This window comes from Terriglobia bacterium (assembly GCA_020072785.1).
Classification (GTDB): domain Bacteria; phylum Acidobacteriota; class Terriglobia; order Acidiferrales; family UBA7541; genus Acidiferrum.
In genome coordinates this window covers 229052-344394 of sequence record JAIQGG010000002.1, presented here as the reverse complement: position 1 = coordinate 344394, position 115343 = coordinate 229052, and the positions used below count along the sequence as shown (strand labels likewise).

At 64.4% G+C, this 115343-nt stretch carries 103 protein-coding genes and 2 tRNA genes (1 of these 105 cut by a window edge); 30 read left to right on the top strand and 75 right to left on the bottom strand.

Annotation, left to right across the window (positions count from 1 at the left end):
* Positions 1-94 precede the first annotated feature (94 nt).
* Together LAN61_04810 and LAN61_04805 are read left to right on the top strand one after the other, a co-directional pair.
* Positions 95-370, top strand: coding sequence for a hypothetical protein (locus LAN61_04810; GenBank protein MBZ5539826.1), 276 nt, complete (start codon positions 95-97; stop codon positions 368-370).
* Between the two features lie 338 nt (positions 371-708).
* Complete coding sequence (locus tag LAN61_04805) at positions 709-1869, top strand: tyrosine-type recombinase/integrase (GenBank protein ID MBZ5539825.1); 1161 nt, start codon at positions 709-711, stop codon at positions 1867-1869.
* A gap of 21 nt (positions 1870-1890) precedes the next feature.
* On the opposite strand, the gene LAN61_04800 is transcribed toward LAN61_04805, so the two are convergent.
* The 10 genes from LAN61_04800 to LAN61_04755 form a co-directional block, all read right to left on the bottom strand.
* Positions 1891-1967: transfer RNA gene (locus LAN61_04800), tRNA-Cys, on the bottom strand.
* A 126-nt stretch (positions 1968-2093) separates the two neighbouring features.
* On the bottom strand, positions 2094-3116 hold the full coding sequence (galT, locus tag LAN61_04795) for a galactose-1-phosphate uridylyltransferase (protein MBZ5539824.1): 1023 nt from the start codon (positions 3114-3116) through the stop codon (positions 2094-2096).
* Between the two features lie 220 nt (positions 3117-3336).
* Positions 3337-3807, bottom strand: a complete 471-nt coding sequence (locus tag LAN61_04790; protein MBZ5539823.1) for a YraN family protein — start codon at positions 3805-3807, stop codon at positions 3337-3339.
* A gap of 119 nt (positions 3808-3926) precedes the next feature.
* The gene (locus LAN61_04785) at positions 3927-4286 is read right to left on the bottom strand and encodes a PadR family transcriptional regulator (GenBank protein ID MBZ5539822.1); all 360 of its coding nucleotides are present in this window, start codon (positions 4284-4286) and stop codon (positions 3927-3929) included.
* Positions 4287-4318: 32 nt separating this feature from the next.
* Entirely contained in the window at positions 4319-5503 is a 1185-nt protein-coding gene (gene chrA / locus LAN61_04780) for a chromate efflux transporter (protein ID MBZ5539821.1), read from the bottom strand.
* Positions 5487-5933, bottom strand: coding sequence for a DoxX family protein (locus LAN61_04775; GenBank protein ID MBZ5539820.1), 447 nt, complete (start codon positions 5931-5933; stop codon positions 5487-5489). The genes chrA and LAN61_04775 overlap by 17 nt, the downstream gene beginning before the upstream one ends.
* 26 nt (positions 5934-5959) lie before the next feature.
* Entirely contained in the window at positions 5960-6769 is an 810-nt protein-coding gene (locus LAN61_04770) for a transporter (GenBank protein MBZ5539819.1), read from the bottom strand.
* A gap of 192 nt (positions 6770-6961) precedes the next feature.
* Positions 6962-7258, bottom strand: coding sequence for a MoaD/ThiS family protein (locus tag LAN61_04765; protein MBZ5539818.1), 297 nt, complete (start codon positions 7256-7258; stop codon positions 6962-6964).
* Entirely contained in the window at positions 7255-8442 is a 1188-nt protein-coding gene (locus LAN61_04760; protein ID MBZ5539817.1) for an exo-alpha-sialidase, read from the bottom strand. Before LAN61_04760 ends, LAN61_04765 begins: the two co-directional genes overlap by 4 nt.
* A gap of 83 nt (positions 8443-8525) precedes the next feature.
* Positions 8526-8936 (bottom strand): DoxX family protein, encoded by a 411-nt coding sequence (locus tag LAN61_04755; protein ID MBZ5539816.1) that lies wholly within the window; start codon positions 8934-8936, stop codon positions 8526-8528.
* A 115-nt stretch (positions 8937-9051) separates the two neighbouring features.
* On the opposite strand from LAN61_04755, the gene LAN61_04750 reads away from it, so the two are divergent.
* Entirely contained in the window at positions 9052-9489 is a 438-nt protein-coding gene (locus LAN61_04750) for a helix-turn-helix transcriptional regulator (GenBank protein ID MBZ5539815.1), read from the top strand.
* A gap of 180 nt (positions 9490-9669) precedes the next feature.
* On the opposite strand, the gene LAN61_04745 is transcribed toward LAN61_04750, so the two are convergent.
* On the bottom strand, positions 9670-11019 hold the full coding sequence (locus tag LAN61_04745; GenBank protein MBZ5539814.1) for an acetyl ornithine aminotransferase family protein: 1350 nt from the start codon (positions 11017-11019) through the stop codon (positions 9670-9672).
* Between the two features lie 218 nt (positions 11020-11237).
* Positions 11238-12677 (bottom strand): cysteine--tRNA ligase, encoded by a 1440-nt coding sequence (cysS, locus tag LAN61_04740; GenBank protein MBZ5539813.1) that lies wholly within the window; start codon positions 12675-12677, stop codon positions 11238-11240.
* 161 nt (positions 12678-12838) lie between these two features.
* Here cysS and LAN61_04735 point away from each other — a divergent pair, with 161 nt between their 5' ends.
* On the top strand, positions 12839-14797 hold the full coding sequence (locus LAN61_04735) for a S9 family peptidase (GenBank protein MBZ5539812.1): 1959 nt from the start codon (positions 12839-12841) through the stop codon (positions 14795-14797).
* Between the two features lie 158 nt (positions 14798-14955).
* Here the strand turns inward: LAN61_04735 and LAN61_04730 are convergent, their stop codons facing one another.
* Positions 14956-15675, bottom strand: coding sequence for a GGDEF domain-containing protein (locus LAN61_04730; protein ID MBZ5539811.1), 720 nt, complete (start codon positions 15673-15675; stop codon positions 14956-14958).
* A gap of 890 nt (positions 15676-16565) precedes the next feature.
* Between LAN61_04730 and LAN61_04725 the strand changes: the two genes are divergently transcribed.
* The 4 genes from LAN61_04725 (at position 16566) to LAN61_04710 (ending at position 22904) form a co-directional block, all read left to right on the top strand.
* Positions 16566-17282, top strand: coding sequence for a carboxypeptidase regulatory-like domain-containing protein (locus tag LAN61_04725; GenBank protein MBZ5539810.1), 717 nt, complete (start codon positions 16566-16568; stop codon positions 17280-17282).
* Between the two features lie 424 nt (positions 17283-17706).
* Entirely contained in the window at positions 17707-21549 is a 3843-nt protein-coding gene (gene smc / locus LAN61_04720; protein MBZ5539809.1) for a chromosome segregation protein SMC, read from the top strand.
* A 183-nt stretch (positions 21550-21732) separates the two neighbouring features.
* Positions 21733-22632, top strand: a complete 900-nt coding sequence (locus LAN61_04715; protein MBZ5539808.1) for a phosphoribosylaminoimidazolesuccinocarboxamide synthase — start codon at positions 21733-21735, stop codon at positions 22630-22632.
* 53 nt (positions 22633-22685) lie between these two features.
* Entirely contained in the window at positions 22686-22904 is a 219-nt protein-coding gene (locus LAN61_04710; protein MBZ5539807.1) for a histidine kinase, read from the top strand.
* Between the two features lie 93 nt (positions 22905-22997).
* Here LAN61_04710 and LAN61_04705 read toward each other — a convergent pair whose 3' ends face one another.
* Positions 22998-24332, bottom strand: a complete 1335-nt coding sequence (locus LAN61_04705) for a hypothetical protein (protein ID MBZ5539806.1) — start codon at positions 24330-24332, stop codon at positions 22998-23000.
* Between the two features lie 289 nt (positions 24333-24621).
* Here LAN61_04705 and LAN61_04700 point away from each other — a divergent pair, with 289 nt between their 5' ends.
* The 4 genes from LAN61_04700 to LAN61_04685 all read left to right on the top strand — a co-directional run bounded on the left by LAN61_04700 (position 24622) and on the right by LAN61_04685 (position 27565).
* On the top strand, positions 24622-25359 hold the full coding sequence (locus LAN61_04700; protein MBZ5539805.1) for an SDR family NAD(P)-dependent oxidoreductase: 738 nt from the start codon (positions 24622-24624) through the stop codon (positions 25357-25359).
* A 92-nt stretch (positions 25360-25451) separates the two neighbouring features.
* Positions 25452-25907, top strand: a complete 456-nt coding sequence (locus LAN61_04695; GenBank protein ID MBZ5539804.1) for a MarR family transcriptional regulator — start codon at positions 25452-25454, stop codon at positions 25905-25907.
* A gap of 62 nt (positions 25908-25969) precedes the next feature.
* Positions 25970-26587 carry a nitroreductase family protein gene (locus tag LAN61_04690; protein ID MBZ5539803.1) on the top strand — a complete coding sequence of 206 codons (618 nt, stop codon included), beginning with the start codon at positions 25970-25972 and terminating at the stop codon, positions 26585-26587.
* A gap of 9 nt (positions 26588-26596) precedes the next feature.
* Entirely contained in the window at positions 26597-27565 is a 969-nt protein-coding gene (locus tag LAN61_04685) for a DedA family protein/thiosulfate sulfurtransferase GlpE (GenBank protein ID MBZ5539802.1), read from the top strand.
* A gap of 18 nt (positions 27566-27583) precedes the next feature.
* On the opposite strand, the gene dcd is transcribed toward LAN61_04685, so the two are convergent.
* Positions 27584-28138 (bottom strand): dCTP deaminase, encoded by a 555-nt coding sequence (gene dcd / locus LAN61_04680; GenBank protein MBZ5539801.1) that lies wholly within the window; start codon positions 28136-28138, stop codon positions 27584-27586.
* A gap of 132 nt (positions 28139-28270) precedes the next feature.
* Here dcd and LAN61_04675 point away from each other — a divergent pair, with 132 nt between their 5' ends.
* From LAN61_04675 to LAN61_04665, 3 genes are all read left to right on the top strand, one after another.
* The gene (locus LAN61_04675; GenBank protein ID MBZ5539800.1) at positions 28271-28537 is read left to right on the top strand and encodes an integration host factor subunit beta; all 267 of its coding nucleotides are present in this window, start codon (positions 28271-28273) and stop codon (positions 28535-28537) included.
* A gap of 214 nt (positions 28538-28751) precedes the next feature.
* On the top strand, positions 28752-29276 hold the full coding sequence (locus LAN61_04670; GenBank protein MBZ5539799.1) for a DUF4337 domain-containing protein: 525 nt from the start codon (positions 28752-28754) through the stop codon (positions 29274-29276).
* Positions 29277-29419: 143 nt separating this feature from the next.
* Positions 29420-30751, top strand: a complete 1332-nt coding sequence (locus LAN61_04665; protein MBZ5539798.1) for an amino acid permease — start codon at positions 29420-29422, stop codon at positions 30749-30751.
* A 109-nt stretch (positions 30752-30860) separates the two neighbouring features.
* Here LAN61_04665 and priA read toward each other — a convergent pair whose 3' ends face one another.
* The 12 genes from priA to LAN61_04605 all read right to left on the bottom strand — a co-directional run bounded on the left by priA (position 30861) and on the right by LAN61_04605 (position 46086).
* Positions 30861-33299, bottom strand: a complete 2439-nt coding sequence (gene priA, locus LAN61_04660; protein ID MBZ5539797.1) for a primosomal protein N' — start codon at positions 33297-33299, stop codon at positions 30861-30863.
* 88 nt (positions 33300-33387) lie between these two features.
* A complete protein-coding gene (locus tag LAN61_04655; protein MBZ5539796.1) occupies positions 33388-34299 on the bottom strand; it encodes a uracil-DNA glycosylase in 912 nt (303 codons plus the stop codon).
* A 7-nt stretch (positions 34300-34306) separates the two neighbouring features.
* Positions 34307-35545, bottom strand: a complete 1239-nt coding sequence (coaBC, locus tag LAN61_04650; GenBank protein MBZ5539795.1) for a bifunctional phosphopantothenoylcysteine decarboxylase/phosphopantothenate--cysteine ligase CoaBC — start codon at positions 35543-35545, stop codon at positions 34307-34309.
* Between the two features lie 17 nt (positions 35546-35562).
* A complete protein-coding gene (gene rpoZ / locus LAN61_04645; GenBank protein MBZ5539794.1) occupies positions 35563-35784 on the bottom strand; it encodes a DNA-directed RNA polymerase subunit omega in 222 nt (73 codons plus the stop codon).
* Position 35785: 1 nt separating this feature from the next.
* Positions 35786-36397 carry a guanylate kinase gene (gmk, locus tag LAN61_04640; protein ID MBZ5539793.1) on the bottom strand — a complete coding sequence of 204 codons (612 nt, stop codon included), beginning with the start codon at positions 36395-36397 and terminating at the stop codon, positions 35786-35788.
* 23 nt (positions 36398-36420) lie between these two features.
* Positions 36421-37359 carry a YicC family protein gene (locus tag LAN61_04635; GenBank protein ID MBZ5539792.1) on the bottom strand — a complete coding sequence of 313 codons (939 nt, stop codon included), beginning with the start codon at positions 37357-37359 and terminating at the stop codon, positions 36421-36423.
* Positions 37356-39227 (bottom strand): ABC transporter ATP-binding protein/permease, encoded by a 1872-nt coding sequence (locus LAN61_04630; protein MBZ5539791.1) that lies wholly within the window; start codon positions 39225-39227, stop codon positions 37356-37358. Before LAN61_04630 ends, LAN61_04635 begins: the two co-directional genes overlap by 4 nt.
* Before the next feature lie 120 nt (positions 39228-39347).
* Positions 39348-40223, bottom strand: a complete 876-nt coding sequence (gene rapZ, locus LAN61_04625; GenBank protein ID MBZ5539790.1) for an RNase adapter RapZ — start codon at positions 40221-40223, stop codon at positions 39348-39350.
* A 13-nt stretch (positions 40224-40236) separates the two neighbouring features.
* Complete coding sequence (gene rpoN, locus LAN61_04620) at positions 40237-41679, bottom strand: RNA polymerase factor sigma-54 (GenBank protein MBZ5539789.1); 1443 nt, start codon at positions 41677-41679, stop codon at positions 40237-40239.
* Positions 41680-41709: 30 nt separating this feature from the next.
* Positions 41710-42435, bottom strand: coding sequence for an LPS export ABC transporter ATP-binding protein (lptB, locus tag LAN61_04615; protein ID MBZ5539788.1), 726 nt, complete (start codon positions 42433-42435; stop codon positions 41710-41712).
* 6 nt (positions 42436-42441) lie between these two features.
* Positions 42442-44793, bottom strand: coding sequence for a hypothetical protein (locus LAN61_04610; GenBank protein ID MBZ5539787.1), 2352 nt, complete (start codon positions 44791-44793; stop codon positions 42442-42444).
* A 144-nt stretch (positions 44794-44937) separates the two neighbouring features.
* Positions 44938-46086, bottom strand: coding sequence for a sensor domain-containing diguanylate cyclase (locus tag LAN61_04605; GenBank protein ID MBZ5539786.1), 1149 nt, complete (start codon positions 46084-46086; stop codon positions 44938-44940).
* Positions 46087-46560: 474 nt separating this feature from the next.
* On the opposite strand from LAN61_04605, the gene LAN61_04600 reads away from it, so the two are divergent.
* From LAN61_04600 to LAN61_04585, 4 genes are all read left to right on the top strand, one after another.
* Positions 46561-47973, top strand: a complete 1413-nt coding sequence (locus LAN61_04600) for a M20/M25/M40 family metallo-hydrolase (protein ID MBZ5539785.1) — start codon at positions 46561-46563, stop codon at positions 47971-47973.
* Between the two features lie 193 nt (positions 47974-48166).
* Positions 48167-48985, top strand: coding sequence for a helix-turn-helix domain-containing protein (locus LAN61_04595; GenBank protein MBZ5539784.1), 819 nt, complete (start codon positions 48167-48169; stop codon positions 48983-48985).
* Positions 48966-49934: a hypothetical protein gene (locus LAN61_04590; GenBank protein MBZ5539783.1), complete on the top strand. Its 969-nt coding sequence runs from the start codon at positions 48966-48968 to the stop codon at positions 49932-49934. The genes LAN61_04595 and LAN61_04590 overlap by 20 nt, the downstream gene beginning before the upstream one ends.
* Positions 49935-49964: 30 nt before the next feature.
* Positions 49965-50456, top strand: a complete 492-nt coding sequence (locus LAN61_04585) for a rhodanese-like domain-containing protein (GenBank protein MBZ5539782.1) — start codon at positions 49965-49967, stop codon at positions 50454-50456.
* Positions 50457-50796: 340 nt separating this feature from the next.
* Here the strand turns inward: LAN61_04585 and LAN61_04580 are convergent.
* The 16 genes from LAN61_04580 to LAN61_04505 all read right to left on the bottom strand — a co-directional run bounded on the left by LAN61_04580 (position 50797) and on the right by LAN61_04505 (position 67692).
* A tRNA-Gln gene (locus LAN61_04580) sits at positions 50797-50871 on the bottom strand.
* A complete protein-coding gene (locus LAN61_04575; GenBank protein MBZ5539781.1) occupies positions 50850-52262 on the bottom strand; it encodes a glycosyltransferase in 1413 nt (470 codons plus the stop codon). The genes LAN61_04580 and LAN61_04575 overlap by 22 nt, the downstream gene beginning before the upstream one ends.
* A 50-nt stretch (positions 52263-52312) precedes the next feature.
* Complete coding sequence (locus LAN61_04570) at positions 52313-54166, bottom strand: glycosyltransferase family 39 protein (protein MBZ5539780.1); 1854 nt, start codon at positions 54164-54166, stop codon at positions 52313-52315.
* A gap of 130 nt (positions 54167-54296) precedes the next feature.
* Positions 54297-54518 carry a hypothetical protein gene (locus LAN61_04565; GenBank protein ID MBZ5539779.1) on the bottom strand — a complete coding sequence of 74 codons (222 nt, stop codon included), beginning with the start codon at positions 54516-54518 and terminating at the stop codon, positions 54297-54299.
* A 92-nt stretch (positions 54519-54610) separates the two neighbouring features.
* Positions 54611-55333: a glycosyltransferase gene (locus tag LAN61_04560; GenBank protein ID MBZ5539778.1), complete on the bottom strand. Its 723-nt coding sequence runs from the start codon at positions 55331-55333 to the stop codon at positions 54611-54613.
* Between the two features lie 24 nt (positions 55334-55357).
* The gene (locus tag LAN61_04555) at positions 55358-56701 is read right to left on the bottom strand and encodes a glycosyltransferase family 39 protein (GenBank protein ID MBZ5539777.1); all 1344 of its coding nucleotides are present in this window, start codon (positions 56699-56701) and stop codon (positions 55358-55360) included.
* Between the two features lie 100 nt (positions 56702-56801).
* Positions 56802-57173 carry an EamA family transporter gene (locus LAN61_04550; protein ID MBZ5539776.1) on the bottom strand — a complete coding sequence of 124 codons (372 nt, stop codon included), beginning with the start codon at positions 57171-57173 and terminating at the stop codon, positions 56802-56804.
* A complete protein-coding gene (locus LAN61_04545) occupies positions 57170-57598 on the bottom strand; it encodes an EamA family transporter (GenBank protein MBZ5539775.1) in 429 nt (142 codons plus the stop codon). Before LAN61_04545 ends, LAN61_04550 begins: the two co-directional genes overlap by 4 nt.
* Before the next feature lie 10 nt (positions 57599-57608).
* Complete coding sequence (gene hpnJ / locus LAN61_04540) at positions 57609-59117, bottom strand: hopanoid biosynthesis associated radical SAM protein HpnJ (GenBank protein MBZ5539774.1); 1509 nt, start codon at positions 59115-59117, stop codon at positions 57609-57611.
* Positions 59118-59258: 141 nt separating this feature from the next.
* Positions 59259-60641 carry an aminotransferase class I/II-fold pyridoxal phosphate-dependent enzyme gene (locus tag LAN61_04535; GenBank protein MBZ5539773.1) on the bottom strand — a complete coding sequence of 461 codons (1383 nt, stop codon included), beginning with the start codon at positions 60639-60641 and terminating at the stop codon, positions 59259-59261.
* A 46-nt stretch (positions 60642-60687) separates the two neighbouring features.
* Positions 60688-62013 carry a TolC family protein gene (locus LAN61_04530; protein MBZ5539772.1) on the bottom strand — a complete coding sequence of 442 codons (1326 nt, stop codon included), beginning with the start codon at positions 62011-62013 and terminating at the stop codon, positions 60688-60690.
* A gap of 119 nt (positions 62014-62132) precedes the next feature.
* Positions 62133-63335: an ABC transporter permease gene (locus tag LAN61_04525; protein MBZ5539771.1), complete on the bottom strand. Its 1203-nt coding sequence runs from the start codon at positions 63333-63335 to the stop codon at positions 62133-62135.
* 180 nt (positions 63336-63515) lie between these two features.
* Positions 63516-64508, bottom strand: a complete 993-nt coding sequence (locus LAN61_04520; protein ID MBZ5539770.1) for a tetratricopeptide repeat protein — start codon at positions 64506-64508, stop codon at positions 63516-63518.
* A gap of 27 nt (positions 64509-64535) precedes the next feature.
* Positions 64536-65792, bottom strand: a complete 1257-nt coding sequence (locus tag LAN61_04515) for an efflux RND transporter periplasmic adaptor subunit (protein MBZ5539769.1) — start codon at positions 65790-65792, stop codon at positions 64536-64538.
* 381 nt (positions 65793-66173) lie between these two features.
* Positions 66174-66902, bottom strand: a complete 729-nt coding sequence (gene ric, locus LAN61_04510; GenBank protein ID MBZ5539768.1) for an iron-sulfur cluster repair di-iron protein — start codon at positions 66900-66902, stop codon at positions 66174-66176.
* 88 nt (positions 66903-66990) lie between these two features.
* Complete coding sequence (locus LAN61_04505) at positions 66991-67692, bottom strand: Crp/Fnr family transcriptional regulator (protein ID MBZ5539767.1); 702 nt, start codon at positions 67690-67692, stop codon at positions 66991-66993.
* 336 nt (positions 67693-68028) lie between these two features.
* Here LAN61_04505 and LAN61_04500 point away from each other — a divergent pair, with 336 nt between their 5' ends.
* The 6 genes from LAN61_04500 to LAN61_04475 all read left to right on the top strand — a co-directional run bounded on the left by LAN61_04500 (position 68029) and on the right by LAN61_04475 (position 73416).
* The gene (locus LAN61_04500) at positions 68029-68784 is read left to right on the top strand and encodes an ATP-binding cassette domain-containing protein (GenBank protein MBZ5539766.1); all 756 of its coding nucleotides are present in this window, start codon (positions 68029-68031) and stop codon (positions 68782-68784) included.
* A 1-nt stretch (position 68785) separates the two neighbouring features.
* Positions 68786-70003 carry an ABC transporter permease gene (locus tag LAN61_04495; protein MBZ5539765.1) on the top strand — a complete coding sequence of 406 codons (1218 nt, stop codon included), beginning with the start codon at positions 68786-68788 and terminating at the stop codon, positions 70001-70003.
* 123 nt (positions 70004-70126) lie between these two features.
* Entirely contained in the window at positions 70127-71185 is a 1059-nt protein-coding gene (locus LAN61_04490; protein MBZ5539764.1) for an ATP-binding cassette domain-containing protein, read from the top strand.
* Positions 71182-72030: an ABC-2 family transporter protein gene (locus LAN61_04485; GenBank protein ID MBZ5539763.1), complete on the top strand. Its 849-nt coding sequence runs from the start codon at positions 71182-71184 to the stop codon at positions 72028-72030. The genes LAN61_04490 and LAN61_04485 overlap by 4 nt, the downstream gene beginning before the upstream one ends.
* A 1-nt stretch (position 72031) precedes the next feature.
* Positions 72032-72856: an ABC-2 family transporter protein gene (locus tag LAN61_04480; protein ID MBZ5539762.1), complete on the top strand. Its 825-nt coding sequence runs from the start codon at positions 72032-72034 to the stop codon at positions 72854-72856.
* Between the two features lie 62 nt (positions 72857-72918).
* Entirely contained in the window at positions 72919-73416 is a 498-nt protein-coding gene (locus tag LAN61_04475) for a GNAT family N-acetyltransferase (GenBank protein ID MBZ5539761.1), read from the top strand.
* A 26-nt stretch (positions 73417-73442) separates the two neighbouring features.
* Here the strand turns inward: LAN61_04475 and LAN61_04470 are convergent, their stop codons facing one another.
* The 4 genes from LAN61_04470 to LAN61_04455 form a co-directional block, all read right to left on the bottom strand.
* On the bottom strand, positions 73443-74246 hold the full coding sequence (locus LAN61_04470; protein MBZ5539760.1) for a PEGA domain-containing protein: 804 nt from the start codon (positions 74244-74246) through the stop codon (positions 73443-73445).
* 24 nt (positions 74247-74270) lie between these two features.
* Positions 74271-74960, bottom strand: coding sequence for a hypothetical protein (locus tag LAN61_04465; protein ID MBZ5539759.1), 690 nt, complete (start codon positions 74958-74960; stop codon positions 74271-74273).
* On the bottom strand, positions 74957-77884 hold the full coding sequence (locus LAN61_04460; protein MBZ5539758.1) for a response regulator: 2928 nt from the start codon (positions 77882-77884) through the stop codon (positions 74957-74959). Before LAN61_04460 ends, LAN61_04465 begins: the two co-directional genes overlap by 4 nt.
* A gap of 341 nt (positions 77885-78225) precedes the next feature.
* Positions 78226-79611, bottom strand: a complete 1386-nt coding sequence (locus LAN61_04455) for a sigma-54 dependent transcriptional regulator (GenBank protein ID MBZ5539757.1) — start codon at positions 79609-79611, stop codon at positions 78226-78228.
* A gap of 439 nt (positions 79612-80050) precedes the next feature.
* Between LAN61_04455 and LAN61_04450 the strand changes: the two genes are divergently transcribed.
* Complete coding sequence (locus LAN61_04450; protein ID MBZ5539756.1) at positions 80051-80977, top strand: MBL fold metallo-hydrolase; 927 nt, start codon at positions 80051-80053, stop codon at positions 80975-80977.
* A gap of 321 nt (positions 80978-81298) precedes the next feature.
* On the opposite strand, the gene LAN61_04445 is transcribed toward LAN61_04450, so the two are convergent.
* A complete protein-coding gene (locus tag LAN61_04445; protein ID MBZ5539755.1) occupies positions 81299-82288 on the bottom strand; it encodes an arginase family protein in 990 nt (329 codons plus the stop codon).
* A 126-nt stretch (positions 82289-82414) separates the two neighbouring features.
* Positions 82415-83392, bottom strand: a complete 978-nt coding sequence (locus LAN61_04440) for a 4-hydroxy-3-methylbut-2-enyl diphosphate reductase (protein ID MBZ5539754.1) — start codon at positions 83390-83392, stop codon at positions 82415-82417.
* 231 nt (positions 83393-83623) lie between these two features.
* Between LAN61_04440 and LAN61_04435 the strand changes: the two genes are divergently transcribed.
* Together LAN61_04435 and LAN61_04430 are read left to right on the top strand one after the other, a co-directional pair.
* Positions 83624-85360 carry an STAS domain-containing protein gene (locus LAN61_04435; GenBank protein ID MBZ5539753.1) on the top strand — a complete coding sequence of 579 codons (1737 nt, stop codon included), beginning with the start codon at positions 83624-83626 and terminating at the stop codon, positions 85358-85360.
* Positions 85361-85487: 127 nt separating this feature from the next.
* Positions 85488-86270: an SDR family oxidoreductase gene (locus tag LAN61_04430; GenBank protein MBZ5539752.1), complete on the top strand. Its 783-nt coding sequence runs from the start codon at positions 85488-85490 to the stop codon at positions 86268-86270.
* 172 nt (positions 86271-86442) lie between these two features.
* On the opposite strand, the gene LAN61_04425 is transcribed toward LAN61_04430, so the two are convergent.
* The 7 genes from LAN61_04425 to LAN61_04395 form a co-directional block, all read right to left on the bottom strand.
* Positions 86443-86742 carry a hypothetical protein gene (locus tag LAN61_04425; protein ID MBZ5539751.1) on the bottom strand — a complete coding sequence of 100 codons (300 nt, stop codon included), beginning with the start codon at positions 86740-86742 and terminating at the stop codon, positions 86443-86445.
* A 476-nt stretch (positions 86743-87218) separates the two neighbouring features.
* Entirely contained in the window at positions 87219-88115 is an 897-nt protein-coding gene (locus LAN61_04420; protein ID MBZ5539750.1) for a hypothetical protein, read from the bottom strand.
* A 14-nt stretch (positions 88116-88129) separates the two neighbouring features.
* A complete protein-coding gene (locus LAN61_04415; GenBank protein ID MBZ5539749.1) occupies positions 88130-88906 on the bottom strand; it encodes an ABC transporter permease subunit in 777 nt (258 codons plus the stop codon).
* Positions 88903-89865: an ABC transporter ATP-binding protein gene (locus tag LAN61_04410; GenBank protein ID MBZ5539748.1), complete on the bottom strand. Its 963-nt coding sequence runs from the start codon at positions 89863-89865 to the stop codon at positions 88903-88905. Before LAN61_04410 ends, LAN61_04415 begins: the two co-directional genes overlap by 4 nt.
* 103 nt (positions 89866-89968) lie before the next feature.
* Positions 89969-91045 carry a radical SAM protein gene (locus LAN61_04405; GenBank protein ID MBZ5539747.1) on the bottom strand — a complete coding sequence of 359 codons (1077 nt, stop codon included), beginning with the start codon at positions 91043-91045 and terminating at the stop codon, positions 89969-89971.
* 165 nt (positions 91046-91210) lie between these two features.
* On the bottom strand, positions 91211-92833 hold the full coding sequence (locus LAN61_04400) for a chloride channel protein (protein MBZ5539746.1): 1623 nt from the start codon (positions 92831-92833) through the stop codon (positions 91211-91213).
* A gap of 158 nt (positions 92834-92991) precedes the next feature.
* Entirely contained in the window at positions 92992-94209 is a 1218-nt protein-coding gene (locus LAN61_04395) for a tetratricopeptide repeat protein (GenBank protein ID MBZ5539745.1), read from the bottom strand.
* Positions 94210-94998: 789 nt separating this feature from the next.
* Here LAN61_04395 and fumC point away from each other — a divergent pair.
* Together fumC and LAN61_04385 are read left to right on the top strand one after the other, a co-directional pair.
* On the top strand, positions 94999-96402 hold the full coding sequence (gene fumC, locus LAN61_04390) for a class II fumarate hydratase (protein MBZ5539744.1): 1404 nt from the start codon (positions 94999-95001) through the stop codon (positions 96400-96402).
* Complete coding sequence (locus tag LAN61_04385; GenBank protein MBZ5539743.1) at positions 96399-97046, top strand: hypothetical protein; 648 nt, start codon at positions 96399-96401, stop codon at positions 97044-97046. Before fumC ends, LAN61_04385 begins: the two co-directional genes overlap by 4 nt.
* A 19-nt stretch (positions 97047-97065) precedes the next feature.
* On the opposite strand, the gene LAN61_04380 is transcribed toward LAN61_04385, so the two are convergent.
* The 19 genes from LAN61_04380 to LAN61_04290 form a co-directional block, all read right to left on the bottom strand.
* Entirely contained in the window at positions 97066-97464 is a 399-nt protein-coding gene (locus tag LAN61_04380) for a PPOX class F420-dependent oxidoreductase (GenBank protein MBZ5539742.1), read from the bottom strand.
* Between the two features lie 73 nt (positions 97465-97537).
* A complete protein-coding gene (locus LAN61_04375; GenBank protein MBZ5539741.1) occupies positions 97538-98707 on the bottom strand; it encodes an acetyl-CoA acetyltransferase in 1170 nt (389 codons plus the stop codon).
* A gap of 151 nt (positions 98708-98858) precedes the next feature.
* Positions 98859-100262, bottom strand: coding sequence for an OB-fold domain-containing protein (locus LAN61_04370; GenBank protein ID MBZ5539740.1), 1404 nt, complete (start codon positions 100260-100262; stop codon positions 98859-98861).
* 176 nt (positions 100263-100438) lie between these two features.
* On the bottom strand, positions 100439-102124 hold the full coding sequence (locus LAN61_04365; GenBank protein MBZ5539739.1) for a hypothetical protein: 1686 nt from the start codon (positions 102122-102124) through the stop codon (positions 100439-100441).
* 11 nt (positions 102125-102135) lie between these two features.
* Complete coding sequence (locus LAN61_04360) at positions 102136-102813, bottom strand: 3-oxoacid CoA-transferase subunit B (GenBank protein MBZ5539738.1); 678 nt, start codon at positions 102811-102813, stop codon at positions 102136-102138.
* On the bottom strand, positions 102803-103480 hold the full coding sequence (locus LAN61_04355; protein MBZ5539737.1) for a 3-oxoacid CoA-transferase subunit A: 678 nt from the start codon (positions 103478-103480) through the stop codon (positions 102803-102805). The genes LAN61_04360 and LAN61_04355 overlap by 11 nt, the downstream gene beginning before the upstream one ends.
* 22 nt (positions 103481-103502) lie before the next feature.
* Complete coding sequence (locus tag LAN61_04350) at positions 103503-103967, bottom strand: VOC family protein (GenBank protein MBZ5539736.1); 465 nt, start codon at positions 103965-103967, stop codon at positions 103503-103505.
* Between the two features lie 58 nt (positions 103968-104025).
* Positions 104026-104844, bottom strand: a complete 819-nt coding sequence (locus LAN61_04345; protein ID MBZ5539735.1) for a glucose 1-dehydrogenase — start codon at positions 104842-104844, stop codon at positions 104026-104028.
* 12 nt (positions 104845-104856) lie between these two features.
* Positions 104857-106062, bottom strand: coding sequence for an acyl-CoA/acyl-ACP dehydrogenase (locus LAN61_04340; GenBank protein MBZ5539734.1), 1206 nt, complete (start codon positions 106060-106062; stop codon positions 104857-104859).
* A gap of 14 nt (positions 106063-106076) precedes the next feature.
* The gene (locus LAN61_04335) at positions 106077-106730 is read right to left on the bottom strand and encodes a TetR/AcrR family transcriptional regulator (GenBank protein ID MBZ5539733.1); all 654 of its coding nucleotides are present in this window, start codon (positions 106728-106730) and stop codon (positions 106077-106079) included.
* Positions 106714-108618 (bottom strand): FAD-dependent oxidoreductase, encoded by a 1905-nt coding sequence (locus LAN61_04330; GenBank protein ID MBZ5539732.1) that lies wholly within the window; start codon positions 108616-108618, stop codon positions 106714-106716. The genes LAN61_04335 and LAN61_04330 overlap by 17 nt, the downstream gene beginning before the upstream one ends.
* A gap of 7 nt (positions 108619-108625) precedes the next feature.
* The gene (locus LAN61_04325) at positions 108626-109429 is read right to left on the bottom strand and encodes a hypothetical protein (GenBank protein ID MBZ5539731.1); all 804 of its coding nucleotides are present in this window, start codon (positions 109427-109429) and stop codon (positions 108626-108628) included.
* Between the two features lie 14 nt (positions 109430-109443).
* Positions 109444-110355: a hypothetical protein gene (locus LAN61_04320; GenBank protein ID MBZ5539730.1), complete on the bottom strand. Its 912-nt coding sequence runs from the start codon at positions 110353-110355 to the stop codon at positions 109444-109446.
* Positions 110343-111734 (bottom strand): FAD-dependent oxidoreductase, encoded by a 1392-nt coding sequence (locus LAN61_04315; GenBank protein ID MBZ5539729.1) that lies wholly within the window; start codon positions 111732-111734, stop codon positions 110343-110345. Before LAN61_04315 ends, LAN61_04320 begins: the two co-directional genes overlap by 13 nt.
* A gap of 28 nt (positions 111735-111762) precedes the next feature.
* Entirely contained in the window at positions 111763-112917 is a 1155-nt protein-coding gene (locus tag LAN61_04310; protein ID MBZ5539728.1) for an acyl-CoA dehydrogenase family protein, read from the bottom strand.
* Between the two features lie 89 nt (positions 112918-113006).
* Entirely contained in the window at positions 113007-113453 is a 447-nt protein-coding gene (locus LAN61_04305; GenBank protein MBZ5539727.1) for an OB-fold domain-containing protein, read from the bottom strand.
* 8 nt (positions 113454-113461) lie between these two features.
* Positions 113462-113950 carry a Zn-ribbon domain-containing OB-fold protein gene (locus LAN61_04300; GenBank protein ID MBZ5539726.1) on the bottom strand — a complete coding sequence of 163 codons (489 nt, stop codon included), beginning with the start codon at positions 113948-113950 and terminating at the stop codon, positions 113462-113464.
* Positions 113951-113962: 12 nt separating this feature from the next.
* Entirely contained in the window at positions 113963-115120 is a 1158-nt protein-coding gene (locus LAN61_04295; protein MBZ5539725.1) for a thiolase family protein, read from the bottom strand.
* A 36-nt stretch (positions 115121-115156) separates the two neighbouring features.
* Positions 115157-115343, bottom strand: the final stretch of a protein-coding gene (locus tag LAN61_04290) for a thiolase family protein (GenBank protein ID MBZ5539724.1). The gene runs 980 nt beyond the window's last position; the window shows 187 of its 1167 coding nt (coding positions 981-1167); its start codon lies beyond the right edge, outside the window; it ends in the stop codon at positions 115157-115159.

Here is a 115343-nt window from a genome sequence, read left to right as displayed (position 1 = left end):
TCATAGATTTCCTGTTTACACAGCGGAACAACGATGCAACTCAATCTGCATGACGGCCTGCTACGCAGGCCCACAGGGGAGGAGGGAGAACGACATGCCGCTTCTGAGAACACCCGCGAAACAGCTTAGGAACGCAACCATACAAGTGCGCGTCGAGGAAGATGTCAACTTTAAGCTCCGAAAGTATGCGGAGTTCATTGACGGCTCGCCGGCATACGTCGTTGCAGAGGCACTGAAGCTCCTCTTCAATAAGGATGACGAGTTCCTTGCATGGTTAACCCAACATTCAGACAAGCCCAGTTCATTACTTCAAGAAAAGGCGCATGGAGCAAAACGACCTGGAGGTCATGAGCCAGACAAATTGTTCTAGCGCAGGCTATTCATACAAGCGGACAAGGAACGATCCGCTGAGGTTGGACTATCCAGCGAATACAAGGAGCCCGGAACCAGAGATGCCAGTCTCAACACAACCCGACCATACGGCGCATGCCGAGCGGCATTACGCCGTTACGGAACTCGCCGAAATGTGGAACCTGAGCGCTGATAAAATCCGTGACCTTTTCGACAGCGAGCCTGGTGTGCTTGTGATTGGGGAGAGAAGTCCTCGAGGGAAGAGACGATATCGTACGTTGCGAATTCCGCAGACGGTTGTGGAGCGAGTATACATGCGCCTATCCTTGAAAGGTGCAGCAAGGTAGGAAAGAAGAAATGCTGACGATTTATCGCCGTCATCGAAAGAACTGCAAACAACGAGCGAAAGGCCGGAAACACCGACACTGCCAGTGTCCCATTTGGGTTGATGGCGTACTCGCCGGGAAAGATATGCGCGAGTCCTTGAAGCTCCGCGACTGGCAGCGTGCCCAAGAAATGATTCGTGAATGGGAGGCCGAAGACCGCCGCACATCGCGGCCCGAACGAAAGAGCGTGGAGGATGCATGGAAAGAATTTCTTGCTGATGTAGAAGCTCGAAAACTACACCAGTCTACGGTCCGAAAGTACAAATTGCTAAAACGGCAAATGGAAACGTATGGGCAGGGGCACGGGTTGCATTTTCTGGACGAATTCGACTTACCCTCAGTGAGCCAGTTTCGTTCGGGGTGGAAAGACGGCCCGCGTTCAAGCGCGAAGAAACTCGAACGTCTCCGGGCATTCTTTCGGTTCGCCCAGAAGCGGAAGTGGATGCCAGAGAATCCGGCCACCGATTTGAAAGCTCCGAAAATCACTCTCTGCCCCACGATGCCATATACTCGCACAGAGATGCTGCGCATTCTGGCAGCCGTCGACAAATATAAGGATGAATTCCCCGAACGCGGTTCGGAAAACGCCCGGCGGATGCGCGCGTTAGTTTTGCTGCTTCGCTACAGCGGCATGAGAATCGGTGACGCGGTCAGCCTGACGAGCGACCGGATTGAAGGAAACAAACTCTTCCTATACACCCAGAAGACCGGTGTCCCTGTGAACACAATTCTCCCTGACTTCTTGCTCAAAGCGTTGGACACAAGCCCGAAAGTCACAGAGAAACACTTCTTTTGGGACGGTACGCTGAACCTGGAAACAATTGTTGGTAGTTGGAGGAAGAGGTTATCTAAGCTCTTTGAACTGGCAAAGGTAGAACGCGCTCACCCGCATCGATTCCGAGATACATTCGCCGTTGAGCTATTGCTCGCTGGTGTGCCGATTGAGCGGGTTTCGATCTTGCTTGGGCATCAAAGCGTCCGCATTACGGAAAAGCACTACGCACCTTGGGTGCGTTCGCGGCAGGAACAATTAGAAGCGGATCTGACCAATGCGTGGCGCCGAGACCCGGTCATCGCTTTTGAAACTCAGGGTACACGCGGGGTACACGGGAAAAACCGTCGCCTTAACTGACTCATTCTATTGCTGAAAGCTTGGAGGCGCGGGTGGGATTCGAACCCACGAATGGAGGTTTTGCAGACCTCTCCCTTGGGCCACTTGGGTACCGCGCCAAACTTTTCCAGTATAGCGAAATCTGCCGAACCTGTCAGGGCCGGCAAGGTCTGCGCTGGAAAAAGCCGTCGAAGGAAAGGCCGGAACCCACACGGGCATCGCTCACTCGATCGGAGCGAACCGCGCTATTCCGTTTCCGCGGTCGTGCCCACCTGCGCTTCGCGCAGGAAGCGCGCCGCTTCCTCGGGTGGCGTGGGATTGATGTAGAAGCCCGTGCCCCACTCGAAGCCCGCGATTTTGGTCAGCTTGGGGATGATCTCGATGTGCCAGTGATAGTGATCGTTGATCTCTTCGCCGATCGGCGAGGTGTGGATCATGAGGTTGTAAGCCGGGTGGTCGAGCACCGCATCCAGGCGCATCAGGACGTCCTTGGTCATACGCGCCAGCGCCGAATACATGGAACTCTGGTTGTTTTCGAACGACGAGCCGTGCACCCGCGGCAGGATCCACATCTCGAAGGGAAAGCGCGGGGCATAGGGCGCCAGGGCGATGAAATGCTCGTTCTCACTGATCACCCGTACCCCGGTATCCTGTTCCTGGCGGATGATGTCGCAGAAGATGCAGCGCTCTTTCTCGTGATAGTAGTGCCAGCAGCTGTCCACTTCCTCGCGCACCTGCTTGGGCACGATGGGCAGGGCGATCAGCTGCGAATGCGGGTGTTCCAGCGTGGCCCCAGCCGCTTCCCCGTGATTCTTGAAGATCAACACGTAGCGGAAGCGCCGGTCGTTCTTGAGATCCAGCATGCGGTCGCGGTAGGCCCAGAAGACGTCTTCGATGGTGCGTTCGGGCAGTGTGGCCAGCGAGGCGCCGTGCTCCGGCGACTCTACGATCACTTCGTGCGCCCCGATTCCGTTCATCTTGTCGAACAGGCCTTCGCCCTCTTTATCCATCTCGCCTTCGATGCCCAGTGCGGGAAACTTGTTAGGCACCACGCGGATCGTCCAGCCGGGTGTGTTGGCCCCGCCGCCGTTGCGGCCATAGACCAGCAGCTCCGGCGGGGTCTTGGCTTCGCTTCCGTAGCAGAACGGGCAATTCCCCTTGCCGTGTGGGATGACGCTCTCCCGCACGAAGTTCGTGGGGCGCTTGCCGCGATCCGTCGAAATGATTACCCACCGCCCGGTGATCGGATCTTTTCTCAGCTCAGGCAATCCATTCCTCCTCGAGCGCCAAGAGTCCCGGGGCCATGGAGAGGGCCCCGTATTCCTGAATTGTACCCCTTCCCGGGAGAATGTGAACCCCGCTCCCCACACGCCCTGTCCAATTCGCCCCTCTTCTGGAATTCCGGCGCAAATCCCAGGAAGTTGAATCCGCGCGGCCTCCTTCTGGGGGATTCCACGCTCCTGCGGCAACTATCGGCGTCCTGTCGCGCTAGGAGTGCGCGGGGAAGGCGTCCTTGTGCAGGCGCACCACCGGCGCGCGGCCAGGATGGTTCTCGATAGCCAGAACGTCAAAGCGCACCGCGGTCTCCGCCACGCGGCGCGCCGCCAGAAAAACCTGCGCCGTGCGCACCAGGTGCCGGCGCTTCTCCCGCGTCACGCTCATCTCCGGCAGCCCCGGCTGCCCCGCGCGCACCGTGCGCGTGCGTACTTCCACGAAGGCCAGCGCCGCTCCGTCGTAGCCGATCAGGTCGATTTCGCCCTTCACGCCCGGCGGCTGGTAGTTGCGCGCCACGAAGACGTAGCCGTGGCGCCGCAAATACCAGTAGGCGTAGGTCTCCCCGCGGATTCCCGTCTGCCGCGCCTGTTCTTTCCGGTCGCCTGCCGCCGCAGATTCTTCGCGCAATCCCTTGCGCGCCGCCCAGTGCACGGCAAGAAACATCGCTCGTGAAAAAAGAGGCATGCCCCACACCCGCTTTTCCGCTCAAGTATAAACAAAAATCCCCTGGCCGCCTTCACTCTTTCTCCGGCGGCCACGGGATTCTTCCTGTTCCGTCTTGCAGGGCTGCCTTTGGTAGTGAGTCATCGTTCCTTTTTAGTGGAGATGGGAGGTTTTATGTCGAACAGTTCCCCGAAAAGCTCCTGCACTTGCTCCTTTGCTGCGGCCAGTGCCTTCCGGCCCGCGGAGGTTGCGCGGTACACGCGCCGAATCCGCCCCTTCTTAATCTCCTTAGAGGACCGCAACCACTTCTTCTCCTCCATCGCGTGCAGAATGGGATAGAGTGTCCCTGGTCCAATCCGGTATCCGTGACGTAAGAGTTCCTCAATCATCTCCAGCCCGAAGATTGAGCCCTCGCATGCGTGGTGGAGGACATGAAGACGTATCAGCCCCGAATAGAGTTCCTGGTAGCCAGTCACTTCCTTCTCTGCATAACGATGCATTCGCTTTGCCGCCTCCCGGCGGAGTTTAGCCGTCACCCAAGCCCGTGCTTCAGTATTCCCAACATGCCAGACCCGATGACTAGCCAGGCGGAATTCATCTGCCGGTAACGGATCAGCAACACGGCACTTCCAAGAGCAAGAACTAGACTGAACCAGTCGATGACCGCCGATCGTGCTAACTGCCATGTCACCAGGGCCATCAGCGCAAGAGAGGCGACGTTCACGCCGTCCAGAATGATTCCGACCGTGCGTGACGCACGAAGCCTCGGCAGCAAAGGCGCACTCGCCGCAACGAACAGAAATGCTGGCAAGAAAATACCTAGAGTCGCTACCAGTGCTCCTGCTGGACCTCGAAGGATATAGCCGACAAATGTCGCGCTTGTGAACACTGGCCCGGGCGTCACTTGCCCTACCGCGACCGCATCGAGGAGTTGCTGCTGTGTCAGCCAATGATGGCGCTCGACAAGGTCGGCGCGAAGGAAGGCCAACAACACATATCCGCTGCCGAAGAGTACAGATCCCATCTTGGCGAAGATCAAGAATATCGGCCATAGGCCAACGGATGCGCCCGTTCCGATGACTGTGGCGGCTCCGGGAAACACCGACTCAACGCCCGGCCATTGCATGAATTTTCGCCGCTTCTCACGGGATGGCTTCAGCCTCGGCCCCAGGGCCAGTAAGCCTCCGAAAACAAGAACCAGCAACTCGTTTACGCCAGCGGCGCTCAACACCAGAGACAGCAGCGCGACTGCCGCGAGCCATTTCGTCTTCACTGCAGAACGGCCTAACTTCCAGAGCGCCTGAAAAACAACAGCGATCACAACTGGTTTCACACCATACAACAGGCCCTCGGCTTGAGGGAGTTTTCCAAAGTGGACGTAGGCCCAGCCTATTAGTGCGACGATGGTTGCCGCCGGGACGATGAAGCACGTGCCCGCAACGATGAGCCCCGGCCAGCCTGCTCTTCGGTGGCCAATGTGAATCGCCATCTCCGTCGAGTTGGGTCCCGGTATGAAGTTCGTGGCGCTCAAGTAATCGAGGAACTCTTGTTCGGTAAGCCAACCGCGGCGACGCACCACCTCTTCTTCCATCATGGCAACGTGGGCGGCGGGACCACCAAAAGCCAATGTTCCGAGCTTTAGGAACAGCAAGCCGAGTTCTGTCAGCGGAGTGGGCTTATCCGTAGCCTCGCTAACGGCCTTAGACACTCGAGTCATGCATTTTTCCTAGGCGTAAATCGACCGACTTTGCGCCCCCGCCGACGATCAGCAGGAAGATCAGACCCAGCAGCATGCAGAAGTCGGTCCGAGCTTCGTGCATCATGTTCCAGAATCCCGACTTGGCGAGCATGGGGATCTTCGTAGTAGCGATGGCAACTGAAATGTTGATGACAAGCGGAATGGAGGCCAGCCGCGTTAATAGGCCGATGATCAGCAACAAACCGCAGACGATTTCGACCACTCCAACGAAGGGAGCGGAGAAGTTCGGTGCAGGAATGCCGATCTTTTCGAACCTGCCAACTCCAAGTGCGGATGGGAAGAGAAACTTCTGAATTCCCTCGGATAGGAAGACCCATCCCACCATCACTCGGATCAAAATCACGGACGACGGAGCGTTCGAGCCGAATAGGGACTGCTTCAAGGACATTTGCCCTCCTGAGCCCATATTGGAATTTAGAGGCGAAGTCCGCGCCTAGTACCTGAGAACATCGCCTTCGTCAGCTTGGATTCGCCATGATCTTCCTTGGTGCCCCAAGTCCAATACAGACCAACGTATGCCACCATATGTGAATCGCCGTGGACGCTATGTCCAGCGCTAAACAGCAAGCTGAAGTTCTGAGTAAAGTTGTAGATCCCGCCGACATTCACGATGTGGCTGTTACCAGTTGCGGCGCTCTCGCGTCCGGGACAAAACCATTCCGCCCCGAGTGTGAATTTCTTGCTGATCTCGCGTTGCACCTGCCATCCGAAGAAGGCATGGTCGCGCATGCCCGGCGCGTGATTGATGATGTAACCCCCTCCACCGTAGCTGGTCCACGGTCCCCAACTCTTTTGAACCCAGATGGGGAGTTTGGCCCACAGTTGCCCGTTTCCCAGGCCGCGCTGGCTATTGCCCGTTGGCAATTCGAGCATTGGAAAGGTCCCAATCTGCGGCCGCGCCCCCTTTTCCTGAATGAACCGGTACTTTGCGCCAAGCTCTACATCCCCAACACCGGAAGTAGTGGGTCCCTGATTCGGAATGAGCAGCGCCATTGGGGCAACAACGTGTAACTGGAGGTTGGGTGCTGCCCCCAGGTTGAATTCGAAAGCCGGAACTGCTGCGCCATATGAATCAAAAGCACGATCCAACGTCGAGAACGTATAGAACTCGTAGTGACGGAAGGGAACCGGTTCCGGATCATCCGTGAAGAATGGAGGACCAGCGTGGGCGCAGGTAGCCGCAAGGCAGATCCACAAAGTCACCAAGACACTACGCTTATACATATCGGACTCCGCTAACGACATCCGATAGTAATACTTCTAGGCCAGAGATAGAAACAAAAATCCCGCGGTCGCCAGCACTCTTCTCCGGCAACCACGGGAATGCCTATTCTTCCTTTGCGCCCCGGCCGCAGCAGCTTGTCGATTATTGATTTGCGTCTTACCTGCCCGCCCTGCCGTAACGAGTGCTGGCCCCTAGCCCCCGGCAATGGCCCCGACGATGAGAAGGGGCTCCGCCCCCGACGCGACCGCTTCGGGCAGCGGGGCGTCCGGCAGCTCATGGGACAGATCCTCCTCGCAGGCAAAGAACCGCAAGAACGGTCGGCGCTGTTGTGTGATGTGCTCGCGGATCGTGCCGCGCAGCATCGGATAGCGGGCCTCGAGCGCGTCCAGGACCGAGCGCTGCGTGGCCGGACCCGCGACCTCGAGCTCCACTTCGCCGCGAACGCGCGCCAGCGCTCGCAGATGTGGCGGGAGCACGACTCGGATCACGGCAGTGTCTGGACCTCGACGGAAAGCACGGCCGGAAGATCCCGGACGATGGGGGCCCAGCTGTCTCCGGCATCTGCCGACGCGTACACCTGCCCGCCGGTGGTGCCGAAATATACGCCGCATTTATCGAGCGAGTCCACGGCCATCGCGTCGCGCAACACGTTGACGTAGCAGTCGCTCTGCGGCAGACCCTTCGTGAGCGCCTCCCATTCGTTTCCTCCCGTGCGGCTGCGGTACACGCGCAGTTTGCCGTCGGGCGGAAAATGCTCCGAGTCGCTCTTGATGGGGACGACGTAGATGGTCTCCGGCTCGTGCGCGTGAACGTCGATCACGAACCCGAAGTCCGTCGGCAGGTTCCCGCTGACCTCGTGCCACGACTCCCCGGCGTTGTCGCTGCGCATGACGTCCCAGTGCTTCTGCATGAACAGCACACCCGGGCGCGAGCGGTGCATCGCGACGTGGTGAACGCAATGCCCCACTTCCGCCGTCGGATTGGGAATGTATTGGGAATACAGCCCCTTGTTGATGGGCTGCCAGGTCTTGCCGCCGTCGTCAGTACGGAACGCGCCCGCGGCCGAGATTGCAATGTAAATGCGCTGGGGATTGCTCGGATCCAGAATGACGGTGTGCAGACACATCCCCCCCGCGCCCGGCTGCCATTTCGGTCCCGTGCCATGGCCGCGCAGCCCGGCGAGTTCTTGCCAGTTCTGCCCTCCATCGGCCGAGCGAAACAACGCGGCATCTTCTACGCCGGCATACACTGTGTCCGGATCGCCGAGCGACGGTTCGAGGTGCCAGACGCGCTTGAACTCCCACGCGTGTTGGGTTCCGTCGTACCACTGATGAGTGGTGAGAGGTTTCCCGGTCCCCGAGGAAGTGTCGTATACGAACTTGTTGCTCTCGCCCTTGGGCATCCCCCCCGGCGCTGTGATCGATTCGCCCGGCGGTGTCCCTGGCTGTATCCAAGTTTTGCCGCCGTCATCGGAGCGCTGAATAATCTGCCCAAACCAGCCGCTGTTCTGCGACGCATACAATCGATTTGGGTTCACAGATGAACCCTTGAGGTGATAGATCTCCCAGCCCGCAAAGTGCGGGCCGCTGACATCCCACCGTTCGCGCTTGCCATCCGCTGTCAGGATGAATGCGCCTTTGCGTGTGCCCACCAGTACGCGTACTTTGCTCATTCCTCTCTCCTTTCAGTGCTTCGCCTATGCGCTCATTCAGACAAATCGAAACTCTCCGTCCGGAACCGCTGATCGTGCTCCTGCTACTGCGCTGCCTGGCCTCGCACAGGAATCAGCGCGCGCACCCGGTCATCGCGCAAGAAAAGCCCGCCCCAGACCAGCACGCCGAGAATGGCTGGGACAAAGAACAATGGATCGCCGACGCGCACGTTCGTGGCGGTGGCCCCGCCAAGATAGCCGGTCAGCAGGATCGCGCCAAGGACGGAGGTGCGCGGAATCACGTAGACGATCGTACAGCCGAGTTCGAGCATCCCGATGACCAGAACGAGGCTTTCCGGATATCCGAAGTGCGCAAATCCCTGTACGACAGGCGCCGGCTTGATCAGTTTTAGTACGCCGCTGAAGAGCAGCAACAGGACCGGCAGGCCGCTCAGCATACGTCCGGCCCAGAGCCTCTTCTTCGAGGCGGGATCCATCTGAGTACCTGGTTGCATGAATGTTTCCTCCCGATGGGGCCAGGTGACCTCCGTTAAAGGTCGCTCGCATGACGGGAGTTAGTGTGCACATCTTACTTGTACAATGCAAGTGACAATATGTTACTGTAAAAATATGCGAAAGAAGAAGCTGAGTCCCAAGCGGCGCTCGGGGTGTCCGCTGAATGCGTCCCTGGAGATGCTGGGCGATCGCTGGTCGTTGCTGATTATCCGCGACATAATGCTGCGGGGCTTCCGGACCTACAAGGAATTCCTCCAGTCCTACGAAGGAATCGCCACGAACATATTGGCAGATCGCCTGCGGAAGCTGGAAGCCCATGGAATCATTACCGCGGAACGAGACTCCTCGGACGCCCGAAAACTGATTTACTTGCTCACCCCGAAAGGAATCGATCTTGCCCCGGTCCTCACGGAAATGGTCCTCTGGGCCGCCGCGCATGAGGAGACCGGGAATCCAGCGCTCGTCCGGCAAATGAAAAAAGACAAAGAGCAATTTCTGGCTGCCGTGCGCCGGCGCTGGACCGAAAAGACCATCCGTTCTACGGCTGGCTGAGTCCGAGCGAAAAGCTTCGCCGGGGGTTCCGCCTGAACGCCTCCCGCTCGGCGGAATCGTCGGAATTTCCGAAATGGCGGCCCGCGGAAAAACAAAAATCCCGCGGCCGCCAGCGCTCTTCTCCGGCAACCACGGGATTTTTCTTGTTCCGTTCTCCGCTGCGGTCTCTGCGCCTCGGCGTTAGAGACTCTTCTCCACTTCGCGGAAGCACTCTTCGAGCGTGCGCACCGCGAAGTCCGCCTGCTCTTCATCGATCAGCAGCGGCGGCGAGAGCCGGAATGTGCACTCCCCGGCGCTCAGGATCAGCAGTCCCTTGCGGAAGGCCAAGTTCACGATCTGCTTGCGCAGATCCGCGGCTTTTTCCTTGGTCTTCTGGTCCCGCACGATCTCCACGCCGATCATCAGCCCGCGCCCGCGCACGTCGCCGACGATCTTGAACTTCTTGGTCCAGTCCGCCATCTTCCCGAACAGGTAATCGCCCATGCGCCGGGCGTTTTCCATGTACCCGCTCTCGACCAGGTCCATGGTGGCCAGCGCCGCCGCGATGCACACGGGATTGCCGCCGAATGTGGTGCCGTGCGAGCCCGGCTGCCAGTTCATCACGCTCTCCCGCGCGATAAAGGCCCCCAGCGGCATTCCGCTGGCGATGCCCTTCGCCGTGGTGATGATGTCCGGCTCGATCCCGGCGTGTTCGTAGGCCCACCACTTCCCGGTGCGTCCGATTCCGGACTGCACTTCGTCCGCGATGAGCATGATTCCGTTCTTCCGGCAGATGCGCTGCAGTTCCTGCAGGAAGGCTTTCGGCGCAGCGATGTATCCGCCCTCGCCCTGGATCGGCTCGATGATGATCGCCGCGACGTCCGCGGGATCGAACAGCCGCTTGAAGATATCGTTTTCGAGCTGCTCGATGATTTCCGTGCCGCAGGTTTCTTTGGTGTGGCCGTGCGCACAGCGGTAGGCGTCCGGATATGGAATATGCTCGATGCCCCCGAGCATGGTGCCGAAGCCCTTGCGCTGCGCCGCTTTCGAGGCCGTCAGCGACAGCGAACCCAGCGTGCGGCCATGGAAGCAGCCGTAGAAGGCGATGATCTTGTCCCGCTTGGTGGTGTAGCGCGCCAGCTTGATGGCGCCCTCCACCGCCTCCGTCCCCGAATTGCCGAAGAAGACCCGCTTCGGCTCCGCGCCGGGCATGGTCTTCACCAGGCGCTCCGCCAGCTGCGGCAAGCACTCATAGAAAAAGTCCGTTCCGGACATGTGAATCAGCTCGGCCGCCTGCTTCTGGATCGCGTCCACCACTTTCGGGTGGCAGTGCCCGGTGGCGCACACGGCGATACCCGCTGCGAAATCGAGAAAGGTATTGCCGTCCACGTCCTCGACGATGGCGCCGCGCCCGCGCTTGGCCACCAACTGGTATTCGCGGGTGTAGGAGGGCGACATGAACTTGCCGTCGTATTCCACGATGCGCTTGGCCTGGGGTCCCGGCAGCGCCGTCACCAGCCGGGGAAGCTTGGATTCCACTGTGGTCTGCATCTCATTCTCCTCTGACCGCCTGGGCGGTTTCGCGTTGGAGGTTGTCCCGGGTACCGCGGGGGAAGCGCAAGCTCGAGGGGAGGCCGTGCTCGAACGGACTACGCCCCGAAAGGCTTGCCAAGGATAAAAATGTTAGTCAACGCTATAAAGGTTTGGCCGCTGGGCGGCCGGCGGGATGTGCCCCGGGAGGTACGGAACGCGGATGTGAGAAATTATGCTCATTTGCGTTTCCAGCGGACACCGCCGTCCTTAGTGTCCTCGAGGAGTATACCACGATCCGCAAGCTGCTGGCGGATGCGGTCGGAAGCCGCGAAGTCGCGCCGTTTGCGGGCGGCGTTGCGCTCCGCGACCAGCGCTTCGATCTCCGCGTCGCCGGGGCCAGCGCTTTCCGCGCCATAGCCCAGCGCGCGCAGCTTTTCCGCATCGGTATCTGCGAGCACGGCGAACACGCGGTCGAATTTCGCCAGAAAGGTTTCCACCGCGGGCACGCCGCCGTGGCGGAATTCACCCTGGTCCATGGCGGTATTGGTCTCGCGCACCAGGTCGAAGGCCGCGGCCAGGGCCTGCGCCGTGTTCAGGTCGTCGGACAGCCCGGCGTCGAACTCTTCCTCCGCGCGCCCCACCCGCGCCACGAAGCCGGCCTGCTCTCCCGCGGGAAATTTTTCCTGGCGCAGGCGCGCGGCGAAGTTGCGCAGGCGCTCAACGGAGCTGGCCGCCTGCTGCAGGCCGTCGAAGGTGAAATTAAGCTGCTTGCGATACGGCACGCTGGCCAGGAGAAAGCGGATCGTCGAGGGCTTGCAGCCCTTGGCGAAGAGATCGCGCAGCGTATAGAAGTTGCCGAGCGACTTGGACATCTTCTCGCCTTCGACCAGCAGATGCTCGGCGTGCAGCCAGAAGCGCACGAAGGGCTTCCCTGTCGCGCCCTCGGACTGCGCGATTTCGTTTTCGTGGTGTGGAAAGGCCAGGTCGATTCCGCCGCTGTGGATGTCCAGGGTTTCGCCGAGATAGCGCATGGCCATCGCGGAGCACTCGATGTGCCATCCGGGCCGCCCCGGGCCGATGCGCGTCTCCCAGAAATGCTCGCCGGGCTTGGGCGCCTTCCACAGCGCAAAGTCCCGCGCGCTCTCCTTCTCGTAGCGGTCCACGTCCACGCGCGCCCCGGCCTGAATGCCGCTGACGTCGATCTTCGAGAGCTTGCCGTAGTCCGGAAATTTCGTGATGCGGTAGTAGATCGAGCCTTCGCTCTCGTAGGTATAGGACTTGGCGTGCAGCCGCTCGATCAGCTGCACCATATCCTCGATATGCTCGGTGGCTCGGACCCAGTGCTCGGGCGGCTCGATGCTCAGCGTGGCGCAATCGGCGAAGAAAGCCTGCGCGTATTTCTCGGTGTAATCGCGGATGCTGACGCCCGCCGCCGCCGCATTGGCGATGATGCGGTCGTCCACGTCGGTCAGGTTCATCACCTGCTTCATCGTGTAGCCGCGCAGCTCCAGGAAGCGCCGCAGGATGTCCTGAAAGACGAAGGTGCGGAAATTCCCGATGTGCGCGTAGTCGTACACCGTAGGCCCGCAGGTATACATGCGCACCTCGCCCGGGTGCCCGGTCACAAAGGGCTCGGTCTTCCCCGTCAGCGTGTTGTGCAGCCGGATTTCCGCCATGGCTCCCACAAAGCCTTCTTCTCCAACAAACAAAGAGAAGATTGTAGCCGACGCCTCCAAGCTGTAGCAAACTCTCTGCTCCCGGCTTGCGCACGCGCAATTGACGCTGGCACGCACCGGGGCTAGAGTCGTACCTCGTCTCTTCACCGGGAGGAATCTCCATGCCGCTCCGCCGCTCGCTCGGCCTGTGCACTGCCACCGCCCTGTTCGCTTTTTCCGGACTCGCGGGAACGCTGGCCGCGCAGGAAAAGCCCGCCGCCGGCGCGCGCCCGCCGCTGACCCCGGAAGCGGCGCTGAATCTGCGCACCCTCAGCGACCTGCAATTTTCGCCCGATGGCGCGCGGCTGGCCCTTGTCGTGACCGAGCCCCCTAAGGGCGAAGGGCGCGCGCACCACATCTGGGTCCTGGACAAGGCCAGCGGCGCCATGCGCCAGTTCACCTTTTCCGCGAAGTCCGAGACTTCGCCGCGCTGGTCGCCCGACGGCGCCGCACTGGCCTTCCTCTCCAACCGCGACGAGTTCGCCCAGATTTATCTGCTGCGCACCGCCGGTGGCGGCGAAGCCGCGGCGCTCACCAAGGGCAAGCGCAACATCACGAATTTCGCGTGGTCTCCGGACGGCAAGCAGATCGCTTTCCTCGCTCCCGATGCCAAGAGCGAGGCGGAAGAAAAGAAGGAGAAGGACAAGGACGACGCGCGCGCCGTAGACAAAGACGACAAGCGCCCCCGCCTGTGGCTGTTGAATGTGGCCAGCGGCGAAACGCGCGCGCTGACGGCCTCAAACTGGCAAGTGAGCGAAGTGGTCTGGCTTCCGGCCGGCGACACCTTGCTCATCGCCGCCACTGACCACCCGGAATCCGACCAGGAGACGCAGCGCATCTTCTCCGCCTCCGCCGCCGACGGCTCCTTGAAACAGATCGCCGCGCCGCGCGGCCCGTTCGGCAATCTGCGCGTCTCGCCGAGCGGCCAGATCCTCAGCTACATTGGCTGCCGCGAGGACGGCCCCGAGCCGCACGACCTGCTGCTGCAGCCCCTCAGCGGCGGCGCGGCGCGCAACGTGACCGGCGCGAGCCTCGACCGCCTGGTCTTCGACTATCGCTGGCGGCCGGACGGCGGCATCCTGGCGGTGGCCGCGGACGGCTTCCGCAATATTTTCGCGGCCATCGGCCCCACAGGGCTGCGCCAGGAGCTGCCCGCGCTGGCCACGAATCCCGGCCAGTTCGCGCTGGCATCCAGCGGCGAGGTGGCTTTCGCCGGGCAGACGGCCACCGAGCCGCAGGAACTCTGGCTCTGGGACCAGAAGTCCGCGCCACGCAAGCTTTCGCACTTCAATGACGCCTGGCAGCAGTACGCGCTCGCCAAGCCGGAGTATTACAAGTACATGAGCTTTGACGGCCTGGCCATCGAAGCCGCGCTGTTTAAACCCGCGGGCTACGACGGCAAATCCAAGCTGCCCCTGATTGCGTTGATCCACGGCGGCCCCACGGGCAACTGGGAAGACGCCATCGAAACCTGGGGCCAGCTTTTGGTGGCGCGCGGTTATGCTGTTTTCTATCCCAACATCCGCGGCTCCATCGGCTACGGACAGAAATTTGTGGAGAGCAACCGCGCCGACTGGGGCGGCGCGGATTTCAAGGACGTGATGGCCGGCGTGGACGACCTGGTGGCCCGCGGCATCGCCGATCCGGACAAACTGGGCATCGGCGGCTGGTCCTACGGCGGCTACATGGCCGAATGGGCGATTACCCAGACCACGCGCTTCAAGGCCGCCGTCTCCGGCGCGGGCATGGCCAACCTCATCTCCGAATACGGCACCGAAGAGCATCCCTCCTACGACGAGTGGTTCTGGGGCGTGCCCTACGAAAAGCCCGAAGGCTTCCTGAACAGCTCGCCCTTCCTTTACCTCAAGAACGCCAAAACAGCGACGCTGATCCTGCAGGGCGAGGAGGATACGATCGATCCGCTTGGCCAGAGCCAGGAGCTCTATCGCGGCCTGAAGCGCTACGGCGTTCCAACCGAGCTGGTGGTCTACCCGCGGGAGAACCACGGCTTCGTCGAGGAGAAGCACGTGCTCGACCGGCTGAAGCGCATCCTCGCCTGGTACGACAAATACATGAAGTGACTGTTGAGAGGTGTCAATCCTATAGTGTGGAATGCTTCAAAACACGCTCTGAGGATGGATCACCGGCCTCGGGAATAGAGAGTCATTCGCTCGCTGTTTCCACCGGCGAAGCCTCACGACCGATTTCTCACTTCCGGGTCAATGGATTCCCGGCCCGTTCAGTGCGGTGCAAGCGTGGAAGAAAAGCTGCCTTTCGCGGCGTTCTCGTACAGGTGAAGCAGTTGCGTGGCGCGCTTGAGCAATTCCGACGGCAGGTCGCCCGGTTGATAATCCACCCATGTGGTCGTGTAGGCGAGGTTTATTTTCCGCCCCGAGCAAACCATCTCCAGAGAGCCAAGACGGCTCAAGACTGTTTTGACTTCACCCAAGCCGCATTCCGGCAGCACCAGCAGGAAATCATCGTTTGCCAGGCGCACCGCAAAATCCGAGCCACGACACGCTTTCTTCAAGCGCCAGGCCAGCTCTTTTAGAGCCGCGTCTGTGGCCGATGGCCCGTAGCACTTTGTGATCTCGGCAAATTCATCGAGATGAATCGCGGCCAGGCTCAGCGAACTGTTCTGCCGCTTAGCGCGGGCAATCTCTTTGCCAAGCTGCTGCTCGATGAACGCGCGCGTGTGTAAGCCCGTCAGCGCATCGATGCTGGACAATTCGGAGAGTGGCCCAGCCGGCACTTCCTTCCCGGCGTCATCCCGGAATAGTTCCCTCCGCCGTCGCCGAAACGTCCATTGCCTGTAAACCAGCCAGCCGTCAAAGAGAAGAAGCAGACAGAGGATTCCCCACCGCGCCTGATCGGAGCGAATTTCGTAAAAATACTCGCTGTGCCGGAAATACGAGGGGATGGCGGTGAGCACAAAGGCCATCGCCGAAAGCACGGTCACCAGGAGCGCGGAGAGCCAAAGCCACCACTCGCTCCGCCCGAGCTGCCGCAGACTGGATTCCGCCTGTTGTGCGCGGAACGTCCCGGATCCCTCCAGAGGCGAGGGTTGGGTTTTGCTGGCGCGAAGACCCAGTGTTGATTCCATGGTTTTTATGGCAAGACTATTACAGTGTCCACCTTAGGCCGCGGCTGCAAAATGGGGCAACGAAAAAATGGTACAGGTTCCTTTTCCACGAGAACCTGCCCCAATGGTCAGTGCCACAGTCGTGGCTAAAGCTTCTGCGAGTGGCCATCTTCGCCTTCTTTGCGAGCGCGGGTGTTCTGCCGCGCCCCGGGTGCTCCACCCGCTGGTCAAGCTTTCCGTTGTCCGGTTAGCGTTTATCAGGCATGTTGTCGTGAACCCTAGCAAGACTACCCACAACCCCGTTTTTGGACTCGGATGTCGACAAACCACTTGTCCGGCAACCCGGCTAATCGGGACTTAGCCGAGCGGACGAACAGAAATTCACCAGTGCAAAACCAATTTCTAGACCCTGAGCCCATTCGAAGTAAAATCCAGCGGAATGTCTATCAGCAGCTACAGTGAAGAATCTCAACTTCCTGTGTTGCCGAAACTTACCGTCCTCGGTTCGCATCAAGATGACACCTTTACGCGAGTCTTTTCGCAGCCTGATAAGGCCCGGTTGAAGAGTAATCTATTGGGTGCGGACCGCAAAATTTCTTAAACGCTGCTCGTTTCCCGGGCCGTAGAATTTCGCAGTAGCGGAGGTTCTTGGGCTGCAGGGACGCCCTGGGGCATCCTTCTCCCTTGCGGCACGCGGTTTAGGGCTTAGGCCAGGCCGTTCTCATTCGCACTCATTCGAATTTTTAAAAGATGAGACAGGAGGAAGAATGAGAATGCAACTGGCAAAAGTATGCATGGTCGCGCTATCCATGGTTTCCGCTCCAGCCGTGGTCTCTCCCGGTCCGGGCGCGGGGGCCATCACCGGAAAAGTGACTTTTAGGGGAACTCCCGCAAGAGCCAAGCCCATTGACATGTCCAAGGAGCCGGTATGCGCCAAAATGCATCCGAAGGGGCTCCTGACGGACAACGTGGTCACCGGTCCCGGCAACACCCTGGGGAATGTCGTCGTGTACATTTCCGCCGGCGCGCCGGATAGCTCCGCGGCGCCCGCGACCTCCGTGAGTTTCGACCAGAAGGGCTGCCACTATACGACGCACGTGCTCGCGTTTCGCACGCGGCAGAATGTGGAGATCTCCAACAGCGACCCCTTATCGCACAATATCCACCCCCTCGCGAAAATCAACCGCGAGTGGAACCGGATCCAGCCACCCGAAACACCGCCCTTCTCCTACTCCTACGAGAATGAGGAGTTCATCCCCGTAAAGTGCAATATTCACGCGTGGATGAAGGCCTATTTTGTGGTCCTGAAGGCCAGCCACTTTGGGGTTACGGGAGAGGACGGCCTGTTTAGGCTGCCGGACCTGCCCCCCGGCAAGTACACCATCACCGCCTGGCACGAGACCTACGGCACGCAGAGCCAGGAAATCACCATCGCCGGCGACGAAACGCAAACGGTCAACTTCGTCTTTCCGGCAATCCCCTGACGAGAAGACTGCGGCAGGAGAGGACTAGGATACTCGAACACGCGGAAGGGAAAGAGGATTCCGAAGGCTGCGGCGCACAGGAAGCCCAACCGCCTTGCGCCGCAGGAAGTCCCCAGAGCCAGACAGGTTGCAGGCACCCGTCGCGAGTCCCGTTCTTGTGGCCTTTGCTCACTGCCTACAACATGTAGGGCAACCCTTTACAGGGAGAAAACTCCGTGCTAGTGTCTTGGCGTACCGCCATCCAAGCGCCAGGCGGCTGGGCCTCTGATCGAGAACCTGCCAAGTGTTTTTGCGAGCGACCCCGACCCGGTCGGGGTTGGCTTATCGCTCGAGCCACCCTCCAATAAGGGAATGAAGCGGCGTCTCTTTTCGCGCGCTTTCCGTGGGTCCCTGCCGGCGCGCAGCAGGACGCAAAGGGGTAAAAGTGCTTAAGCTGCGAAAAGTGGACATCGTTGGGTTTAAGTCCTTCTGCGAGCGGACTTCCGTCACGTTCAGCGGCAGCGGCATCACGTGTATCGTGGGGCCCAACGGCTGCGGCAAGTCCAACGTGGTGGACGCCATCTCCTGGGTGCTGGGCGAGCAGAGCCACAAATCGCTGCGCGCCGAGCGTATGGCCGACTGCATTTTCAATGGCACCACAAAGCGCCCGCCGCTGGGCCTGGCCGAAGTCACCATCACGATGGAAGATCCCGAGCTGGCGGAAGCCGCGCGGTTCGTCCTGGAAAGCCAGGCGCAGGAAGGCGAGGCGGCCAGCGTCCTCGGAGAAGAATCAGCCAGGACCGCCGACGTCACGGTTTCGGAAAGCGCCGAGCCTGTGGTGGAAACTGGCGCGGAAGCTGGCGCCGAAATCGCGGCCGACGACGCCGGGAAGTTCAAGCGCCGCAAGCGCGGCGCGGACAAGCCGGCACTGGTCACCCGGCCCGGCGAAGTGGTGGTCAGCCGGCGCCTGTACCGCTCGGGGCAGAGCGAATACCTGATCAACGGGCGGGTGGCGCGGCTGCGCGACATTCAGGAGATGTTCATGGGCGTGGGCCTGGGGCCGGACTCCTACGCCATCATCGAGCAGGGGCGCATCGGGCTGATCCTCTCGACCAAGCCGATGGAGCGGCGGGCGATCATCGAAGAGGCCGCCGGGGTCACCAAGTTCAAGACCAAGAAGCGGCTGGCGGAAGCCAAGCTGGAATCCTCCAAGGTCAATCTCTCGCGGGTCAACGACATCGTGGTGGAAGTGGAAAAGCAGCTGGGCTCGCTGAAGCGCCAGGCCTCGAAGGCCCGGCGATACGCGGAGGTGCGCGACCAGATGCGCGGCATCGTGCGGCAGATGCTGGCCAGCAAGGCCCGCGAACTGGACACGGAAGCCGAACGCCTGGCCGCGCAGCACGACGAGCTGCTGCGCTCGGAAACCGAGCGCGCCGCCGCGCTGCAACAGCAGGAGCAGGAGCAGGACCGCCTCAACCAGCGCATCTACGAGCTGGACGCCGAGATGCGCCAGAGCCAGAACCACCTGGGTCTGACCGCTCTGGAGCTGGACCGCGCGGAAAATCGCCTGGCCTTCAACCGCCAGCGCAATGAAGAGCTCGCCGGGCGCGGGCAGCAGATCGCCCAGGAAGCCGAACAGTCCGCGGCGCAAACCGCCGCGGTCCGCGCGCGCAGCCAGGAGCAGGAACAGACCGTGGCCGCAGTGCGTGCGGAAGCCGCGGAGCAGATGGCGCGCGTTGAAGAGTTCTCGCGCGGCGCCCAGACCCTCAGCGACGATACGCAGCAGGCGGAGCAGCGCATCGAGATGCTGCGCCGCTCCGCGGCGGCGGCCGGCGACGAGCTGACCCGGCTGCACGGCGAAGAGCGCCAGGCCGAAGAGGCCCTCTTGCACCGAGGCGAAGCCCTGCGCCGCCTGGAAGGCGGCGAGAGCGAGCTGCTGGAAGGCTCCATCCGCCTGCGCGACGATGCCGGCCACGCCGCCAGCGAGCGTGACAGCGCCGCCGGCAACCTGCGCCAGCTCGAGCAGCAGGCTGCCGAGCTCCAGGCGCGCATCGCCGGGCTGCGCAGCCAGCGCAGCAGCACGGAAACCACAGCGGCCGCCCTGCGCGATTCCCTGGCCGCGGTGCGCGCGCGCCGCCAGACGCTGGAACAGATTCTCAACGATCACTCCTACACCGCCGAGGCCGTGAAGAAGCTCTTCGCCATGCCCCAGGGCGGCAATGCCGGGACAGGCCGCGACTTCCACGCCGTCGGGGTGCTCGCGGATTACGCCGAAGTCGAGCAGCAGTACGAAGTCGCCGTCGAGCAGTTTCTCCGCGAGGAGCTGCAGTACGTGGTGGTGAAGACCTACGACCACGCCCGGGCGGGCATCTCCCTGCTGCGCGAGGAGGTGGGCGGACGCGCCACCTTCTTTGTCGACTCCCTGCGCAACCTGGAGATTTCGGACTCCGCTCCGGTCCGGCCGTTCCGCGCGGAAGACGGCGTCATCGGCCGCCTCGACAAGCTCGTGGAATTCCGCGATCCGCTGGGCCCGGCGGCCAAGCAGTTTTTGCCGCGGCTGCACACGGCCTTTCTGACGGACAGCGCCGCGGTCGCCGAAAGGCTGGCGCGCGAATATCCGCAGTACTCCTTCGTCCTGCCCGACGGCACCTGCTACCAGGGCCGCATGGTCAGCGGCGGGCGCCCCGACGCGGCCGGCCCGCTGGGCATGAAGCGCGAGCTGCGCGCCCTGGAAACGGAAATCGGGGAGTGCGAGCAGAAGTCCGCGGAAGCCCAGGCGGCCATCGAAGCGATCGCCGCGGAGCTGCGCGGCGCTGAAGCGTCACTGGAAGAGCTGGCCGCCAAGCAGCGCGAAGCCGAACGCGCGGTCTTTGCCGCTACGCACCGCTACCAGCAGATGCAGAACGACCTGGCGCGGCTGAGCCTGGAGCTCACCGTCTGCCAGGAAGACCTCACGCGCATCCGCCGCGACGTCGAAGCCGCCAAGCTGCGCGCCGCAAGCGCCCGCGAACAACACGCCGTGGCCGCCGCCAGCCGCGCCGCCGCCGAGGCCGAAAGCACGCGCCTGGTGGCCGAGCTGGCTGGCATGCGCCTGTCAATCCAGGCATCTCAGGAACATCTCGCCGCAGCCCGCGCCGAACAGGCCGCGCTCGCCGAACGCCTGACGGCCGCGGAGTCTCTGGCCGCGCGGCTTGAGGACGAACGTCTGGAGAACGAGCGCCGCGAAGCGGCTCTCCGCCAGCAACTCGCGGCCATGGACGAAGAGGCCGCCGCGCTGGTACGCCAGAACGAGGAAGTTGGGCAGCAGCTCGAGGGGCTGCGCAGCGAAAAGCTGCGCCTGGAAGCGCGCCAGAAAGAACTCGAGCAGGAATGGGAAAGCGCGCGCACGCGCGTCACCCAGACCGAAGACCACCTGCGCATGGGCCGGCAGTCCCTGCAGGAACTGCGCGAGGCCCGCAGCCACGCCGAAGTGGACCGCGCGCGCAACGACTCCGACCGCCAACACCTGCGCGAGACCTGCCTGGCCGAGGTCAACGCCCATCCCGAAGACCTCCTGGCCCAGGAAGTGGCGTTCCTCAGCGGTGAAGAGCTCGCCGCCGCAGAGACCAGCTACCGGGAGATGAAGGCGCGCATCGAGGCCATGGGGCCGGTGAATATGATGGCCCTCGAGGAATACAACGAGTGCGAGCAGCGCTTCACCTTCCTCACCCGCGAGCGCGACGACCTGCTGCAGTCCATCGTGGACACCCAGCAGGCCATCCGCGAGCTGGACGAAGCGTGCCGCGAAAAATTCGAGACCGCCTTCCGAGAGATCAACCGCGGCTTCTCCGATGCCTTTCACACCATCTTCGGCGGGGGCATGGCGGAGATGCGCCTGACCGAGCCGGATAGTTCCGGCGACGCGGGCATCGACATCGTGGCCTCGCCCCCGGGCAAGCGGCTGCAGAACGTGCTGCTGCTCTCCGGCGGCGAAAAGGCCATGACCGCGCTGGCATTGCTGATCGCTATTTTCCGTTACCAGCCCAGCCCCTTCTGCATCCTGGACGAAGTGGACGCGCCGCTGGACGAAGCCAACGTGGGGCGCTTCACGCGGCTGGTGGATCAGATGAGCTCGCTGACGCAGTTCATTATCGTCACCCATAACCGGCGCACCATGGAGATGGGCTCGGTGCTCTACGGGGTCACGATGCAGGAGCCCGGCGTCTCCAAGCTCGTCAGCGTGCGCTGGGAAGGCACAGAGACCGAGGCGCCCGCGCCGAAGAGGGCCGCGGCTGCTTCCGCGGCTTAATTTTTCGTTACATCTTTCGTGACACAGCCAAGCTTGCTGGCTTTGAGCTTGCATGATGCGGCTGTGCCGTGTGACGGGGCGCGAAATTTTGCACAGCCCGAAATGTCCGTGCCCGCGCCCCGCCTTTCCCTGGGCGCAAACCTGCGCTAGAATACCGTCCACTTTCCCGGGGTAGACAATTCCGTGGCGACAGCTCCAGCACAACGCGTTCTCCGCGAGACCCACTTCCCGGGCCTCACGCCCGTAGCGCGCGGCAAGGTCCGCGACATCTACGATCTGGGCGAGCGCCTGCTCATCGTGGCCACGGACCGCCTCTCGGCCTTCGACGTCATTCTGCCCACCGGCATTCCGGACAAGGGGCGGGTCCTGACACAGCTTTCCCTGTTCTGGTTCAACCTGCTGCGCGATGTCACTCCCAATCACGTCCTCAGCGGCACCGAGCTTCCTCCGCCTTTCGACGCCTTCCGCGCCGATCTGGCGGGGCGCACCATGCTGGTGCGCAAGACCAAGCCGCTGCCGATCGAATGCGTCGTGCGCGGCTACCTCTCGGGTTCCGGCTGGAAGGATTACCAGGCCAGCGGCGAGCTCTGCGGCATCCCGCTGCCCGCCGGGTTGCGCGAATCCGACCGCCTGCCCGAGCCCATCTTCACCCCGGCCACCAAAGCCGTTTCCGGCCACGATGAAAATATCCCCTTCGCGCAGGCGGCGGCGCTGGTCGGCGCAACGCTGGCGGAGCGCGTGCGCGCTATCAGCCTGGAGATCTACCGGCGCGCCGCGGCCTACGCCGAGCCCCGCGGCATCATCCTCGCGGACAGCAAATTCGAATTCGGGCTGTTGGGCAACGAACTCATCTGGATCGACGAAGCGCTGACCCCGGACTCCTCGCGCTTCTGGCCAGCCGCGCAGTACAAGCCCGGCGGGGCGCAGCCCTCTTTCGACAAACAGTACGTGCGCGATTATCTCGAGCGTATCGGCTGGAACAAACAGGCCCCCGGCCCGGAACTACCCGACGACGTGGTGGCCGGCACACGGGCCAAATACCGCGAGGCGTACCGGATTCTGACCGGGCGCGAGCTGGACTAAACAGGATTCTTAAGCGGCGCGGAGCGGACGAATTCTGTGCGGAGCGTGATCACGTGAAAGACCAATTGGAAGGGCTCGTCAGCCAAATGGTGGAGCACGGCATCCTGTTCGAGGAAGCCGTCGGGGAATTCGAAAAGCGCTTTATCAAGCACGTCCTCGAACACGCCAAAGGCAATCAGTGCCGCGCCGCGCAGATACTGGGGATTCACCGCAACACCCTCAGCCGGAAAATCGGCGAATACAAGCTGGACCCGCGCCGCCGCACACGCTGACCCACGCACCCCGGTAACGCCGGCGTCCCTAAAAACAAAAACGGCTCCGGCACTGCCGGAGCCGTTTTTCATTCTGAGGCGAAGCTGCGCGGTTTAGTGCCCCGGCTTCTTCGTTGCCGGGCGGCGCACGGGTTTCTTTACGGGAGCCTTCTTTTCCGCCGGGATGTCCTCGGGGTTCACCTTGGCTTTATCCCAGTGCAGCAGGAAGGCCGGATCGGGATCGTAGGAGGTCAACGTGCCCGTGAAGTGCACCAAGCTGTCCTTTTCCAGGCGCACCGCTTCCGGCTGCCCGGTTACTTTCACTTCCATGTTGGCCGTGGTGGTGGCTTCGAACTCCGCATCGCTGGTCACGAATGCCACCTCGAGCGTGGCCCCATCCGCGGTTGGCGTCACTCCGATGAGCTTTCCCGGCACGCCCGGAAATTCCAGACCGCAGGAAGCCAGCCAGGTGACCTTGCCCTTGTCGCCGCCGGCCTTGAGGTCCGCCAGCACCGAGGCGATGGTCATGTCCTTGCGTGCAGCTTCCAGATCCGCCGCGCTCGGCAGCTTATAGCTCGCCGGACGCTCCGCGGAGCTGCCCGCCAGCGCCACCAGTTCGTTCATCTGCGCGTCCAGCAAATTCTCGCAGGTGGACTGCTGGTAATTGAGCATTTGCGTGCGCAGGTATTTCCGCACCTGGGCCTCGCTGGGGCCCTTCAGGGACACCGAATGGGCCAAGGCCCAGAAAGCATCCATCTGCTGGGGCGGGGTCATCGCGAGATACGCCACGCCCAGCCGGAACCACGTCACCGCCTCGTTGGGCGTCAACTCCAGAGTGGCCTTGTAGTACTGCACCGCGCCGGGATAGTCCTTGGCGATCATCGAGGCTGCCGCCGCGGTGTAGTTGAACAAGATGGTCGCCGGCCGCTTCTGCTCCGCAAAGGTCTTCTCATCCACGTTGTCCGGCTTCTTGATCTCGGCAACCGTCTTCAGTCCGGCGATGGCGGCATCGCGCGCCTTCTGCCCCTGTTCCACGGCCGTGGGATCCTTGTCAGTGAGATTGAGGTTGTTGAAGACGAAGGCCCGCGCGTAGTAGGCCTTGTAGCGCATGGCGCTGTCGACCTTGTCCCCCAGCGTCAGCAGCTTATCCACGTATTCGATGGCCTTGGGGTAGTTCCGCTGCGCACTGTAATTCTGATAGTACAGCTCGTAGACGTAGGTCAGCAGCGCGGAATTGGGGTACTTCGCGACAAAATCATCCAGCAGCTTGATCTGCTGCGCCGGCACCTTCTCGCTGGCCGCCGCAGTATAGGTATTATACTCCGCCATCGTGTACGGCTGCTTGCCGGCCGTCGCCTGCGCGTGCGCGCTGGAGAACAGGCCTCCCGCAAGGGTCAAAACAAGCGCAGCGGCAAGCGCGGCAACTGCCAGTCTTCGTGTTCCGTTCATCCCTAGTCTCCTCGATCAAACAATCGTTTGGGGATCGGTCCAGCTCTGCGCCGGGAGATGATTCCAGCGGGAATCACATCGGCCGGGAAAACTGCAGAATTATAGGGAAGCTGCGGAAACTCCGCAAGCCCGTTACCCTGCAGCAAACCACTTCTTGCGTGGGTTACTCCAGCGGTATACGGTTTCCCTTTCCTTCGGCGCACCTCCGGGGCTTCAACTGCCTGGATGGTAGGATGAGTTTCGCACAAAAAGAGTGGTCTGCGCGAGGGGGAATGTTATGTCGGAGAAGATGATGCGCACTATACACGCTTCCGGCTCCGGCCCCCTTTCCGGAGAAGTTGCCCTGGTTACCGGCGGCAGCCGCGGCATCGGTCGGGCCATCGCCTTGCGCTTGGCATCGCTGGGCGCTGCCGTGGCCGTCTGCGGGCGGGACGCCGCCGCGTTGCAGTCCAGCGAAGCGGCCCTGCGCGCCACTGGCGTTCCTGCTTTCTCGTGCATCGCCGACGTCACCCGCGCCGCGGACACCGAACGCCTCGCCGCCGAAAGCCAGGCCGCCCTCGGCCCCGTCAGCATCCTGGTCAACAACGCCGGCCTCGGTCTCTTCGGCCCGGCACACGAGCGCAGCGAAGAGGAGTGGGACCGCATCCTGGACACCAACCTCAAAGGCGTCTTCCTGGTCTCCCGCGCAGTGGTCCCCACGATGATCGCCCGCCGCAAAGGGCACATCCTCAACATCAGCTCGCTCGCCGGGAAAAATACCTTTGCCAACGGAGGCTTGTACTGCGCCTCCAAGTGGGGCCTGCAGGGGCTCTCCGGGTGCATGGCCGAAGACCTGCGCGAGTACGGCATCCGCGTGAGCACCGTCTGCCCGGGCAGCGTGGCCACGGAGTTCTCCCCGCGGACCGACCGGGACCGGACCAAACTGCTGCAGGCGGAGGACGTGGCGCACGTGGTGGAGATGCTGGTGACGCAGGGCCCGCAAAGCTTCGTGAGCGAAGTGCAGATGCGCCCGCTGCACAAACCGTAGGGGGGCCGTAAGCAGAAGGACCGTAGGCGGGGGCCGCCGGCGGGGATTCTTTTTCTGTTGCCAATAGTCGTTATAACGAGTATTATGCCGCCATGGACCCGCGCTCCCCGCACACGCCCCTGCCCCGCGAGGAAGAGGTCTTCGTCAGCTTCCAGCGCGCCGCCGACTGGCTGCTCCAGGGCGTCGAGCGCCTGCTCAAGCCGCACGGCCTCTCCCCGGCCCAGTACAACGTTCTGCGCATTCTGCGCGGCGCCGGCCCGGAGGGCCTCAGCTGCCGCGAAGTCGCCGCGCGCATGGTTACGCGCGATCCGGACATGACCCGCCTGCTTGACCGGCTCGAAAAGCAGGGGCTCCTTTCCCGGGAGCGCCGGAAAGACGACCGGCGCGTAGTGACCACCCGGATAACGCCGCAGGGCCTGGAGCTCCTCCAGCGGCTGGACCAGCCGCTGCGCGAGCTGCACCGCCGCCAGCTACGGCACATCCCCGCAGCGCGTCTGAAAACCCTTGCCGGGCTGCTCGAGGAAGTGCGCGCTCGCGCGCCGCGATAGCCGCACCTGCGCCATGCGCCCAGCGCGCAGCCCGGAGAATTCTGACGACGAAAGGAAGGCACATGGAAAACCCGGCAACGAACGATTTCCCCATCCACGAACTGCTGCGGCGCCGCTGGAGCCCCCGGGCCTTCGCGGACAAGCGCGTCCCGGCCGCGGAGCTTTGCAGCCTGTTCGAAGCGGCGCGGTGGGCGCTCTCCTGCTTCAACGACCAGCCCTGGGCCTATCTCGTCGCCACCAAAGAGTACCCGGAAGAATACCAGCGCATGCTCTCCATCCTGATAGAGTGGAACCAGGCCTGGGCCGCTGCGGCGCCGGTCCTCGCGCTCTCCGTCGCGCGCACCAGCTTCCACCACAACGGCAAGCCCAACCGTCACGCCCTGCATGACGTGGGCGCGGCCAGCACCAGCCTGGCCCTGGAAGCCACCGCCCGCGGGCTTTTCATCCACCAGATGGGCGGATTCGACGCCGATAAAGCCCGCGCAACGTTCCATATCCCGGACGGCTGGGAACCCGTCGCCGCCATCGCCATCGGCTATGCTGGCGACCCCGCTTCCCTGCCGGAAAACCTGCGCCAGCGCGAACTGGAGCCGCGGAGCCGCAAGCCCCTTTCCGAGTTCGTCATGTCGGGCACGTGGGGAAACATCTCCCCGCTCGTTCCCAGCGGGAAGAAAGGGTAATCGCGTTTCATGCACGGCCCGCTCGAATTTCTACTGAAACACGGCTCGCTGGTTCTCTTCGTCTGGGTCTTTGCCGAACAGCTCGGCCTGCCGCTGCCGGCGATCCCGCTGCTGCTGGCGGCGGGCGCGCTGGCCGGAGCGGGGCGCTTGAGTCTGGCAGTCTCGCTGATCACCGCGGTTTGCGGGGCGCTCCTCGCCGACGTGCTCTGGTACGAACTGGGCCGCCGCCGCGGGAATCGCGTCCTGCAGTGGCTCTGCCGCATTTCGCTCGAGCCCGATTCCTGCGTCCGCCGGACCGAAGGCGTCTTCGCCCGGCACGGCGCGCGCTCCCTGCTGGTGGCCAAATTCCTCCCGGGATTGAGCACCGTGGCTCCGCCCCTGGCCGGGATTTTCGGCATGCAGCCGGCGCGCTTTCTGCTTTTCGACGCGGCGGGCGCGCTATTCTGGGCCGGGAGCTTCCTGGGGCTGGGTTATGCTTTCAGCGGACAACTGGAAAGCGTTGCCGAGCGCGCACTCTCGCTGGGCGGGGCCTTGCTTGTTCTGCTGGCCGGCGCTCTGGCCGCCTACATTGGCTGGAAATTCATTGCCCGGCAGCGCTTCCTCCGCGAGCTGCGCATTGCGCGGATCACCCCCGAGGAATTGAAAGAAAAGCTCGAGGCCGGCGAAGAGATGGTGATCGTGGACCTGCGCCACGCCCTGGATTTCGACGCCGCTCCAGAAACGATTCCCGGCGCACTGCACATGGACGCGCAGGAACTGCAGGAGAGGAACGAACGGCTGCCGCGCGACCGCGAGGTCATCCTCTACTGTACTTGACCCAACGAAGCCACGAGCGCCCGTGTGGCGCTGCTCCTCAAGAAACAGGGCATCGCGCGCATCCGTCCGCTGCAGGGCGGGCTCGGCGCCTGGCGCGCGCGCGGCTATCCGCTCTCTTCCGCGGGGAGATCCTCCCCCGCGGAACGCTCGCCGCAAGGCTAGGGGGAGCAAACGCAGGACTTACAGCCGCGGCAGGACGATTCCCTGTTGCGACTGGTATTTGCCTTTCTTGTCCTTGTAGGAGACTTCGCAGTCCTCGTCGGAGAGGAAGAAGACCACCTGGCAGAGTCCTTCATTGGCGTAGATCTTGGCCGGCAGCGGCGTGGTGTTGCTGATCTCCAGGGTCACGAAGCCCTCCCATTCCGGCTCAAAGGGCGTGACGTTGACGATGATCCCGCAGCGCGCGTAGGTGGACTTGCCCACGCATAGCGTCAGGACGTTGCGCGGGATGCGGAAATATTCGATGGAGCGCGCCAGCGCGAAGGAATTCGGCGGGATGATGCACACGTCGCCCTTGAAATCCACCAGCGAGCGGGGATCGAAATGCTTGGGATCCACGATGGTGGAGTTCACGTTGGTGAAGATGCGGAACTCGTCGGCCACGCGGATGTCGTAGCCGTAGGACGATACGCCGTAGCTGATCACCCCTTCGCGCATCTGGCGGTCCGTGAACGGCTCAATCATCTTGTGTTCCAACGCCATGCGGCGAATCCAGCGATCCGGCTTGACCGACATCCGTACCTCCCGTGGCTCTCAGCGAAGAATGGTGTGCTGCAAAAAGAAGCGCAGTGTAGTACACAGGGCACGTCTTGACAACCCGGAACTCAGCAACTAGCATCGGGTTCGCCGCGGTCCGGGGAGGACTCTGTGATCAAGCTGGACATCGTCAACGCCGTCGTGACCCGCACGAATATCAGCCGCACCAAGGCCGAACAGGCCGTGGAAACCATCTTTGAGGCGCTCAAGAGCGCCCTGGGCCGCGGCCAGCGCATCGAGCTGCGCCGCTTCGGCGTCTTCAGCGTCAAGCCGCGCAAGACCGGCATCGGGCGCAACCCCCGCACCGGGGAAGAAGTGAGCATCCCCCCGGGCAAGGCCGTGCGCTTCAAGCCCGGCAAAGAACTGCAAGGCATCTAAGGCGCGGCGGCGCTCGCCGCGGCGCACACCGCAAGGCGCTTACCCGGCTCCCTCCTCCGCGCCGTTCCCGGCGCGGCCGAAGAAAAGCGCACCCGCCTCTCCGCCGCCCCCGCACTTCCCTTCGAACTTACCGTTGACCCCGGCTGCAGGGACGGTATGATTATTTTTTGGCTGTCTCCACTGCACAATCTGAAGCGAAGGAGAGTCGCTACCCGTGGAACACGAGATGCATCACGAAGGCGGACATGAGTCGGATCCGGCCGGGCAAAGGATCGGCATCATGGCCGCGGTCATCGGCGTGTTTCTCGCCGTGGTTACCATCCAGTCCCACCGCTCGCATACCCAGGCGGTGATCGTGCGCACCGAAGCCAACGACCAGTGGTCCTTCTATCAGGCCAAGAAGATCAAAGGTCACAACCTCGAGCTCGGGCGCGACCTCCTCAGCAACCTTCCGCTCACCGAGAAATCCGCCGCCCTCATCGAGCGCTACAAGATCGAAATGGAGCGCTACGCCGAAGAAGCCAAGGAGATCCAGAAAGAGGCGCAGACGAAGGAAAAAGAATGCGTGCTGGCGGAAAAGCAGGCCCTGCGCTTCGACCTCGGCGAGGGCTTTCTCGAGCTCGGCCTCGTGCTCTGTTCGCTGTACTTCATTTCCAAGAAGAAGCTTTTTCCCGTGCTCGGAGTCATTTCCGCCACCTCGGGCGTAGCTGTCTCGATCACCGGATTCCTGTTGCACTAGCTGCGTGCTGCAATTAGTTTTTGGACCGTCCTCCTAAGGTACCGGCGGATTTTGCCGGGGCCGGAGGATCTCAACTGTCAGTCTCTGCACCGCTTCACGCAAACTGCCAGTTGCTTTTCGCCAATCGTTTCGCCGGGAGATGCATGAGCACACTGATTCGTACCTTACGGCTGCGCGACCTCCTCCTGCTGTTCGTCGGATCGGTCATCGGCTCCGGCATCTTCCTCACCCCCGGCATCATTCTCCGCCAGGTGGACCGCTCCGTCGGCGCCGCCATGCTGGTGTGGATCATCGGCGGCATCCTTTCGCTGCTCGGCGCGCTCACCTATGCCGAGCTGGCGGCCACGAATCCCTCCGCCGGCGGCCTTTACTGCTTCATCCGCGACGGCTTTGGCCGCCCCCTGGCCTTTCTCTACGGCTGGTGCCTCTTCCTGGTCATTGCCAGCGGCTCGGTGGCCGCGCTGGCCCGGGCCTTCAGCCGCTACCTCGCCGAAGTCATTCCCCTCTCCAGCGGCGGCACCACCGCTGCCGCCGTCCTGATGATCGGGGTGGTCACCGCGGTCAACGTCTGGGGCACGCGAAAAAGTTCCGACCTGCAGAACTGGACCACGCTCATCAAGGTGCTGATCATCGTCATCCTGAGCGCCGTGCTGCTCTCCCTGGGCCACCATGCCGCGGATCTACCCCCGGCGCTCGTTTCCCACCAGCACGGCTTCTCGCTGCTCTCCAGCTTCGGCCTGGCCATGATTACCGTCCTGTGGGCCTACGAAGGCTGGCAGTTCGGCACTTACAGCGCAGGCGAAGTCCTGGATCCGCAGAAAAGTTTTCCCCGCGCGTTTCTCTCCGGCTCGCTCGTTCTCTCCGGCCTCTATCTGATTGCCGTGCTCGCCTATCTCGTCGCGCTGGGCCCCGCCGCGGCGGCCGCCAGCGACACCATCGCCGCCACGTCCATCGCCGCCGTCCTCGGCCCCTGGGCCGGCCGCATCGTGGCCCTCACCATCCTGATTTCCACCTTCAGCGCCGCCAACAGCGTTATCCTCACCGCCCCGCGCGTCTTCTTCGCCATGGCCCAGGACAATCTGTTCTTCAAGAAGCTCGCCGTGGTGCACCCCAAGTTCCGCACCCCCGCCGCCGCGGTCATCAGCCTGGGTGTGTGGTCGGCCCTGCTGGCCTGCGCGGGAAAATTCACCGAGCTGATCGGCGGGGTCATCTTCATCGGCTGGATCTTCTACGGCCTGGGCGCCGCCAGCATCTTCCCGTTGCGCCGCGCCAACGGCGCCAAAGCCATTCCCTACCGCGTCCCCTTCTATCCCTGGACGCCGCTGCTCTTTGTGATTGTCGCCGCCGCCCTGGTCGGCAACGCCGTCTACGTCGCGCTGCGCGATCCCCAGGGCTTCGCCAACATCGCCATCGCCATCGGACTTTTCGCCCTCGGTCTCCCCGCCTACTTCTTCTGGCACAAACGCGCGGCCTGAAAATTTCAGGGGGGCTGTATCTCGAGCGTCTCGGGAAAACTTCGGCAGGCGCCACAACGGCAAGTTGCCGGCCTGTCGGGCGCCGCTACAAAAGAAGACCACAGCAGGCCTACAACAGACTCAGCGGATCCATATCCACCAGCACGGCGGTGCGCGGAATCTCCTGCGCCGCGCAGAAGGCCAGGGTCTGCTGCAGGAGGTTGGTCAGCAGCGAACGCTTCGGCGACTTCAGCAGAAACTGAAAGCGGTGCTCCTTCTTAATGCGCGCCAGCGGCGCGGCCGCCGGCCCCAGCACCTTCACGCCCTGGCCGTCGTGCGGCGCGAAGAACTCGCCGAGCTTGCGCGACCAGCGGATGGCATTTTCCAAGGAGGTGTCGCGCACGAGGATATTGGCCAGCGCGGTGAAGGGCGGATAGCCCATCATGCGGCGGAAGTGCAGCTCGCGCTCGAAGAACGCCTCGTAGTCCTGCTGCGCGGCGTCGCGGATCGCGTAGTGCTCAGGATAGAAGGTCTGCACCAGCACGCGGCCGGGCAACTCGCCGCGCCCCGCGCGGCCCGCCACCTGCGTCAGCAGTTGAAAGGCGCGCTCGGCGGCGCGGAAGTCCGGCAGGCTCAGGGTGGAGTCCGCGGAGACCACGCCGACCAGCGTCACGCGCTGGAAGTCGTGCCCTTTGGCCAGCATCTGCGTGCCCACCAGAATATCCAGCGCGCCGCCGGCGAACGCCGCCAGGGTCTCCTGATACTGGCGCTTGGTGCGCGCCGTGTCGCGGTCCAGCCGCCCCACGCGCGCCCCGGGAAACTCCTTGCGCAGGCGTTCTTCCAGCTGCTCCGAGCCTTCCCCGAAATAGTGCAGGTACTGCGACGCGCACTTCGGGCACTTCTTCGGCACGGGCTGCATGGCGCCGCAGTAGTGGCACTCCAGGCGGTTGCGCTGCTTGTGATAGGTAAGCGAGATGCTGCAGTTCGCGCACTGCACCGAAAGCCCGCAACTCCGGCACAGCACGAACCAGGAATAGCCCCGGCGGTTGATGAGGATCAGCGCCTGGGTCTTCGCCGCCAGGCACTCTTCGATGCCGCGCCGCAGCCCGCCCGAGATCGGACTGGTGTTGTGCGATTCGCGGAAGTCGTCGCGCAGGTCCACGATCTCCACCGGCGCCATGGGGCGGTTTTCCACGCGGCCGCCCAGGCGCAGCAACTGGTACTTTCCCGAGCGCGCGTGGTGAAAGCTTTCGAGCGACGGCGTGGCCGAACCCAGCAGCACCGCGGCCTTCTCCCGCTGGGCGCGCACGATGGCCACATCGCGCCCGTGATAGCGCGGCGTCTCTTCCTGCTTGTAGCTGCCCTCCTGCTCCTCATCGACGATGAGCAGGCCCAGGTTTTCCAGCGGCGCGAAGACCGCCGAGCGCGTCCCCACCACCACGCGGGCCTCGCCATTGCGCACCCGCCACCATTCGCGGGCGCGCTCGGTGTCGCTCAGCGCCGAATGCAGCACGGCCACGCCTTCGAAGCGCGCCCCGAACCACGAGCGGCACAGCCGCCCGATCCACAGCGTCAGCGCAATCTCCGGCACCAGGACGATGGCCGTCTTGCCCCGCGCCAGCGTCTCCTGCACGCAGCGCAGGTACACTTCCGTCTTCCCGCTGCCGGTGACGCCGAAGAGCAGGCTCACGCCGAATTCCCCCGCATCCAGCCGCGCGCGAATCGCCGCGGCCGCCGCCGCCTGCCCTTCGTTGAGCTCGTGGGCCGGGGGTGTGAAGCCCGCATCGAAGGGATCTTCGCCCGGATCGATGGGCTCTTCCCAGCTCTCGAGCAACCCCTGCTTCACCAGGCGCTCGATCACCGCGCGCGTCACGTGCGCCACGCGCAACAGCACCGGCAGCGGCAGCGGCCCGCGCTCCACTTCCAGTATCTGCCGGATGCGCTCCTCTTTTTCCGCCAGGTGCGTCAGACTCTCCGCTGCCCCGCTCTTCCAGGCGATCACGCGCTGCAGCCGGCGTTTCGTCCCGACCAGGCCTTCCTGCAATTGCAGCAGGCCGCGGCGCAGCAGCCGGGCGGCCAGCGTTTTCTTCTCTTCCTGCTTCGGCAGCACGGCAAATCCCGCGCGCTTCTCCCCGCGCTCCACTTCCTGCAACGTGTCCAGTTCGTCCGCGGAGAGGCCGCCCTCTGGGCCTTCGGCAATTGCCGCGCGCCCCGCCCGCGTGAGCCGCAGCTCCTGCCGCGAGCGCAGTTCCGTCACCGGCGGGAGCATGGCGCGAAAGACTTCGCCCGGGGGAGCGAGGTAGTAGCTGGTGATCCACTGGCCGAGTTCCATCAGGGAGGGAGGCAGCGCCGGCAGGAGATCGAGCAGCTGGGTGATGGGCCGCATCTGCGCCGTGGCCGGTGGCTGCGTACCCAGCGCCACCACCACGCCCACGAAGGTGCGCCGCCGGAAGGGCACCAGCACCCGGCTACCCACGCGCACGGTCTCCGCCATCTCCCGCGGCACGGCATAGGTGAAGAGGGAGGCCAGCGGCACCGGCAACGCCACATCGCAGTACAGTTCGCTCATTGCGCGTTGTAGTTTAGCAGGATTGGCAGCGGCGGCTTCTCCCGCAGGAGCAGCGCGGCAGACAGGCCACGGAGAATTGCCATGCCGGCTACGCCGGCTTGCCCTTCCTGGGAGCCAGGCCGAGCACGGCCATGACTTTCTGCAGGTCTTTCCAGACGTCGGCCTTGGCGGCCGGGTTGCGCAGCAGGTAGGCGGGATGATAGGTGGCCATGAACTTCCTGCCGCGGAACTCCTGCCACTCTCCGCGGTACTGGGAGATTCCGCGCTCGGTGTTGAGCAGGGTGCGCGAGGCCGTGGCTCCCAGGCCCACGATCACTTTCGGCGCGATCGCGTCGATCTGCCGCACCAGGTAGGGCGAGCAAATCTCCACTTCGTCCTTTTCCGGCTGGCGATTCTCCGGCGGGCGGCACTTCACCACGTTGCAGATGTACACGTCCTGCCGCGCCAGGCCCATGGCCTCGATCATCTGCGTCAGCAGCTTCCCGGCGCGGCCCACGAACGGCAGTCCCTGCACATCTTCGTCGTGCCCCGGCCCTTCGCCCACAAAGACCAGCTCGGCGCGCGGATTGCCGTCGCCGAAGACGATCTTGCTGCGCTGGCGGCACAGCTTGCAGCGCTGACAGTCCTCGCCGATCTCCGCGCGGATTTTTACCAGCGAATCGCCGGCCACGCGCGCGGCGGATTCGAAGAGCGAGAGCGCCGGGGGAGTGAAAAGCACAGCGGCCTTCGGCACGGCAGGGCTGGAATGGGATGTTGCGGGTGCGGCAGAGCGCTTCGCCAAGATCTCTTCCTTTTCCGGGACAGCAGCGGATGGGGATTCGTATGCGACAGATTCTTCCACGGGGGCTTCCACGGAAAGCTCAATGGACGGCAATTCCGGCTCGGCCGCGGCGGCCGCCGCAGCCCGGCCCCGATAGAACAGAGTGATTCCGATGTCCTCGTAGTAGCGGAGGCGCTGGGTCAGCTTTTCGCGGAGTGCTTCGTCGAGGCGGGCGGGCATGATCGCTTCAGGCCTGCGAGCGCCGAGCCACCGGCGCCAGGCGCGGCGTGGCGCGCAGCCGCAGCACTTCGTCGAGGATGCGCTGGGCGACTTCGAATTTGCTCATCTGCGGCAGCGCGCTCTCGCGCTCGTCGCGGGCGAACAGCGTCACGACGTTGGTGTCCTGGTCGAAGCCCGCGCCCGGTGCGCTCACGTCGTTGGCCACGATCAGGTCGGCGTTCTTGGCCGCCAGCTTCTTGCGCGCGTTTTCCGCCAGGTGTTCGGTCTCCGCCGCGAAGCCCACCAGCACCCGCTGGCCCTTCTGCCGCGCCACGTCCGCGAGGATGTCCGGAGTCGGTTCGAGAGAAATCGTGAGCGGCGCCTTGTTGCGCTTCATCTTCTGCGTCCGCTTCTCCGCCGGACGGTAATCCGCCACGGCCGCCGCGAAAACCGCCGCCGTGCACGACGGGAATTTCTCCAGCACCGCGCGGTGCATCTCTTCCGCCGTGCGCACGCTCACCCGCTCCATGCCCTCGGGAGCCGCCAGCGCCACCGGCCCGCTCACCAGAATCACGCGGGCGCCGCGGCGCGCCGCCGCTTCGGCCACCGCATAACCCATTTTCCCCGAGGAGCGGTTGGTCAGATAGCGCACCGGATCGAGGTCTTCGCAGGTCGGCCCGGCAGTCACCAGCACGGTCTCCCCCTGGAGATCATGCTTCAGCTGCAGCGCCTCGCGCACCGCCGCCAGAATCTCGTCGATTTCCGCCAGCCGCCCCGCTCCGGTCATCCCGCAGGCCAGGTAGCCTTCGCCGGGCTCCACGATGCGCACGCCCCGCGCCCGCAGCATCGCGACATTTTCCTGCGTGGCCGCGTGCTGCCACATGTTCACGTTCATCGCCGGGGCCACCACGACCGGCGCCGTCGCCGCCAGGTACAGCGTGGAAAGGAAATCGTCAGCCAGGCCGCGTGCGAATTTCGCAAGAGTCTCCGCGGTGGCTGGAGCCACCAGCAGCAGGTCCGTGCGTTGCGCGACGGCGATGTGTTCGATGGCGCTGTCGAGATTGGGGGGGCCGCCGGAGTCGGCGGCGAACAGCTCGGTGATTACTTTCTGTCCGGTGAGCGCGGCGAAGGTCAGCGGGGTGATGAACTCCCGCGCGCTGCGGGTCATCACCACCTGCACGGAGAAGCCCTCCTGCTGCAGACGGCGCGCCAGTTCGGCGGCCTTGTAGGCCGCCACGCCGCCGGTCACGCCCAGGGTGATGCGCATCCCGCCTCCGCGCGCGGCTACTTCCGGCGCTTGCTTTCCTTGTCATCTTCTGCCGGAACTTCCGGCAGTTCGAACTCCAGCAGACCGTGATCGAGTTCTTCCAGGGCGACGCGCGTCGCCTTCTGCGTGTGGGGATTATCCAGGAGCGGCGGGGCGCCGGCCATGAGCTGGCGCGCGCGGCGTGCCGCGATGACGACATAGGCAAACTTGCTTTCTGGTGCTTTGGACTGCGCGCTCATCTCAATCTTTCCCTCCGAACGAGGCAAGAAGCTCTTGAACCCGGACGCGGTTGCGCGCGCTGGCACAGCGCAGCGCCACTACGATGGCCTGCACTTCGCGTCCCGCGCGCTCCACGTCGTCATTCACCACGCAATAATCATAATACCGGCCGAACGCCTGAATCTCATCCCGCGCCTGCCCCAGCCGCCGCCGGATTTCGTCTTCGGAATCCTGCCCCCGGCTGCGCAGCCGCCGCTCCAACTCTTCCCGCGACGGCGGCAAGATAAAGATGGCCACCGCTTCCGGCAGCTTCTCCTTCACCTGCGCCGCGCCTTGCACGTCAATCTCCAGCACCAGGTCCTTGCGCGTCGCCCGCGACTTCTCGAGCCACTTGCGCGGCGTGCCGTAGGAGTGCTTGCCGAAGACCCGCGCGTACTCAAGAAATTCGCCGCGCCGGACCATGGCCTCAAACTCGGCTTCTCCAATAAAATCATAGCACTTCCCGCTGCTCTCGGTCGCGCGCCGGGGGCGCGTCGTGCAGGAGATCGAGGGCATCGTATCTTCCAGCTCCAGGATGCGCTGCACCAGTGTAGATTTTCCCGATCCCGAAGGACCCGACACGATCAGCACCATCGGCTCGACCTGGCTCCCCGCGCTCATTCGATGTTCTGCACCTGTTCGCGCAGCTTTTCAATCTCCGACTTGACCTCCAGCGCCAGCCCGGTGATGGCCAGTCCTTCGCTTTCCGCGCCCGGGGTCTTCGAAAGCAGGGTGTTGGCCTCGCGGTGCATCTCCTGCAGCAGGAAATCGAGCTTCTTGCCGGCTTCCCCGCCGCTGTCCAGGAGCTGCGCGAATTGTGTCAGATGACTGCGCAGCCGGTCCAGTTCCTCGCTTACGTCGCTGCGCTCCGCCAGCAGCGCCGCTTCCTGCGCGATGCGCGCCGGCTCCAGCCCCGACCCGCTGAGCAGTTCCTTCAGCCGCGTTTCCAGCCGCCGGTGAAACGCCGGCTGCACCTTCACCGCCAGTTCCCGGATCTGCGCGGCCTGCTCGGCGATGCGCGCCAGCCGCGCGCGCAACTCTTCCACCAGATGCCGCCCTTCGATCCGGCGCATCTCCACGAGCTTCCCCAGGGCCTCCGTGAGGCAGGCCACCAGGGCGCCGCCCATGCGTTCCTGCTCTTCTTCCGTTTCCGGCACCGCCGGCGCCACGCCCATCACCACTCCTGGCAGGCGCAGCAGTGCGATCACGTCCACTCCGCTCGGCCCCTGGGTCTGTCGCCGCAGCTCCTCTGCCGCATGCAGAAAGGCCCGCGCCAGTTCCTGATTGATCTGCAGCGGCGCCGCCCCGCTCGGCTCCATATTCACGTATACCTCCACGTGCCCCCGTTGAATCTTTTCCCGCACCGCTTGGCGCAGCTTCGCTTCGTAGAGATCGAATCCCTCCGGCAGGCGCAGCTTCACGTCCAAAAACCGGTGATTCACGCTCTTCACGCTCATGCGCAGGGCCCAGCCCTGGTATTCGCCGCGGGCCATGGCAAAGCCCGTCATCGATACGCATTCCTGCATCCGCCCTGCCGTTTCCCGGTTTGCACTCATGATTGGCTCGCTGGCTCCCGCAACTGTCCGTTTTCCGCTCGCGCCGGCGCGAGGCTCTCGTCATCCGCAAATTGCAAATCGTAGAGCCGCGCATACAGCCCGCCGCGCGTCAGCAGATCCCCGTGCGTGCCGGTTTCCCGGATCTGCCCGTCTTCCAGCACCAGGATGCGGTCCGCCCGCCGGATCGTCGCCAGGCGGTGCGCGATCACAAACGCCGTGCGCCCCACCATGAGGTTGCTCAGCGCCGCCTGCACCAGCCGCTCCGACTCCGAATCCAGCTCCGACGTCGCTTCATCCAGTATGAGAATCGGCGAATCCTTCAAGATGGCCCGCGCGATGGCGATGCGCTGCCGCTGCCCCCCGCTCAATCTCTGACCGCGTTCGCCCAGCACGGTATGGTACCCCTGGGGCAGCTCCAGAATGAAATCGTGGGCCAGCGCCGCCTGCGCCGCCGCCACCACCCGCGCTTCCTCCACGTTGGTCTGCCCGTAACAAATGTTGTTCCACACGGTGTCGTGAAACAGGATGTTCTCCTGCGTCACTATGGCGATCTGGCTGCGCAGCGAGCGTAGCGACAGTTCCCGCACATCTACCCCGTCGATGCGCACTGCTCCGCTGGTCACGTCGTGGAAGCGCGGCAGCAAATTCACCAGCGTGGTCTTCCCTGCCCCGCTCGACCCCACCAGGGCGATCACCTCGCCCTTGCGCGTGCGGAAGCTGATCCCCCGCAGCACCGGTGTTTGTTCGTAGGCAAACCCTACATCGTCGAACTCAATCTCACCCGAGAACGTCTCCAGTTGGCGCGCCCCGGCCGCCTCGTGCACTTCCTCTTCGCGGTCCAGATACGCGAACACCTGGGTGCTCGCGCCCTGCGCCGCCTGGAACTGCTGATAGACGTAGCCCATGCGCTTCACCGGCATGTAGGCGTTGAACATGGCATACAGAAACACGAAAAACTGTCCCTCGGTCATCACCTGATGCCGGATCTGGTCCCGCGCATAGAGCAGGATCAGGGGGATGACCACCGCGCCCAGCAGGTCCATCAGAGGCGAGGTAATCACCGCGGCCCGCACCCAGCGCATGCTCTCCCGCAGCAGCCGCCGCGCCGCTTCGCGGAATTTCCTGATTTCGAACTCCTCCATCCCGAAGGCTTTCACGATCCGGTTCCCGCTCACCGTTTCCTGCAGGATCTGGCTGAGGTCTCCCAGCCGCGTCTGGCTCTTCTCCGCCGAGCGCCGGATCTTCCGGCCGAACTTGTTCACCGGCAGCACCACGAGGGGCAGCAGCACCGCCGCGCAGAGCGCCATCTTCCAGTTCACCACCAGCAGCACGGCGACGAACACCAGGAAGGTGAAGCCCTTCTGGAAGAGGTCGGCCAGATATTCCGACAGGGCGATCCGCGTTCGCTCCACGTCGTTGATGGTCGTCGAAAGCACCCGCCCCGTCGGATTGTGCTGGAAGAAGCCGATCGGCTGGCGGATGATCCTGGCGTACACCGCATTGCGCAAATCGGTCACCGCCGCGTGGCCCACGTATTGAATCTGCGTCGCGCCCAGATATTCGGCGACGGCCTTGGCGACGGAGAGAATGACCAGGCTGATCGCGAAAATCGTCCACACATTGTGAATGCTCGGCGGAAAAAAGTGGTTCAGGTAAATCACCTTGTGGGACCACGGGATGGTCACCAGCGGCACGCTGGACACGGACAGATTCGGCTTCAGCACCTGGTCAATCCCCGGCCGGAGCAGCAGGGCGATGAGCCCTTCGGCCAGGGCCACGAACGCCAGCAACACCACGCCCAGCGACATGCGCACCAGGTACGGCCGCACATAACTCAACAACCGGCGCAATTGGGGTGAAACCAGCAAGCCCTCGCCTTTCTCTTCCCCGGAAATTCGCAATTGGTACGCTATGCGCCGCGCTGCGGCCTGTCAAGTTTCCCCGGGGTCCCGGCGCGTCTCCCGAGGGCGTGGCGCGAGACGCCCCGCCTACTTCTCCACATCGCGATGCACGACCTTGGTCTCGAATCCGCGCTTCGCCAGCGCCTTGCGCATCGCTTCCGCCAGCATCACCGAGCGGTGCCGGCCTCCCGTGCAGCCGATGGCGATGGTCAGATAACTTTTTCCCTCGCGGATGTAGTGGGGGATCAGGTAAGTCAGCAGTCCTTCGATCCGCCGCAGAAACTCCCCCGTCTGCGGAAACGACTTCAGGTAGCGCACCACCTTGGGAGCGCGCCCGGAAAACCGCCGCAGGGTCGCCACGAAATGCGGGTTCGGCAGAAAGCGCACGTCAAAAACCAGATCCGCGTCCGTCGGCAGCCCATAGCGGTATCCGAAACTCACCAACGACACTAGCAGGGGCTGGTGCTCGGCCGTCTTGAACCGCTTGGTGATGAATTGCCGCAGTTCGTGGACGTTGAACCGCGACGTATCAATGACCACATCCGACATCTTGCGGATCGGGTCCACCATAGTCCGCTCGCGCTTCAGGCTTTCGCGCACCGAAGAATCCTTGCCCAGCGGATGCGGCCGCCGCGTCTCGCTGTAGCGCCGCAGCAGCGCGTCCTCGCTCGCTTCGATGAACACCAGGGTCACCGGATGCTCGCGCTTCAGCTTGCGGTACAGCGGCGGCAGCTTTTCCAGCTGCGCGCCTTCCCGCGCGTCCACCAGCAGCGCCGCACGGCTGAATTCCCCGCCCCCCTGCGCGTGCAGCTCCGCAAACGTCGGAATGAGCTCCACCGGCAGATTGTCCACGCAGTAGAAACCCATATCTTCGAACGCCCGCAAGACCGTGCTTTTCCCGGAACCGGAGAGGCCGGTGAGGATGACCAGCTGGCGGGCTTCGTGGGTCGGCGCGCGTTTCACGGAGCCGCCGCGCCTAGGCCTTCACCCGGCGTTGGTGGGTGCTGGGGATGCGCATGTCTTCGCGGTATTTGGCCACCGTGCGCCGCGTCACGCGAATGCCGTTTTCTTCCAGCTTCTTCGCGATCTGGTCGTCGGTCAGGGGCTTGGCCGTATCTTCTTCCTCGATCATCTTCTTCACCACGCGCTTCAGCGTCAGCAGCGACATCCCGCCGCCCTCCGGCCCGTTCACGGACTCGGAGAAAAACGAGCGCAGCTCGATCACGCCCTGCGACGTGTGCGCGTACTTGCTGGCCACCGCACGGCTCACCGTCGAGGGGTGCACGCCCACCTCTTCCGCAACCTCTTTGATCATCATCGGCTTTAGGGCGTCCGGTCCGTGGTCCAGATATTCGCCCTGCCGCGCGATGATCGACTGGCACACGCGCAGGATCGTGTGCTTGCGCTGTTCGATGTTCTTCAGCAGCTGGATCGCGGCCGTGAAGCGCTCTTTCACGTAATTGCGCACGTCGCGGTCCGCCGCGTCCCGCGCCAGCAGCCGCCGGTAGGTCGGGCTCAGCCGCAGTTGCGGCATGTCGTCCTCGTTCAGGAACACCTGCCACTGGTCGTCCACTTTCCGGAAGTAAACGTCCGGCTCCACCAGCCGCGGCTCGGTCTTGTTGTAGCGCAGCCCCGGCCGCGGATCGCACTTCTTGATCACGTCCACGGCGTGCTTCACCACTTCCACCGGACGGTTCAGCGCGCGCGCGATCTCCTTCAGCTGGTTGGCCTGCACGAACTTCAGGTGCTCCGCGACGATCTGCTGCGCCAGCGTGTTCTGCGGGTCCAGGGTCTTCAGCTGCATGAGCAGGCATTCCCGCAGGTCCCGCGCGCCCACTCCCAGGGGGTCGAACTCCTGCACCACCGCCAGCGCGTCCTCAATATCCTCCAGAGAATACTGGCCCTCCTGCGCCAGCTCTTCGAGCGTCGCCATCAGGTAGCCGTTTTCGTCCAGGTTGCCGATAATGCTCTCGGCGATCTCGCAGACGCTCTCCGAGCAGATGGTCACGCTCAGTTGCCAAGTCAGATGTTCGGTCAGCCCGGTCGGCGAGGAGAGGAACTTCTCGAAGGAGGGCCGCTCGGAGACTTCGCGCTCCTGCGATTGCCCGCCGTCGCCACCGCTATCCAGGTACTGGTTGAAAAAGCTGCCCACGTCGAATTCATCAAAAGGGTTCGCCGCTTCTTTTTCCGGAATCTTTTCGGTTTCGGCTTTCAGGAAGGTTTCATCGCTGTAGTTGTCGGAGACCGTAGGCTCTTCGCTCAGCTCTTCCAGGACGGGATTTTCCACCATCTCCTGGTTGATCATCTCGCGGAGCTCCAGGCGGTTGAGCGCGAGCACGCTCACCATCTGTACCAGACCGGGCGTCAGAATCTGCTTCTGCGCCAGCCTCAGATTGAGCTTGAGTCCTTGCCAGCTCATGTTTCGCTCTCCGCCGCGAACCCCGCACCGCTAGTTCAGGCGGAAATGATCTCCCAGGTATACGCGGCGCACTTCCGGGTCCGTGCTCAGCACTTCCGGAGTGCCCGCTCTAAAGATTCTGCCATGATTCAGGATGTATGCGCGATCCGTGACGTTTAATGTTTCCCGGACGTTGTGATCGGTGATTAGCACGCCGATCCCCATGCGGCTCAGCCCGCGGATGATCTCCTGCAGATCCTTCACCGTCAGCGGGTCGATCCCTGAAAACGGCTCGTCCAGCAGAATGAAGGACGGCTGCAGGGTCAGCGACCGCGCGATCTCCAGCCTCCGCCGCTCCCCGCCCGACAGCGAGTAGGCCTTGTTCGTCCGCACTGTCTCCAGCCCCATCTGCATCAACAGCTCCTCCAGGCGGTCCCGCTGCTGCTCCGGCGTCAGGGGCAGCGTCTCCAGCACCGCCAGCAGGTTCTCTTCACAAGTCAGCTGGCGAAACACCGAAGGTTCCTGGGGGAGATAGCTGATTCCACTGCGGGCCCGGAGATACATGGGGAGGTCCGTGATCTCGCTGCCGTTCAGGAGAACTCGGCCGGAATCGGGCCGCGTGAGACCCACGAGGATGTAGAAAGTAGTGGTCTTTCCTGCGCCGTTAGGTCCCAGAAGCCCGACGACTTCACCCTGACCGATCTCCAGCTCAACGTCGTCAACGACCTTCCGTCCACGATACGTCTTGCTGATATCGGCGGCCTGAAGCTTCAGCATACCTCGTCATTTCTCGACTCGGTGCTTCGTCAGCGTGCGCGTTCCTTTTTCTGAGTCCACGATGATCGTATCATCCGCTAGAAAGAAGGTCAATTGACGCCCCGTCGTGGTGCCGCTGGCCTCGTCGTACAGCGTCGGATTCCCCCCGGAAAGCACGAACTTCCCCTCCTTCACGCTGTACTCCGCGCGCTCCGCGGTGCCCCGCCGCCCATCCTGGGCCACGGTTACCCCGCCGGTGCCCACCGCGCGGCTCAGTTGCTGCGCCCCGCCGTTCGCCCCGCGCCGGAATTCCAGGTCCAGCGCCGCCGCGCGGATGCTCTGCCCCGCCGATTGCGCCAGCACCTGGCCCTCCAACCGCGCCCGGCTCTCCGCTTCGCGGTAGCTCAGCGTCCCGGCTTGCACGTGCCACAGCGCCGGCCCGCCGCGTCCCGCGCCCTGCGCCCGGCTCCCGGCCGCGCCCGGTGCCGCCGCCGTCTGAGGAAAGACCGCGCGCACGTTTCCACTCGCGTTCAGCACCCGCTCATTGCGCAGCATCTCGATCCTGTCCGCCTCCAGCACCGAATCGCCCTGCCACAGCCGCGCGTGCCCGGAGTAGACCGCCCGCCCCGTCTGCGCATTGGCCTGCAACCGCTCCGCCGAGAGATTCGCCGGCACCGGAGCCAGTTGCACAGCCCCGCCGCGGGGCGCCAGATCCGTCGAGCGCACCCCGCCCTCCGCAAGAATCTCGCCCGTGGTTTGGTAAAAGGTAATCGTGTGCGCCGTGGTGCGCGTTCCCGCATCGCTCACCAGCGCGTTTCCGCTCAGCTGCGCCGTCTGCGCCGCCCGCACGAACACTGCCGTATCCGCCTGCCCGCGCCGCTCCCCGGCGCGCACCTTCACGTCCCCCCGCAGCGTCATCTCCGTCCAGTCGCCCTGCGCGTCGAAGCGCGCCGTGCCCTCCCGCGCCGTGCTGGTCTCCTCCGGCCGGCCCGGCAGCGTCCGCTGGATTTGCACGTTCCCCCGCGCCAGGGCCTCGCCCGCGCGTCCGTTCGGCAGCAGCGCAAGCTGAATGTGCTCCGCCTGCAGCCGCATCGCGCTCTGCCCCGCGCCGCTTTCTTCTCCAGGTGTGACCGCAAAGCGGTCAACCCACTCCAGTGATCCCGGCGCCAGGGTCTCCGCGCTCTCCAGGCGCGCCCCGCCTTTGGCGCCGCGCCGCGCGAATTTCAATCGCACCGCCTCGCTCTGCAGCCGCCGCAGCGTCTCCCCGGCGCCGCCTGGCCGCGCCGCGCGCGTTTCCGCCTGCACCGCGCCCGTGGCCGTCAACTGCTGCGGCTCCGCGCTGCGCCCGGCAAATTCCAAGGCCACGTGCTGCGCGGCCAGTGTCGTCGCCACCGCCCCATTCAAGAATTCCCCCTGCACCTGCCCCGTTCCCTGCACCTGGCGAACTGCCCCGCCGGCATCCAACTCCGCGACCATCTCGTCCGCGGAAACCCGCCCCGCTCCGCCCCTGCGCTGCGCGCGCACCTCCGGCCGCGCGCCGCTGGCCGCTCCCGCCTTCGCCACCAGCCGCTGCGCGCGGTAATTCGCGTCCAACTCCAGCGTCATCTCTCCCGCCGCCAGTTCCGCAGCTTCCGACACAGCGTGCACCGGCCCGCCCAGCTTCATCACCCGCTGCTCCCGCCGGTATTCCAGGCTCGCTCCCGTGAGGTTCACTTCCTCGCCCGCCACGCCCGCCGCCTTCCCCCGGCCCTCCGCCAACCGCTTCACCCGCAGGCGCACGTCTTTCTCCAGCCGCAGCAGCCCCTCGTCCGAGCGATACTCCAGCCCCTGCGCCTGCCCCTCCCCGTCCGGGAACGCGAATTTCACGGTCTGCTCCGTGCGCGCCACCCCGCTCTCGCGGTCGAAGCTCACGCCCCGCGTTTCCACGTGTACGGTGCGCGTGGCCGGCGCTCCCCGCTCCTGCGCCGCGCGCTCCGCGTCCGCGGCGCTCTGCAGCTCCATCTGCACTTCGCCCGCGCAGGCGATCCTCCCGCCGTCCTTGGTGTACTGGCAGCTGCGCGTGTGGATCGTGTCGTGGCGCTCGCCGTTGCGCCCGAAAATCGTGATCTGCACGTCTTCCAGGAGGTCTTCCGCCCGCCCTCGGAACTGCGTGGAGCGCGATGCCCGCACCGTGAACAGCGTGCGGTTCCCTTCCACTTTCGAAAAGGTCAGCGCCGTGGATTGCTTCTCCACGCTCGGCGGCGCCGGCGGCGGGGCCTTCCTCCGCTCGCGCCGGGCCACCCAGCCGCGCTGCACATACACCCCTAGGGTAATGGCCACCAGAACCATCGCCACGCCAGCCGACCAGCGCGCATAGCGCGCCGCTTCTGTTCTGCGCATCGTGCGGGTGCGCCGGCTCCTTTGTACGTGTGACCGCAGAGCGGTCAACGGCAAGTGTGACCGCGAAGCAGTCAACGTCCGTTCGCTTTGAGTATAGGTAAGCCAGAGGCAAGGAACAACACGCGCCCGCGCGCGCTTCCGGGGTCAGGTTCTGTCCGTGGCTCGGGAACTTCCGGCGGCGTCCGGCGATCCGGGGGTTTCCGCGGACTGCGGGCTGAGGATGCCCATGTTCGCCGCGGCCACGCTGTCGCGATTCGTATTCTTCACCAGGTACATGGCCTCGTCCGCCAGGTGCATCACGCCTTCTTTGGTGCGCGAATCCTGCGGATAGGCGGCCACGCCGATGCTCGCCGTGACGTGGATGTTCAGGCCTTCTTTCACCAGCCACACTGTCTCGCGAACCAGGCGGTGCAGCCGGCGCGCCACGTTCAGCGCATTTTCCTTGGACGTCTGCGGCAGCAGGATCACGAACTCATCCCCGCCATAACGAAAGGCAAAATCGATCAGCCGGCAGTGGGTCTTCAGCGCCTCGCCGATCTCCCCCAGCAGCCGCGAGCCCACCAAATGGCCGTGTGTATCGTTGACCAGCTTGAAGTGGTCCAGGTCGATGAACACCAGGGAAAATTCGTAGTTGTAGCGCTTCGAGCGGTAGATTTCCGTATCGAGGATAAATGTCATGTGCCGCGCGTTGTACAGGCTCGTGCAGTCATCGGTGATCGTCAGTTCGTGGATGCGCTTCACATGCCGCGCGTTCTCCAGGGCGATGGCCGCGAAATCCGCCAGCGCCTCCAGCAGCTTGAGGTCGCGCTCCTGGAAGCCCTCTTTGCCGTAGCAGTTGATCAGCTCGATCACGCCCAGACAGGTGTCCCGGAACTTCACCGGCACGGCCACGATCGAATGCGTCTCCATTTTCGTCTTTTCGTCCACCTGCGAGAAAAAACGCGTGTCCTTGGAGACGTCCGGCACCACCACGGCTTCCCCGTGCTGCGCCACCCAGCCCGCGATGCCCTGCCCCATCTTGATGCGCACATCCTTCAGCGACTGCGAGGCCTTGCCGATGGCCAGCTCGAAATACAGCTCCTGCTTGCTCTCATCCAGCAGCAGCAGCGACCAGTTGTCCGGACGCAAAAACTGGTCAATCTTCTCCATAATTGTGCTGAGGACCTGGTCGAGCTGGAGGGAAGACGTGAGGGCTTTGCCCAGCTCCTGGAAGATGGCGACTTCGCCCGCTTCGCGCCGTTCTAGCGCCACACTCGGGTTGCGGCGTCGTTCCACGGCCGGAAATTGTTTCACTTCCTCCATGTCTGGTTAAATCCGTGCCTCAAGTTCTCCGCCGGCCTGCACTACTGCCTGCACCCGCGGAAAGGTTCCCATGACGGGCCGCGCTACAGGCCAGTATAAGCAGCCCGCTTTCCGACGCGCAACTAACTCCTCGCCCTGGGTTGCCATACCCGCATCTCTCTCTTGGCCGCTCATTTCTGCCTAGTAGCGGTGGGGTTTCCTCGGCGGGCGGGTAACCCTGCCGATGGCTGGTGATAATGAGTGAGTTTTTCAGCCCCCACGGCTGTTCCCGCCAGCTAGCGCTAAACACTCGGCGGCCAAGCAGAGCCATTTCCTAAACACACTCGGGTAAGCCGCTGGAAGGCGATCGGCTCCCTCCAGAGCATAGGGGCATTGGCTTCAGGCAATCGCGCGAGAAGTGTGGCGGCATTGAAAAGGCGGCATTGAAAAGTTGCATCAATATGCCCATCGTGGAACAATGTCGCGATGCTGACCGTAAAAAAGTGTCCCATCCTCGGATTGCTCCTCATCCCGTTTCTCTGCGCGGCTACCCTCAGCGCCCAATCGATGCGGCCGGAGGCGGAAAAACAGCTCGCGCACGCTATCTACAAAGAATTTGTCGAAATCCAGTCTGGTTATACGACGGGCGCGACCACTCCCGTTGTCCGGGCAGCGGCAGCGCGGTTGAGAGCCGCGGAATTCCCCGAGTCCGATATCTTTGTGGGCGGCGCGAACCCAAAGAAGGCTAATCTCGTGGTTCGCTATCACGGCACGGGGGCCCGCAAGCCGCTTCTGCTTCTCGCCCACACGGATGTCGTGGAAGCCAAGCGGGAGGACTGGAGTCTGGACCCGTTTCAATTCATTGAAAAGGATGGCTACTTTTACGGCCGGGGCACCGGTGACGATAAGGCACAGGCGGCCATCTGGATCGCAAACTTGATCCGCTACAAGCAGGAAGGGTTCCGGCCCGACCGCGATATCATCGTGGCGCTTACCGCGGATGAAGAGGGCGGCGGTCCGTACAACGGTGTCGTTTGGCTGCTCAAGAACCACCGGGATCTGATCGATGCAGAGCTGGCTCTGAACGAGGGCGGTTGGGGCGAATCGGCGGGCGGCAAGAATATCTCCAACGACTTGCAGGTGAGCGAGAAGTACGTGATCAATTTTCGGCTGGAGGTGCGAAACAAGGGCGGTCACAGCTCGCTGCCGGTGCCGGATAATGCCATCTATCATCTCGCCGGCGCTCTGGAACGCCTTTCGCACTTCGGATTTCCGCTGAAGACCAACGAAGTGACCGCGGCTTATTTCCAGCAGATGGCCAAGCTCGAAACGGGCCCCCTGAAAGAAGATCTCGCGAAGGTCGCCGAAGGTTCGCAGGAGGCCATGCCGCGGGTTGCAGCGGCTTCTCCGGCGTGGAACGCCACGCTCCGCACTACCTGTGTGGCAACGCAATTGGAAGGCGGGCACGCGATGAACGCTTTGCCACAACTTGCGGCTGCGACCGTGAACTGCCGGGTCCTGCCCGAGGATTCCGTCGATTATGTGCAGAACACGTTGCAAAAGATCCTGGCAGACGACCAGGTCACCGTGAAGATTATCCACGACGTGACGAAGGGACCGGCTTCTGCTTTGCGGCCGGATGTATTGAAAGCCGTTAGCCGCGTCACGGACACTCTTTGGCCCGGTGTGCCGGTCGTGCCAACCATGGTCATGGGCGCAACCGACGGGGCATACCTGCGCGCGGCTGGCATTCCGACTTATGGAGTCCAGGGTCTTTTCATGGACCGCGATGACATCCGCTTCCATGGACGGGATGAACGGATGAGCGTGCAATCCTTCTACGAAGGCCAGACGTTCTTATACGAATTGGTAAAGATCCTCTCCAAGACCGGCGATTGAAGCTTTTTCCCTAAAGCCAGGCGGATGGCGCAATGCCGCTGGTACATCTCTTCGCCTGAATCAGGCGCCGTGTAGCTGACCTTCTTTTTCTTGCTCCCGTTTGACACTCCCCCACGGCCCGCCTATAGTTCCTCGGACGGGTTTCCGCACCCCGCCCCGTCACCAGCCGCATACTTCTGGCAGGTTCCTTTTTATGGCCCAGGGCACTTTTGGCGAGCGATTGAAGCGCGAGCGCGAGATGCGCGAGGTTTCCCTGGATGAGATCTCCGCCGCCACACGCATCTCCAATCGCTATCTCCAAGCCCTGGAAAGCGAGGAGTGGAGCAAGCTGCCCGGCGGCGTCTTCGCCCGCGGTTTCGTGCGCAGCATCGCCCGCTACCTCGGCCTCGACGAAGACAGCCTCCTCGCCGAATTCGATCTGGCCCGCAGCAAGGAGCCGCCCCCGCAGCCGTACCAGACCCTCGCGCCCACGCCTCAGGAGATGCCGCGCTGGCTCCCCGCCGCCGTGGCCGCCCTCGTGTTCCTCCTGCTTCTCGTCGGCGCTGTCTACGGCTGGCGCCGTCTTTCCGCGCGCCGCTCCGCGCACACCGCCGCGGTCAGCGTCCCGGTGAATTCTCCATCCTCCGCGTCCGCTGCCAGCACACCGGCGGCCACCGCGCCCCCTGTCACCACGCCCGCCGCCGCTGCGTCACTTGCGCCGGCGGAAAAGAAGCCTGCCGCCAGCGCCCCCGCGGACTCCTCCCTGGATCTCTCCGTTTCCGCCAGCGCCGCCACCCGCGTGCGCATCGTGGCCGACGGCGTCGTCCTCCTGGACGGGGAAATGCACTCCGGCGACACTCTGCACTTCGCCGCCAATGAGCGCTTCGAAGTAACCGCCGCAGACTCCAGCGCGGTGTTGCTGGAATTGAACGGCCAGGCCATGCCGCCCATTGGCACTCCCGGCTCCTCGGGTACAATCAGCTTAAGTCGCAAAGACCTGAGGCAGACAACCCGTGGATCCTCTTACCGCTGAACAACTCGAGCAGTTTCGCATCGGGCGCGCCACGCGCGAGCGCAAGTTGGCCATCTGCGGCGGCACCCTGCATCTCGAGCCCCCCGACCGCGCCGAAATCCTGGTCGTCTTTTCCGTCGATGACGACACCATGATCGCCGAGCATGCCCAGCAGGCGCTGCTCGCGCAGTCCGTCGAGTCCTTCGTGGCCGCCCTCAAGCGGGAAAAGACCCTGCCTGCGCTCTTCCACTACTGCGCGCACAATCTCGCGGACAAGCCGGGCATCGGCGAAGCCCTGGTTCACAACAAGGCCTGCCCCGCCGAAGATCTCGTTCCCGTGGTGCGCCATCTTTCCACGCAGCACATCCAGGCGCTGATGGAGGAGCTGGACCGCGTCAGCGGCTGCCCGGCGCTGGCTGCCGCGCTCGAACATTCCACCTCGGTCACGATCAACCAGAAAAAGCAGCTCGAGGAACTGCGCAGCTCGGCGGTGGATGAAGCCGCGCTGGCGGAAGGGGTGGCCGCCGCGGAGCCGGATAAGGTCAAACAGCAGACGCTGCTGCAAAGGCTCGCCAAGATGACCGTATCTCAGCGTGTGCAGTTGGCCCTCAAAGGGGGCTCGGGCGAGCGGCGCTCGCTGATTCGCGATTCCAACAAGGTCGTGCAGCGCGCCGTCCTGCAGTCGCCGCGCCTGACCGACCGCGAAGTCGAATCCTTCGCGGCGATGACCAACCTGAGCGACGAGATCCTGCGGCTCATCGCCAACAACCGTAATTTCCGCAAGAACTACCTGGTCATCCGCAGCCTCATGAACAATCCCAAGACGCCGCTGGACGTTTCTCTGCACATGCTGCCGCTCTTGAATGCCCAGGACCTCAAGATGCTCATCTCCAACAAAAACGTCCCAGAGACGCTGCGCACCACGGCGCAGAAAATGCAACGCCAGCGCACGGCGAAATCCGGCGGCTAGTTACAAATTCCCCTAGCGAGGTGTCCGCATATGCCTGTCCAGAAAAAAAGCGCATCCCTGAAAGCCCTGCTCGTTTTCGGCATGCTCGCCGCACTCGCCGTGCTGCTGGCATTCCTGCCGGCGCCCGCCGCGTCCGATCCCTGGACGCCCGCACAGACCGTCCAGCCGGCGGATCTCGTCCGCGAGCTCGCGGCGGCGAAGAGCGCCGGCGCCCCGGTTGTCGTCTGTGCCGGTTTCCGCACCCTCTTCGAAGGCGCGCACATCCCCGGGGCTACGTTCCACGGCTCCGCGTCGGCCGCACAGGGCCTTGCCGATCTGAAAAAATGGGCGGGAACTCTTCCGCGCGAGACGAATCTGGTGGTCTATTGCGGCTGCTGCCCCCTTTCGCACTGCCCCAACATCCGCCCGGCCTTCGCCGCGCTGCGCGAAATGGGCTTCACGCACCTGCGCGTACTCATCCTCCCCACGGACTTCGCCACGGACTGGGTGGCCAAGGGCTACCCCATCCAAAAGGGGCTTTAAGCAGCTTTTTAGGGTAAATCCGCAGCGGCGAGCGATCGGAGCAGCGTCAAGATGGAAAGCGGACGGCCAGCTCGGCCAGCCGCCCCGGACACTCTTTCCTTTACTTTTCTTCTTCGGGCCCGGTCGCAGCGCCCGCGGAAGCTTCTTCACAGGCCGTGGCGACTCCTCCGTGCACAGCACCTTGCTCATGTTCGGCAAGAGCGCGAACTTCTTGCCCATCTTGGAGATGCCCAGCCGGTATTCCCTACCCACGTGCGTCCCGAACGCGGACAACTCCGCGAAGTCTTCTGCGAAGAAGCCAGAAGGCCTTTCTTTCCTGGGTGCTGGCGGCAAGAAAATTTGGCTGGGAGGCCTGGACTCGAACCAGGATAGCCAGAGTCAGAGTCTGGAGTCCTACCGATTGGACGACCTCCCAGCGGGGAGGAACAAAAAGGAACCGCGGCAACTCCGGGTGTCCCGGCAACCGCGATTCATCTCTTCTACTTTAATCAGGAAAGCGCCAAGCGTCAACCCGGGCGGGGGAGAAAGGCGAAACTCGAAATACGAAATTCGGCAAAGGCTGCGGAGGGAGAACGAGTTTAGAGTTCCGGCGGCTAACTGCGCGGGCGTGTGGAAAGGGCCGCGGCGGCAGGGTTGTCTTCTTCGACGGCGATCATCTGGCCCTTTTGCATCGCGAACTCGGCGCCGCCCCAGGTGATGCGATTGGAAGTAAAACTGGCGAGCCAGACGGCAAAGTACAGAGCGTCGCGGAAGGGCACGAGCCAGAGCTTGCGGCGCAGAACGTCGTCGCCGACGCCCCACACGCCGACCACCCAGGCCTGCAGCAGGCGCAGGAGGAGCCAGCCGGCGAGCCAAGCGGCGGCCAAGGCTTTGCCGGGAACGAGGAGCGCGGCGAGCAGGGCCCAGGGCAGGCCGTGCGTGAAGATCAGACCGGCGAAGGAAAGCGGGCGGCAGAGGCGCACGGTGCGCGCCCAGCGCACCTGATGCTCCCAGATGCTCCCAGAAACCTCGCGCGGACTGCGCCGGATACATGGTCCAGACGGGTTCGCGGGAAAGGACGATGCGGCCGCCTTGCAGGGCGATGCGATGACCGAGCTCGTAATCGTCCGAGTGCGTGGCGGCGAGGCCTTCGAAGCCGCCGATTTTGGCGAGCCAGGCTTTGGTGGTGGCCATGGTGGCGCCCAGGGCGAAGCTCATGCCCTCGAGCCAATGGGCCATGAGGACGCCGGCGAAAAAATCCGAAGAGGCGCCGATGGCTTCGATAGCGGCAAAGAGGTTTTCTTGCGCGATGCCGCGGTAGAAGCAGGTGACGACGCCGGTCTGCGGATCGGCGAAGGGGGCGGCGACTTCGCGCAGGTAGCGCGGGCCGGCGCGCACATCGCCGTCGCTGACGACGAGGATATCGTGGCGCGCCGCGGCGGCCAGGCGGCAGAGCTTGTTGACCTTGCGGTTGGCGCCGAGGGGCTGCGCGCCAATGAACAGACGGATCTGGCGCTGCGGGAATTCGGCCATCAGGCGGTGGATCAGTTCGACGGCGGGATCGGCGGAATCGTTGACGGCGAAGAGCAGCTCGAAGTCGGGATAGTCCTGCAGGCAGAAACTGGCGAAATTTTCGTAGGAAGCGAAATCGACGCCGCGCACGGGCTTCAGGACGCTCACCGGGGGAGTAAACGCGGGGAGCTGGCGGGCGCGCTCGCGGCGGAAAAAGCGCGCGGCGGCCAAGGTCGCGGCGGCGTAATAGGCCAGGGGCGCCGCCGCCACGAGCAGCAGCGCGTAACGCCAGAGCGAGTGAAGCAGGATCGGCAAAGAATTCCGTCCGTTCTTGTGGTTACTCTAGAGCCGCCCGCGGCGCCACGTCAATTTCCCGGCGCCGCTCCGGGCGCCGGGGCGCCCGGAGCAGAAGAGCCGGAAAGCGGATGATTGACGTAGACGGCTTTTCCGCCGGATTCGGCAAGCAGGTGGGCTCGCGCATCCGGGAGCCGCTGGATGGCTTCCTGGCGCTTCTCCGCGGGCACAAACAGGATGACGCGCTGCGGGCCCTGCCAGAGCGGGAGAAAGTCCGCATCCGTCAGAAACAGATGGGGCGCATCGGGATAGTAAGAGCCTGGCAGGAGATTGTTGTAGCGCCCATTCCAAAGCAGCAGCCGCCGATGGGTGTAGAAAGCCACGCTCGAGCCGAGGTCAAACTCGCCGTAGAAGACCACCACGTCCTCCGGGCGCATCTGCGACTGCACTTTCCGCACCAGCGGGCGCGCCGAAAGATAGGGTCCGAAATCGCCCAGGGCGATATTGGCAGCGAAAAAAAACACGGCCATAGTGGCGGCCATGCAGATCGCCGCGCCGGAGGCGCGCTGGGCGCGGCGCAGCCACCAAGCGGCCCCGAAACCGCACAACAAAGCCACGGCAGCCAGCGCCGCCGGGAGCCGCAGCACGGCAAAGGCCTGCGGGGTCAGATCCAACACATGGGCCATGGAGACGCGGTAGAAATTGATTTCCCGCTCCTGCAGAAGCGACGCGATATCGCCATGGACCTGCACGTTGGCGGAGCGCCACAGCAGGGTGGCCAGCACGCCGGCGATTCCCGCGCCGAGAAGCGCCAGCGCCGACTGCATCGCGCCCACCCAGCGCCGGCCATCCTGCTCCGCCTGCGCCAGGCCAGTACCCAAGAGCATGGCGATGGCCGGCCAGGCGCCGAAACTGTAATACTCCATGCGCGAACCAAAGGTGAGCGAGAAGAAGAGCAGAATGAATCCGGCCCAAAAGAGCAGCAGCAGCCGCGCCTGTCCTTCGATAGACAATGCCTTCCAGGTGCGGGGATGGGGGATATTCCGCAAAGCCCCTGGAAAAAAGACGCTCCAGGGAAAGAACCAGATGAAATGCGCGCCGAGCCACAACCACAGCGGGACCGCTTCGTAGTCCGGTGGAAAGCGGGTGCCGACGGCGCGCTTGAAATGCTCGTTGATGAAGTACGACCAGAAGAAGGTGGGCGCGCGGAGGCTGGCGAGGATGTGCCAGGGGGCGGCAACCAGGAGAAAGACCAGGCTGCTGGAAACGGGCCGCAACTCGCGCCAGCGGTCCCAGCCCCGCGTGGCCAGGATGAACAGGCCGAGGACGGCCACGGGAAAAATCACCCCGACGAGGCCGCGGGTAAGCATGGCCAGCGCGGTGAACAGCGCGGCTCCCCAGTAGGCCAGGCGCGGCTCGAGCGAGCCGGTCCAGCCCCGCAGAAACAGATAGAAGACGGCGGTGAATTCCAGGGCGTAGATGGCCTCCGGAATCATAATGCGCGTGAAGAGAAAAAATCCCGCGCCGGTGCAGGCGGCCAGACCGCTATAGAGGCCGGCACGCGGGCCGAAAAAGCGGCGCGCAAAGGCGTTCACCAGCAGCACCAGGCCGATCATGGCCAGGGCCACGGGCAGACGCGTGGAAAATTCGTTGCTTCCGAACGCGCGGTAACTGGCGGCCACGGCCCAGTAGTGCAGCGGGGCCTTCATCAGGTAGCGGATGCCGTTCATGTACAGGATGACCCAGTCGTGGCGCTGCAGCATCTCGCGAGCGACCATGGCGTGGGAAGAGTCGGCATCATCGAGCAGGCCGGGAAAGCCCGCATTGCCGAGGTAGACGAGCGCGGAGAAAAACAGGAGAAGGAACAGTGCCGCACGCCGGCTGGTGTCCTGTGTACCGGAGGCTGGCTTGGCGTTCAGGCGCATATCTGGTCTTGGACGTTTGACCGGCGAAAGGAGTTACGCCCTGCGGCGTCCCTTCTGATTTATTCTTTGGAGCTTCTATAGTACTTGGATCGCCCTGATTCAACCACCGGCCGCCAAAAAAACAGAGCGTTCAGGCGCGGGGAGCGGCCTGCGCATCCCCGGCGTCCTGCACGGGAACCAGAAGCCCCTTCTGGACACGGAACTCCAGACCGCGCCAGCGGATTTTGCTGGTGAAAAAACCGGCGATCCACACGGCAAAGTTCAAGGCGTCGCGCAGAGGCACGAGCCACAGGCTTTTCCGCGTCACGGGATCGTCGAGTCCCCAGACGCCCACGGTCCAGACGAGCAACAAGCGCAGGAACAGATACGCCGCGAGATAGCTCGCGGCGATTGTGACGGAAGGCGCCAGAAGGGCGGCGAGGACGGCCCAGGGCAGGCCGAAGGTCAGCTGCGGTTGCCCAGCTCGAAATCGTCGGAGTGGTGATTGGCCATGGCCTCGAAGCCGCCGATGGAGGCGAGGTGCTGGCGGGTGGTGGCCATGGTCCAGCCGAAGGCGAATTGCACCTTGCCCTCGATTTTCCGGGCCACGAGGGCATTGGGCACCGTCTCTGTGGCGAGCACCAGGGCTTCCAGGGCGGCGGCGACACCGCCCTCGACGCGGCCGCGGAAGAATGAGGTCACCGCGCCCAGCCGGGGATCGGCAAACGGCGCAGCCACTTCCCGCAGATAGCTGGGCTCGACGCGCACGTCGCTATCGTTGATCACCAGCAGGTCATGCTGCGCGGCGCGCACCAGCGCGCACAAGTTGTTCACCTTGCGGTTGGCGCCGATCTGGGGCACGGAGGCGAGCAGCCGGATGCGGCGCCGGGGAAATTCGCGCTGCAGCTTCTCGATGAGCGGGATGACGGGATCATCGGCGTCGCCGACGGCGAAGAGGATTTCGTATTCGGGGTAGTCTAGGCGGCAGAAGCTGGCGAAATTCTCATAGGCGCCGCAGTCCACCCCGCGCACGGGCTTGAGGATGCTCGCCGGAGGAGTGAAAGAAGAAGCGGCCGGCGATGTGCGGCGCACGCGGCGGAAAAAATCCCAGCCGCAGTAGATGGCCAGGGCGTAGTAGACCAGCGGCCCGAGCGCTGTAAGCAGCGCCGCCCATCGCAATAGTTGCAAGGCCATCTCCCGGTCCACTCGCCCTTATCCCCGCAAGCCCGGGGATTCGGATACGAATTCCGTGGTCCCGAATCCCGCGCCGGATTTCGTGTGCTTCCTGCGCCAGCCCGCGATCAGCACGCCCATGAAAACCGCCGCTACGGGATCGATGGGATGGCGATAGTCGATGTCCGTGTGCGTGAAATAGTACACCAGCGGATAACTGAGCAAGACAAGCGCAAAAGGAAGCACGGCCGGCCGGTTGAGGAGATAGGCGCGGCGCAATCCGGCCAGCAGCAACGCGGTGAGCGCGGCGCAAAATCCAATGTTGGCGAATTCCAGCGGCTCCGCAGCCAGATAGGCCGGCCTGAAGGACCAGAAACCGGTCCAGGTAAAGAGGAAGCGCTTGGCGGAAGTCCGCAGGAACAGGCCCGGGTGCTGCCGGAGGTAATCGAGCGAGGCACTGCGCTTTTCCTGCATGTAGCCAAGCTCTCCGAGGCGGTAGTATTTCGCGAGCTCCGCATCGTTGTGCGCCGGATTGGCCCAGTCCGGATAGGGAGCGGAGGCGTCCCCGGTATTGCCCATCCAGAAGACCAGCCAGAAGGTGTCGCGGAAGGGAATGAAGCGGCCGAAGGTGGCGTAGTTGCGGACGAACCAAGGGGAGACGGTGAGGGCCAGCGTCAAGAGCGTGGCAATCGTGGACAAGCGCCAGGCTCTGCCGCGCCGCTGGCGGCGCCAGGCCAGCCATCCGAGAAGAAAAGGAAGCGTGGAGAGGACGACCGCATTGTTCAGCGCCGCCACTCCCCACAGGAGACCATAGCCGATCCAGCGCACGAGGCTGGTCTGGTCCTCGATCGCCAGCGTGACCCAGAGGAGCAGGGCCATCATCAGAGCATCGAGGCAGTTTCCCCAGATGAAGCTGGAGGAGAGAAAGATGGAGTAGGGATGGAGAGTCCAGACCCAGCCGGCCCAAAAGGCGGCGGGCGGTCCGAAGCCGCGCCGCGCCAGGAAATAGACGGGGATGCCGGTGAGAGAGGCAAAGACAGCGTTCAAAATAAGGATGGCCCAGGCCGAAGCACGCGTGTAGACGCCGAAAAGCCAAAAGACGCCGGCAAGCAGTCCTGGATATACCGGAGTGGTCCAGGCGGTCGGGCCCGTGCGCTCGAAGAAGGGTGAACTGAAGCCCTGGCCGGTCGCGAGCGAGCGCGCGATCTTGCCTTCCTCCCAGCCGAACTTCCAGTGATCGCGAGCGGGCTTGAGGTGCTCATCGATCACAAAGGGAATCACGGCGATACGGACCACCAGCGCAGCGAGGACCAGGATCAAGATGGTGCGCGTGGATCGAGAAGCGGCTGCGGTCGAGAGCACTGCTGAATCGCGATGTGCCACGCCCACCCTCATTCTCTCCCGAGCCGGCCTTCCCAAGAATCAAAGACTGATCTTCTTGCTGCACACCGCGGTCCGGGGAGCCGTCATTGCTCTTCTCTGCCTATCCCGCCGCCACCAGGGCCACGCCGGCACAGACCAGGATGACACCCGCCCAGCGCGCAGCGTTCACTTCTTCGCCGAGGAGGTACTTGGCCCCAAACGTTCCCACGACGTAGTTCAGTGCGGAGGCCGGAATGACAAAACTGGCCGGCTCCCAGGAGAGCAGCACCAGCAAGGAATAAAAGGAAAGCGCCAGCAGCGGCACGCCGGTCCAGAACCAGGTATTGCGAAGGGCCCGCCCGAGGAAGAGCAGCAAAGCGCGGGGCCGCAACCGCTCCGGCTCACCGACCACCTTCATCCCGTGGGTGATGGCGATTTCACCCCCCGTGCTGCTCAGAATCAGCACCCCGAGCATTCCCATGCTGCGCATCATGGCGTCACCTGGGGCGTCGCAGCGGTGGTGCGCGGCTTCGTCTGTCCCACCAGAAGCACGCCGGCGCAGATGAGCGCCACGCCGGCCCAGCGCCGCGGCGTCACCGTCTCCCCGAGGAAGACCACCGCCAGAAACGTCAGTGCCGCATAGCCGAAGGCTCCCGCAGGCATCACGTAGCTGTAGTCCGCCCAGGAAACTGCGGTCATATAGCTGAACATGAAGCCCAGCAGAAACAGAATGGCGATCCAGATCGTGGAATTAAGAACCGTAAGCAGGAAAGCGTGGGAGAGTCCCGCGGCGGAAAGCTGGACCGCTCCGACCTGGGTCATGCCGCGTTTGAGCAGCAGGTCTCCGGCGTTGGCGCACACGACCATGGCACAGACCAAGGCCAGAGTCTTGATGCGCAGCCTGCGTTGGTGTCCCATCTGCGGTGGATTAATCGTTGGCCGAAGCCGTAGTGGTGGCGCCCGGCACGGGGACCACGGTTTTGGCCGGCTCGTCGTGCTGTTGGCGGGCCCACTTCAGGCGTTCCGCACGAAGTTTAAGGAAATCCACGGCCTCGTGATACAGGCGCTTGCGCTCGTGGGCGTCCCACAGGGCTTCGCGGACGATGCGCCAGGCGACCTTGGGGCGGAAGTAGTACTCGTCGTAGAAGCGGTGGACCCCGGCCATCATCTCGGCCTTGGAGAGGTGCGGGAACTCGATGTGCGGGAGCTGGTGGCCGCTGGAATCGGCGAGGGCCTCGACGCGCAGGAAGCCGTCGCGGGCCATCTGGTCGTGGAGCTCGGTACCGGGCATGGCATGGGCCAGGGAAACCTGGATGGTCTCGCAATCGAGCTCTTTGGCGAACTCGATGGTATTGGCGATGGACTCGCGGGTCTCGCCGGGCAAGCCGATGATGAAGTCGCCGTGCACGCGGATGCCGACCTTGCGGCAGTTCTTCATGAAGGTGCGGGCCATCTCGACGGTAGCGCCCTTCTTGATGTTCTTGAGGATTTGCGCATCGCCGGATTCGAAGCCCACGATGAAGAGGCGGGCGCCGGCATCGGCCATGGCCTTGAGCGTATCGTAGTCGCTGTGCACGCGGGCCGTGCTGGACCAGCGGAACTTGAGGGGCTTGAAGAGCTTGCAGATTTCGAGGACGCGGTCCTTGCGGATGTTAAAGGTGTCGTCGTCGAAGAAAATTTCCTTCATCTGCGGAAAGGCTTCGATGGCGAACTTCACTTCGCGGGCCACGTTCTCCGCGGAACGCACGCGCCAGGCGTGCCCGGAAATGGTCTGCGGCCACATGCAGAAGGTGCACAACGCGGGGCAGCCGCGGCTGGTATAGAAGGAAACGAAGGGATGCAGCAAGAAGGGCACGGTATAGCGTTCGATCTCCAGGTCCCGCTTGTAAATTTCGGCGGCGAAGGGGAGCGCATCGAGTTCCGCGGTGTGCAGTTGCGCGCGGTCCGGGTTGTGCACGACCTTGCCGTCCTTGCGGTAGCTGATCCCGGCGATCTCGGCGAGCGGCTGGCCCTGGGCGAATTCCACGACGGAGTGATCGAACTCCCCGCGGGTCACGAAATCGATGTCTTCGCTGGCTTGCAGGGTCTCGTCCGGCTTGATGTGCCCGTGCGGGCCGACGAAGGCGATCTTCAGACCGGGATTCTGTTCCTTGATCAGGCGGGTGAGTTTCAGGTCGCTGGCGAACCCGACAGTAGAGGTAAAGAGGACCAGAAATTCGTAGTCCTTGGCGATCTCGATGGTCTGCTTCCAGCTCACCTTGTGCGGCGAGGCGTCCAGCAGGCGGCTGCCCGGGAGCATGCCCGCCGGGTAGGTCAGCCACACGGGGTACCAGTAGGATTCGATCTCGCGCGTCGCGGGCCACCGCGAACTGGCTCCGCCGTCGAAATTCTCAAAGCTCGGCGGATTCAGCAGCAGCGTCTTCATTACATCCGGCATTCTTCACCCTCAATCCAATCGGGACAGGTTTCCCCCACACCACCACCCCAAAACAGCACCGCACGCGGCGGACGGCTGTTTAGAGCACGGAAACCAGGCTTTTATTCTACCCGACTGGCTTTCCCGGCCCAAACCAATTCCTCAGGGCTGGTTCGTCTCCGTACCCCTGCTTGCAGCGAGCACCTCCTCGGCCGCGGCGGAGAGGAGTTCCGCGATTTTTTCGATCCAGTCCAGGTGCTCGGGCTTCATCAGCACCGAACGCAGGCAGGTGAGCATGGCGCGGTCGCGGCGCATGGTTGGCGCCTGGTCCGCAAAAAACTCCACGGGCAAATCCGCCAGCGCCAGATGGAGCTGGCGGCGGGCGGCGGCGGCAAAAATGCTCCGGGAGAGCGCCGAGGCTTCGCTGACGCTCGGCGCCCGCGGCGCGAAAACGAGGATGTCCAGTTGCGGCTCGAAGGGGACGACGAAGCGGGCGTCGCGGAGCAATTTCTGATAGAGGGCCAGCGCCGCCTCGCGGCCCCGCTGCAGGCCGCGGGCGAACTCCCCGCCCTGGCTCAGCGGAAGCAGCTTCTGCGTGGCCCACAGCGCCACTGCCGCGGCTCCCGGGCGGGAGCATTCCAGGCTGATCTCGCCGAGATGCAGCTCCGCGGAGGTGAAGTAGGTGTAGGGCGAATCGTGCCGGTAGAAACGGCCAACGCCGGGATCGCGGAAGAGGACGCAGCCGCAGCCATAGGGCTGCAGGCCGTGCTTGTGGGGATCGATGACGAGGGAATCGGCTTCCCCGAGGCGCGCGAAGGCGCTCTGCGCTTCCGCACCGAGATTTTCCGCCAGGACAAAATAGCCGCCGTAAGCGGCGTCCACATGGAGGCGGAAGCCGTGGCGTTCACGCAGGGCCAGGATCTCCGGCAGCGGATCGACGGCGCCGGTGCCGGGGGTGCCCAGGGTGGCCACGACGGCGGCCACGCCGCCGCGCGCCAGGCGCGCCGCAAGCGCCGCGCCATCCATGCGTCCGCGGACATCGCAGGGCAGCGCTTCGAAAGGCAGCTGCAGGACGCCGCAGATGCGGCTGTGCGTGTAGTGGGACTGCGCGGAAGCGAGGATGGTCTTGCCGGGGTGCACCTGTCCGGCAATCCACAGGGCTTCGAGATTGGCCATGGTGCCGCCGCCGCAAAGATGCCCGAGGAAATCCCGCCAGCCGAACATGGCGGCGAGTTCCGCGACCGCTTCTTTCTCCATGGCCGAGCTGGCGCGCCCGCCATCGAGGGCGTGATTGTTGGGATTGATCCACAGGGCCAGAGCATAGGCGAGGCGCGCCACGGGGTGCGGCGGCTTGAGCATCTGGCCGGCGTAGAGCGGGTGGAAGTAAGGATAGTTGTCGCGCAGGCGGTCGGCGGCGGCGAACAGGACTTCCGGGAAGCGCTCCATGCCGGGAGCAGCGGTCGCAAACTCCGGCAGCGCCGCGAAGCCTGCATCCAGGCGCCGCGCGGCCTCGAGAAAAACGGCGAGCGAGTCGCGCTCCAGCATCAGCGGGTGTCCAGCGGCGCCAGGGCGCGCCGCGGGCGGAGGAGGATCATTGGAACACCTTGTCGAGCTGGCCGGCGGTGCGCAGCAGGTCGAGCTGGGCCCGCTGGCGCTGAAAGGTGGCATCGAGAAAGGCCATCCACTTCTCGTTCTCGTCGAGGCGGGCGTTTTCAACGTCCCGCAGGTTGGCCTTGCCCTCGGTGAACTGGGCCTGGAGGAGGGCCGCGTTCTGCTGGGCGACCTGCAGCTCCAGGCGTGCGACCTCGCGCGCGGCGTCGCTTTCGCGGATGCGCCGCGTCTTCTGGCGGACGTCGGCGGAAACCTCGGTCTTCTTGTTGGCCAGGTTGGCCTTGGCGGCATCGAGATTGATCTGCGCAACGCCGACGGCGGCCTTAACGCGGGCGCTGAAGAGCGGAATCTGCAGTTGCATCCCAACATTTACGTTGTTGCGTTCAAAGCTCGTGAAAAACTGTTCGTAGTTGTTGAATTTCGCGAGCAGGCTGTAAACGGCCACGGCCTGCAGGGTGGGCAGGTAGCCGCCCTTTTCGCCGCGCAGGCGGAATTCGCGGGCGCGCGTATCGGATTCCGCGATCTGCACGGCGACATTGTCGTGCAGGGCCAGGGCCACGAGGTCTGCGCCGGCCTGTTCCGCGGCTCCGGGCAGCTCCTCCGGAGTCACCTCGAGGGGCTGCTCGGCGGCCAGGCCCAGCTGGTTGCGCAGAAAGACTTCGATCTCGTCCTCGCGGCCTTCGAGCTGCAAAATGCGCTGGACGATACGGGCGCGCGTGAGCTGGGCCCGGGTCACTTCGAGGGGCAACTCAAAGCCTTCGCTCTGGCGCTCCCGGGTAATCTGCAGAATCTTTTCCGAGCTGGCCTGCTCGCTGCGCAGCAGCTCGAGGGAGTGGCGCACCTTGCCGAGTTCGAGGTAAGCCGTGGCGGTGCGCTGGATCACGTTGTTGCGCACATCCTCGAGCACCAGCTTCTGCGCGCTCACCTGTTCCTGCAGCTCGCGGGCCTGCCCCCAGAGCGGGCGGTTGAAGACCTGCTCGGTATAGGTGACGTTGAAGAGAGAAGGCGCGCGTCCCCCGGGAGTCTCGGGAATGCCTTTGGTGTAGCCCACACCGGAGCCGGCGTAGAGGTTGGGCAGGAATTCGGCCTTGGTGACGTAAGCGGCGCGTTCGGCGAGGCTGGTCTGGATGCGGGCCACTTGAATGTCGCGGCTGTTCTGAAGAGCGAGCTCGATGGCGTGCTTGAGCGTCAGCGCCACCGTTGCGGGCGCCGCCGGCGGCTGGCTCTGCGCCTGCAGCGTCGCGCACAGCAGCACCGCCAGCGCCGCGCTTCCCACCAGTCTCTTTCCCCACGTTTTGCGTGCCATCGTTGTCTCCCCCTGCAGGACCTTCCCGGAGTCCCCCTGGATGTGCCGCCGGCCTTGTGCTGGCTGTGCTCATTCTACCCCTGGCGGGGCGGCGCCAAACTCTCTTCCCCGCCCCAGCGTTACTCGTAGCGCAAGGATTCGACGGGCTGCAGCTTGGCGGCTTCGTTGGCGGGCAGGTAGCCGAAGAAGATCCCCGTGGAGCAGGAAACTACGAAGGAGATCACCACGGAAAGGCCGGAAACCGGCACACGCAGGTTGCCGGGGAGAAAGGGCTGGATGACCGCGGGAATGGCCAGGCCCACCAGAATCCCGATCACGGCGCCGCCCCCGCTGAGGAGAAAAGCTTCCACGAGAAACTGCGCGAGGATTTCGCGGCGGGAGGCGCCGATGGCCTTGCGGATGCCGATCTCCTTGGTGCGCTCGGTAACCGTGACCAGCATGATGTTCATGATGCCGATGCCGCTGATGAGCAGGGCAATGCAGGCGATCAGGAGGAGCACGATGGTCAGCGCCAGGGAGATGTTCTGCGCCGCGGCAAGAATGGCCGTGAGGGTCTGCACCTTGTACTCGGCTTCGGCGGGATGGCGGCTGCGCAGCAAGAGCTCGATCTGGCGCTGCACGCGCGGCACGTCTTCGGGGCGCCGCGCCTGGGCGTCCAGCAGGCGCACCACGTCCGATCCGGTGTAGTACTTCATCAGGGTGAAGGGGATGAGCACGGACTCGTCCTGGATCTCGGAAAGGCCGAAGGTGGTGACGCGCTCGCGGAACACGCCGATCACCGTAAAGGTCAGCTCGCCCATGCGCAGGGGCTTGCCGATGGGGTTTCCCTGGCGGAAGATCCGCGCGGCCAGCTGCTCGGTGATCAGGCAGACTTTGCCGCGCGTCTCCATGTCCACGGAATCAAAGAAGCGGCCGCGGAAAATCACCAGGCGGCGGATGGTCTGGTAACCCTCGGTAACGCCGATCAGATTCACCGCCCGTACCGTGCCGCCGACTATGGCGGTCATGGGCAATTCCCGGATGCCCGCCACCTCCACCACCTCCGGCACCGAGGCCTTCACGGCCTCCATATCCGCAAGCGTAATTTCGTGGCTGAGAGGCAGGACTTTGTCCGGGGGCTTGACCATTTCCGCCCACACCAGGTTGGAGCCCACGCCTTCGATCTGGGAGATGACGAACTTGCGGCTGGTGAGCGCCACGGTGACCACCAGGACCAGGGAAGCGCTGCCGATGATCACGCCGATGGAGGTGAGGATGGCGCGCAGCTTATTCGCGCGCAGCGCGTCGGTGGCAACGGTGAATGTCTCGCGCAGATTCATCATCGGCTTATGCCCGGCCCTTCACTGGTCTACCTCCAAACGATACCATGGCGCTTCGCGCATCGAGGGCCATGCCGTCATCCTGCGCTGCGATCTGCGCCAGCGCCATCGCGCGTTTCCTGGCGCCGCCGCGTGGTCCGAAGAGAAGTGCGTCGATGGGATCTCTTTCTGGCGAGAGTCCGCTCAGTGCTTTTCCAGACGCTCCACGGACTCACGCGCATCCTTGTTGCGTGGATCGGCCTGCAGGGCGGCCCGAAATTCCTGCAAGGCCTCGGCGATCTTGCCCTGCCGTTCGAGGGCGTGCCCCAGCCAGTCGTGCGCGGCGGCGGGGCGCGGATAAGCGTTGCGCACCGGTGCGCGCTGAAGGTAGGAGCGCAAGAGCTGCTCGGCCTGCTCGGCTTTTTCGTTTTTCAGGAGGAAGGCGACGGCCTGGTAGTAATCGCCGCGGGGATCGGCGGGATCCGCCTTCTGGCCGGCCTCCACGACAGCCAGCAGGCGCGCCGGCTGCTTCTGCTTCACGGCATAGTCGCCGATGTCGTAGATCAGGTCCGGGGCTTTCGGGCCGGATTCCAGGGCTAGGGTGAATTCGGCGTCCGCCGCGGCAAAATCCTTCTTCTGGCGGCGGCAGTTGCCCTTCGCGTAATGCCCTTCGGAGGCATCCAGCACCAGCAGGCGGGCGATGTGCGGCGTGGCTTTATCTACTCCGCCGCCGACCATGCCCGGGGCGCTGCAATAGAACTCGATGAGGTCCTGGCGGGCGGCGAAATTGTGCTCGTCCAGCTGCACGGCGATCTCGAATTCCTTGTGCGTCTTCTTGGCCAGGGAGATCGCGGAGAACCAGGAAGCGTGTTCGGCCTTTTCGCCGTAGGCCTTGCCGAGCCACTGATGGTAGAGGGAGCTCTGCGGGGCGAGGGCCACGGCACGCTCGGCGCTGTCCACGGCCTTGTCGTATTGCGCCAGTTCGATGTAGGACTTGGTCAGCAGGAGCAGAGCGTCGGCGTTCCGGGAATCGCCCGCCACAACCAGTTGGAGAAGCTGCACGGCCCTGGGATACCGGCTGGCTTCGTAGGCCTGGCGGCCCGCTTCGAAAAGCGCGCGCGAATCTCCTTGCGCCGCGGTGAAGCCAGCCCCGAGGCCGGAGGCCAGAAGAAAGAGTGCCAGGATGGAGCTGCGCATCGGAAACCCTGCCCCGCCGCCCGCTTGCTACTCCAGATTGACCACGCGCACGGCCATGCCGTCCTTCAGATCGACATCGCTCGGTAGCGCGACATACTCGCCCTCCTGGAGACCGCCGGTGATCTCATAGCTGGTGGGGCTGGCGATGCCGACCTGCACCTGGCGCTTCTCCAGGTGCTTCTTGCCGACGCCCAGATCGTTGTCCTTGACGACAAAAACATAGCGCTGCCCGCCTTCCAGCTCCACGGCGCCGCGCGGCACGGCCAGGACGTGCTGACGCTCCTTGGCGTTGATGAGCACGTTTACGTTGGTGTTGGGGAGCAGCTCGAGCTTGTCGTTGTTCACGGCGCACAACAGCTCGCCGACGCTGCGCGTGCCGCGCGCCACCACCTGCTTGGGAATGACCGTGGTGCGGCCCTGCCAGGAGCGGCTGGGCAGAGCGTCCCAGGTAATAGTCACCGGCTCGTCGGGAGCCAGCGAGCCGAGCTCCGGCTCGTCAATGAAGGCGCGCACGCGCACCTGGCGGAGATTGGCCATCTCCCCAAGCAGATCGCCAACCTTGACGAAATCGCCGGTGCGCACCGGGAGGGAATACAAGGTGCCGTCGGCGGGAGCCACGACGCGGCTCTCGCGGACCTTTTCCTCGAGCGCGGCCACTTCGCTGCGCGCCTGCTCGACCTGCAGGGCGGCGCGCTGGGCGTCCAGCAGCACCTGGCGGGCAAACTCCTGCTTAACCGCGGCCAGGCGGTTGTATTCGGATTGCGCGCGCGCCAGAGCCACTTCGTTGGCGGCCAGCTCGTCCTTGGTGGCGGCCTGCTGGGCCACCAGGCGCTTGAGGGCTTCGTTGTCGCGCAGCAGGCGGTCGCGCTCGGCCTGCGCGCGCACCAGATCCCCTGTAACGCGGGCGATGTCATCGCTGCGCCCGCCGGCGCGGGCGGCGCGCAGATCGTCCTGCGCGCGCAGCAGACTGGCGCGGGCCTGCGCCAGTTGCGCCGCGGCGTCCTTTACGTCCAGCTCCAGGATCGGCTGCCCTTTGTGCAGGCTTTGTCCTTCCAGCGCATAGACTTTATCCACGAAAGTGGCCAGCTGCGCGCGCATCACGAACGGCGCGATCGGCTCCACTTTCCCGTTGCTGCTGATGGAGGCCACCAAATTCTCGCGCGCGGGCAGGACCGCGGCGATTTTGGCCGCCGGCTGGCGCCCGCTCATCCATACCAGCACATAGGCGATCACGCCCGCCAGCAGCAGGAACAACAGAATCCGATTTCGCAGCTTGCGTTCCATGGTTATCCGTTTGCCGGGGCCGGACCACAATCCTCCCGCCGTTCCGCGGCACTTTGCTCCAGTTGTGCGGGGATGCCGGCCGGCAGCGCTGCCTCGCCAACCTCTCCATGTGTGACCGCGCAGCGGTCAACTCCCAGTGTGACCGCAGGGCGCTCCACTCCTAGCCGATATCCTTCATTCTAGCAATTCCCCGAGCGCTTTCTCCAGCAACCTCTTGCGCGAGTCCGGCGAGAGCCCACACCCAGCCCAGTAGTGTTGACCGCTTTGCGGTCACGCTGGATGTGGATGTCCCCACCGCTCCCTGGAATGCCGCCAGCCCCGGAAACAAAAAAAAGCCCGCCGGGTGGAGGTCTCCCGGCGGGCCGGCGCGTGCAACCCGGACTAGCGGTACGTCAGCTTCTGCTCCAGCTCGACGGCGCGGGGAAAGAGGATGTTGTTCTCCAGATGCACGTGGGTGCGCAGGTCGTGGTCGAATTCCGCCAGCTCGCGGTAGACCAGCTCATAGGTGGTACAGCCGTCGGCGGGCGCCACATAACCGCCGCTCAGGCTGTTCATCTCGTTGACCAGCCCGCCAGCCGTATCGTGCTCTTGCATCATCATCGCGACCGGCTGCTGCACGCTGCCGAAGAAGGGCGCGTAAAGCCCGGCGCCGCTCTCCACCGCATCGGACATCTGCTGGATAAAGGGAAAAAGAATCATCTCCTCTTTCTGCATGTGCTGCGTCATCTCGCGGCTCACCAGGTCGAAATCCTGCCGGATCTTGAAGAGTTCGGGGTGGCGTTCGCCGTGCTTCTCCGCCACTTTCTCCAGATGCGCGGTGATGCGCGGCAGAGCCTCGCGGACGTAGCCGTGGTGCTTTTCGACGATATAGCTGGCCAGCGCCCCGAGCGGCGCCGCGGCCCAATTCTGCTTCTCCGGCGAGTCCTCGCTCGCCGCTTCTTGCAGCCGCGCCAGCAGTTCCTCCGGAGGCATGCCCGCCTGCATACACGCCTCGCCGAGCGTCTGCTTGCCCCCGCAGCAGTAATCCAGGCCGGCCTTTTCCAGGACCACGGCCGTCGCGGGATGATTCAGAACCACATCTTTCAATTTGCTGTCATGCGAAAGTTGCATTTTCGCCTCCCTGATGACTTCATCCTAGAGAGGCCTGCTGGGGCTGGCAGTGACAAAAGTCACGGGGCGGGAAAAACGGGGATCGGCCTCATTCCGCGGCCGCCTGCTCGCGTTTCAGCCCGGCGGCGTCCTTCACGATGATCTCCCGGCCCTCCACCTCAATCAGGCCTTCGGCCTGCAGCCGCCCCAAGTTGCGCGACACCAGTTCGCGCACCGTGCCCAGTTCCGCGGCCAGTTCCTGGTGGCTGGCGCCCAGCTCGATGCGGATTCCCTGCTTGCTCATGGCGCCTTTCTCCTGCGCCAGGCGCAGCAGCAGGGTGATCAGGCGCTGCCGCACCGTGGTGAAGGACAACTCCTCGATAATGCCCACCAGGCGGCGCAGGCGCCCGCCGACCACGGCAATCACCTTCAGCGCTACTTCGGGATGCTCGCGGCAGAAGTTCTGGAAATCCTTGCGGGAGATGAACAGCACTTCCGCATCTTCGGCGGCCGAGGCCGAGGCCGGATAGTTGCCGCCGTCGAAGACAGGCAGTTCGGCAATCGTGCTGCCCGCGCCTTCCAGCGCCAGGATCTGCTCGCGGCCGGACGCGGACATCTTGAAGATGCGCACCTTGCCCGCGGCGACAATGAACAGACCCTGGCAGGGATCGCCCTCGGAAAACAGCAGCTCGCCGCGGCCGAAGTGCCTGGAGCTGACGCGCGCCGCCAGGGCGTGCAGCTCGCTCTCCGTCAGCCCGGCAAACAGGGGAATCCGCCGCAAGATCGCTTCTGCGTTTGCGCCCAGGGGCAAAGCCGCCTCATTTCCCGCACCGCGCGCGCCGGTGCAACCGCTCGATTCTACTGGCGTTTCCCTGTCCGGCCAACGGGAATGCGCGTGGGCGCGGCGGCGGCCGGTCTCGTGCTAGAATCCGCTCATGAGCAGTGCACCGGCCGCACCCCAAGCAAACAAGCCCGAACATAAAGGGCCCCCACCGGTCCCGCCACCGGGCGCTCCCGCCATCCACCGAGTGTGCATCCAGTGCAACGGGATGTTCCGCGTGGCGCCGGAGAACTACGACGCCAAGCAATGCCCCAGCTGCCATAAAGGCTGAACAGCCGGAAACGTCCGATCCCATGATCCCTTGCCATGATTGAAGCGCGCGGTCTCTGCAAACGGTTTCGGGACAAGAAGCGCGGAGAGATCCACGCCGTGGAAAACGTCAGCTTTACCTGCCAGCCCGGGCGGGTCTACGGCTTGCTGGGGGCCAACGGCGCGGGCAAGACCACCACACTGCGCATGCTGGCCACCATCCTGGAGCCCTCGGACGGCACGGCCGCCGTGGCCGGTTACGACATCGTCGCGCAGCCGGAAAAAGTGCGCGCCAGCGTCGGCTTTCTCTCCACCGCCACGGCGCTCTATCCGCGGCTGACGGCGCAGGAGATGGTGGAATACTTCGGGCGGCTGAACGGGCTGGACGAGGTCACGCTGCAGCGGCGCGTGGCGGAAATCTTCGCGCGGCTGGAAATGGACAGCTTCCGCGAGCGGCGCTGCGACAAACTCTCCACGGGCATGAAGCAGAAGGTCTCCATCGCCCGCACGCTGGTGCACGATCCTCCGGTGATGATCTTTGACGAACCGACCCTGGGGCTGGACGTCATGACCGCGCGGACCATCCTTGCCTTCATCCGCGAGTGCCGCGACCGCGGCAAGACCGTCATCTTCTCCACGCACGTCATGAGCGAAGTGGAAAAGCTCTGCGACACCATCGGCATCATCCACGACGGCAAGCTGCTCGCCGAAGCCACGCTGGCCGGGCTCCGCGCGCAGCACGGCGAGCAGGACCTCGAGGAGATTTTCGTGAAGGTCGTGGGGCCGCATCACACCGGCGCGGGGGAGATCTGAGATGAGCCTGCGTTACGCCGGAATTGTCTACCGCAAGGAGCTGACCGAGGCGCTGCGCGACCGCCGCACGCTCATCTCCACCATTGTCGTGCCGCTGTTGCTCTTTCCCCTGCTCTCTGTGGGTTTCGGCGCCATGGCCTCGGTGCTCATCGGCAAGGCCCGGCAGGAGACGCCCAGGATCATGCTCCTGGGCGGCGCGGATTCCCCGCGTCTCTCCGAAAAACTGCGCGCGCTGGAACAGTTCCAGGTGGTGCCCGCCACGGGCAACTGGAAACAGCAGATCGAGAACAAGGAGATCCGCGCGGCGGTGGAGATTCCGCCGGGCTTCGAGGCGCAGGTCGCGCAGAACCGGCCGGCGAAAGTCATCATTTACAGCTACGAGGGCGAGATCAAGTCCACGTTCGCCGCCAGCCGCATTGAAACATTTCTCAAGGGCTACCGCGACGACGTGGTGAAAGGCCTCCTGGCGGCAAGAAACCTCCCGGAAAATCTGCTGCAGCCCTTCGAGGTGAAGCAGGAAAACGTAGCCCCGCCGGAGAAGGTGGGCGGCGCGGCGCTCGGCGGGCTGGTCGGCTACATGGTCATCCTGCTGTGCATGACCGGAGCGATGTATCCGGCGATGGACCTGACCGCCGGGGAAAAAGAGCGCGGCACGATGGAGACGATCCTCTCCAGCCCGGTTTCACGCACCCAGCTGGTGTTCGGCAAATTCTTTCTGGTGCTCACCGCCTCGCTGGCCACCGCCGCGCTCTCCGTGTTTTCCATGGGCGTGTCCTTCTGGGCCATGGGCCGGCTGCGGGTCTTCGACATGGCCGGAAAAGGCGGCCAGGTCGCGCCCGGGCACTTGAAACTCAGCCTCGGCGCGGTGCTGGCCGTTTTTCTCATGGCCCTGCCGGTCGCCGTGCTCTTCGCCGCGGCCATGCTGACCATCTCGCTTTTCGCCAAGAGCTATAAGGAAGCGCAGAGCTACCTCACGCCGATGACCTTCGTGGTCATCATCCCCGCGGTGGCCTCGATGCTGCCGGGGATCGAGCTGACGCCCAAGCTCGCGGTCATTCCCATTCTCAACGTCAGCCTGCTCTGCAAGGAGCTCATGGTCGGCACCTACCACTGGAATTACATCGCGCTGATTTTTCTCTCCACCAGCGTCTACGCGGGGGCGGCCATCTTCCTGGCCGTGAAAATGTTCCAGCGCGAGTCGGTGCTGTTCCGCTCCTGAGGTGGTTGCTACCGGCGGGCACGATCGATCGCGCCCCTGCGGGAGCGCTCGAATTTTACGACGCGGCCGCGGCCCCTTCACGAAAGCGGACAAAGCCCGTCCAAGTGTTAGAATCCTGACTCTATGGCTGACGGCCCGCTCATCTCGGTTCGCGCGCTCTCCAAACACTTCCGCACCTTCCGGCGCCGCGAAGGCATCGCCGGAGGGCTGGTCAACCTCTTTCACCGCGACTACCAGACGCTGAAAGCCGTGGACAACATCAACTTCGAGATCGCGCGCGGCGAAATGGTCGGCTACATCGGCCCCAACGGCGCGGGAAAATCCACGACCATCAAGATGCTGACGGGGATTTTGGTGCCCACGTCGGGGGAGATCGTCTCCAACGGTTTCGTCCCCTTCCGGCAGCGCGCGGCCTACGTGAAGACCATCGGGGTGGTCTTCGGGCAGCGCACGCAGCTATGGTGGGACATCGCGGTGATCGAATCGTTCAAGCTGCTGCGGCGCATCTACGACGTCTCGCAGCGCGACTTCGACGAGCGCATGGAGCTCTTCGACCAGGTGCTGGCGCTGCGCGAATTCCTGCACACCCCGGTGCGCAAGCTGTCGCTGGGCCAGCGCATGCGCTGCGACCTGGCCGCCGCGCTGCTGCACAACCCGCCCATCCTCTTCCTCGACGAGCCGACCATTGGCCTCGACGTCGTGGCCAAGGACCACATCCGGCAGTTCCTGAAAGCCATCAACGAGCGCTACAAAACCACCATCCTGCTCACCACCCACGACCTCGACGACATCGAGGAACTATGCCGGCGCATCATGATCATCGACCGCGGCGCGCTGCTCTTCGACGGCCCGCTCGCCGGGCTGAAAGAGCAGCTCCTGCGCACCAAGCAGATCAAGTTCATCCTGCGCGACGGCGAGCAGATCCCGCGTCTGGCGGCCTTCGAGCAGGCCCTCGCCGCCGCTCCCGCCAACGGCGCGCTGCATCTCGAGCGCCTGGACGAGCTGACCTGCCGCATCGTCTTCGACCGCAAGCGCTTTGCCACAGCGGACCTCATCCGCCAGATTCTCGGCGCGGTGGAAGTGCGCGACTTCGTCATCGAGGACGAGCCCATCGAAGAGATCGTCAAGCGCATCTACGGCGGCGAGGCCCTGACCCCGGACGCCTCCGCTTCCCAGCCATGAGCACCGCTTCGCATTCTCTGGCCGCTGCGCGCACGCCGCTCCGCGCCACACTCACCACCTACCGCGAATTCGCGCGCATCGGCTTCGTCAATATCCTGGCCTTCCGCATGCGCTACTACACCGGCATCCTCACCTACCTCATCAACGTTACGGTGTACTACTTCATCTGGCGCGCCGTTTTTTCTCAAACGTCGGAGCCCATCGCCGGCTTCTCGCTCCCGCAGATCCTCACCTACGTCAGCGTCGGCTGGATCCTGCGCTCCTTCTACTGGAATACCATCGACCAGGAGATGGCCTACGAGGTGATCGAAGGCAAGATCGCCATGGACTTGATCAAGCCGGTCTCCGTCCAGTGGATGTGGCTCTCGCGGGCCATGGGCGAATCGGCCTTCCGCCTGATCATGCTCACCGCGCCGGTCGCGGTGGTCATCGGGCTGCTCTTCCCGGTGCTGGCGCCGGCCTCGAGAGTGCACCTCGCGCTGTTTTTCTTCGCCGCTCTCGGCAGCTTCTTCCTGATGGGCGCGATCAATTTCCTGATCGGCACCTGCGCCATCCCCCTGAAATCCATCCTGGCGCTGATCCGCGCCAAGTTCTGGCTGATCGAGCTGCTCTCCGGCCTGCTCATCCCGCTAAAGTTTTTCCCGCACGCTGTGCAGGTCCTCTCCTCGTGGCTGCCGTTCGAACACATCGCCTCAACGCCGCTGCAGATCTACCTGGGCATGCTCTCCCCGATGGACTCGCTGCGCCTCGTGGCGCTGCAGTATGCCTGGGTCGCGGCGCTGCTGGCGCTGGGCCACCTCTGGTGGACGCGCGCGACGCGCAAGATCACCATTCACGGCGGGTGAGATGCGGAAGATTCTTTTCCAGTTCGGGTCTCAATTGCGGCGGCACGCGCTCCTCCTCGGCGCCTACTTCGCGCAGTACGCCAAGGTGCGCGTCAGCTACCGCGCCGACTTTTTCGTTTCTTTGGCCACCTCCGTGGCCGCCACCGTCTTTTCCCTCGGCTTCGTCTGGACCCTCTTCCAGAAGGTGCCTCGCCTCGCCAACTGGCGCATGGAGGAGGTCCTCTTCCTCTACGGCTTCTCGCTGATCCCCTTCGGCCTGTTTAACGTCCTGAGCATGAACCTCTACGAATTCGGATCCACCTACATCATGGAGGGTAAATTCGACCGCGTGCTGCTGCGGCCCATCTCCTCGCTCTTCCAGGTGCTCTTTGAAACCTTCCGCATCGAGTCGTTCCACGAGGTGCTCGTGGGACTGGTCATCGTCGCCTGGGCGGGGCGCAGGCTCGCGCACCATTGGACGCTGCTCGACGCCGCCCTGCTGGCGTTTTTCGGCCTCTGCGGCGGCGTCATTTACATTTCGGTGTTTCTGTTCCTGACCACGTTTTCCTTCTGGTTCGAGGACCGCATCGGCATCCATCCGCCCTTCTGGAACCTGCTGGCCTTTGGCCGCTACCCGCTCTCCATCTACAGCAGCTACATCCGCTTCGTGCTGAGCTGGATCGTGCCCTTCGGCTTCGCCACGTTCTATCCCAGCGCGCGGCTGCTCGGCCGCGCGGAGTTCCGCGCCTACGCGCCGCTGATCCCGCTGGTCGCCGCGGCCACCCTGGCGCTCGCCGCCACGGCCTGGCGCTTCGGCCTGCGCCGCTACTCCTCCACCGGCTCGTAGGGCACTGCGGGTGATACAATTCCGCCTGATCGGCAACGAAAAATAAAAACTTCGGATTAGCGATGATTCGCGACGCAGCCATCTCCGATTTCCCGGCCATCCTGGCGCTCAACGTGGAATCGGAACACTTCCTCAGCCCGCTCACCTTGCCCCGCTTGGAACACTTGCACCGCCAGGCGGCCTATCACCGGGTGGTCGAGCGGGGTTCGGCCGTCGTGGCCTTCCTGCTGGCGTTTCGCGAAGGCGCCGATTACGACAGCCCGAACTATCTCTGGTTTAGCGGGCGCTACGGCGCATTCCTGTACGTTGACCGTGTCGTGGTCTCCCTGGCGGTGCAGGGAAAGCGCCTGGGCGCCGCGCTCTACGACGACCTCTTCGCCTTTGCGCGCAAAAATAAAATTGCCGTGGTGACTTGCGAGTTCGATATCCATCCGCCCAACGAGGTTTCCCGCCGCTTCCATGCGCGCTATGGCTTCCGCGAAGTCGGCACGCAGTGGGTGGCCGGCGGAAAAAAACAGGTTTCCCTTCAGGAAGCCTCCAGCCGGCTGCCTGCCCGCTGACAAAAGCAATCCGCCGCCGCGTGACTCTAATTCCGTTTTTCCAGGTTCGCGGTCAACTGCACTTCCGACCCGGACTGCACCGTGATCTCCCGTGACCAGTCCTTATATCCGGACATTTTCACGGTTACGGTGTGCTTGCCAGACCCGAGCTTGAGCACAGCGGGACAGTTTCCGACAAACTCTCCATCCACCAGCACATCCGCTCCCGCCGGATTGGAAGAGACGTTCACGGTTTCCTTTGCCGCGCTTTCGGCGGGCTTACTCTCCGCACCCATATTGCCTGGAGCCTTTTCCTTAGCCGTCTTCTCCTCGCCCTCTCCCTTTGAAACGTTGGTTTGGATTCCCACCGGGACAAACCCCCGCTCCTTTTCGCCCACTGAAACCGGCGCCCCAGTCACGCCTTGTAATGCAACCAGGATGGCGCGGTAGTTGTCCTTATCGCCCTGCAACAGAATGCCCCCTGTCTTCCCATCTGGAGTTGCGTACTGAATCCCTATGTAGTGCAGCCGCGTTTTGTGAAAGAGGCCGAAGAGAGCGACGGGAGCAACGAGCACAGCCAAGGCGATCATCGTTCCCACGCGGCGGTGCGCTTCCTGTCCGTAGCTGAGCGAGGTCACCGACTTCGCGGCAATATCAACTTTTCTACCGTCCTTCAGAGCCAGGGTAATCGTGTCCGAGGTGATTGTCAGGTGGTTGTCCCAATCTTTCGGGTTCACTTTTGAGTCTACCGACCCCCCGTTGTACCGCACCTTGTCGAACGTATTTCCCTGTCCCTGTGCGGCAACGGCGAACGCCAAAAAACAAACCAGGACCTGTTTTATACGCTGCATACAAACCTCCCAGGAAACCGCGCCTTACACCGTCGTCCGCGTCTGCCGCTCGTCGACTTGCTGGCTCAGACGGCGCACCGTCTCGCGCAGCCGCACGGCCAGGTCCGTGATGGTTTCCAGGCGCTGCTGCGCGCCCTGCGGCAGCCGGCCGTCCCGGCGCCGGCGCACTTCCGCGAGGAGCAGTTCGGCATTGCCAAGGATTCCGGTGAGCGGGTTATTCAGTTCATGGCGCAGCATTTCCCCGAAATCTGCCTCGAGTCTCTCCGCCCGCTCGCGCGCGAGAGGAAACGAGGCCCCGGAAGCCTCCTGCTCCCGCTGCTGCAGCCGCCGCTCGATGAGCGCCAGTGTGCTGCGCAAGAAGTCGCCGGAACGGGCGACGAACTCCGCGGCTCCGGCGGCGACCAGCGCCGCAATCTCCCCCTGGTGCTCGGGCGCTCCGAGGACGACCACCGGCGTCATGTCGGCGAAAAGCGTCACCGCCAAATCCAGAGACGGCTGTCCCTCCGTCTCCTCCGGGACAACCGGCGCAAGCGCGGGTTCGTCGAGAACCACGAGCCAGGGGTTGGTCCGCTCGGCCAGCAGCCGCGCGTGCTCAAACCCGGTGGCAAATTCCACTTGCAGGCCGCCTGCTCCGGATTCGAGAGCGCTCCGGCAGGCGGCCGCAAAGTCCGCGTCCCGGCTCAGGATCAGAATCGAATCGTGCTGCGTCCTCATGATGAGTGCCTCGCTGTTGCCTGTTTGGAGATGACCGCGGCGCGTTGTTGGAGCACGCCGCGAACCGTCTGCAGCAGTTCCTCCACGCGAAACGGCTTGGGAACGTACGGCAGGCGGTGGTGTTCGAAGAATTCCAGCGTCTTCGTGGAGAGCGGGTCTCCGGTCACAAAAATTACCCGGTCGCGCAGCGGGCTTCCCGCGCTGGCCAGCGCCTCGTAGAACTGCTGCCCGCCGAGCCCCGGCATCTTCAGATCGCAGATCACCAGGTCGTAGCGGCGCTGCGCGGCGCGCGCCAGCGCCTCGCGCCCGTCGAGCAGCGCCTCGACGGTCATGCCTTCGTCCCGGAGAACCTCCGCGAGCAGGTTCGCGACCGTGGGTTCGTCCTCCACGATGAGCACACGCGTACCGGCGGGTGCTTCCGGCGGCCCGGCGGCGATCTGCCGCTCGGACGGCGGCGCCCCGGGCGCCTTGCGCATTGCCGGTACCCGCCCGCCCGCCGCTTCCTGTTCGGCCAGCGGCAGGTCCACGGAAAACAGCGCGCCGCCGCCCGCCCGGTTGGTCACGTGCACCTGCCCGCCGTGCTCGCGCACGACGCTCAGCACGATGGCCAGCCCCAGCCCGGTGCCCAGCCCGGGCGGCTTGGTGGTAAAAAAGGGATCGAAGATGCGCGCGAGCAGCGCCGCCGGGATGCCCGGGCCGTCGTCGGCCACCTCCAGGCGCACTCTGCGCTCGCGGGTGCGCCGCGTGGTGACGCGGATGACGCCGCGGCCGCGGCTGTGCTCGATGGCCTGCTGGGCATTGGCCACCAGATTCATCACCACCTGCTGCAACTGGTCGGGATCGCCGATCAGCTGCGGCGCGGCCGGATCCAGCTCCGTCTCCACGCGAATCTGCCCCGCGGGCATGCCCAGGCGCTGCAGCTCCAGCGCGCGCAGGACGATGGCGTTCAGCGAAACGCGCTTGCGCTCCGGACGGACCTCCCGGCTGCTCTGCAGCAGCTGGCGCAGGATGCGCCCGGCGCGCTCGGCTTCCTGGTAGATCTTCTGGACCTCCTCGCCCTGCGGGGCGTCGCGGCGCAGCAGCAGGCGCTGCGCGTAGCCGAGGATGCTGGTGAGCGGATTGCTCAGTTCGTGGGCCACCTCGCCGACCATTTGCCCCAGCGCCGCCAGCTTTTCCGCTTGCAGCAGCCGCGACTGAAAGATGCGCTGCGCCGTCAGTTCGCGGTAGATCTCCAGCCAGCCCACGCATTGCCCGGAGGCGTCCAGCACCGGCCGCGCTGCGCGCTCCAGGATCCGCGGCACCGGCCGCGCCAGTTGCAGCTCCTCGCGCACGCCGCCCTCCTGCATGCGCGCGAGTTCGCGCCAGCGGCGTGCCAGCGTTTCCGGCTCGGCCGCCAGCGGACTGACCTGCTCGATGAGGGCCTCCAGCGTCTGCGGCCGCCCGCCCGGCGCAAGCTCGAGCCCGGCGATCTGCGCGAAGCGGCTGTTCATGGCCCGGATGTGCTGCTCCGCGTCGTAGAGCACGACGCCCTGCTCGACCCACTCCAGCAGGGTGAGCAGCTGGTCTTCTGCGAGGCTTCCCGAAGGCGCCCCGGTCTCGGCCGCCGGGCGCTCCAGCGCGACGGCCAGGAGGTCCTCGGGCAGCGGGAATAGGGTCCGCGCGCGCACACGCGCGCCCGAAAGCAATTCTCCCTCGAGCGGTGGCAGGCTGCCCGCCGCGCTTCCCAGCGCCGCGTGAATCCACGCGGCGACCTCTTGCGCCGGTTCTGGTGCCGGACGCGCGCGGAAGAGGTCCGCGAAAGAAGCGCCCGCCTGCACGGCGGGCTCGCCGAGCAGCCGCCGGGCGCCCGCGCTCAGCGCAACAATCTGGCCCCCGGCATTCAGCAGCAGCAGAGGTTCGCCGGCCATTTCCACACGGCTGCGCACCGCGGCTTCGCGGGCCCGCTCTTCCTCGCGCCGCCGGAGGCGCGCGAGCAGATCGGCGGCCAGAGCGGCGTGCAGCTCCAGCCATTCCAGCGACGCCAGCGAAGAGCGGCCGCGGCGCAGCCCGGCCACCAGCACGCCCAATGGCCGGCCGCCGCGCGCCAGGGGCAGCGCCACCCACCGTGCGTAGTTCCCTTCCGGCAAGGCCTCCACGGGCTCGCTGCCCACCGCACGCCCGGTCTCCAGCGCGCGCCGCCACAGGCTCTGCAGCGGCTCATCCGACAGTTGCGCGGTCCACTGCAAATCGCCGCTCTTCCACGCGAAATCCAGCACCCCCGCGTCTTCCTCCGACAGCCGGGCCACCGCGAGGAAGCCGACACCTGCGTCTTTGGGCCCCTCCTGTGCGAGCTCCCGCAGCAGCGTGTCGGTATCGCTGCCGCTCTCCGCCGCGGTCAGTATGCGCCGGGCGAAGGTGAGGTCGGCATGCCGCGCGCCGGACTGCTCCTGGCTTGCTTCCAGGGCCAGCGCCAGGGCCAGTTCCGCCGCCAGGGATTCCACCGCCGCGCGCGGGAAATCCGCCTGACGCCGCCGCGAAGCCACCAGGATCATCCCCTGCCAGCATCCCTGCGCTTGCACCCGCACCCATAACGCGCGCTGCATTCCCACCAGCGGGCCGATGACGGGCATCTCCGGGGAGCCGTCCAGCACTTGCTCCACACTCTCTCCCCGCACGGCAAATTTGCGCAGCGGGGAGATCTCCGGCGAAAGACGGTTCCAGGCCGCCGGGGTGTCCGCTTGGCTGGCATCCCACACGCTGCCCCGGAACACCGCCTCACCCTGCGCTTCGCTGAGCCACACTCCGATACGGTCCGCGTGGGTGCGTTCCCGCAGAACGCGCAGGGCGATTTGCAGCAACTCTTCCCGCGCAGTTCCTGCCGCGGCCGCCTGCGCCACACTGGAACCGAACCGCGCTGGCTCTTTTTGTTTTCCCCACAGGGTCATTAAGTCTCCGGCGGTACCGCACCGCTGCGCCCAGATCCGCCCGGCTATTGCCAGTTCTCCTGGGCGCAGGTCTCTCGGGTACAGGGCTGCGCGCTTTTTCTTCCCAGAACTGCATATGCACAGGCGTCGCCATCGCATCAAAGTCTAACTACCTGAAATTATTTAGGGTTAGCGGACTCTGATTCGAACAGCCTCAGCGCTGAGTTTCGAGGTGATACTTCCGGGAGGGTGGAATTCCCAGAGTGGGCCTGGGCGCCAATGGCGGAGCTGACAAATTCAGCACCCGGAATGACCGGGAAATCTTCTGTGCGAAGGGGCCGGGTGCGGCGGAAGGAGTGATGCTACTGAGGGGAATGATCCACGTGGTACTGCTTGAGTTTACGATATAGCGTGGTCTTGCCGATGCCCAGCAGCCGCGCCGTGGCCAGCTTGTCGCCACCCGTCTGCCGCAGCGTGCGCAGGATCGCCCGGCGCTCCAGCTCCTCCAGCGGCAGCAGCTCTTCCCTCTCCGGGGCGCGGTCCCCCGTGGGGTAGATGAGATTGGAAGGCAGGTCGGCGACGTGCACGATCGGTCCCGAACCCAAAGCCACCGCGCGCTCGATGGCGTTTTCCAGCTCGCGCACATTGCCCGGCCAGTCGTAGGCCATCAGCCGCTGCAGGGCGTCGTTGGAGATGGTCCGCGGAGCCTGCTGCGGATCGCAGAATTTTTCCAGGAAACTGGTCACCAGGATGGGGATGTCGCTCTTGCGCTCGCGCAGCGGCGGCAGCTTCAGCTGCACCACGTTGAGCCGGAAATAGAGGTCCTGGCGGAACTGCCCGTTGCGGATGGCTTGCTCCAGGTCGCGGTTGGTGGCGGCGATCACGCGCACGTTGATGGAGCGGCGCTCCGTCGAGCCCACCGGCTTGACCTCGCGCTCCTGCAGCGCGCGCAGCAGTTTGGCCTGCATGTCCACGGGCATGTCCCCGATCTCGTCGAGAAACAGCGTGCCGGTGTTCGCGGCTTCCAGCAGCCCCTGCTTGGCGTTGAATGCCCCGGTGAACGCGCCCTTGACGTAGCCGAACAGCTCCGACTCGATGAGCGTGGGCACCAGCGAGGAACAGTCCACGGGCACGAAAGGCTTGTCCTTGCGCGGCCCGGAGAAGTGGATGGAGCGCGCCACCAGCTCCTTGCCCGTGCCGCTCTCCCCCAGAATCAGCACCGGATATTCGTGCTGGCTCACCCGCTCGATCATCTTGAAGACCCGCTGCATCTTGGGGGTCAGGCCGATCAGCCCGCCGAAACCCGGGCGTGTCCGCAGTTGCTCGCGCAGCAGGCGGTTCTCCTGGTCCAGCTCCAAGTCGCGGGCCAGGCGCTCCAGCCGCGCCTTCAACTCTTCCACATGAAAGGGCTTGGTGACGTAATCCACCGCGCCCAGCCGCGTCGCTTCCACGGCCGATTCGATGGAGCCGTATTGCGTGAGCACCAGCACCGCCGTGTGCGGGTACAGGCCGCGCACGCGCTTCAGCAGATCCAGGCCGCTGGTATTCGGCAGCTTGAGGTCGGTCAGCAGAATGTCCACGGGAAACTGTTCCAGCACCTCCAGCGCTTCCTCCGCGCTCCCCACCGCCTGCACCTTCATGCCGCACTCCGCGCTCACGGTCGCGCACAGTTCGCGCGTGCTTTGCTCGTCGTCCACCACCAGCACGGTCATCGGGGCCGCGCACCGCGAGAGGATCTCTTCATTCATGGCACTCGCCTTCTTCTGTCCGATGGCTCCCATATCGGAAATGACTGCACCCTTGGTTCCACTTCGGAATATTTATTACCGAACGTAGAATCAATCGTTTAGTTACCGTCGCACTAACCCTCTTCTATTCCAAAATGGAACTAGTGTCAACCGTCCTCTCGCAATTACCGATATAAATCTTTCTTTATGTGTGGAATACAAGATTACAAGGGTATATTTTCCCGTTTTGGAACTAAGCCCGCGGTTTTCCATTGTCCCCTCCTGCAATTCGGTACCTCGGTCCTTCTGAAATCGTGCGGGCTGGGCTGCTTTCGAGCCTGGAACGATCTTTCCGCTGACTCTCAGCGCCGCATAGCTGCGACGGCCGCTGATTTCCTGCCGGCAGGGCCTGCGGGCTTTGCCCCCAATCCCGCGGAAGAGTTATACTTTTAGTTTCGTCATGGCCGCCATCACCCTTCTTGATCTGAACTGGACCGGGCGCCCGCGTTCCATCGCGGCCTGCCTGCTCGAATCCGACGGGCATAGCGCGCTCGTCGATCCCGGCCCCGCTGCCACGCTGGAAACGCTGCGCGCGCAACTGCGTTCCCGCGGCCTGGCCGTGGCCGATCTCAACGCCGTGTTGCTCACGCACATCCACCTGGACCATGCGGCGGCCACCGGCGCGCTCCTCCGCGAGAACCCCCGGCTGGCGGTCTACGTGCACAAGCTCGGCGCGCCGCACCTGGCCGACCCTGCGAAGCTCATGGCCAGCGCCAAGCGCCTCTACGGCGAAAATATCCAGCGCCTGTTCGGCGAGTTTCTGCCCGTGCCGCAGGAAAATCTGCGCATCCTCGAAGGCGGCGAGACGCTGGCCTTCGGCGCGCGCAAACTGGACGTTGTCTACACTCCCGGTCATGCCTCGCACCACGTCAGCTATTTCGACTCCCTGGAAGGAGTCGCGTTCATCGGCGACACCGGGGGCATCCGCATTCAGGGCCAGGCGCTGATCCTCCCCGCCACTCCCCCGCCGGATATCAACATGGAACTGTGGTACGCCTCGCTCAACGCCATCGCCGCGCGCCGCCCCGCACGCCTATTGCTCACGCACTTCGGCTTCGTGCGCGATGCCGCGGACCACCTCTCCCGCTATCGCGAGCGCCTGCGCGAGTGGACCGCACTCGCGGGCGAGTTGCTGCGCACGCACGCCGACGAAGCTGCCGCGGCGCGGGCCTTTGTCGAGCAGATGGAAGGCGAAATCCTGCGCGCACTGCCTGCGGCCGAAGCGGCGCACTACATTTTCAACGGCGGACTCGATCTCTCCTGGATGGGCCTGGCCCGCTACTGGCGCAAGCGCGCCGATGCCGCGCAGCCCCCGCATAGCCGTTAACCTGCATTTCTCACAAGAGTCACGCTGTAGGGGCGGGGCTTGCCCCGCCCCCTGCAGCACGAGCACGATTGCCTGTTCCGGCGCTCCCGGCGCAATGTCGGTTTACATCCCACCGGGAGAATTTTCTCCAACCGCTCTCCGTACGGGCATTGCGGCATCTTGCATCCGTCCTGGTGAGAAATCCGGGTTAACTCCCGGGCGGAATTCAGCGCATGGCCGGCGTTGCAAGGAACGCATTGGAAAGTTGGCTTTTTTTTCGTTGTCGAATGCCGCTGTTTGGGTACGGCGCGAGGAAAGGAAGAGAAAAGCGCGAGCGCTGCTTCAGGAAACGGACGTTGTGGCGCCGGGACCGTTCTCCGCGGGAGAGGCGGCCTGCGCCTCGGGCTGCTCCAGGGCTGCGAAACGCGCGGCCAGGGCCTCGGCGAGCAGCTCCACGAGGAGCCGGGCTCCCGCGCCATCGGCGTCCTTTTCCGGATTGTACTGCGCGATGTCCAGCCCCAGCACTCGCTTGTGCGCCAGGAAGACGCGCAGGGCCTCGCTCACGTCCGCGGCGTTGAATCCGCCGGAGCCGCCCACCGGCACGGCGCTCAGCTCCTCCTGGGCGATGACGTCCACATCGAAGTGCAGGACAAAGTCGCGCCCGTCGGCATGCATCTCCTGCAGGGCCTGCTCCGCCGCCGCGGCCACGCCCTTGCGCTGCGCATCCACGGCGAAAACCCGGCGCATCGGCGAACTGTTTAGAAATTCCTGCTCCGCGGGATCCAGCCGTTCGATGCCGAACAGCGTTACGTCCACCTCGCGCACCAGCGGCGGCTCGCCCCAGAAACGCACCAATTCGGGTGCGCCGCGCCCCGTGAAGGCCGCCACGACCATGCCGTCCAGCCGCCCGGAAGGCGTCGACGCCGGGGTATTGAGATCCGCGTCGCGGTCCAGCCACAGCAGATTGACGTGCTTGTAATAGCGCCGCGCTCCCGCCACCACGGCCATGCTCTGCACGCAGTCCCCGCCCAGCACCAGCGCCAGCGCGCCCATCTTGATTCCCTGCTCCACGCGCAGCCGCAGATCGTTCAGCCCGGCCACCGCTTCGGCGGCATTGCGCGCCCGGGGATGTTCGTCGTCCTGCGCGAACAGGCGCGGCGCGCAATCGCCCAGGTCCGTGACCTCGTAGCCGATGGACTGCAGCCGCTCGATGAGTCCCGCGGCGCGCAGCGCCGCTGGGGCCTTCTCCAAACCCGGCGCGAAGGCCGCGGCGCTCGAGGGCGCCCCGATCAGGGCAATCTTCTTCGGCTGACGGACGATTCGAACCGCCAAAGTTCACTCCTTATTGTTGTAGTTCCCCGCCGCCCGCGCTCTGGTCTGTCCCTGCGGGCTATCCCTGCCGCAAAACCAAACCTCTGCAACCGTTCCACGCTTCTACCTTTCCATCTCTTCTCCCGCCTAGCGCCGCGGCGCCGGCGCGATCGTCGCCAGTTCCGGTGGCAGCGTGAAGCGCACATCTTCGCGGATCAAGTTCAAGTCGCGCTGGTCGGTGAAGCCAAACCCCGCCAGGCGGTCGCTCACCTGCTGCACCAGCACTTCCGGCGCCGAGGCCCCGGCAGTCAGCCCGATGCCCTTCACGCCTTCCAGCCAGGCAGGGTCGATGTCCGTGGCCGAGTCGATCAGCTGGGCTTTGACCCCGTGGCGTTGTGCCACTTCCACCAACCGGTTGGAATTCGAACTGTTCGGCGAACCCACCACCAGGATCAGATCCACATCCTTGGCCACCTGCTCGACCGCCTCCTGGCGGTTCTGCGTGGCGTAACAGATGTCGTCACTCGCCGGTCCCAAAATCTTCGGAAAGCGCTGGCGCAGCCGGGCGACAATCTCCTGCGTGTCGTACAGGCTCAGTGTGGTCTGCGTCAGGAACGCCAGCCGCTCCGGGTCCCGCACTTCCAGCGCGTCCACTGCTTCCACGGAGTCCACCACGATGGTCTGCTCCGGGGCCTCGCCCGAAGTGCCCACGATCTCCTGGTGGTCTCTGTGGCCGATCAGAATAATGGTGCGCCTCTCGCGGGCGAACTTTAGCGCCTCGAGATGCACCTTGGTGACCAAAGGACAGGTGGCATCGATCACCCGCAGTGAGCGCTCCTTGGCCTCGTCGCGCACCGTGGGCGGCACGCCGTGCGCGCTGAAGACCAGCACCGCGCCGTGCGGCACCTCGCCGATCGTCTCCACGAAGATCGCGCCGCGCCGCCGCAACTGCTCCACCACGTAGGTGTTGTGCACGATTTCATGATGTACGTAGACCGGCGCGCCGTAAGCTTCCAGCGCCAGCTCCACGATATCCACCGCGCGCACCACGCCCGCGCAGAATCCCCGCGGCCGCACGCGTAACAGCACTTTTCCGTCCTTCTTCCCGGTCGGTTGCTTTGTCATAATGGCGGTGCAAACAAAAAAGAATAATACCTTAAACCCGCTCCCGGGAGCCATCCGTGTTTTACATTTCGCGGCCTGCAGGCCCCGCCGGCCCCCCTCCCGGCGCAGTAGTAGACCAGCTCTTCCGTTCCGCTTTCCTCCGCCCGGCCCTCCCCCATGCCTACTTGCGTGCCGCGCAGCCTCGGCCCTGCACAACAGGCGGTCCGGATGTTATAATTTTGGGGACGAAAAATGTTCGACCTGACTGAGTGGCTTCCTAAATCGGTACTAACGCTCCGGAACTATTCCAAGCGCGACTTCTTCTCGGACCTCATCGCCGGCGTCACCGTCGGCCTGGTTGCCCTGCCCCTGGCCATGGCCTTTGCCATCGCCTCGGGCATGCCCCCGCAAACCGGTATCTATTGCGCGGTGGTGGCGGGCTTTCTGGTCTCCGCGCTGGGCGGCTCCAAGATGCAGATCGGCGGGCCCACCGGCGCTTTTGTGGTGGTGATCTCCGGGATCGTCCTGCACCACGGCGTCGACGGCCTGTACATGTGCACGCTGCTGGCCGGCATCCTGCTGGTCGTTCTGGGCGCCACCGGTCTGGGCTCCGCCGTGAAGTTTATCCCCCGCCCCGTCGTCGTGGGCTTCACCAACGGCATCGCGGTGATCATCGCCAGCACGCAGATCAAGGACTTCTTCGGCCTGAAGGTCGACAAAGTTCCCGGCGATTTCCTCGGGCGCATGGAAACGCTGGCGCACAATTTCCGCTCCTTTTCGGTGCTGGAGACCTCCCTGGCCTGCGCGGCGCTGGCCCTCATCATCGTCTTCGCCCGCTACATCAAGAAAGTTCCCGGCTACATCGTGGCGCTCTTCGCAGCCACCGCCGCGGTCTGGGCCCTGCACCTGCCCGTGGAAACCATCGGCACGCGTTTCGGCGGCATCCCCGCCGGCCTGCCGCATCTGGCCTTCCCCACGTTCCGCGTGGATCTGATCCGCCCGCTCATCTCCCCGGCCATCACCGTGGCCATGCTCGGCGCTATTGAATCGCTGATGAGCGCCGTGGTCTCCGACCGCATGAGCGGCGACAAGCACAACCCCAACGTCGAACTGCTCGGACAGGGCGTGGCCAACATCATTTCGCCGCTCTTCGGCGGCCTGCCGGCAACCGGAGCCATCGCCCGCACCGCCACCAACATCCGCTCCGGGGGGAAAACACCGGTCGCGGGCATGATTCATGCCCTGACGCTGCTGGCCGTGCTGCTCTTTGCCGCGCCCCTGGCCAAGTTCATCCCGCTCTCCGTGCTCGCCGCCATCCTCTTCGTCGTCTCCTACAACATGGGCGAATGGCAGGAGATTCCCGAACTTTTGAAGCTCTCGCGCCTGGAAATCAGTACCTGGCTGCTGACCTTCGGCCTGACCGTCTTCGCCGACCTGACCGTGGCCGTCGAAGCCGGCATGATCCTGGCCGCGCTGGTCTTCATCCGCAAGGTCACCATGACCACCACGGTTTCCCAAGTGACCCCGGAGTACGTCGAAAAGGGCCGCGTGCACATTCTCCAGGACAAGGACATTCCGCCCTACGTCGCCGTCTTCCGCATTCACGGGCCGTTTCTCTTCGGGGCCACCGACAAGCTCGAGGAAGTCATCTCCCGCGTCGCGGAACTTCCGCCCATCGTCATCCTGCGCCTGCGCAACATGACCGCCATTGACGCCACCGGATTGCAGGCCCTCGAGCACTTCGCCGACGTGGTCCACGCTTCCCGGCGCGGCCTCATTCTCTGCGGCGCGCCGAAACAGCCCGCGCGGCTCATGCACCAGGCCGAATTCGAGGAGCACGTGGGCCGCGAGAATATCTGCCCCAACATCGCCGAGGCCCTGAAACGCGCGCGCGCCATCTTCCGCGAGATCGGTCCCGACGCGCCCCCCGTCGAGCACTGGGGCCGGCGGGCCACCGACAACTCTCTCGCCGACATACCGCGCGGGTAGCGCCCCAGTCCGCTGCCCGCCGCGCACGCCTCCCTGCGTCCGGAACAACCTCGCTCCGGCGCCCTCTCTCTCCTTACTTCCTTACCTCCTTGCTTCCCTGGTTCCTTGCCTCTATCCTCTCTTTCTCATGCTTCTCCAAGACCAGGTCGCTCTCATCACCGGCTCGAGCCGCGGCATCGGCCGCGCCATCGCACGACGCTTTGCCGAAGAAGGCGCCGCCGTTTTCCTCACTGCGCGCACGGAATCGGAACTCCAAGCCACAACCGGCGAACTGACCCGCGCCGGCTACCGCGCCGCCTACGCCACCACCGACCTGACGCGCGAAGCCGACGGCGCAAAGCTCGTCGCCGCCGCCCGCGCCCAATTCTCCAGGATCGACATCCTCGTCAATAACGCCGGCCACTACGGCCCAGTCCTCCCCGTCGAGGACTACCCGCTGGCCGCTTTCGACGCCGTCCTCAACGTCCACCTGCGCAGCGCCTTCCTCCTCAGCCAGCTCGTCCTGCCGGAGATGTATGCGCGCGGCTCCGGCGTGATCCTGAACATGTCCAGCCTCTCGGCGAAGGCCGCGTTCAGCTGGGGTTCGGCCTATGCCGCGGCCAAGGCCGGCCTGCTCGGCCTCACCCGCGTCACCGCCGCCGAAGCCGCGCGCAAGGGCGTGCGCGTCAACGCCATCTGCCCCGGCCCGGTCACCGAAACGCGCATGTCTCGGGAGCTCGGCGCGGACCTCGCCAAGCGCCTGGGCGTGAACGAAGAAGAACAACTGCGGGGTTTTCTGAACGGCCTCCTGCAGGGCCGCGCGCAAACCGCCGAGGAAATCGCCCGCGCCGCCCTCTTCCTCTGCTCCAGCCAGTCCAGCGCCATCACCGGCCAGTCCCTCAACGTCGACGGCGGCGCCGCCTTCTACTGACGCCCTGTCCAGGCTGGTCTTGGGCGTAAATCACCCGCCCCAATAGAAGAAGGCCAACCGCCGCGAGCAGCGATTGACCTCTTTTCTTCTTACTGTTTATTCACGACCGGCACGTCTCAGCTCTCGGAACGCCAATCCCAAGGAGCCTGCTCTGCCGGGCCGTAGAAACTCGTTACCGCGCCGCTTCCGAGCCTGGCCGGCCGATCGCACGGCGGCCCAGCTCCTCCGCAAAACCCAGCCCGCGCGGCACTGTGGCAACCACTGGTGCAGCCAGCCGCGCCACCTGCGCGACTCCGGCTTCCAGCCCGCGGTACGTCACGTATCCGCCCGCCGCCACCAGCGCCAGCGCGGCAAAGCCCACGGCAAACAGCGCAAACACCGTCACCAGTTCCCGCACGGCGTACGACTGCAACCCTGCCCCAACCACCAGAAAAAACCACATCCACTTCCGGCCCTTATCCTTTGTCTTCATCGCGATTCCCGGCTCCAGTCCCGACTTCTCGATGTCTGAGTGCTGTCCCGCTTGGTTCTCTTTATCTATTTGGAAGCGCGCCCCGGACTTCCTACTCTGCTTAAGTCGCGCCTGACCCATTGGACAGCATATGGGGTCCCTTTGGCGATGGTACAAAAGACACATTTTGGTCCCCCAACCAATCTCCTAGTACCCGTCTGTTTCACTTCGGAGCGGTTTTAGTCATTATTTTTCAGTAGGTTACATATTGGCCAACCGGCATGCCAAGTTTCGCTTGCCATTTGCTGGCCCTCTCAACGCCGACCTGTACTTCCGGACAGGGGGGAGATGGTTAACCATAAGCTGTTCTGAGCCAGTATCTTATTGAGATTCAGAGGCCGGGGAATCGCACTCCGCCCGCGTAAATCGCGCTCGCGCATCTCCCGTTCCGCGCACGCGGTGCGTCTTGCCAATTTATCAGGGGGCGTCCGTAACACTCAGCGCGCAGCGGCTTTGCCGGGCTGGTCGGCGGCCAGCGGGCTCTTGGGATGCAGCCGCGATTTGCCATCCGGCCCCAGCACGTAGGGATAGCCCTGCGGGTCCACCGGGATACCCGGCAGGAGCCCCGCGCTGACCAGCTCTTGCACCGTCTGCGGCACGCGCCGGAAGCGCTGCACGAACTGCTGCACCAGTTCATCCAGGTGCTCGCGGTCCTCTTCGGCCCGCAGCGTCTGCAGGTGATTCAAGGCGTTTTTGCGGATCAGCGGATCGCTCGTGGAGTCGTGAATCTGCGCCCAGAGAAACATCGAGACCCCGCGCGAGCGCCCCTCTTCGGCCACCTTCGCGGCCAGCACCTTCATCCACATGGCCGCCCCGGGACGCTTGCTGCCCTCCAGAAATGCCTGGGAGGCCTTGGGATAGTCGCGCAGCTCCCAGTAATAGATGAAGCCGAGGTCCTGCCACAGGCGCCACTGCTCGGGATTGCTGGCGATACCGCGCTGGATCAGCTCCACGGCCTGCTCGGGGCGGCCAGCGCCGCGTGGCGCGGGCTCCGAGAGGAATACCGCTCCGAAACGGTAGGCCACCACCAGGTGCGGGTCCAGCGTCGTGGTCAGATCCAGCAGCGGCGCGAGCAGATCGAAATTCGCATCCGCGCGCGCGTGCTTGTCGCCGTAATATTGCACCGCGCGCGTCCAATACAGATCCGCGAGAAACGTCCCGTATTCCAGGCTGAGCACCTTCATCAGCCGCCCGGAGCGCAGCACCAGGTCGTCCCGCTCCTGGTGCACGGCGGCCAGCTGCCGGTCCAGGCTCTTCTGCAGCCCCCAGACGGCCGCGAAGCCGATCGGCAGCACCACCAGGAGCAGCACGGCAATGGGTTTGCGGGAAGTCATGCCCTGGCATCGCCTCACTTCAGATTGCGCCGCGAGAAAATCACGGAAGCCGCCGCCAGCACGATCGCGCAATAGATCCCGGCATACACCGTGTTCTGCAGCACCAGCGCCGCCGGAATCGTTTCCCGGTGCGCCGCCAAAGCGATGGCGTTGAAATTCTCGAAATTCGGCAGCAGGTAGGAAATCCACGCCGCCACCGCATCCAGCGCCCGGTTCCCCGTGATATTCCCGAACGTGCGGATCTGCTGCGCGAAGATCCCGGTCACATACAGCCCGGTGGTGAACAAGATCGCCAGTAGCGGCGTCGTGAAACAGGAAAACAGCAGCGCCAGCGCCACCACAATCGCCAGCTTCAGCAGAATGAAGTACACGGCGATCAGCACGGAGACGTCCGCGGCCTTCAGCGCATGCTGCACCAGCAGCATCGCTCCGAACAGCCCCGCGGCCATCGCCAGCGTGTTCACCGTCAGCGTCAGCAGCAGCCCGCCGAACTTCCCCAGCAGAAACTCCCAGCGATGCACCGGTTTGGCCAGCAGCGCATACAGCGTGCGCTTGTCCATCTCCTTGTACACCAGCCCTACGCCGATGAACACGGCCATCAGCAGGCCGATCAGGGAGATGGCCGTCAGGCCCAGGCTCACGATGACCACGTCCTCGATGCCGATGGAGATCTGCCCCACCAGGATGGCCGAGGCGATCATCAGCAGCGCGAAAAACACCAGGTTGTAGAGCACCCGGTCGCGCACCGCCTCCCGAAACGTGTTCCAGGCCACGATCCCCGCGTGCTTCATCGCCCGGATACCTCCACCGCGGCGGCTTGCGCGCCCTCCGCCCCCACCAGCTCCAGGAAATAATCTTCCAGCGTCGCTTTCACCTGCGCTACCGCAAGGATGCGCCCGCCCGCGCCGCGCAGTTGCTCCAGCGCGCCGAAGAGTTCCTCCTCGGGCACCTCGATGCGGTAGCGGTTCCCGGTCTGCGTCGCTTGGGCCACAATGGCCGCGGCGCTGCTGCCGCTCCCGCCCGGCAGCTCGAACAAAATCTCCATGCCCTTCGCCTTCATCCCCACGATCTCTCCCGGAGCGCCCACGCCGCGCAGCGTGCCGCCGGCGATCACCCCCACGCGGTCGCAGAGCATCTCCGCGTCGCTCAGGATGTGCGTGGAAAACAGCACGGTGCGCCCGTCGCGCTTCAGTTCCAGAATGATGTCGCGCACCTCGCGCCGCCCCACGGGGTCCAGCCCGGACATCGGCTCGTCCAGGATCACCACCTGCGGGTTGTGCACGATGGCTTGCGCCAGCCCCACGCGCTGCAGCATCCCTTTCGAATATTTGCGCAGCTGGATTTTCCGCGCCGTCTCCAGCCCCACCTTCTTCAGCAGCCGCTCGACGCGCTCGCGCCGGTCCGCCGCCGTCAGGTCATGGAAGCGCGCGAAGTAATCCAGCAGTTCGTATGCCGTCAGATAGTCGTAAAAGTAGGGCTGCTCCGGCAGGTAGCCGATCTCCCGGTGCATGCCCACGTCGGAAACCGGCTTGCCCAGAATGCGCGCCGTGCCCGCCGTGGGAAAAATCAGCCCGATGAGCAGCTTGAGGGTGGTGGTTTTGCCCGCGCCATTCGGCCCCAGGAACCCGAAGACCTCGCCCCGCTCCACCTGCATCGTCAGGTTGTCGAGCGAGCGCTTCTTCTTCGCCAGCCAGAAGCCGACGGGATAGTCTTTCGTCAGACCTTCGATTTCAATCGCAGGACCCGGCATGGCTCTATTCTTCGGAGTTACTGCCCCGCCGTCAATCGAACTGCTGTGCACCTGTGCGGGAACGGCAAAGGCAGAAAAGCGCTCCAGGGGAAGGCCCGCGGCCTCAGCGCGGTTGCGGGGAAGACGACGGCGATGAGATGTTCACCAGTCCGGGCTGCGCCGCTTGCGGCGCCAGCGGCTTCAGTTTCTGCGGCGCGCGCCAGTTGTCCAGAATGCCCACTTGCTGCACGCAAGAAACCGTGCACTGCGGCGCGCACGACTTTTCCGTCTGAAACTCGCGGCGGCGCATCTCCGCCGTGTACTGCGCCAGCGGAATCCCCGGATAGCCGCGCTGCTGCGAGCACCAGTGCACCAGGCCGTCCTCGCAGATGTACAGGTAGCGCGAACCCGCGCGGCAGCGCCAGTCGTGCACTTTCCCGCGCGCCACCCGGTGCTGGAAGCCGTTGAACCGCGAAAACGAGCGCTTCCCCAGCCTCATGATCTCTTCGAAAATCTCGATCTCCCGCGGCCCCAGCGGCTTCAGTTGCCCTTTGTGGTCGTGGATGATCCCCACCGTGCTGGTCAGCCCCAGGTCCACGGCGCGATGCGCGATGCGCAGCGCGTCCTCAGGGTCCTTCACCCCGCTGCCCAGCACCGAATTGATGTTCACCTGGAAATAGGCGTGGTTCCCGAGCAGCCCCAGCTTCTGGTCCAGCGTCTTCAGGCTCTTCTTGGACACCTCGTCCGGCGTCGTGTTATCAATGCTGATCTGCAGGTGCTCCAGCCCCGCTGCGTTCAGCTTTTCGATCTTCTCTTTCGTCAGCAGGAAGCCGTTGGTGATCATCCCCGCGATCATCCCGTGCCGCCGGATGTGCCGGATGATCTCCTCGATCTCCGGGTGCAGCAGCGGCTCCCCGCCGCTGATGGTGATCACCGACGTGCCCATCGCCCCCAGATAGTCCAGCCGCCGCTTCATCTCCTCCAGCGCCACCGGCTTGGACACGTCGTCGAACTCGTTGCAGTACGTGCACGCCAGGTTGCACCGCCGCGTCGGGATGATGTGCACCAGCACCGGATGACCGGTGAAGAGCAGCGCCTTCGCGATCATGCGCAGCTCCCGCGCCCGCGTATAGAAAAAGCGCAACGCGCGCCAGAACCACACCTGCAACGATGCCCCCGATTTGCCGTACCCCTGTTTCATGCCCCGCCTATGCCCTGCCTGTTCCCTGCTTATACCCTGCCCAAAAATGTTCCGGGATTTTGCCCTGCCAAATTATACCGTAGTCGGCTGCCGGTATACCCAAACAGCAGACCCGGCGCTCCGGGTTCGGCAACGTGACCGCTAGGCACACGCCGGGCTCGTCCGTCAGGCGTGGCCGCTCTCCGTCCCGGAAGATGAGCCGGCTGGTCCCGCCGGCCGCGCATAGGTGCGCAGGATATCGTCGCGGGAAATAATCCCCACCAGGCGGGCCGGGTTCGCGCGGTGCACAACCGGGAGAAACGGACACTCTCCCATGTGGCGAAGAGGAGTTTCCAGACTCTGGTCGGGATACACGGCCGGAACCGGACGCGGAGCGAAAACCTCCGCAAGCGGAAGGCCCGGGGGCGCCGCGGCCAGCTTCGCCAGTAGGCCCTCGCGCGAAACGAGGTGCCAGCCGCTCTCGCGGTCATGCAATAGCAGCCAAAGACTCGTGCTCTGCGCGAGTTGTACTTGCGCCTGGGAAGCGCTCTCTTCTCCGTGCAGCGGGGCGAAGTCCGGTGTTCGCATGGCGTCTTCCACGCGGTGCGCCTCCTCCTCGCGCACCTCTTCGAGGGACGGAAGATCGAGCCCGTCCTGCCGCGCGAGCAAGTCGAAGACGGGGGTCGGCTGGAAGCGCAGCGAGATCAAGTAAGCGATGGTGTTCGAGATCATCACCGGCAGGATGATCGAGTAATTGCCGCTGACTTCCAGCACCATAAAGACCGAGGTCATCGGCACGCGGAGGAATCCCGCAAAAAGCGTGCCCATGCCGACCAGGGCATAGGCGCCGACCGTGCCTGTCAGTGCCGGGAAGAAATGATGCTCGATGCCGCCGACCGCGCCGCCGAGCATCGCCCCGACAAAGAGCGTGGGCGCGAACATGCCGCCGGGGGCCCCGCTCGAAAGCGAAAGGCTCGTGGCCAGCACCTTCGCCAGTGCCAGCAACGCGAGAAACTGCCAGATATACCGGCCATGCATGGACTGGTCCATGACGTCGTAGCCCGCGCCGAGAACCTGCGGCAGCCAGAGTCCGATGACGCCGAGCAGAAGGCCCGCCACCGCAGGCTGGATATATTCCGTCCAGGGAGGCAGGCGGCGCAGTTGCGAACGCAGCCAGACCACCAGCCGGACAAAGAACAAAGAGAAAATTCCGCCCGCGAGGCCAAGGAAGGCGTAGCCGAGCAGCTCGGCGGGGTGCGCGAGATGGAACGCGGGAATTCGGAAAAGCGGCTCCGTGCCCAGAAAGCTGCGCATCACGACCACCGCGGAAACCGCGGAAAGCACGATTGCGCCGAGGATCCCCGAACTCCACTTTCCGATGATCTCTTCGATCACGAAGAGCACTGCGGCGATGGGTGAGTTGAAAGCCGCCGCGAGCCCTGCCGCGGCGCCGACCGGCGCGATCAGCCGCAGCTTCTCCCGGGAAAGCCGCAGCCGGCGGCCCAGCGCGGAGGCCAGCCCCGCGCCGATCTGCAGCGAAGGGTCTTCGGGCCCCAGCGAGTGCCCGCCGCCGATAACCAGCGAGGACAGAAAAAACTTGCCGTAAACAGTGTGAAAGGGGATGTAGCCGTCTGAAATGTACACGGCGGTCTTGGTCTGATTGACGCCGCTGCCGCGGACGTGCGGGAAATAGCGCGTCACTAGGATGGCTGCGAAGAGACCGGTCAAAGACGGCGCGAGAAGCACACGCAACACGGACGGACTCTCCGCCGAGCCCAGCAGCCACAAACGGCTCCATTCGATAGCCATGCGGAAACCGACCACGGCGATTCCCGCGAACGTGCCGATCAGCACCGCCAGCAGAAGAAAAAGCTGTTCCTCGGAAAGCCGGAATTCCCGGCTCGTGCGCAGAAGAGTGTCGAGCCGGCCCGGGGCCGCCGGTGCCCCGTTGTTTTGCGGCGGATCGCTCACGGCTCCCCCTCGTGTTCCCGCTGCGCCAGGAGCAGCAGCGCCTGGTCCGCGGCTTCGCCCGGGCCGCAGCGTGTGCGGGCCAGTTTTTCAGTGGCATACGCCCAGGCGAGAGCCTGGCCAGCCAGCGTCTCGTTTCGCCGCAGAGCAAGCTCGGTGATTTTTGCGGGGAGGGCCCTGCGGGTCGTGGCGAGCGGTTCGAGGTCCGCGGGAAGCGCGTCTTTCTTCCGCGCCAGAACACTCGGGAAACACGACTGCGCGCGGGCCTCCGCAATCTCAAAGATGTGCAGGATGCGGCGGCGCCTCTCCTCCGGAGCCAGATTTGCACGGACGGGATCCAGTGCGGCGCCGCGCGCAGCCACGGCCCGGGTCAACGCCAGCATGCCATCTCCCTCGCCCGCCTGCTCGGCGCTCTTCAGATCGCGCTGCGCGGTGGCAAATTCTCCCAGCGCGAGGGCCGTGCGCCCAGCCCCTGCCCATGCCCCTGGCAACTTCGGGTCCAGCTTCAGAGCGCCACGATATTCCTGGAGGGCGCTGCGCGGATTGCCGGTGCGTTCGAGATAGTCTCCCGCGCGCTCGTGAACCGCGGGGTCGAACGGATACTCGGCCGAGAGCGCGAGGGATTCCGCGCGGACTTCCTCCCGCCGGTTCTCGGCGAGTAGCAATCCGATGAGTTCGCTGCGTGCCGCGAGCCGGCTCTGCTTGGAGCGCCCGGACCAGTTTCCGTAAATGGCTTCGTGGAAACGGCGGACGGCTTCGTCAATCTGACCGCGGGCCGCGAGCACGCGGGCCAGCTCCAGGCTGACCTCCGGATTTTCGCTGTTCGTGGTGCGCAGGCTGAGGAGGTAACTCTCCGCTTCCTCGAGGCGTCCTTCATGGTAGAGCGCGCGGGCCAGCGCGAGCTGCAAATCTGAACTCTCCGGCGCATAGTGCAGGGCGTTGCGAAACTCCTCGAGGGCTTCTTGGGAACGCCCCTGCGCGAGGCTCGTATTTCCGCGGCGGCTCCATTCGTTCGCCAGGGCCTGCTGCTTCGCATGGTACAGGCGCACAATTCCTCCGGTGATCGCAAAGAGCGGCGCCAGAAGCAGCACACTCAACAGGACGAAGGTGGCCCGCGAGCGCCGCCACTGCTCGAACCGCGAAGTGCACTCCGGGCAGGCAGCGCCTTCCCTCGTCAGCAGCCGGCCACAGCGGGGACATTGGAGAGGCGGTGTCATTGTGTCGTAATGCGATACATTCCTGTCTATCATACGGGATTTTGTGCGCGTCTGCACCCCTGCGTGCGCGGACCGGGCAAATAGTGCTGCCTCCCTTCCGTGCCCGTTCCTGCCGCGGCATCATCGGATTTACCCAGCCATCCTGCCTTTACTATGTAGAGGCCGGGCTTTAGCCCGGCCTCTTGTCTTCTCTGATTTGTCCGCTGGAAGGTGGTCGCGGCTGCACGATACGCGGGTGGCGTTTACCCTGACCCAGCCGGGGCGTGTGGGGTTCTTGACTGTTGCTGGGCGCCGTACTCTTTGTCGCAGAAATACGCGCTCCCCCATTTTTCCCGGTGCCAATTCGAACAGACACCCCGCTATCCCGCAGCAGACAAACCATTTACCAGTAATCAATTGACACTTAGTACTTATATGATAACATATGGCGTTTATGCCGACCCGCTCCAGCCGCACCTTGCCAATCCTCGGCCACTACTACCCTGCTCATCTAACTCCTTTGGAGTCCTGCGCTTCCGCACTCTTCGCTCTTTCACCAAAACTGTGCGTTTGTAACTCCTTTATTTGCCGCTCTTACGCTCTTCCAAAAACAGGAGCGCGCCGCAACCCCTTCAAAATCAGGCATTCCCGCACTCTTTGCAAAAACAACGGGGGTGGGGGGTATCTCTTCCCGAAATCCTTCCCCTACCCTGTCTCCTTGCTTCCTCCCCTCCCTGCCTCCCGTCTGGGTTTGCTGCTAAACTTAGCCCGCACCACCCCATTCCCGCGAAGGAGCCTCCGATGGCCGAGATGACGCCGCCCAAGGGCGTACCCACACGCACCGAAACCGACAGCATGGGCAAGATGGAAGTGCCCGCCGACCGCTACTACGGCGCGCAGACCGCGCGCTCCCTGATCCACTTCGCCATCGGCAAGGACACCATGCCCCCCGAGCTGATCCGCTCCTTCGGCCTCCTGAAAAAGGCCTGCGCCCTGGTGAACCAGGACCTCGGCAAGCTCCCCGCCGAAAAAGCCACGCTCATCGCCCAGGCCGCCGACGAAGTCATCGCCGGAAAGCTTCACGACCATTTCCCGCTGCGCATCTGGCAGACCGGCAGCGGCACGCAGACCAACATGAACGTCAACGAAGTGATCTCCAACCGCGCCATCGAGATCGCCGGCGGCGTGCTGGGCAGCAAGAAGCCCATCCATCCTAACGACGACGTGAACATGTCGCAGTCCTCCAACGACACCTTCCCCACGGCCATGCACATCGCCGCCGCCACGGAGACCTCGCGGCGCCTGCTCCCCGCGGTGAAGCGATTGCGCGACGCCCTGGACGCGAAAGCCAGGGAGTTCGCCGGCATCGTCAAGATCGGCCGCACGCACCTGCAGGACGCCACGCCGCTCACCCTCGGCCAGGAATTTTCCGGCTGGGTGAGCCTGCTGGAGCGCGACGCCAAACGCCTCGAGCAGGCGCTCGACGGGCTCTACGACCTGGCCATCGGCGGCACCGCCGTCGGCACGGGGCTGAACGCCCACCCGGAATTCGCCGAGCGCGCCGCCCGGAAAATCGCCGAGCTGAGCGGCCTGCCCTTCCGCTCGCATCCCAACAAATTCGCCGCGCTTTCCGCGCATGACGAGATCGTCTTCGCCAGCGGCGCGCTGAAAACTCTCGCGGCCTCGCTGATGAAGATCGCCAACGACATTCGCTGGCTGGCTTCCGGCCCGCGCTGCGGCCTCGGCGAACTCTCACTGCCGGAAAACGAGCCGGGCTCCTCCATCATGCCGGGCAAAGTGAACCCTACGCAGTCCGAGGCCATGACCATGGCCGCCGTGCAGGTGATGGGCAACGACGCGGCCATCGGCTTCGCCGGCTCCCAGGGCAATTTCGAGCTCAACGTCTTCAAGCCGGTGATGATCTTCAACTACCTGCACTCCGTCGAGTTGCTCGCCGGCGTCTGCAACAGTTTCGTGGATCATTGCGCCGTTGGGATCGAAGCCAACCGCAAGCAGATCGATCACTACGTCAAGAATTCGCTGATGCTGGTCACTGCGCTCTCGCCGAAGATCGGCTACGACAAAGCCGCCAAGGCCGCGCACACTGCGCATCACGAGCACCTCAGCCTGCGCGAAGCGGTCATCAAGCTCGGCTTCCTGACGGGCGAAGAGTTCGACAAGCTGGTCCGCCCGGAGGAGATGACCCACCCGTGATCCGCAGCGGGACGCTCCGCGGCCTGTTTTCCCGCCGCGGGAGCGGCCTGCTCGGCCTGCTTCTTCTGCTGTGCGGCGCGGCGCACGCCGCCGCCGCAATTCCGCCTCCGAAAAACGCTGGCAGCCCCCAGCGCGGCGTGCCGTTCATCACCGACGGCGGGGTACCCGGCGGCCCCTGCCTGCGCCTGCAGGGACTGCTGACGGCGGCGGATTTTTTCGTGGGGCTACAGAGGAGGGACGGCCCGGACGGCGCCGAATACCGCCGTGGCGGCGCGCGGGTTTCGCAGTATCCCGGGGAGCTGCACTTGAATTTCCTGGTGCGCGATTTTCCCTGCCCGGAAAATATCGAGAGCGGCGGCCCGCGCAAATATCTGACGCGCGAATGGATCAACGGCCTGCGGATTGCCCTCTACTGGAAGCGCGAATTGCAGCTGCGCGCCATCAACGCTGTCCGCGACAGGACCGTTTCCGTGGAACGCGTCCAGCCGCTGGACGCCCTCGATGCCCAAAGCCTGCCGGAGCGTTTCGTCTGGAAGTTCCACTGCGTGGTGCCCAGCGGCGGCGTATCGCTGGCCGAGCACCTGGTGATCATCGTGCGCGCGCCCGGCGGCAAAATCGTGGCCCGCGTCGCCGCGCGCCTTTGAAATATTTGCGCCGCCGCGCCTAGGCGCGCGCGACGACCTTTTCCGGCGCGATCTTGTAGGTGACCCGCTGCTCGCCGGGCTGGCGGAAAGGATACTTTTCCTTGCCCAGATATTTGAACGTCAGCTTGTCGATCAGTTCGTCGGCGCCCTTCTGGGTGATCTCCACGACGCGCCCGCGGATCTCCAGATAGCGGTAGGGGTTCTCCGGATCGGTCAGGGACAGCGCCACGCGCGGATCGCGGCGGACGTTCTGATCCTTGATGCGGCCGACCGCGGAATTCACCAGCACGTGCGTGCCGTCATATTCCACCCACACCGGCGTGCTCTGCGGGCTGCCGTCCTTCATTAGCGTGACGAAATGCGCGAAGACGGGCTTCTTCAGCAGACTGACGTGCGATTCGGGAATGCTCTGTGCCATGCGTATCCTCCGTGCGGCTTGTATGTCTCCTGCACTTTACCACGGAGCGGAGCGGGCGCCGCAAGCTGGGCCGCTACGTGTCGCGGCCGAGGAGCAGGACGCAGGAAACGGCGCCGGGGCCGCCGAGATTGTGGGCCAAGCCGAGGCGGGCGTTTTGGACCTGGCGCGCGCCGGCCTGCTCGCGGAGTTGCGTTACTATTTCGTAAACCATGCGCACGCCGGTGGCGCCGACGGGATGGCCGAACGATTTCAGGCCGCCGCTGGGGTTGACGGGCTGTTTGCCGCCGAGGGCGCTGTGGCCTTCTTCGACGAATCTTGCGCCTTCGCCGAGTTTGCAGAAGCCCAGGTCTTCGTAGTTGGTGATCTCGGTCCAGGTGAAACAGTCGTGGACTTCGGCGAAGCTGATTTCCTTTGCGGGGTCCTTGACGCCGGCGGCCTTATAGGCTTGCGCGGCGGCTTCCTGGGTGGCGGGAAAGCCGACGTAGTCGCAAGTGGGATCGAGGAAGGGCTTTCCGGTGCGCACGGCGAGGCCCATGCCTTTGACGGTGATGAGCGGCTTGCCGAGGGCCCGCGCGGTTTCCACGCTGCAGATGATGGCGGCGGCGGCGCCGTCGGTGGTCGGGCAGCAATCGAAGAGGCCGAAGGGATAGGCGATGATCTGGGCCTTGAGGACCTGCTCCTCGGTGACCTTCATCTGGAAGTGGGCCTTGGGATTGAGGGCGCCGGCGGCGTGATTTTTCACGGCGACCTTGGCGAGCGATTCGCGCTTCACGCCGTAGGTGTTCATGTAGCGGTTGGCGGCCAAAGCGAACATGCCGGGCGCGGTCGTGCCGTATTCGAGAAAGGGGTCGATGCCTTCGCGCTGCAGGCCGCGCACGGGGCGGTCCTTCAATTTTTCCGCGCCGAGGACGAGGGCCATGCGGACCTGGCCGGAGGCCACGGCCATGACCGCGTTGCGGAAGGCGTCGGTGCCAGTAGCGCAGTAATTTTCGACGCGGGTGATGGGGCGGCCGTGGAAGCGCAGGGCGTCGGCGAGGGTGATGGTGGCTTTGCCGCCGTTCATCCCGGGGGAGAAGGTGCCCAGCCAGGCGGCGTCGAGTTCGTCAAGGCCGACGCCGGCGTCGGAGCAGGCGGCGGTGGCGGCTTCGACCATGAGGTCAGCGAGGCTCTGGTCGACGAGGTCGCCGAACTTGGTGCAGCCGACGCCGATGACGGCGACTTTGTCGCGAATGGAAGCGTCCATGAAAACCTCCCGGGGGCAACAGCGGTAATGCCAAACATTGAAAGTTGAGATCCTTCGGGTCCCCGAGAGGCTCGGGGCCCCTCCGGATGACACGCGCTTAAATCTTGCCAAGCCAAGCGCTACAAACGTTCGGGGCGCCGGCGTGTGTCACCTAAAAGCGTTTGGGGCGGCACTTCCAGTAATAGTGATGGAGGCCGCCGCCTTCCTTGAGCCGGCGAATGGTCAGTTCGACGGGGAGGCCGATCTGGACCTTGCCCGGGTCGCAGTCCACCACTTCACAATAGATGCGGCCACCCCCCTCGAGGTCTACAACGGCCATGGCCGTCGGAGGAAAGGGCGAGGGAAAGAGTTGGTCCACGGAATAGGTAAATACGATGCCGGTGCGGGCGAGCGAAACTTCCTGGATGGCGTCGCTCTTGCTGCACTTGGGGCAGAGCTGCTGGTGCTGAAGCTGGCGGGTGCCGCAGTGGCCGCATTGCACGCCGCGCAGGCGGACGTTCTGGGACTCTTCCTTGGCGTAGAAGACGTTGGAAATTTCGAGGGTCTCGCCCTGTTCGCGGAGGTAGTCGCGAGACTTGCGCCACTTGGCGTAGGAGCGGAATTCGATGCCGGCGGCGAGCTGCGCGGCAAAGGTGACCCGCGGGCGGTATTTTGCCAGGGCGTCGGTGGCGCGAAGAATCATGGCGCCAGCGCCGTCGCCGTGCCCGGCCACGAGGAGGTAGTCACCGGGCTTGGCGGATTCGAGAGCGGCGGCCAGCAGGAGCAGGGGCATGGCCGTGCCGGTGGCGCCGATTTGCTCCCATCCGGTGTCCTGCAACTGCGCAGGCTGGAAGCCGAGCTTCTTGGCCAGGGCCAGGTGCGCACCCTTGTCCGGGGAGGAGAGAACGAGTCTGGCGATCTGCGCGGGCTCGAGCTTGGCGTTCTGCAGGTTTTTCTGAATGGCCGCGGGCATGCTGCGGAGGTAGCCGCGGTCGGTGGTGAATTTAGAGGCGAAGCTGGTGACGTAGGGATCGCGGTCGCGGCGCACGGTCTCGAGGAAATCGTCGTAGACGCCGCCGCGGGTGACGACCTCGGCGAGAACGTTGTCCTTGCCGATGGCGATGGCGGCGGCAGCGTCGCCGTAATATTGCTCTTCATCGCCACCCGCGGCGGCGTCGCGGGTGTCGGCGGCGGCAACGACGATATTGTCCGAGCGGCCGGCGGCGACGGCGTCCGTGGCGGCGCCCAGAGCGAAGAGACCGGCGCGGAGCGAATTGCCAAAGTCGGCGGTGCGCACGTCCGGGGGGAGATCGAGGATGGCGGCGATGAGGCCGGCGTTGAGGCGCTCGAGAAAGGGCGCAGTGGTGGTGGCGAAGTAGAGGCCGCCGGCGGAGCTGCCGGGCAGCGTGGCCAGGCAATCCTGGGCCGCAGAGGCGGCCAGGGTGAGCGAGTCTTCGTCGAAGCGGTGGGCGGCCAGGCGCCCGCCGAGCGAGCGAGTTTCCCAGGCGGCGGCGATGGTATCGCGCGCCACGCGGTAGGCGGGGATGACTGCGGAGAATGCAGTGATGCCGATCATGCTTGACCCCTCGTCGTTGCTTCAGCGATGCCGATCAACTGCTTTGGTGTTGTCATCCTGATGCGAACCTTCGAAGTTTGCCGAAGGATCTCAGCGCCTGCGTGAATCGAACAGTTGAGATTCTTCGCGCAAAAGACGCGCTCAGAATGACAACGCGGGGGGTTGCACGCACCCCGCTACGGAATCAATTTGCGGAGCATGCCTCCGCGGTCGATTTCGGTGCGCAGCAGGCGCAACTCTTCGGGCGCCGGCAGCGGCGTTTCGGGCACGGACGCGGGCACGTGCAACTCGAAACCGGTGTTGGCCAGGATCTCGGAGATGCTCACGCCGGGATGCACGGACTGGAGGCGCATCTGCTGCGTCTGGGGATCATAATCCAGAACGGCGAGATTGGTGACCACCAAGCTGGGGCCGACGGAATCGGGAATGCCCCACTGGGCGCGGCTGCCGGGGCCCGTGCCGTAGCCGATGCCAGAAACGAAATCGACTTTTTCGACGAAGATGTTTTTGGTGTGCTGGCGGAAAAAAGCGACGATGCGCCTGGCGCGGGGAGCGAATTCGAGGCCGACGGCGCCGGGGCCGCGGAAAACGGGCTGGTCGTAAGGGCCGATGCAGGTGAGGTTGAGGTTGCCGTAGCGGTCGATCTGCAGGCCGCTGGCGAACATGACGTCGAACTGTCCGGCGAGCTCGAGATCGAAGAGGTCATCCAGCTCGATGCGCGCCTCACAGGCGACGAGGGCCTGCTCGGTGTTGATGGAGACGGGCAGATAGGGCAAGCGGTGATTGACGGCGGCGGTGCCGCCAAGCGTGAAGGTGAGGTTGGGGGCGTGCGTGAGTTGCGCAAGGCGCAGGCCGGCGGCGACTTCCCAGCAGCCGGTGCCGGCGGCGGTGAATTCGCCGTCGCGTACGGCGCGGGCAAGGACCACGGCGATGAGCTCGGCCTTGGAAGCGGGGGCGTCGAGCGGAGCGGGCGCGGCGGCGGGAGGCGCGGAATCTTCCGGGGGCAGCGCACCGCGCGAGCGGAGATAATCGGCTTCGCTCACGGCGGCGCCGGCGCAGGCGGCGAAGTAGCTGCGGCGGGTTTCATCGCCCTTCATGGCCGCGGTGTAGCGCTTGAATTCGGCGCGGTCCACGCCGTAGAGGCCGGGGCTGGACGTAGGACGTGCGGCGCCGGGGAGGTGCACGACGCCGGCGACAAAAGCGCCGGGAACGGCGGCCTGGAGATCGGCCTGGATCATGGCTTCGCTTTCGTGAAGTTCGTCGCAGGTGGCGAGGACGCGGCGGGAGGCGCGCGCGAGCAGAACGTCCATGGAAGCGGCGGGAGCCAGAACGAGGTTGCCGAATTCGTCGCTGATCTGCGCGTGGAGCAGGGTGAAGTCCGGGATAAGCGCGGGGACGCAGAGGACGTCGCGGTCGCTGAAGGGATCGGGGGCGACGCGGTAGAGGGGATTGTGGCGCACGCAATCGGAAGCGGCCAGCGCGAGGGGCAGCGGGTAATAGGGCGCGCCGCTTGCCGCGGCCTTCAGGCCGAAGGCGAGAAAGGCTTCGCCCATTTCGACGAGCGTGATTTCGTGCTTTTCGACGGCGCGGCGAAAGGCCGGGGCCAGGCCCAGCTCCTCGAAGGCGATGTACGGAGTGAGGATGCGGCGGACGCAGCCGGCGGCGATGAGCAGATCGGCCTGGATGCCGGTGACGGCGGCGGTGATGAGGGTGAGATTTCTGGCGTTGCGGCGGATGAGTTCGCGGACCAGGGACATCGGGGCGTTGAAATAGGAGAGGCCGCCGAGAGCCAGGGTGGCGCCGTCCGGAATGCGCGCGGCGGCTTCGGAAAGAGAGAGCGTTTTCGTGAGGCGCGCGGGCACGGGGGTCCTCGTCAAGCTCCCAGGCGCATTTCCGGGACGCTGCCGCGGACGATCAAGCGCGCTTCGGTGTGCCGCTGCACCTCTTCGGGGGTCCAGCCCGGGGCAACGTCGCGGAGAACCATGCCCTCGGGAGTGATGTCGATGACGGCGAGATCGGTGACAACGATTTTGACGCAGGCCAAGCCGGTGAGCGGATAGGTGAGCTTCTTGACGACCTTGGGCGCGCCTTCCTTGGTGTTGTGCTCCATGCAGATGATGAGCTTGCGCGCGCCGGTGGCGATATCCATGGCGCCGCCGATTCCGCCGGAGCCTTTCTGGCCGGGAACCTTCCAGTTGGCGAGATCGCCGTTTTCGGCGACCTGCAGGCCGCCCATGACGGCGACATCGAGGTGGCCGCCGCGGGTCATGAGGTGGGCGTCGGACTGGTGGAAGAAGGAGGCGCCGGGAAGCAGGGTGACGGGAACCTTCATGGCGTCCACGACGTCGTAGTCCTCTTCGCCGGGCTTGGCGCGCGCGCCCATGCCGAGAATGCCGTTCTCGCTGTGGAAGTAGACGGTGATGCCCTTGGGGAGAAAGTTGGCGATGAGGTTGGGAATGCCCCAGCCGAGATTGACGTAGGCGCCGTCGGGCAGCTCCTGCGCGGCGCGCTGGGCGATCTGTTCGCGGGAAAGGCGCGGTTTATCCGGCATAACGAATCCCCTTGGCCTGAACGATGCGGTGCACAAAGATCGAGGGAGTGACGATGACTTCAGGGTCGAGCGCACCCACGGGAACGATCTCCTCGACTTCCACGATGGTGGTCTTAGCGGCCATGGCCATGATGGGATTGAAATTGCGGGCGGCCTTGCGATAGACGAGATTGCCGAGCCCGTCGGCCTTTTCGGCCTTGATCAGGGCGTAGTCGGCGGCCAGGGGCATTTCGAGAATGACGCGGCGGCCGTTGATGACGCGTTCTTCCTTGCCGATGGCCACTTCGGTGCCCACGCCGACGGCGGTGTAGAAGCCGTAGATGCCGGAAGCCGCGGAGCGCATGCGTTCGCAGAGAATGCCCTGGGCATTCAGCTCCACGGTGACCTCGCCCTTGGCGAACTGCTCCTGGAAGTAGAGGGAGCGGGGGCCGGGGAAGGAAGCGATCATGTGCTTGATCTGCCTGGTCTTGAAGAGCTGGCTGAGCTCGCCTTCGTTGGTGCCACAGTTGTTGCTGATGGCGGTGATGTTGCGCGTGCCCTTGCGGGCGAGGGCCTGGATAAGATTGTTGGGGAAGCCGGCGCCGCCGAAGCCGCCAAACATGATGGTCGCGCCGTCGTGAATATCGGCGACAGCGGCATCGAGTGTCGGATAGATCTTCTGTTTCATCGGGCGCGTGTCCTGCCGGGGATCAATAGTCCTTCACCCACTGGCCGTTTTCCACCTTGTAGCGCGTGGCGACTTCGATAAGGACGCCGTGGGCCTTTTTCGGGGGCACGAAGGTCCACTTGAGCCACGGCATGTTGCCCGGACCGGAGAGTTCCTTGCTGGTCAGCGGGATGCCCGCCTTGTCGAGGTCGCTCACCGTCTTCTGGATGTCGTCCGAGGTGAAGGCAATATGGTGCACCCTCTCGCCGTATTTTTCCAGCAGCTTGAGGTCGTAGGGGTTCTCGCTCTCGAAGAACTGCAGGGCGGCGCCGTTGGGGTTGACGAAAGTGGCCCAGCGGAGCTTGTAGCCCTGCTCGACGCCCTCCCCCCAGACGATCTGCTTGCCCTGCTCGGGATCGAGCACGGCGAGCATCTGCTGGTAGTCCTTGATGGTGGCGTTCAGGTCGCGAACCAGGAAGGAGACGTGGTCGAATTTAACCTTTGGCATGGCAGCTTCCCTTTCGATGGATTGCGCCGCGGCGCAATGCGGAATCGCAGCGCGGCGCTTATCCCACTACGTCGATGAATTCCATGCCGCCGTCGATCTGCAGCACCTGTCCGGTGATGAAGTCGGAGGCGGGCGAAGCGAGGAAGACGATGGCATCGGCGACATCGCCGGGAGTGCCGATGCGGCCGAAGGGCATGCGCTCGATGATTTTGTCGCGAACGCCGGCGGGAATGCCGAGGCCGGGCGTTTCGCTGGTTTCGCGGGCAGCGGTCATGCGCGTGTCGATGATGCCGGGAGCGACGGCGTTGCAATTGACGAGGGAGGGAGCGAGCTCGCGCGCGGAAGCCTTGGTCAGGCCGATGAGCGCGGCCTTGGCGGTGGCGTAATTGGCGTTGCCGACGGCGCCGTGGATGCCGGTGATGGAGGAGACGTTGACGATCTTGCGATGCACGCGCTGGCCGGCGGCTTCTTCGACGCGCGCGGCGTCGCGCCAGCTGGCGGCGCAGGCGCGGGTCATATTGAAGCTGCCGCGGACGACGACGTCCATGACCAGGGTGAACTGCTCGTCGGTCATGCGGTGGAGCATGGCGTCGCGGGTGAGGCCGGCGTTGTTGACGAGAATGTCCAGGCGGCCCCACTTGGCGTGGGCGGCTTCGACCATGGCCGCGGCGACTTCCGGGGAGGCCACGCTGCCGAGGGCGATGAGGGCATCGCTGCCGGCGGCGCGGATGGCCTCGACGGCTTGCCGCGCGGGCTCTTCGTCGAGGTCGTTGATGATGAGTTTTGCTCCGGCAACGGCGAGAGCCAGCGCCGTGGCGCGGCCGATGCCGCGCCCGGAGCCGGTGACGATGGCGACTTTGCCGTCGAGGGGTTGCATGCCTGGCACGGACTAGTAGCTCTTCGGGAGGCCGAGGCGCTCGCCGATGAAGTTGAGGATCATCTCGTCGCTGACCGGGCCGACCTTGTGAAGGCGGATGTCGCGCCAGTAGCGCTGCATGTCGTACTCGCGGCTGTAGCAGTAGCCGCCCAAGACCTGCATGCCGCCGTCAGTGACTTCGCCGCCGAAATCCGCGGCGACGAGCTTGGCCATGTTGGCTTCGATGGCGCAGTCACGGCCCATGGACTGCAGCCAAGCGGCCTTGTAGGTCATCAGGCGAATGAGTTCGACCTTGGTGCGCATCCAGGCGATCTTGTGCTGGATGGCCTGGAACTGGCCGATAGGCCGCCCGAAAGCCTTGCGTTCCTTGGCGTACTGCAGGGCGTCGTCGAAAGCGGCCTGGGCCTCGCCGAGGCAGAGGGCGGCGGTAAGGATGCGCTCGTTATTGAGCATGCCGAGAATCTGGTAGAAGCCCTTGTCCTTTTCGCCGAGGAGGTTTTCCCGGGGGACCTTGACGTTGTCGTAGAAGATCTCGAAAGACTGCGTGGCGCGGATGCCGAGCTTGTCAAGCTTGCGCAGCTTGACGCCGGGGGCGTTCTTGTCCACGAGGAAGACGGAGATGCCGTCGGCCTTCTTGGCGACCTTGTCGTTGGTGCGGGCCACGACGATGAGGTAGTCGGCGACGTTGGCGCTGGTGGTCCAGACCTTCTGGCCGTTGAGGAGGAAGTGGTCGCCCTTGTCGACGGCGTTGGTCTTCATGGCGCCGAGAACGTCCGTGCCGCCGTCGGGCTCGGTGAGAGAGAGCGAGAACATGATCTTGCCCTGGGCCAGAAGCGGGAGATATTTGCGCTTCTGCTCTTCACTGGCGCAGAGCTGCAGGGTCTTGGCGCCGAAACAGCTGGACATGAAAAAGGTGAGGCCGATGGAGCCGCTGCGGCGGGCGAGCTCCTCGACGACGATGGTCATGTCGAGGACGTCGCCGCCGGCGCCGCCGTAGGCTTCGGCGATGGGGATGCCCAGGAAGCCGCCTTCGGCCAGGGCCTTCCAGATCTTGTGGGGAAACTCTTCCTTTTCGTCCATCTCGCGGGCGTATTCGGGCGGGGCCTCGCGCTCGACGAGCGCACGGATATTTTTGCGGAGGAACTCTTTTTCCTTGCCGAGATCGAAGCTCAGATTTCCCGGCTCCGCCAACTGTGCAGCAAGTGCTTGGTCCGACATGATGTTTCTTCTCCTTAGGACTTGGACAATCCCTTCATGATGATCTGGACAAAAACGCGCTTGATCTCCGCGGGCTCGGTGGGGTCGTCGGCATGGAACCAGCGATAGATCCAGTTGATCATGCCGAGGAAACCGTTGACGAGGAGGATGGGATCGCCCTCCATGAATTTTCCCTGCTGCTGGCCGCGGCGCACGAGTTCGACGAAGCGGTTGTTGTAACGGGTCATCACGGCGACGACCTTGTACTGGCGCTTTCCGGAGAGGGTGTCGAATTCGTGGAGGAAGAGGCCGACGCGCACGCGGTTCTGGATGATGTAATCGATCTGGGCCTCGAGGGCGCGGCGGAGCTGCACCACGGGATCGCCAGCGGGATCGATGTTCTTGGCGATGTACGCATCGCCCTGCTCGATGACGGCGAAGAGGAGCTGGTAGAGCAGGTCCTCCTTGGACTTGATGTAGTAATAGAGGGAGCCCTTGAGCATGCCGACGTCGCGGGCGACGTCCTCGATGGTGGTGCCGTGAAAACCTTTGGAGAAAAAGATCTTGGCCGCGCTGTTGAGCACTTCCTCGAGGCGGCCGCCGGATTTGGAGCGCGGGCGGGGCCGGTCGAGCTGGCGCGCGCGCAGAGATGCCGTGGCCGCTGGTGTGCGATCAGATTTTTGCCGCAAGGTTAGCCCCCGCTGTAACTGCATCCAGGATGGTCCCGGGGCGCTCGCAATCCCCAATGCGATAGACCGGGACGGGAAAACCGTCATTTTCACAGAAAGCCATGCTGTCGTTCGGGCGATAGCCGAGGGCGATGATGACGCTGTCGCAGGGCTCGGCGAATTCCTTCTTCTGTTCGTCGGCGTAGATGACCTGGCCGGCTTCGATGCGCAGGACGCGGCACTTGGTGAGCAGCTTGACGCCGGCTTTCTTGAACTCGTAGTACATCCAGCGGCGGGAGATGGCTTCGATGTTGAGGCCGATGTGCGACATCATCTCGATGACGGTTACTTTGTGGCCGCGCTCGATGAGCCACTCCGCGGTTTCGCAGCCGGTGCCGCCGCCACCGACGATGACCACGCGGTTGCCGACCGGCACGCGCTCGAGGAGCACGTCTTCAGCCACAGCGACATGGGGCTGCTGCGCGCCCTGAATGGGGGGCACCACCGGCACGCTGCCGGTGGCCAGCAGGACGACTTCGGGCTGGAGGGCCAGCAGGGAGTCCCGGTTGAGCTGTTCTCCAAGGAGCACGTGAACGCCCAGTTTATACACTTGACGACTCAGAAAATCAGTAAAAGAGTTCACTTCTTTTTTGGAAGGTGCGGCGGCGGAGAGGTGCAGCTTGCCGCCGAGACGGGTGTCGCGCTCGACGAGGGTGACGTGATGCCCCCGCAGGCGCGCGACGCGCGCGGCCTCGAGGCCCGCGGGGCCGCCACCGGCCACGAGCACGCGGTAGGGATGGGGCGTGGGCTCGATCTCGAATTCGTACTCGCGGCCGAGGCCGGCGTTCACCGTGCACTTTACTTCCAAAGCGCGGGAAACGAAGTCCACGCAGGTGTTGCAGGAGATGCACGGGCGGACATCGCCGGCGCGGCCCTCTTCCGCTTTTTTCGCCCAGTCGGGATCGGCGATCAGGCCGCGGCCGACAGCCACCATGTCGGCCTGGCCCGCGCTAAGGATTTTTTCGGCGAGGTCCGGGGAGTGGATGCGGCCGACGGCGATCACCGGAACGCTGACGGCCTGCTTGATCTTCGCGGCGTCGCCGGCGATGAGACCCGCCGGCATGAACATGGGAGCCATGATGTACTTGAGGGTCTGCCAGTTGCCCGCGGAAACGCTGATGGAGGCCACGCCGAATTCGACCAGCTTCTGCGAAACGTAGGCGGTGTCGGCGAGGGTCAGACCGCCGGGAACGTACTCGCAGCCGGAAATGCGGAACTGGATGGGAAAGCGCTCGCCGCAGACCTGGCGGATGCCCTGGACGATCTCCCGGGGAAAGCGCAGGCGGCGGTCGGCGTCGCCGCCGTATTCGTCGTCGCGGCGGTTCGAAAGGGGCGAGATAAATTCGCAGACGAGATACCCGTGCGCGCCGTGGATTTCGATGAACTCGAAACCGGCCTTCTGCCCGCGGCGGGCGGCGGAAACGAATTCGTCGACGACGTAGCGGATGTCTTCTTTATTCAGGACGCGGGGCACGGGGCCGCGCTCGGAGATGGCGATGGGGCTGGGGGCCACGGGCTTGCCGAGGGTGGTCTGGCGGCCCATGTGATTGAGCTGCAGGCCGATGGTGGACCCGAAGGGCTTGGCAACGTCCACGACGCGGGCCAGGCCGGGAATGAATTTGTCGTCGAAGAGATTGAGCTCCGGGCCGACGCCGAGAACGTCGGGATCCACGATGCAATTTTCGACGACGATCATGCCCACGCCGCCGGCGGCGCGCTGTTTGTAGTAGTTCACCACGCGATCGGAGACGCTGCCGTCCGGGTGGCAATAGCCCATGCCCATGGGGGGCATGACCACGCGGTTTTTCACGTGCAGGCCGGCGAACGAAATGGGCTCGAAAAGTTTCAATTTTTCCTTACTTCCTCAGCATGCCTTCAATGTCGATGCGCTCGCGCAGCGTGCGCAGCTCTTCTTCGGCCGGCCCTTCGGTCACGGGCACGTCTTTGGGAAGGAGCAGCTCGAAACCGGTGTTGTCGACGACCTGCTGCACGGAAACGCCGGGGTGCACGCTCTTCAGGCGCATGCGCTTGGTCGTTTCGTCGAAATCCATGATGCACAGCGGAGTGATGCAGTAGACGGGGCCGCTGCCCGGGATGCCCAGCTTGGAGCGGCCGTCGGCGCCGCCCTGGCCCCAGCCCACGGTGGAAATGAAATCGCACTTGTCGACGAAGATGCGCTTGTCGTGGGACTGCACGAAGAGGTAGTAGCGGTCGACATAGTGGGCCATGGAGAGGGTGCCCACGGCGCCGGGGCCGCGGAAATCGAGGTGCTTGTAGTCCTTGCCGACGCCGATGAGGTTGGAGTTGCCGAACTTGTCGATTTGCAATCCGCCGACGACGAAGGTGTCGGAGACGAGGCGCGGATCTTCCTGGAAATCGTCGTGGAGGATGAAGCCCTCGGCCCACTTCGCGGGGCGGTAGTCGTAGACGGTGTAGAAGGGCTCCATGCGCGGCTCTTTGAGCAGACTGGTGAAGGTCATGACCACGTAGAGGCGGACGTTGGGGCAGCGCGTGAGATGGGCGAGCAGAATGCCGGCGCGGGGAACGTGCAAGCCGGCGCCGACGGCGACGCGCTCGCCGTCGCGCACCTGGCGGGAGACAAACGTCGCCAGCAGCTCCTTGATGGTGAAGTCCTTCGCCAGTGTGGTGTTTCCTGCCAAGGCCGCTTCCCTTCTCAGTACTCGTGCAGCGAAATCAGCCGCCGGATGCCGATCGTTTCCAGATACTCCTCGTGCGTCTTGGGTTTGAGGATGTATTTCTCCAGATAGGCGTTGATGGGCCCGCGATCGCCCTTCTTGGCGAAGGCGTTGCCGGCATCCACGTACTCGCGGATGTGTTCCCCGTCCTCGATGTAGTAACCGGGAGCGGCGAAGGGATGCGAGCCGTAGGGAGCGCGCACCACGCCGTCCACGCCGACGAGGGAGGTGGCCAGGGGATTCTTGCGCACTTCCTCGTTGGGAATGATGCGCTCGACCTGGGCGATGGTCTTCTCCGCTGCGCGCCACATGGCGCGGTCGCCGAAGCCGGTGCCGATATGCTGGACATTGCCGAAGGCGTCGGAGTGCGCGGCGTAGATAATGGCCAGGTCGGGCTTGATGGCCGGGATGGCCAGCATGGGCTCGCCGCTGACCGGGTCGTTATAAACCTTGATCTCGGGGTTGATCTCCGGGAAGGAGGTGCCGATGCCGGCCTTCCAGGGGTTGGAGGGCAAACGCTGGGCGGCGGCGCGCAGGGCGCAGTAGAACATGCCTTCGTCGCATTCGAAAATGTCCAGCTCGCCGCGCTGCGCGGCGATGCGGAAGAATGGCGCGACCGGGCAGTAATGCTCGCCGCCCATGTAGGTGGTGACGAGCTTCTTGACGCAGCCGGCGGCGATGAGCAGGTCGAGATCCAGGCCGCCGGAGGCCGCGCCGACCACGGTGAGGTTCTTGATGCCGCGGCGGATGATGTGGCGGACAAGCGCCATGGGGTGGCTGGAATTGATGAAGCCGCCGATGGCGATGGTCATGCCGTCGCGGAACAGGGCCGCGGCGGCGTGTTCGTCAAGCACCAGGCTTTTGCGTTCGGGGAGCATCAGTCGTGCCACGAGTCCTTAAATTCGGGAATGCGCTGGCCGAGATATTTTTCGACGCAGGTCAGCCCGGCGCGCGCCGCGCGGTCCACGCCGATGCCGCGCGAGCGGAAAGTTTCCGAGGCGAAGTACAGGCCTTCCACGCCGGGAGCGGTGTAATCGGGGCGGAAGACGCCGACCAGGCCGGGCTTCTGGAAGACGCCGAAGGCCGGATTGGCGACGAGATGGCGGCGCTTCCAGATGATGTTCTTCCCGGTAAAAAGCTTGGGGTAGAAGGTTGCGAGGTCCTTCTCGATATCGCTGAATTTCTGCTCGTACCATTCCTGGGAACGGGTGCCCTGGAAGGCGAAGCCGCAGTTGTAGAGGTGCGTGCCTTCCGGGGCGACCGAGGGGTCGTAGCCGGTGGCGAGAAAGGCCCAGCCGGGCAGGCGGCTGTGCGGGGCATCGAACCACAGAGCCAGCTCGGTGGGATGGATGCCGGTGAAGATGGGCTCGCGGCAGGCGACGTACATGCCGACCCAGCAGACTTTGTAGGCGTCCTGGGCGAGGGTGTGGATCTGGGTGACGTACCAGTCGGGCAGGTCCTTCTGGCGGACAACGCTGAGGACGTTCCACACCGGAAGGGTGGAGATGACGGCGTCGCACTCGATGGTTTCCCAGTTGAAGGCTTCGGTCATCATGGCTGGTGCGCCGCGCTCGATCATCACGCCCTTGACGCGGCCCTTTTCGATAATCACGCGCTGCGCGGTGGTTTCCATCAGCAACTCGCCGCCGTGGCGCTTGAGGCCGTCGGCCAGCTGATTGAACATGCCGTGCCAGCCGCCCACGGGCCAGCAGGAGTAGCCGGCCATGCGCTTGTGCAGGTAGTGCATCTTGCGGACGTAGAGATTGTCGCTGGCGGAGTGGTCCCACCAGTTTTCGGTGAGGCATTCGGCCATGGCCACGTATTCGAAGAGGGCGATGACTCCTTCGCTGCTGGTGTGCTGCTGCAGCCAGGTGCGCAGGGGGAGATGGTCAAACTTGTCGAACTCGCTCCACTCGGTGTCGCAGAGGATCTTGATGACTTTTTTCAGCTCGTTCTTGTCGGTGGAATAGAGCTGCTGGATGGCTTTCCAGCCGCCTTCGTGCCAGATGGGCATGCCCTGGCTGGTGAGTCCGTGTTCCAGCTTGCCGCCGACGTAGTCGATGATCCTAGTGATGCCGAAGCCGTCGTCCTCGAGGAGGTGGCCGCCGAGATTGAGGCGGTAGCCTTCGAAGGGCACGGCCATGCCGCGGCCGCCGAGATGCTTGTCGCGGTCGAGGACCAGGACCTTCTTGCCCTGCCGGGCGAGCAGCGCGCCCGCCGCGAGCCCGGCAGCGCCTGCGCCCAGAACGACTACGTCGTATTTCGCCATACGGCGGTATTCTCCTGCGGCTCGCGCGCTACTCGCGGCGGAGGCCGAGCGTGTACTCCGCGATCAAAGCCTTGTGCAACTGGTTCTGCCCTTCGACGATCTGAAAAACCTTGGCGTCGCGGAAATAGCGGCTGACGGGATATTCGCCGGAGCAGCCATAGGCGCCGTGAATCTGCACGGCGTGCGTCGCGGCCATCATGGCGGCGTCCGAGGCGGCCATCTTGGCGATGCTGGCATCCTTGCGGGCCTGCTTGGCGCCGTGGTCCTTGACCCAGGCCAGGCGGTAGGTGAGCAGGCGCGCGCTTTCGATGGCGGTGACCATGTCCGTGATCATGGACTGCACCAACTGGAATTTCCCGATGGGCTCGCCGAAGACGATGCGCTCTTTGGCGTACTTCACCGATTCGTCGAGGCAGGCTTGCGCGAGACCCAAAGCGCGCGCGGCCACGCCCAGGCGGCCGTTTTCCACGGCGCACATGGCCACGTGCATGCCCTGGCGCTCTTCGCCGACGAGATTTCTGGCCGGGACGCGGCAGTCCTCGAGGATGACGTCGCCGGTGGTGAGGGGCTTGAAGCCGAGCTTGTGCTTGTAGGGCTTGAAGGTCATGCCCGGGGTGTTGCGGTCGATGAGAAAGGCGCAGATGCCCTTGCGGGGATTTTCGCGGTCGAGGGTGGCGAAAGTGAGCACCCATTCGGCGACGTCGAGAAAACTGATCCAGGCCTTGGCGCCGTTGAGGATGTAGTGATCGCCGTCGCGGCGGCAGGTGGTTTCCATGGCCGCGACGTCCGTGCCGGAGTGCGGCTCGGTGACGCCGGTGGCGGCGAAAACTTTGCCCTCGGCCAGGGGCTTCAGATATTTCTGCTTCTGCTCCTCGGTGCCGAAACGCAGGATGGCCGAGCCGGCCAAACCGCTGGGAAAGGAGAGGGCGCAGCCGACGCAGTGGCAGAAGCGGGAGATCTCTTCGAGGATGATGGTCTGGGTGGTGAAGTCGATGCCCGCGCCGCCGTATTCCGGGGGCACGATGCCGCCCATCCAGCCGAGTTCGGCGGCCTTCTGGATAATGGCTTTGGGGAAACGCCCCTCGGCGTCGTAGTCGGCCACATGGGGCGCGATTTCCTTCTGGGCAAAGTCGCGCACGGCCTTGCGGATCTGCTGCTGTTCATCGCTAAAAGAAAAGTCCACGGTGCACCGATTCAAACAACCGTTTGGTGAAGGGCAGTCTAACAAACTCGCCCGGCGGCGTCAATTTTCTCTTTGCCGGGACGGGGGGCCTAGGCCACCACGGCAAAACCGGCAATGTCGCGGATCCCGGCGGAGCGCGCCGGGTTCCACAGGACTTTCACACGCGCGCCCACGCGCAGATCCGTATCCTGCTCTGCACGAACGAGATGCACGAGGCGGGTTTCCGCGCCGTCGAGCTTGACGAGGCCGAAGACCACGCGCGCACCGGCTTGGGGCAGTTCGGCCAGGGCGCGAGGCACGACGGCGAATGACTCCAGGACCCCGGTGCCGGGCAGTTCGGTCCATTCGCCGGCAGGTTTCCAGGTGCGCCCGCAAAAGGAGAGCGGGGGGATGGTCTTGCGGGCCTGGCCCGGGACGCCGGAGGCGAGGAGTTTGGCGTCGCGCAGGCCTTCGAGAAAGCGCAGCAGGGCCGGCCCCGGGGTGTACTGGAAGGGGATTTCGATCTTCTGTTTGACGATCCAGTGCGATTCGCTCATGGGGCCGTTTACTCCAGCAACCGGAAATGCTTGATGTCCAGCATCGTGCCCTGGCGATCGGGGCGGAAGACGGCCTTGACGCGCTTGCCGACGCCGAGTTTCCTGGGGTCGGTCTCTTCGAGAAAGTGGTAGAGGGCGGTGGAAGCGCCGTCGAGACGGATGATGGCGAAGCCGTAAGGGACGGGGCGCTGCTCGCCGGTCATGGGGTCGATGAAGGGGACATTGACCACGGTGCAGCCGACGATCACGCCTTCGTCGCTGACCTCGACCCACTCGCCAGTCTTCGTGGCGCAGATGCCGCAGATGGGGCGCGGGGGAATATAGACGCGCTCGCAGGAGGGGCAGCGAATGCCCCAGATGCGCCCGGTGTCGCGGAGCTCCCGGAAGAACCGGGTGGCAAAATACCCGGCGGCATATTCGTATTCGACGCTGAGGAGCCAGGGCACTTTCAGCCCGTCGTCTTTTTTCTTTTCCGGCTTGCCGGTCTTTTCTGCCACGACGGTTCCTCGTTACTCCCGCGCCAGAATGAGCGCGTCGGTCCAGGCGTTTCCGCCATAGCCGGTGGCCAGCGCGAGTTTGGCGTTGGGGATTTGCCTCTTCCCTGCCTGGCCCATGATCTGCAGGGCGGCCTCGGCGACGCGGATCATCGCCGTGGCGCCGATGCAGTTGGTGGCCAGGACGCCGCCGGAGGGATTGACCGGCAGCGCGCCTTCCATGGAGGTGACGCCCTGATCGATGAGCTTGCCGGCCTGGCCGGGCTGGCAGAAGCCGAGGTTTTCATACATGGCCAGCTCGGCGTAGGTGGCGACCTCGTAGATTTCGGCGACGTCGAGATCCTTGACGGGATCGGTGATGCCGCAGGCTTGGTAGACGCGCTGCGAAGCGGCGCGCTGGCTGCGCATGTTGGCGAGGCGCTTGGGGCTGTCGCCCATGTACTGCTGCTCGTGGGCGGTGGCCACGGCCTTGATCCAGGCGGGCTGGCGCGCAAGTTTTTTCGCTTTCGATTCTTCGGCGAGGACCAGGGCGCAGGCCCCGTCGGACTGCGGGCAGAAATCGAGGCGGCGCACGGGATAGGCGAGATACGGCGAGGCGAGAACTTCCTCGACGGTGAGGTGGGGCATCTGCAGGTGGGCGTATTCGTTGTTGCAGGCGTTGCGGCGGGACTTCACGGCAATCTTCGCGGCGTGCTCTTCGGTGACGCCGCTCTCGTGCACGTAGGTGGAAGCCATGACGGCGAAGTTGCCGATGGCGCCGGCCATCATGGTGCGCTCCCAAAGGGGATCGCCGGCGGTGGTGATGGCGGTCTGGGTGTGGCCTTCGGACTGCTTTTCGAAGCCGACGGCGAGGATGGTGTCGTACAGGCCGGAGGCAGCGAAGTAATAGGCGGCGATGGCGGTGCTGGCGCCGACGGTGCCGCCGGTGTTGAACTTCATGGCCGGCTTGCCGAGGCCGCCCCAGCCTTCGACGCTCCAGAGTTCGGGGAGCAGGAAGCCTTCGAAAGGCTCCATATTGCCGAGCATGACGGCGTCGATATCCTGCATGCGCAGGCCGGCGTCGTCGAGGGCGCGGGTCACGGCTTCGGTGATGAGCTCGCGGAGATTGACGTCCGTGCGCTTGGCCACGTGTTTGGTCTGCCCGGTAGCTACAATTGCGACTTTACGCGGCATCGTCGAATGTCCTCGATATGTGTGACCGCGAAGCGGTCAACATGCCTGTGCGGACGCTTCGCGCCGCAACACAACAACCGTCTGGCTCTGCCCGCAGATTCCACTGGCGCCGTGGGCCAGGCCCGCGCCGGCGCCCGGCACCTGATGCGCGCCGGCGGCTCCGGTGAGCTGGAGATGGACTTCGGCGACGCGCGCGAGGCCCGCGACGCAGGTGGGGTTGCCG

Excerpts from the sequence above, each read along its gene's own strand:
- LAN61_04810 (MBZ5539826.1), top strand. The coding sequence starts at position 95 with ATGCCGCTTCTGAGAACACCCGCGAAACAGCTTAGGAACGCAACCATA.
- LAN61_04805 (MBZ5539825.1), top strand. The coding sequence starts at position 709 with ATGCTGACGATTTATCGCCGTCATCGAAAGAACTGCAAACAACGAGCG.
- LAN61_04790 (MBZ5539823.1), bottom strand. The coding sequence starts at position 3,807 with ATGCCTCTTTTTTCACGAGCGATGTTTCTTGCCGTGCACTGGGCGGCG.
- LAN61_04785 (MBZ5539822.1), bottom strand. The coding sequence starts at position 4,286 with ATGCATCGTTATGCAGAGAAGGAAGTGACTGGCTACCAGGAACTCTAT.
- chrA (MBZ5539821.1), bottom strand. The coding sequence starts at position 5,503 with ATGACTCGAGTGTCTAAGGCCGTTAGCGAGGCTACGGATAAGCCCACT.
- LAN61_04775 (MBZ5539820.1), bottom strand. The coding sequence starts at position 5,933 with ATGTCCTTGAAGCAGTCCCTATTCGGCTCGAACGCTCCGTCGTCCGTG.
- LAN61_04770 (MBZ5539819.1), bottom strand. The coding sequence starts at position 6,769 with ATGTATAAGCGTAGTGTCTTGGTGACTTTGTGGATCTGCCTTGCGGCT.
- LAN61_04760 (MBZ5539817.1), bottom strand. The coding sequence starts at position 8,442 with ATGAGCAAAGTACGCGTACTGGTGGGCACACGCAAAGGCGCATTCATC.
- LAN61_04755 (MBZ5539816.1), bottom strand. The coding sequence starts at position 8,936 with ATGCAACCAGGTACTCAGATGGATCCCGCCTCGAAGAAGAGGCTCTGG.
- LAN61_04750 (MBZ5539815.1), top strand. The coding sequence starts at position 9,052 with ATGCGAAAGAAGAAGCTGAGTCCCAAGCGGCGCTCGGGGTGTCCGCTG.
- LAN61_04745 (MBZ5539814.1), bottom strand. The coding sequence starts at position 11,019 with ATGCAGACCACAGTGGAATCCAAGCTTCCCCGGCTGGTGACGGCGCTG.
- cysS (MBZ5539813.1), bottom strand. The coding sequence starts at position 12,677 with ATGGCGGAAATCCGGCTGCACAACACGCTGACGGGGAAGACCGAGCCC.
- LAN61_04735 (MBZ5539812.1), top strand. The coding sequence starts at position 12,839 with ATGCCGCTCCGCCGCTCGCTCGGCCTGTGCACTGCCACCGCCCTGTTC.
- LAN61_04725 (MBZ5539810.1), top strand. The coding sequence starts at position 16,566 with ATGAGAATGCAACTGGCAAAAGTATGCATGGTCGCGCTATCCATGGTT.
- LAN61_04705 (MBZ5539806.1), bottom strand. The coding sequence starts at position 24,332 with ATGAACGGAACACGAAGACTGGCAGTTGCCGCGCTTGCCGCTGCGCTT.
- LAN61_04700 (MBZ5539805.1), top strand. The coding sequence starts at position 24,622 with ATGATGCGCACTATACACGCTTCCGGCTCCGGCCCCCTTTCCGGAGAA.
- LAN61_04695 (MBZ5539804.1), top strand. The coding sequence starts at position 25,452 with ATGGACCCGCGCTCCCCGCACACGCCCCTGCCCCGCGAGGAAGAGGTC.
- LAN61_04690 (MBZ5539803.1), top strand. The coding sequence starts at position 25,970 with ATGGAAAACCCGGCAACGAACGATTTCCCCATCCACGAACTGCTGCGG.
- dcd (MBZ5539801.1), bottom strand. The coding sequence starts at position 28,138 with ATGTCGGTCAAGCCGGATCGCTGGATTCGCCGCATGGCGTTGGAACAC.
- LAN61_04665 (MBZ5539798.1), top strand. The coding sequence starts at position 29,420 with ATGAGCACACTGATTCGTACCTTACGGCTGCGCGACCTCCTCCTGCTG.
- priA (MBZ5539797.1), bottom strand. The coding sequence starts at position 33,299 with ATGAGCGAACTGTACTGCGATGTGGCGTTGCCGGTGCCGCTGGCCTCC.
- LAN61_04655 (MBZ5539796.1), bottom strand. The coding sequence starts at position 34,299 with ATGCCCGCCCGCCTCGACGAAGCACTCCGCGAAAAGCTGACCCAGCGC.
- coaBC (MBZ5539795.1), bottom strand. The coding sequence starts at position 35,545 with ATGCGCATCACCCTGGGCGTGACCGGCGGCGTGGCGGCCTACAAGGCC.
- rpoZ (MBZ5539794.1), bottom strand. The coding sequence starts at position 35,784 with ATGAGCGCGCAGTCCAAAGCACCAGAAAGCAAGTTTGCCTATGTCGTC.
- gmk (MBZ5539793.1), bottom strand. The coding sequence starts at position 36,397 with ATGGTGCTGATCGTGTCGGGTCCTTCGGGATCGGGAAAATCTACACTG.
- LAN61_04635 (MBZ5539792.1), bottom strand. The coding sequence starts at position 37,359 with ATGAGTGCAAACCGGGAAACGGCAGGGCGGATGCAGGAATGCGTATCG.
- rpoN (MBZ5539789.1), bottom strand. The coding sequence starts at position 41,679 with ATGAGCTGGCAAGGACTCAAGCTCAATCTGAGGCTGGCGCAGAAGCAG.
- lptB (MBZ5539788.1), bottom strand. The coding sequence starts at position 42,435 with ATGCTGAAGCTTCAGGCCGCCGATATCAGCAAGACGTATCGTGGACGG.
- LAN61_04610 (MBZ5539787.1), bottom strand. The coding sequence starts at position 44,793 with ATGCGCAGAACAGAAGCGGCGCGCTATGCGCGCTGGTCGGCTGGCGTG.
- LAN61_04600 (MBZ5539785.1), top strand. The coding sequence starts at position 46,561 with ATGCTGACCGTAAAAAAGTGTCCCATCCTCGGATTGCTCCTCATCCCG.
- LAN61_04595 (MBZ5539784.1), top strand. The coding sequence starts at position 48,167 with ATGGCCCAGGGCACTTTTGGCGAGCGATTGAAGCGCGAGCGCGAGATG.
- LAN61_04585 (MBZ5539782.1), top strand. The coding sequence starts at position 49,965 with ATGCCTGTCCAGAAAAAAAGCGCATCCCTGAAAGCCCTGCTCGTTTTC.
- LAN61_04570 (MBZ5539780.1), bottom strand. The coding sequence starts at position 54,166 with ATGCGCCTGAACGCCAAGCCAGCCTCCGGTACACAGGACACCAGCCGG.
- LAN61_04550 (MBZ5539776.1), bottom strand. The coding sequence starts at position 57,173 with ATGATGCGCAGCATGGGAATGCTCGGGGTGCTGATTCTGAGCAGCACG.
- LAN61_04545 (MBZ5539775.1), bottom strand. The coding sequence starts at position 57,598 with ATGGGACACCAACGCAGGCTGCGCATCAAGACTCTGGCCTTGGTCTGT.
- hpnJ (MBZ5539774.1), bottom strand. The coding sequence starts at position 59,117 with ATGCCGGATGTAATGAAGACGCTGCTGCTGAATCCGCCGAGCTTTGAG.
- LAN61_04535 (MBZ5539773.1), bottom strand. The coding sequence starts at position 60,641 with ATGCTGGAGCGCGACTCGCTCGCCGTTTTTCTCGAGGCCGCGCGGCGC.
- LAN61_04530 (MBZ5539772.1), bottom strand. The coding sequence starts at position 62,013 with ATGGCACGCAAAACGTGGGGAAAGAGACTGGTGGGAAGCGCGGCGCTG.
- LAN61_04525 (MBZ5539771.1), bottom strand. The coding sequence starts at position 63,335 with ATGATGAATCTGCGCGAGACATTCACCGTTGCCACCGACGCGCTGCGC.
- LAN61_04520 (MBZ5539770.1), bottom strand. The coding sequence starts at position 64,508 with ATGCGCAGCTCCATCCTGGCACTCTTTCTTCTGGCCTCCGGCCTCGGG.
- LAN61_04515 (MBZ5539769.1), bottom strand. The coding sequence starts at position 65,792 with ATGGAACGCAAGCTGCGAAATCGGATTCTGTTGTTCCTGCTGCTGGCG.
- ric (MBZ5539768.1), bottom strand. The coding sequence starts at position 66,902 with ATGCAACTTTCGCATGACAGCAAATTGAAAGATGTGGTTCTGAATCAT.
- LAN61_04500 (MBZ5539766.1), top strand. The coding sequence starts at position 68,029 with ATGATTGAAGCGCGCGGTCTCTGCAAACGGTTTCGGGACAAGAAGCGC.
- LAN61_04495 (MBZ5539765.1), top strand. The coding sequence starts at position 68,786 with ATGAGCCTGCGTTACGCCGGAATTGTCTACCGCAAGGAGCTGACCGAG.
- LAN61_04490 (MBZ5539764.1), top strand. The coding sequence starts at position 70,127 with ATGGCTGACGGCCCGCTCATCTCGGTTCGCGCGCTCTCCAAACACTTC.
- LAN61_04485 (MBZ5539763.1), top strand. The coding sequence starts at position 71,182 with ATGAGCACCGCTTCGCATTCTCTGGCCGCTGCGCGCACGCCGCTCCGC.
- LAN61_04480 (MBZ5539762.1), top strand. The coding sequence starts at position 72,032 with ATGCGGAAGATTCTTTTCCAGTTCGGGTCTCAATTGCGGCGGCACGCG.
- LAN61_04475 (MBZ5539761.1), top strand. The coding sequence starts at position 72,919 with ATGATTCGCGACGCAGCCATCTCCGATTTCCCGGCCATCCTGGCGCTC.
- LAN61_04470 (MBZ5539760.1), bottom strand. The coding sequence starts at position 74,246 with ATGCAGCGTATAAAACAGGTCCTGGTTTGTTTTTTGGCGTTCGCCGTT.
- LAN61_04465 (MBZ5539759.1), bottom strand. The coding sequence starts at position 74,960 with ATGAGGACGCAGCACGATTCGATTCTGATCCTGAGCCGGGACGCGGAC.
- LAN61_04460 (MBZ5539758.1), bottom strand. The coding sequence starts at position 77,884 with ATGACCCTGTGGGGAAAACAAAAAGAGCCAGCGCGGTTCGGTTCCAGT.
- LAN61_04455 (MBZ5539757.1), bottom strand. The coding sequence starts at position 79,611 with ATGAATGAAGAGATCCTCTCGCGGTGCGCGGCCCCGATGACCGTGCTG.
- LAN61_04450 (MBZ5539756.1), top strand. The coding sequence starts at position 80,051 with ATGGCCGCCATCACCCTTCTTGATCTGAACTGGACCGGGCGCCCGCGT.
- LAN61_04440 (MBZ5539754.1), bottom strand. The coding sequence starts at position 83,392 with ATGACAAAGCAACCGACCGGGAAGAAGGACGGAAAAGTGCTGTTACGC.
- LAN61_04435 (MBZ5539753.1), top strand. The coding sequence starts at position 83,624 with ATGTTCGACCTGACTGAGTGGCTTCCTAAATCGGTACTAACGCTCCGG.
- LAN61_04430 (MBZ5539752.1), top strand. The coding sequence starts at position 85,488 with ATGCTTCTCCAAGACCAGGTCGCTCTCATCACCGGCTCGAGCCGCGGC.
- LAN61_04425 (MBZ5539751.1), bottom strand. The coding sequence starts at position 86,742 with ATGAAGACAAAGGATAAGGGCCGGAAGTGGATGTGGTTTTTTCTGGTG.
- LAN61_04420 (MBZ5539750.1), bottom strand. The coding sequence starts at position 88,115 with ATGACTTCCCGCAAACCCATTGCCGTGCTGCTCCTGGTGGTGCTGCCG.
- LAN61_04415 (MBZ5539749.1), bottom strand. The coding sequence starts at position 88,906 with ATGAAGCACGCGGGGATCGTGGCCTGGAACACGTTTCGGGAGGCGGTG.
- LAN61_04410 (MBZ5539748.1), bottom strand. The coding sequence starts at position 89,865 with ATGCCGGGTCCTGCGATTGAAATCGAAGGTCTGACGAAAGACTATCCC.
- LAN61_04405 (MBZ5539747.1), bottom strand. The coding sequence starts at position 91,045 with ATGAAACAGGGGTACGGCAAATCGGGGGCATCGTTGCAGGTGTGGTTC.
- LAN61_04400 (MBZ5539746.1), bottom strand. The coding sequence starts at position 92,833 with ATGGCTATCGAATGGAGCCGTTTGTGGCTGCTGGGCTCGGCGGAGAGT.
- LAN61_04395 (MBZ5539745.1), bottom strand. The coding sequence starts at position 94,209 with ATGACACCGCCTCTCCAATGTCCCCGCTGTGGCCGGCTGCTGACGAGG.
- fumC (MBZ5539744.1), top strand. The coding sequence starts at position 94,999 with ATGACGCCGCCCAAGGGCGTACCCACACGCACCGAAACCGACAGCATG.
- LAN61_04380 (MBZ5539742.1), bottom strand. The coding sequence starts at position 97,464 with ATGGCACAGAGCATTCCCGAATCGCACGTCAGTCTGCTGAAGAAGCCC.
- LAN61_04375 (MBZ5539741.1), bottom strand. The coding sequence starts at position 98,707 with ATGGACGCTTCCATTCGCGACAAAGTCGCCGTCATCGGCGTCGGCTGC.
- LAN61_04370 (MBZ5539740.1), bottom strand. The coding sequence starts at position 100,262 with ATGATCGGCATCACTGCATTCTCCGCAGTCATCCCCGCCTACCGCGTG.
- LAN61_04360 (MBZ5539738.1), bottom strand. The coding sequence starts at position 102,813 with ATGCCGGATAAACCGCGCCTTTCCCGCGAACAGATCGCCCAGCGCGCC.
- LAN61_04355 (MBZ5539737.1), bottom strand. The coding sequence starts at position 103,480 with ATGAAACAGAAGATCTATCCGACACTCGATGCCGCTGTCGCCGATATT.
- LAN61_04350 (MBZ5539736.1), bottom strand. The coding sequence starts at position 103,967 with ATGCCAAAGGTTAAATTCGACCACGTCTCCTTCCTGGTTCGCGACCTG.
- LAN61_04345 (MBZ5539735.1), bottom strand. The coding sequence starts at position 104,844 with ATGCAACCCCTCGACGGCAAAGTCGCCATCGTCACCGGCTCCGGGCGC.
- LAN61_04340 (MBZ5539734.1), bottom strand. The coding sequence starts at position 106,062 with ATGTCGGACCAAGCACTTGCTGCACAGTTGGCGGAGCCGGGAAATCTG.
- LAN61_04315 (MBZ5539729.1), bottom strand. The coding sequence starts at position 111,734 with ATGGCGAAATACGACGTAGTCGTTCTGGGCGCAGGCGCTGCCGGGCTC.
- LAN61_04305 (MBZ5539727.1), bottom strand. The coding sequence starts at position 113,453 with ATGAGCGAATCGCACTGGATCGTCAAACAGAAGATCGAAATCCCCTTC.
- LAN61_04295 (MBZ5539725.1), bottom strand. The coding sequence starts at position 115,120 with ATGCCGCGTAAAGTCGCAATTGTAGCTACCGGGCAGACCAAACACGTG.